The organism is Vibrio breoganii, assembly GCF_024346795.1.
GTDB classification, from domain to species: Bacteria; Pseudomonadota; Gammaproteobacteria; order Enterobacterales; family Vibrionaceae; genus Vibrio; species Vibrio breoganii.
In genome coordinates, this window is sequence record NZ_AP024865.1 from 634,385 (window position 1) to 749,727 (window position 115,343).

The 115,343-nt window shown below is 44.5% G+C and carries 106 protein-coding genes, 3 pseudogenes and 1 riboswitch (2 of these 110 running past the window's edge); of the genes and pseudogenes, 66 read left to right on the plus strand and 43 right to left on the minus strand.

Going from position 1 to position 115,343, the window contains the following annotated elements; all coding sequences use genetic code 11:
* Window positions 1-359, minus strand: partial view of a YeeE/YedE family protein gene (locus tag OCU35_RS15935; protein WP_261826527.1) — the 5' portion only. It extends 64 nt beyond the left edge of the window; 359 of the gene's 423 nt are visible here — the first part of the coding sequence; its start codon is at window positions 357-359; its stop codon lies beyond the left edge, outside the window.
* A 14-nt stretch (window positions 360-373) separates the two neighbouring features.
* Window positions 374-727 carry an ArsR/SmtB family transcription factor gene (locus OCU35_RS15940; RefSeq protein WP_261826528.1) on the minus strand — a complete coding sequence of 118 codons (354 nt, stop codon included), beginning with the start codon at window positions 725-727 and terminating at the stop codon, window positions 374-376.
* 170 nt (window positions 728-897) lie between these two features.
* Here OCU35_RS15940 and OCU35_RS15945 point away from each other — a divergent pair, with 170 nt between their 5' ends.
* The 3 genes from OCU35_RS15945 to OCU35_RS15955 all read left to right on the plus strand — a co-directional run bounded on the left by OCU35_RS15945 (window position 898) and on the right by OCU35_RS15955 (window position 7,286).
* Window positions 898-2,601, plus strand: coding sequence for an FAD-dependent oxidoreductase (locus OCU35_RS15945; RefSeq protein WP_261826529.1), 1,704 nt, complete (start codon window positions 898-900; stop codon window positions 2,599-2,601).
* Window positions 2,602-3,002: 401 nt separating this feature from the next.
* Complete coding sequence (locus tag OCU35_RS15950; protein WP_261826530.1) at window positions 3,003-5,774, plus strand: glycoside hydrolase family 3 protein; 2,772 nt, start codon at window positions 3,003-3,005, stop codon at window positions 5,772-5,774.
* A gap of 108 nt (window positions 5,775-5,882) precedes the next feature.
* Complete coding sequence (locus OCU35_RS15955; RefSeq protein ID WP_261825301.1) at window positions 5,883-7,286, plus strand: IS4 family transposase; 1,404 nt, start codon at window positions 5,883-5,885, stop codon at window positions 7,284-7,286.
* Between the two features lie 104 nt (window positions 7,287-7,390).
* Here the strand turns inward: OCU35_RS15955 and OCU35_RS15960 are convergent, their stop codons facing one another.
* On the minus strand, window positions 7,391-7,774 hold the full coding sequence (locus tag OCU35_RS15960; protein ID WP_102443112.1) for a thiol-disulfide oxidoreductase DCC family protein: 384 nt from the start codon (window positions 7,772-7,774) through the stop codon (window positions 7,391-7,393).
* Between the two features lie 79 nt (window positions 7,775-7,853).
* The gene (locus tag OCU35_RS15965) at window positions 7,854-8,945 is read right to left on the minus strand and encodes a ketoacyl-ACP synthase III (protein WP_261826531.1); all 1,092 of its coding nucleotides are present in this window, start codon (window positions 8,943-8,945) and stop codon (window positions 7,854-7,856) included.
* A 156-nt stretch (window positions 8,946-9,101) separates the two neighbouring features.
* Here OCU35_RS15965 and OCU35_RS15970 point away from each other — a divergent pair, with 156 nt between their 5' ends.
* Window positions 9,102-9,290 carry a DUF2986 domain-containing protein gene (locus OCU35_RS15970; protein WP_017243292.1) on the plus strand — a complete coding sequence of 63 codons (189 nt, stop codon included), beginning with the start codon at window positions 9,102-9,104 and terminating at the stop codon, window positions 9,288-9,290.
* A gap of 97 nt (window positions 9,291-9,387) precedes the next feature.
* Entirely contained in the window at window positions 9,388-10,056 is a 669-nt protein-coding gene (locus OCU35_RS15975; protein WP_261826532.1) for a YoaK family protein, read from the plus strand.
* A gap of 50 nt (window positions 10,057-10,106) precedes the next feature.
* Here the strand turns inward: OCU35_RS15975 and katG are convergent, their stop codons facing one another.
* From katG to OCU35_RS15995, 4 genes are all read right to left on the minus strand, one after another.
* Window positions 10,107-12,269, minus strand: a complete 2,163-nt coding sequence (katG, locus tag OCU35_RS15980; protein ID WP_261826533.1) for a catalase/peroxidase HPI — start codon at window positions 12,267-12,269, stop codon at window positions 10,107-10,109.
* 244 nt (window positions 12,270-12,513) lie between these two features.
* Window positions 12,514-13,005, minus strand: coding sequence for a LabA-like NYN domain-containing protein (locus OCU35_RS15985; protein ID WP_261826534.1), 492 nt, complete (start codon window positions 13,003-13,005; stop codon window positions 12,514-12,516).
* Between the two features lie 64 nt (window positions 13,006-13,069).
* Window positions 13,070-13,753, minus strand: a complete 684-nt coding sequence (locus tag OCU35_RS15990; RefSeq protein ID WP_065599174.1) for an HAD-IA family hydrolase — start codon at window positions 13,751-13,753, stop codon at window positions 13,070-13,072.
* A gap of 115 nt (window positions 13,754-13,868) precedes the next feature.
* Complete coding sequence (locus tag OCU35_RS15995; protein WP_261826535.1) at window positions 13,869-14,423, minus strand: hypothetical protein; 555 nt, start codon at window positions 14,421-14,423, stop codon at window positions 13,869-13,871.
* Between the two features lie 151 nt (window positions 14,424-14,574).
* Here OCU35_RS15995 and OCU35_RS16000 point away from each other — a divergent pair.
* The 4 genes and pseudogenes from OCU35_RS16000 to OCU35_RS16015 form a co-directional block, all read left to right on the plus strand.
* Window positions 14,575-15,063: pseudogene (locus OCU35_RS16000) on the plus strand (CreA family protein); the annotation flags it as partial.
* A gap of 182 nt (window positions 15,064-15,245) precedes the next feature.
* Window positions 15,246-16,550, plus strand: a complete 1,305-nt coding sequence (locus OCU35_RS16005; RefSeq protein ID WP_102322365.1) for an inosine/guanosine kinase — start codon at window positions 15,246-15,248, stop codon at window positions 16,548-16,550.
* Between the two features lie 68 nt (window positions 16,551-16,618).
* Entirely contained in the window at window positions 16,619-17,248 is a 630-nt protein-coding gene (locus tag OCU35_RS16010; RefSeq protein ID WP_102322364.1) for a thioredoxin domain-containing protein, read from the plus strand.
* An 8-nt stretch (window positions 17,249-17,256) separates the two neighbouring features.
* Window positions 17,257-17,730, plus strand: a complete 474-nt coding sequence (locus tag OCU35_RS16015) for an FKBP-type peptidyl-prolyl cis-trans isomerase (protein ID WP_017032231.1) — start codon at window positions 17,257-17,259, stop codon at window positions 17,728-17,730.
* A gap of 71 nt (window positions 17,731-17,801) precedes the next feature.
* Here OCU35_RS16015 and OCU35_RS16020 read toward each other — a convergent pair whose 3' ends face one another.
* Complete coding sequence (locus tag OCU35_RS16020) at window positions 17,802-18,419, minus strand: beta-phosphoglucomutase family hydrolase (RefSeq protein ID WP_017243300.1); 618 nt, start codon at window positions 18,417-18,419, stop codon at window positions 17,802-17,804.
* 112 nt (window positions 18,420-18,531) lie between these two features.
* Window positions 18,532-19,242: a DUF1223 domain-containing protein gene (locus OCU35_RS16025; RefSeq protein ID WP_017032229.1), complete on the minus strand. Its 711-nt coding sequence runs from the start codon at window positions 19,240-19,242 to the stop codon at window positions 18,532-18,534.
* Between the two features lie 275 nt (window positions 19,243-19,517).
* On the opposite strand from OCU35_RS16025, the gene OCU35_RS16030 reads away from it, so the two are divergent.
* The 10 genes from OCU35_RS16030 to OCU35_RS16075 all read left to right on the plus strand — a co-directional run bounded on the left by OCU35_RS16030 (window position 19,518) and on the right by OCU35_RS16075 (window position 29,800).
* Window positions 19,518-20,111 (plus strand): SOS response-associated peptidase, encoded by a 594-nt coding sequence (locus OCU35_RS16030; protein ID WP_102322362.1) that lies wholly within the window; start codon window positions 19,518-19,520, stop codon window positions 20,109-20,111.
* Window positions 20,112-20,206: 95 nt separating this feature from the next.
* Complete coding sequence (locus OCU35_RS16035; RefSeq protein ID WP_261826536.1) at window positions 20,207-20,749, plus strand: heme NO-binding domain-containing protein; 543 nt, start codon at window positions 20,207-20,209, stop codon at window positions 20,747-20,749.
* A gap of 24 nt (window positions 20,750-20,773) precedes the next feature.
* Window positions 20,774-22,483: an ATP-binding protein gene (locus OCU35_RS16040; RefSeq protein WP_261826537.1), complete on the plus strand. Its 1,710-nt coding sequence runs from the start codon at window positions 20,774-20,776 to the stop codon at window positions 22,481-22,483.
* 220 nt (window positions 22,484-22,703) lie between these two features.
* Window positions 22,704-23,036, plus strand: coding sequence for an STAS domain-containing protein (locus OCU35_RS16045; RefSeq protein ID WP_017243303.1), 333 nt, complete (start codon window positions 22,704-22,706; stop codon window positions 23,034-23,036).
* A 53-nt stretch (window positions 23,037-23,089) separates the two neighbouring features.
* The gene (locus OCU35_RS16050) at window positions 23,090-23,917 is read left to right on the plus strand and encodes an OmpA family protein (protein WP_261826538.1); all 828 of its coding nucleotides are present in this window, start codon (window positions 23,090-23,092) and stop codon (window positions 23,915-23,917) included.
* A complete protein-coding gene (locus OCU35_RS16055; protein WP_390209016.1) occupies window positions 23,904-25,988 on the plus strand; it encodes an SLBB domain-containing protein in 2,085 nt (694 codons plus the stop codon). Before OCU35_RS16050 ends, OCU35_RS16055 begins: the two co-directional genes overlap by 14 nt.
* Window positions 25,988-26,671, plus strand: coding sequence for a P-loop NTPase family protein (locus OCU35_RS16060; RefSeq protein ID WP_102542617.1), 684 nt, complete (start codon window positions 25,988-25,990; stop codon window positions 26,669-26,671). Before OCU35_RS16055 ends, OCU35_RS16060 begins: the two co-directional genes overlap by 1 nt.
* A gap of 57 nt (window positions 26,672-26,728) precedes the next feature.
* Window positions 26,729-27,169: an Hpt domain-containing protein gene (locus OCU35_RS16065; protein WP_102494130.1), complete on the plus strand. Its 441-nt coding sequence runs from the start codon at window positions 26,729-26,731 to the stop codon at window positions 27,167-27,169.
* A 32-nt stretch (window positions 27,170-27,201) separates the two neighbouring features.
* Entirely contained in the window at window positions 27,202-28,713 is a 1,512-nt protein-coding gene (locus OCU35_RS16070) for a sigma-54-dependent transcriptional regulator (RefSeq protein ID WP_261826539.1), read from the plus strand.
* Window positions 28,691-29,800, plus strand: coding sequence for a glycosyltransferase family 4 protein (locus OCU35_RS16075; RefSeq protein WP_261826540.1), 1,110 nt, complete (start codon window positions 28,691-28,693; stop codon window positions 29,798-29,800). Before OCU35_RS16070 ends, OCU35_RS16075 begins: the two co-directional genes overlap by 23 nt.
* A gap of 134 nt (window positions 29,801-29,934) precedes the next feature.
* Here OCU35_RS16075 and OCU35_RS16080 read toward each other — a convergent pair whose 3' ends face one another.
* Entirely contained in the window at window positions 29,935-30,507 is a 573-nt protein-coding gene (locus OCU35_RS16080) for a prepilin-type N-terminal cleavage/methylation domain-containing protein (RefSeq protein ID WP_261826541.1), read from the minus strand.
* Between the two features lie 205 nt (window positions 30,508-30,712).
* A complete protein-coding gene (locus tag OCU35_RS16085; RefSeq protein WP_017028175.1) occupies window positions 30,713-30,991 on the minus strand; it encodes a hypothetical protein in 279 nt (92 codons plus the stop codon).
* 344 nt (window positions 30,992-31,335) lie between these two features.
* Between OCU35_RS16085 and OCU35_RS16090 the strand changes: the two genes are divergently transcribed.
* From OCU35_RS16090 to OCU35_RS16120, 7 genes are all read left to right on the plus strand, one after another.
* Window positions 31,336-32,568, plus strand: a complete 1,233-nt coding sequence (locus tag OCU35_RS16090; RefSeq protein WP_261826542.1) for a glycosyltransferase — start codon at window positions 31,336-31,338, stop codon at window positions 32,566-32,568.
* Window positions 32,558-33,721, plus strand: coding sequence for a glycosyltransferase (locus tag OCU35_RS16095; RefSeq protein WP_261826543.1), 1,164 nt, complete (start codon window positions 32,558-32,560; stop codon window positions 33,719-33,721). The genes OCU35_RS16090 and OCU35_RS16095 overlap by 11 nt, the downstream gene beginning before the upstream one ends.
* Window positions 33,718-35,121: a lipopolysaccharide biosynthesis protein gene (locus tag OCU35_RS16100; RefSeq protein WP_261826544.1), complete on the plus strand. Its 1,404-nt coding sequence runs from the start codon at window positions 33,718-33,720 to the stop codon at window positions 35,119-35,121. The genes OCU35_RS16095 and OCU35_RS16100 overlap by 4 nt, the downstream gene beginning before the upstream one ends.
* Window positions 35,121-36,512, plus strand: a complete 1,392-nt coding sequence (locus OCU35_RS16105) for an O-antigen ligase family protein (protein WP_261826545.1) — start codon at window positions 35,121-35,123, stop codon at window positions 36,510-36,512. Before OCU35_RS16100 ends, OCU35_RS16105 begins: the two co-directional genes overlap by 1 nt.
* Before the next feature lie 103 nt (window positions 36,513-36,615).
* Window positions 36,616-37,362, plus strand: a complete 747-nt coding sequence (locus OCU35_RS16110) for an acyltransferase (protein WP_102542623.1) — start codon at window positions 36,616-36,618, stop codon at window positions 37,360-37,362.
* Window positions 37,355-38,473, plus strand: coding sequence for a glycosyltransferase (locus OCU35_RS16115; RefSeq protein ID WP_261826546.1), 1,119 nt, complete (start codon window positions 37,355-37,357; stop codon window positions 38,471-38,473). Before OCU35_RS16110 ends, OCU35_RS16115 begins: the two co-directional genes overlap by 8 nt.
* Window positions 38,470-39,894: a GNVR domain-containing protein gene (locus OCU35_RS16120; protein ID WP_261826547.1), complete on the plus strand. Its 1,425-nt coding sequence runs from the start codon at window positions 38,470-38,472 to the stop codon at window positions 39,892-39,894. Before OCU35_RS16115 ends, OCU35_RS16120 begins: the two co-directional genes overlap by 4 nt.
* A gap of 83 nt (window positions 39,895-39,977) precedes the next feature.
* Here the strand turns inward: OCU35_RS16120 and OCU35_RS16125 are convergent, their stop codons facing one another.
* From OCU35_RS16125 to OCU35_RS16135, 3 genes are all read right to left on the minus strand, one after another.
* Entirely contained in the window at window positions 39,978-40,157 is a 180-nt protein-coding gene (locus OCU35_RS16125; protein WP_017028167.1) for a hypothetical protein, read from the minus strand.
* Window positions 40,158-40,315: 158 nt separating this feature from the next.
* Entirely contained in the window at window positions 40,316-41,074 is a 759-nt protein-coding gene (locus tag OCU35_RS16130) for a metal-dependent hydrolase (protein ID WP_102382399.1), read from the minus strand.
* A 259-nt stretch (window positions 41,075-41,333) separates the two neighbouring features.
* Entirely contained in the window at window positions 41,334-41,741 is a 408-nt protein-coding gene (locus tag OCU35_RS16135; RefSeq protein WP_102499576.1) for a VOC family protein, read from the minus strand.
* Between the two features lie 193 nt (window positions 41,742-41,934).
* On the opposite strand from OCU35_RS16135, the gene OCU35_RS16140 reads away from it, so the two are divergent.
* Together OCU35_RS16140 and OCU35_RS16145 are read left to right on the plus strand one after the other, a co-directional pair.
* Window positions 41,935-43,317 (plus strand): MATE family efflux transporter, encoded by a 1,383-nt coding sequence (locus OCU35_RS16140; RefSeq protein ID WP_261826548.1) that lies wholly within the window; start codon window positions 41,935-41,937, stop codon window positions 43,315-43,317.
* Window positions 43,318-43,458: 141 nt separating this feature from the next.
* Window positions 43,459-44,583: a M14 family metallopeptidase gene (locus OCU35_RS16145; RefSeq protein WP_261826549.1), complete on the plus strand. Its 1,125-nt coding sequence runs from the start codon at window positions 43,459-43,461 to the stop codon at window positions 44,581-44,583.
* Window positions 44,584-44,664: 81 nt separating this feature from the next.
* Here the strand turns inward: OCU35_RS16145 and OCU35_RS16150 are convergent, their stop codons facing one another.
* Window positions 44,665-45,633: a hypothetical protein gene (locus OCU35_RS16150; protein WP_261826550.1), complete on the minus strand. Its 969-nt coding sequence runs from the start codon at window positions 45,631-45,633 to the stop codon at window positions 44,665-44,667.
* A gap of 365 nt (window positions 45,634-45,998) precedes the next feature.
* Here OCU35_RS16150 and OCU35_RS16155 point away from each other — a divergent pair, with 365 nt between their 5' ends.
* Window positions 45,999-46,808 (plus strand): hypothetical protein, encoded by an 810-nt coding sequence (locus OCU35_RS16155; RefSeq protein WP_261826551.1) that lies wholly within the window; start codon window positions 45,999-46,001, stop codon window positions 46,806-46,808.
* Between the two features lie 792 nt (window positions 46,809-47,600).
* On the opposite strand, the gene OCU35_RS16160 is transcribed toward OCU35_RS16155, so the two are convergent.
* The gene (locus OCU35_RS16160) at window positions 47,601-47,795 is read right to left on the minus strand and encodes a hypothetical protein (RefSeq protein ID WP_261826552.1); all 195 of its coding nucleotides are present in this window, start codon (window positions 47,793-47,795) and stop codon (window positions 47,601-47,603) included.
* Between the two features lie 520 nt (window positions 47,796-48,315).
* Here OCU35_RS16160 and OCU35_RS16165 point away from each other — a divergent pair.
* Both OCU35_RS16165 and OCU35_RS16170 read left to right on the plus strand, forming a co-directional pair.
* On the plus strand, window positions 48,316-49,461 hold the full coding sequence (locus tag OCU35_RS16165) for an MBL fold metallo-hydrolase (RefSeq protein WP_261826553.1): 1,146 nt from the start codon (window positions 48,316-48,318) through the stop codon (window positions 49,459-49,461).
* Between the two features lie 186 nt (window positions 49,462-49,647).
* Window positions 49,648-49,815: pseudogene (locus tag OCU35_RS16170) on the plus strand (DUF1330 domain-containing protein); the annotation flags it as partial.
* A gap of 94 nt (window positions 49,816-49,909) precedes the next feature.
* On the opposite strand, the gene OCU35_RS16175 reads toward OCU35_RS16170, so the two are convergent.
* From OCU35_RS16175 to OCU35_RS16185, 3 genes are all read right to left on the minus strand, one after another.
* Window positions 49,910-50,341: a GNAT family N-acetyltransferase gene (locus OCU35_RS16175; protein ID WP_102490301.1), complete on the minus strand. Its 432-nt coding sequence runs from the start codon at window positions 50,339-50,341 to the stop codon at window positions 49,910-49,912.
* 199 nt (window positions 50,342-50,540) lie between these two features.
* Window positions 50,541-51,548: a CobW family GTP-binding protein gene (locus OCU35_RS16180; protein ID WP_261826554.1), complete on the minus strand. Its 1,008-nt coding sequence runs from the start codon at window positions 51,546-51,548 to the stop codon at window positions 50,541-50,543.
* A gap of 86 nt (window positions 51,549-51,634) precedes the next feature.
* Window positions 51,635-52,303, minus strand: a complete 669-nt coding sequence (locus OCU35_RS16185; protein ID WP_102490299.1) for a DUF1826 domain-containing protein — start codon at window positions 52,301-52,303, stop codon at window positions 51,635-51,637.
* 253 nt (window positions 52,304-52,556) lie between these two features.
* On the opposite strand from OCU35_RS16185, the gene OCU35_RS16190 reads away from it, so the two are divergent.
* Genes OCU35_RS16190 through OCU35_RS16200 form a run of 3 tightly spaced genes read left to right on the plus strand, consistent with a single transcriptional unit; the run spans window position 52,557 to window position 54,151 of the window.
* Window positions 52,557-53,096, plus strand: a complete 540-nt coding sequence (locus OCU35_RS16190) for a helix-turn-helix domain-containing protein (RefSeq protein ID WP_261826555.1) — start codon at window positions 52,557-52,559, stop codon at window positions 53,094-53,096.
* Window positions 53,083-53,814: an AzlC family ABC transporter permease gene (locus OCU35_RS16195; protein WP_261826556.1), complete on the plus strand. Its 732-nt coding sequence runs from the start codon at window positions 53,083-53,085 to the stop codon at window positions 53,812-53,814. The genes OCU35_RS16190 and OCU35_RS16195 overlap by 14 nt, the downstream gene beginning before the upstream one ends.
* Window positions 53,807-54,151, plus strand: a complete 345-nt coding sequence (locus OCU35_RS16200) for an AzlD domain-containing protein (protein ID WP_065599434.1) — start codon at window positions 53,807-53,809, stop codon at window positions 54,149-54,151. The genes OCU35_RS16195 and OCU35_RS16200 overlap by 8 nt, the downstream gene beginning before the upstream one ends.
* A gap of 221 nt (window positions 54,152-54,372) precedes the next feature.
* Here the strand turns inward: OCU35_RS16200 and OCU35_RS16205 are convergent, their stop codons facing one another.
* Complete coding sequence (locus tag OCU35_RS16205) at window positions 54,373-54,558, minus strand: hypothetical protein (RefSeq protein ID WP_261826557.1); 186 nt, start codon at window positions 54,556-54,558, stop codon at window positions 54,373-54,375.
* A 957-nt stretch (window positions 54,559-55,515) separates the two neighbouring features.
* Between OCU35_RS16205 and OCU35_RS16210 the strand changes: the two genes are divergently transcribed.
* Window positions 55,516-56,274 carry a hypothetical protein gene (locus OCU35_RS16210; RefSeq protein WP_390209017.1) on the plus strand — a complete coding sequence of 253 codons (759 nt, stop codon included), beginning with the start codon at window positions 55,516-55,518 and terminating at the stop codon, window positions 56,272-56,274.
* Between the two features lie 81 nt (window positions 56,275-56,355).
* Window positions 56,356-57,627, plus strand: a complete 1,272-nt coding sequence (locus OCU35_RS16215; RefSeq protein ID WP_261826558.1) for a DUF1254 domain-containing protein — start codon at window positions 56,356-56,358, stop codon at window positions 57,625-57,627.
* A gap of 122 nt (window positions 57,628-57,749) precedes the next feature.
* Here OCU35_RS16215 and OCU35_RS16220 read toward each other — a convergent pair whose 3' ends face one another.
* A complete protein-coding gene (locus OCU35_RS16220) occupies window positions 57,750-58,748 on the minus strand; it encodes a LysR family transcriptional regulator (RefSeq protein WP_261825926.1) in 999 nt (332 codons plus the stop codon).
* Between the two features lie 251 nt (window positions 58,749-58,999).
* A complete protein-coding gene (locus OCU35_RS16225) occupies window positions 59,000-59,491 on the minus strand; it encodes a MarR family winged helix-turn-helix transcriptional regulator (RefSeq protein ID WP_261825927.1) in 492 nt (163 codons plus the stop codon).
* Window positions 59,492-59,588: 97 nt separating this feature from the next.
* Between OCU35_RS16225 and OCU35_RS16230 the strand changes: the two genes are divergently transcribed.
* From OCU35_RS16230 to OCU35_RS16245, 4 genes are all read left to right on the plus strand, one after another.
* The gene (locus tag OCU35_RS16230) at window positions 59,589-60,785 is read left to right on the plus strand and encodes a multidrug effflux MFS transporter (protein WP_261825928.1); all 1,197 of its coding nucleotides are present in this window, start codon (window positions 59,589-59,591) and stop codon (window positions 60,783-60,785) included.
* A 138-nt stretch (window positions 60,786-60,923) separates the two neighbouring features.
* On the plus strand, window positions 60,924-62,255 hold the full coding sequence (locus tag OCU35_RS16235) for an MFS transporter (protein ID WP_261825929.1): 1,332 nt from the start codon (window positions 60,924-60,926) through the stop codon (window positions 62,253-62,255).
* A gap of 123 nt (window positions 62,256-62,378) precedes the next feature.
* Window positions 62,379-62,645, plus strand: a complete 267-nt coding sequence (locus OCU35_RS16240) for a DUF3081 domain-containing protein (RefSeq protein ID WP_065599320.1) — start codon at window positions 62,379-62,381, stop codon at window positions 62,643-62,645.
* A gap of 128 nt (window positions 62,646-62,773) precedes the next feature.
* Window positions 62,774-63,271 carry a CIA30 family protein gene (locus OCU35_RS16245; RefSeq protein ID WP_261825930.1) on the plus strand — a complete coding sequence of 166 codons (498 nt, stop codon included), beginning with the start codon at window positions 62,774-62,776 and terminating at the stop codon, window positions 63,269-63,271.
* Window positions 63,272-63,309: 38 nt separating this feature from the next.
* On the opposite strand, the gene OCU35_RS16250 is transcribed toward OCU35_RS16245, so the two are convergent.
* Both OCU35_RS16250 and OCU35_RS16255 read right to left on the minus strand, forming a co-directional pair.
* Window positions 63,310-63,735: a GNAT family N-acetyltransferase gene (locus OCU35_RS16250; RefSeq protein WP_261825931.1), complete on the minus strand. Its 426-nt coding sequence runs from the start codon at window positions 63,733-63,735 to the stop codon at window positions 63,310-63,312.
* Window positions 63,736-63,820: 85 nt separating this feature from the next.
* Window positions 63,821-63,994 (minus strand): hypothetical protein, encoded by a 174-nt coding sequence (locus OCU35_RS16255; protein ID WP_017028153.1) that lies wholly within the window; start codon window positions 63,992-63,994, stop codon window positions 63,821-63,823.
* A gap of 234 nt (window positions 63,995-64,228) precedes the next feature.
* Between OCU35_RS16255 and OCU35_RS16260 the strand changes: the two genes are divergently transcribed.
* The 3 genes from OCU35_RS16260 to OCU35_RS16270 all read left to right on the plus strand — a co-directional run bounded on the left by OCU35_RS16260 (window position 64,229) and on the right by OCU35_RS16270 (window position 67,258).
* Window positions 64,229-64,879, plus strand: coding sequence for a DsbA family oxidoreductase (locus OCU35_RS16260; protein WP_261825932.1), 651 nt, complete (start codon window positions 64,229-64,231; stop codon window positions 64,877-64,879).
* Between the two features lie 95 nt (window positions 64,880-64,974).
* Complete coding sequence (locus OCU35_RS16265; RefSeq protein WP_261825933.1) at window positions 64,975-65,565, plus strand: TetR/AcrR family transcriptional regulator; 591 nt, start codon at window positions 64,975-64,977, stop codon at window positions 65,563-65,565.
* Between the two features lie 169 nt (window positions 65,566-65,734).
* Window positions 65,735-67,258 carry a Na+/H+ antiporter NhaC family protein gene (locus OCU35_RS16270; RefSeq protein ID WP_261825934.1) on the plus strand — a complete coding sequence of 508 codons (1,524 nt, stop codon included), beginning with the start codon at window positions 65,735-65,737 and terminating at the stop codon, window positions 67,256-67,258.
* A gap of 89 nt (window positions 67,259-67,347) precedes the next feature.
* On the opposite strand, the gene OCU35_RS16275 is transcribed toward OCU35_RS16270, so the two are convergent.
* Together OCU35_RS16275 and OCU35_RS16280 are read right to left on the minus strand one after the other, a co-directional pair.
* Window positions 67,348-68,406, minus strand: a complete 1,059-nt coding sequence (locus OCU35_RS16275; RefSeq protein ID WP_261825935.1) for a DUF1254 domain-containing protein — start codon at window positions 68,404-68,406, stop codon at window positions 67,348-67,350.
* Window positions 68,407-68,608: 202 nt separating this feature from the next.
* Window positions 68,609-69,667 (minus strand): DUF1254 domain-containing protein, encoded by a 1,059-nt coding sequence (locus OCU35_RS16280; protein WP_261825936.1) that lies wholly within the window; start codon window positions 69,665-69,667, stop codon window positions 68,609-68,611.
* A gap of 314 nt (window positions 69,668-69,981) precedes the next feature.
* Between OCU35_RS16280 and OCU35_RS16285 the strand changes: the two genes are divergently transcribed.
* The 14 genes from OCU35_RS16285 to OCU35_RS16350 all read left to right on the plus strand — a co-directional run bounded on the left by OCU35_RS16285 (window position 69,982) and on the right by OCU35_RS16350 (window position 84,939).
* Window positions 69,982-70,950 (plus strand): AAA family ATPase, encoded by a 969-nt coding sequence (locus OCU35_RS16285; RefSeq protein ID WP_017243863.1) that lies wholly within the window; start codon window positions 69,982-69,984, stop codon window positions 70,948-70,950.
* An 11-nt stretch (window positions 70,951-70,961) separates the two neighbouring features.
* The gene (locus tag OCU35_RS16290) at window positions 70,962-71,891 is read left to right on the plus strand and encodes a DUF58 domain-containing protein (protein ID WP_102429343.1); all 930 of its coding nucleotides are present in this window, start codon (window positions 70,962-70,964) and stop codon (window positions 71,889-71,891) included.
* Window positions 71,892-71,896: 5 nt separating this feature from the next.
* The gene (locus OCU35_RS16295; protein WP_261825937.1) at window positions 71,897-72,400 is read left to right on the plus strand and encodes a DUF4381 domain-containing protein; all 504 of its coding nucleotides are present in this window, start codon (window positions 71,897-71,899) and stop codon (window positions 72,398-72,400) included.
* Window positions 72,393-73,418, plus strand: a complete 1,026-nt coding sequence (locus OCU35_RS16300) for a vWA domain-containing protein (RefSeq protein ID WP_261825938.1) — start codon at window positions 72,393-72,395, stop codon at window positions 73,416-73,418. Before OCU35_RS16295 ends, OCU35_RS16300 begins: the two co-directional genes overlap by 8 nt.
* Window positions 73,411-74,394 (plus strand): VWA domain-containing protein, encoded by a 984-nt coding sequence (locus OCU35_RS16305; RefSeq protein ID WP_261825939.1) that lies wholly within the window; start codon window positions 73,411-73,413, stop codon window positions 74,392-74,394. The genes OCU35_RS16300 and OCU35_RS16305 overlap by 8 nt, the downstream gene beginning before the upstream one ends.
* Window positions 74,388-75,017, plus strand: coding sequence for a hypothetical protein (locus OCU35_RS16310; protein WP_261825940.1), 630 nt, complete (start codon window positions 74,388-74,390; stop codon window positions 75,015-75,017). The genes OCU35_RS16305 and OCU35_RS16310 overlap by 7 nt, the downstream gene beginning before the upstream one ends.
* Window positions 75,004-76,329 carry a hypothetical protein gene (locus OCU35_RS16315; protein WP_261825941.1) on the plus strand — a complete coding sequence of 442 codons (1,326 nt, stop codon included), beginning with the start codon at window positions 75,004-75,006 and terminating at the stop codon, window positions 76,327-76,329. The genes OCU35_RS16310 and OCU35_RS16315 overlap by 14 nt, the downstream gene beginning before the upstream one ends.
* 222 nt (window positions 76,330-76,551) lie before the next feature.
* Window positions 76,552-77,193 carry a CatB-related O-acetyltransferase gene (locus OCU35_RS16320; protein WP_017028139.1) on the plus strand — a complete coding sequence of 214 codons (642 nt, stop codon included), beginning with the start codon at window positions 76,552-76,554 and terminating at the stop codon, window positions 77,191-77,193.
* A gap of 266 nt (window positions 77,194-77,459) precedes the next feature.
* Window positions 77,460-78,542 carry a glycosyltransferase gene (locus tag OCU35_RS16325; protein ID WP_261825942.1) on the plus strand — a complete coding sequence of 361 codons (1,083 nt, stop codon included), beginning with the start codon at window positions 77,460-77,462 and terminating at the stop codon, window positions 78,540-78,542.
* Window positions 78,543-78,544: 2 nt separating this feature from the next.
* Entirely contained in the window at window positions 78,545-79,717 is a 1,173-nt protein-coding gene (locus tag OCU35_RS16330; protein ID WP_261825943.1) for a glycosyltransferase family 2 protein, read from the plus strand.
* 25 nt (window positions 79,718-79,742) lie between these two features.
* Window positions 79,743-80,381 carry a sugar transferase gene (locus OCU35_RS16335; RefSeq protein ID WP_261825944.1) on the plus strand — a complete coding sequence of 213 codons (639 nt, stop codon included), beginning with the start codon at window positions 79,743-79,745 and terminating at the stop codon, window positions 80,379-80,381.
* Window positions 80,382-80,629: 248 nt separating this feature from the next.
* Window positions 80,630-82,771 carry an LruC domain-containing protein gene (locus tag OCU35_RS16340; RefSeq protein WP_261825945.1) on the plus strand — a complete coding sequence of 714 codons (2,142 nt, stop codon included), beginning with the start codon at window positions 80,630-80,632 and terminating at the stop codon, window positions 82,769-82,771.
* A gap of 30 nt (window positions 82,772-82,801) precedes the next feature.
* On the plus strand, window positions 82,802-83,293 hold the full coding sequence (locus tag OCU35_RS16345) for a hypothetical protein (RefSeq protein ID WP_261825946.1): 492 nt from the start codon (window positions 82,802-82,804) through the stop codon (window positions 83,291-83,293).
* A gap of 179 nt (window positions 83,294-83,472) precedes the next feature.
* Window positions 83,473-84,939 carry a pyridoxal phosphate-dependent decarboxylase family protein gene (locus tag OCU35_RS16350; RefSeq protein ID WP_261825947.1) on the plus strand — a complete coding sequence of 489 codons (1,467 nt, stop codon included), beginning with the start codon at window positions 83,473-83,475 and terminating at the stop codon, window positions 84,937-84,939.
* A gap of 11 nt (window positions 84,940-84,950) precedes the next feature.
* Here OCU35_RS16350 and OCU35_RS16355 read toward each other — a convergent pair whose 3' ends face one another.
* From OCU35_RS16355 to nirB, 6 genes are all read right to left on the minus strand, one after another.
* Entirely contained in the window at window positions 84,951-85,184 is a 234-nt protein-coding gene (locus OCU35_RS16355; RefSeq protein ID WP_261825948.1) for a hypothetical protein, read from the minus strand.
* 170 nt (window positions 85,185-85,354) lie between these two features.
* Complete coding sequence (locus OCU35_RS16360) at window positions 85,355-86,203, minus strand: hypothetical protein (RefSeq protein ID WP_261825949.1); 849 nt, start codon at window positions 86,201-86,203, stop codon at window positions 85,355-85,357.
* Between the two features lie 219 nt (window positions 86,204-86,422).
* Entirely contained in the window at window positions 86,423-87,181 is a 759-nt protein-coding gene (gene cobA / locus OCU35_RS16365) for a uroporphyrinogen-III C-methyltransferase (protein WP_261825950.1), read from the minus strand.
* A gap of 139 nt (window positions 87,182-87,320) precedes the next feature.
* Window positions 87,321-88,166, minus strand: coding sequence for a formate/nitrite transporter family protein (locus OCU35_RS16370; protein WP_102335149.1), 846 nt, complete (start codon window positions 88,164-88,166; stop codon window positions 87,321-87,323).
* 111 nt (window positions 88,167-88,277) lie between these two features.
* Complete coding sequence (gene nirD, locus OCU35_RS16375; RefSeq protein ID WP_017243060.1) at window positions 88,278-88,601, minus strand: nitrite reductase small subunit NirD; 324 nt, start codon at window positions 88,599-88,601, stop codon at window positions 88,278-88,280.
* A 12-nt stretch (window positions 88,602-88,613) separates the two neighbouring features.
* Window positions 88,614-91,172 (minus strand): nitrite reductase large subunit NirB, encoded by a 2,559-nt coding sequence (gene nirB, locus OCU35_RS16380; protein ID WP_102328883.1) that lies wholly within the window; start codon window positions 91,170-91,172, stop codon window positions 88,614-88,616.
* Window positions 91,173-91,801: 629 nt separating this feature from the next.
* Window positions 91,802-91,899: riboswitch (purine riboswitch) on the plus strand.
* 30 nt (window positions 91,900-91,929) lie between these two features.
* Here nirB and add point away from each other — a divergent pair.
* The gene (add, locus tag OCU35_RS16385; protein ID WP_261825951.1) at window positions 91,930-92,925 is read left to right on the plus strand and encodes an adenosine deaminase; all 996 of its coding nucleotides are present in this window, start codon (window positions 91,930-91,932) and stop codon (window positions 92,923-92,925) included.
* Between the two features lie 500 nt (window positions 92,926-93,425).
* Here add and OCU35_RS16390 read toward each other — a convergent pair whose 3' ends face one another.
* The 3 genes from OCU35_RS16390 to OCU35_RS16400 form a co-directional block, all read right to left on the minus strand.
* Complete coding sequence (locus OCU35_RS16390) at window positions 93,426-93,776, minus strand: YajD family HNH nuclease (RefSeq protein ID WP_102328885.1); 351 nt, start codon at window positions 93,774-93,776, stop codon at window positions 93,426-93,428.
* An 84-nt stretch (window positions 93,777-93,860) separates the two neighbouring features.
* A complete protein-coding gene (locus tag OCU35_RS16395; RefSeq protein ID WP_026012742.1) occupies window positions 93,861-94,481 on the minus strand; it encodes a LysE family translocator in 621 nt (206 codons plus the stop codon).
* A gap of 157 nt (window positions 94,482-94,638) precedes the next feature.
* Window positions 94,639-95,550 carry a LysR family transcriptional regulator gene (locus OCU35_RS16400; protein WP_261825952.1) on the minus strand — a complete coding sequence of 304 codons (912 nt, stop codon included), beginning with the start codon at window positions 95,548-95,550 and terminating at the stop codon, window positions 94,639-94,641.
* A 152-nt stretch (window positions 95,551-95,702) separates the two neighbouring features.
* On the opposite strand from OCU35_RS16400, the gene OCU35_RS16405 reads away from it, so the two are divergent.
* From OCU35_RS16405 to OCU35_RS16415, 3 genes are all read left to right on the plus strand, one after another.
* The gene (locus tag OCU35_RS16405) at window positions 95,703-96,788 is read left to right on the plus strand and encodes a DUF1214 domain-containing protein (RefSeq protein WP_102542654.1); all 1,086 of its coding nucleotides are present in this window, start codon (window positions 95,703-95,705) and stop codon (window positions 96,786-96,788) included.
* A gap of 194 nt (window positions 96,789-96,982) precedes the next feature.
* On the plus strand, window positions 96,983-97,855 hold the full coding sequence (pdxY, locus tag OCU35_RS16410; RefSeq protein WP_102328889.1) for a pyridoxal kinase: 873 nt from the start codon (window positions 96,983-96,985) through the stop codon (window positions 97,853-97,855).
* 11 nt (window positions 97,856-97,866) lie between these two features.
* Window positions 97,867-99,558 (plus strand): cation:proton antiporter domain-containing protein, encoded by a 1,692-nt coding sequence (locus OCU35_RS16415; RefSeq protein ID WP_261825953.1) that lies wholly within the window; start codon window positions 97,867-97,869, stop codon window positions 99,556-99,558.
* Between the two features lie 85 nt (window positions 99,559-99,643).
* Here OCU35_RS16415 and OCU35_RS16420 read toward each other — a convergent pair whose 3' ends face one another.
* The 4 genes from OCU35_RS16420 to OCU35_RS16435 all read right to left on the minus strand — a co-directional run bounded on the left by OCU35_RS16420 (window position 99,644) and on the right by OCU35_RS16435 (window position 106,186).
* Entirely contained in the window at window positions 99,644-101,959 is a 2,316-nt protein-coding gene (locus OCU35_RS16420) for a peroxidase family protein (RefSeq protein ID WP_261825954.1), read from the minus strand.
* Between the two features lie 245 nt (window positions 101,960-102,204).
* Entirely contained in the window at window positions 102,205-102,540 is a 336-nt protein-coding gene (locus OCU35_RS16425; protein WP_261825955.1) for a PBPRA1643 family SWIM/SEC-C metal-binding motif protein, read from the minus strand.
* Window positions 102,541-102,657: 117 nt separating this feature from the next.
* On the minus strand, window positions 102,658-103,851 hold the full coding sequence (locus tag OCU35_RS16430) for an acetate/propionate family kinase (protein WP_102321580.1): 1,194 nt from the start codon (window positions 103,849-103,851) through the stop codon (window positions 102,658-102,660).
* Window positions 103,852-104,263: 412 nt separating this feature from the next.
* A complete protein-coding gene (locus OCU35_RS16435; protein ID WP_102489945.1) occupies window positions 104,264-106,186 on the minus strand; it encodes a DEAD/DEAH box helicase in 1,923 nt (640 codons plus the stop codon).
* Between the two features lie 662 nt (window positions 106,187-106,848).
* On the opposite strand from OCU35_RS16435, the gene rnb reads away from it, so the two are divergent.
* The 4 genes from rnb (at window position 106,849) to OCU35_RS16455 (ending at window position 112,168) form a co-directional block, all read left to right on the plus strand.
* Complete coding sequence (gene rnb / locus OCU35_RS16440; RefSeq protein ID WP_261825956.1) at window positions 106,849-108,834, plus strand: exoribonuclease II; 1,986 nt, start codon at window positions 106,849-106,851, stop codon at window positions 108,832-108,834.
* 248 nt (window positions 108,835-109,082) lie between these two features.
* A complete protein-coding gene (locus OCU35_RS16445; protein WP_240698336.1) occupies window positions 109,083-109,763 on the plus strand; it encodes a helix-turn-helix domain-containing protein in 681 nt (226 codons plus the stop codon).
* 78 nt (window positions 109,764-109,841) lie between these two features.
* Entirely contained in the window at window positions 109,842-110,990 is a 1,149-nt protein-coding gene (locus OCU35_RS16450) for an iron-containing alcohol dehydrogenase (protein ID WP_261825957.1), read from the plus strand.
* Between the two features lie 239 nt (window positions 110,991-111,229).
* A complete protein-coding gene (locus OCU35_RS16455) occupies window positions 111,230-112,168 on the plus strand; it encodes a hypothetical protein (protein ID WP_261825958.1) in 939 nt (312 codons plus the stop codon).
* Between the two features lie 49 nt (window positions 112,169-112,217).
* On the opposite strand, the gene OCU35_RS16460 is transcribed toward OCU35_RS16455, so the two are convergent.
* Together OCU35_RS16460 and OCU35_RS16465 are read right to left on the minus strand one after the other, a co-directional pair.
* The gene (locus OCU35_RS16460) at window positions 112,218-112,658 is read right to left on the minus strand and encodes an RNA-binding S4 domain-containing protein (RefSeq protein WP_102322228.1); all 441 of its coding nucleotides are present in this window, start codon (window positions 112,656-112,658) and stop codon (window positions 112,218-112,220) included.
* A 57-nt stretch (window positions 112,659-112,715) separates the two neighbouring features.
* Window positions 112,716-113,316: pseudogene (locus OCU35_RS16465) on the minus strand (glutathione S-transferase family protein).
* Window positions 113,317-113,483: 167 nt separating this feature from the next.
* Here OCU35_RS16465 and OCU35_RS16470 point away from each other — a divergent pair.
* Window positions 113,484-114,482, plus strand: a complete 999-nt coding sequence (locus OCU35_RS16470) for a DUF4382 domain-containing protein (RefSeq protein WP_237334547.1) — start codon at window positions 113,484-113,486, stop codon at window positions 114,480-114,482.
* A gap of 57 nt (window positions 114,483-114,539) precedes the next feature.
* On the opposite strand, the gene OCU35_RS16475 is transcribed toward OCU35_RS16470, so the two are convergent.
* Window positions 114,540-115,343, minus strand: the 3' portion of a protein-coding gene (locus tag OCU35_RS16475) for a coniferyl aldehyde dehydrogenase (protein WP_261825959.1). 627 nt of this gene lie beyond the right edge of the window; 804 of the gene's 1,431 nt are visible here — the last part of the coding sequence; its start codon lies beyond the right edge, outside the window — the gene reads right to left on this strand; the stop codon is at window positions 114,540-114,542.

Here is a 115,343-nt window from a genome sequence, read left to right on the forward strand (position 1 = left end):
GCGACGATTGAGCGCTTAGACAAGCGTCCAATTCCACAGATGCCATGACCGGACGTGCATCCATTGCCAATTTTAGTGCCTATACCCACAAATAAACCGCCAAGTAATAGCAGCACTAGGTTGGTGTCGTATTGCATTGGAATGTAAGCACCGAATGCATTTACTCCTAATACACCACCAGCGACCATGCCGATAACAAACAACCAGCGCCAACCTCTATCTCCGGATTCATTTTTCATAAGACCAGAGACAATACCGCTAATGCCAGCAATCTTGCCGTTGAAAAGTAATAACATTGATGCTGAAACGCCTAAAAGCATTCCCCCGAATAGCGAGGACCAAGGAATGGTAAACTCCACAATCTTCTCCTTAATTAACAGTAAATTTGATATAGCGATTGGATAAGCTGTTCTACTTGCTGGTTTTTCAGCGAATAAAACACTTTTTGCGATTCTTTTCTCACTTGCACAAGTTCGTTGTCTCTTAGCACCTTAAGATGCTGAGATAATGCCGATTGATTAAGTAGCGATCCTTTCTGCAGGTCCGACACCCCTTTCTCACCCTCAATTAATTGGCACACCACCATCAAACGCTCTGAGTGAGACAATACCTTCAAAACAGACGCGACATTGTCCGCTTTTGCTTTTATCTCAAGAAGATCGGATGCCTCGGTTTGTGCATCAGTTTTTACATTGATTTGTGCATAGCTTTGGTTATTTTCTATCAAGCCTCATACCTTTCATTTAATTGTATGACTGCGGATAGTGTAAACCACACACTAAATTAGTCAATGCTAATTTAGTGCTTGCAAATTTAGCCCTGTTAATATTAGAATTTACTTATTGAAGTGAAATACTCACAGCCCACAAATATAAAAACAAGTTTGGAGCAACAACAATGACTAAGATCCTTATCGTAGGCGGTGTCGCCGGTGGCGCATCGGCGGCTACCAGAGCACGTCGATTGAGCGAAGATGCAGAAATTATCATGTTTGAACGAGGCGAGTTTGTTTCTTTTGCCAACTGCGGTCTGCCTTATCACATCGGTGGTGACATCACCGACCGAAGCAAGCTTCTGCTACAAACTCCCGAGAGTTTCCTTGCACGATTTAACGTCGATGTACGAGTGATGAACGAGGTTGTTGCTATTCAGCGTCAAGAGAAAACAGTAACCGTAAAGAACCTGCTTGATGGCAACGAATACACAGAAAGCTATGACTTCTTGTTGCTCAGCCCTGGCGCAGGACCGATCGTGCCCCCTATTGACGGATTGGATAATCCACTCACCCACTCGCTGCGAAATATTCCCGATATGGATCGCATCATCAATACCCTAAAAATGAACAAAGCTGAGCATGCGACCGTTGTTGGCGGTGGGTTTATTGGTCTAGAGATGATGGAAGCATTTCATCAGCTGGGCATCAAAACTACCCTGATTGAAATGGCCGATCAGGTTATGACCCCTGTTGACCGTGAAATGGCGGGCTTTGTCCATACAGAAATTCTAGATAAGGGCATAGACCTCAGACTCGGCGTCGCACTTCAGTCTGTGGAGTACAAACCTAATCGACATATCGCAAATACTGAAGCCGGTGAAACAGAGCATCATCAACATCTGCAAGGCTCGTTGAACCTAAAGCTCAACAATGGTGAAGAGCTGGCAACAGATATCCTGATTATGGCTATTGGTGTTAAACCTGAAACTACACTCGCTCAGCAAGCCGGTCTTGAGATAGGCAAGCTAGGCGGTATCTATACCAATGAGTCTATGCAAACCAGCGACCCTTATATTTATGCCGTGGGTGACGCGGTAGAAGAAAAGGATTTCGTAACCGGAAATCAAACCCTTGTGCCTCTGGCAGGACCTGCAAATAGACAAGGTAGAATGGCCGCCGATAACATGCTTGGCCGTCAGGAAACCTATCAAGGCACACAAGGCACCGCCATTTGTAAAGTGTTTGACTTAGCCATTGCGTCTACAGGTAAAAATGAGAAACAGCTTGTGCGCGCAGGCATCAATTTTGAAAAGGTGTATGTTCACACCGCTAGCCACGCAAGCTATTACCCAGGGGCTGAGATAGTTTCGTTCAAAATGCTGTTCGACCCTGTTACAGGCAAGATTTTTGGCGCCCAAGCAACCGGTAAAGATGGCGTTGATAAACGAATCGATGTGATGGCGGTGGCCCAACGTGCTGGCATGACGGTTGATCAGCTTCAACATTTAGAACTGACTTACGCTCCCCCTTACGGTTCGGCGAAAGATGTCATCAACCAAGCGGCGTTCGTTGCCAACAATATTGTTAAGGGTGACTCAACACCCATTCACTTTGATCAGGTTGATAACTTGTCAGATAATCAAGTCTTACTCGATGTACGTAACCCCGGTGAGCGCGAGAATGGCAACCACATTCAAGGCGATATCAATATTCCAGTAGACCAACTTCGTCATAGAATGCATGAACTGCCAAAAGACAAAGAGATAGTGATTTACTGCCAAGTTGGCCTACGCGGTAACGTCGCCTATCGACAATTGGTGAATAATGGCTTCAAAGCAAGAAACCTGATAGGCGGGTTCAAAACCTATAAGATTGCTAATGCTTAAAAGCCGTACTGTGATTGCAAGCAAATGCTTGCGTTTGCTTAACTAGTTCCCAATAACGCTTCGTCTTGTGTAAGTACAAGGTGAAGCGTTTTTTATTGCCCCCTCTCCAACTTTCCCCTTTTCCCTTTCCCACTTTTCCCTGTAATTACGAGAGCAAGATCCCCTTATCAATACACACAATGAGAATGATTTCACACTATTGGTATTTCTTACACACAAGCTCAGTTTTGTTATTTACACTGCCAACAAATCAACAAAACCTTCCAGATATTCATCATGGGGGGGAAATATTAACGTGGAACATTTTCTTTGTACGCAAAAAGAAAGCGCTTTCTTTCTAGGTTGCACCCATTCAAAGTGTTCTTAAATTTAGCCCATTAATAGGTTTATCGGATAACTTTATGCAAACAGAACAAATACGCATTGCACAGAAAAACTTAGTCCCAGTCAGCCGTCAGGCTGCTGGTGAAGGCATTGTATTATTAGAGAATCGTCAAAATACGCTTCCCCTTTCATCGGAAGATACCGTTTCTCTATTTGGCCGTTGTCAAATTGACACCTATAGAAGCGGCACGGGCTCAGGTGGCGCGGTAAACGTACCCTACGCAGTGAATGCTTTAGAAGGTCTGCGCGCAAATAAAGCTGTTGTTATCAATGAAGAACTGGTCAGCGTTTACGAAAATTGGATTACAGACAACCCATTTGACGATGGCGGTGGCGGTTGGGCAGCAGAACCTTGGTTCCAACACGAAATGCCTCTGTCAGATGACATTGTTAAGACTGCTGCAGCTAAATCAAACAAAGCAGTCGTCTTTATTGGCCGTACCGCGGGTGAAGACCAAGATAATGCCAACGAAGCAGGAAGCTACAAGTTAACTGATCTTGAGCTTGCTATGGTAAACAAGGTCAACGCCTTCTTTGATAACGTAATCATCGTCATGAACGTGACCAACATTATGGACATGTCTTGGCTAGAGACTGTTGACCATAAAGAGTCAATCACTGCGGTACTGTACAGCTGGGCTGCAGGTATGGAAGGTGGACACGCGCTTGCTGACGTATTGTCAGGTGATATCGCACCAAGTGGCCGCCTAACAAACACTATCGCCTACAAGTTATCAGACTACCCTTCTGATGCTAACTTCGGTAGCAAGGTATGTAACCAATACCAAGAAGACATCTATGTGGGTTACCGCTACTTTGAAACCTTTAACAAAGAAGCCGTTCAGTACCCATTTGGTCACGGTCTTTCATACACAAGCTTCGAGCGCGAGTGCATTTCATTCAAAGTTGAAGCCGAAGGAAAAGATCAATTCTTTACGTTTGACATAAAGGTCACTAACACAGGCTCACAATACAAAGCTAAAGAAGTGGTTCAGCTCTATGTAGAAGCACCTCAAGGTAAGCTTGGCAAACCTGCTCGTGTGTTGGCGGGTTTCGGAAAAACTTGCGAGTTAGAAGCTGGGCAAAGTGACACTGTGACTATCACTGTAGCATTGAGCGCACTGGCTTCATTTGACGACAACGGCGTTACTGGCAATGCTCACGCGTTCGTAGTTGAAGCTGGCACATACCAGTTCTACTTGGGTGAAAACGTACGTCAAGCAACCGCTATCGACGCTAAGGTTGAGCTAAAAGACCTAGTTGTAGTAGAGCAGCTTCAAGAAGCAATGGCAGCGATACAAGAGTTTGATCGTCTTAAGCCTGGTGCATTAGCAACAAATGGCTTGTACGAAAAAGCATACGAAGCAGTACCGCAACGCACCGTTTCTCTTGAGGAACGCATCACAGCCAACATGCCTACCACTTATGAAATCACTGGTGATAAGGGTATTCGTTTAGCTGATGTTAAGGAAGGCAAAGCAACTCTAGAAGAGTTCATTGCTCAGCTTAGTCTTGAGCAGTTAGCGACTATCGTTCGCGGTGAAGGTATGTGTAGCCCTAAGGTGACTCCAGGTACTGCGGCCGCATTTGGCGGTGTTAGCGATAGCTTGTTTGAGCTAGGTATCCCAACAGCAGCTGCAGCAGATGGCCCTTCTGGTATCCGCATGGATAGCGGACATAAAGCCTCTCAGGTGCCAATCGGTACCCTGCTAGCGTGTACGTGGAACACACCGCTTAACCATGAGCTATTCAAGCTTGTGGGTGAAGAGATGCAAGCAAACCTTATTGATACCTTGCTTGGTCCTGGCATCAACATCCACCGTCACCCATTAAATGGCCGTAACTTCGAGTACTTCTCTGAAGATCCGTTCATGACGGGCATTATGGCAGCAGCGCAAACTCGTGGCCTTAAGGTTGCAGGTGTTTCAGGCACTATTAAGCACTTTGCAGCAAACGACCAAGAAACGGCGCGTGTAGATTCAGATAGCGCTATGTCAGCGCGTGCACTTCGAGAGATCCACCTTAAGCCGTTTGAAATGGCGGTTAAGCTAGGTGATGCAACCACTATCATGACCTCGTACAATCCAATCAACGGTCACTGGGCAGCATCAAACTACGATCTAAACACTACCATTCTTCGTGGTGAGTGGGGTTATTCTGGCATCGTGATGACCGACTGGTGGGCGAAGATGAATGACTGTGTTTTAGCTGGAGAAGAGTCTAAAACCTTTACTTCGTTCATGGTTCGCGCTCAAAACGACTTATACATGGTTGTTGAAAATGACACGGCTGAATCGAACGGTATGGGTGATAACACAATCCAAGCGGTAGAAGACGGCACACTGACTATTGGTGAGTTACAACGTAGCGCAATGAACATCTGTCGCTTCATTATGGATGCGCCAGTGATGTCTCGCCCGCTTAAGAAGTACGAACCGATTAAACCGTTTGCACCGCAAGCACAAATCAGCGAAGACGCTATTTCTGTTGAACAGCCTATTGAGTTGAATACAGCAGCAAATGTGACTAAAACCATCAAGATCGAAACAGCAGGCGAATACCACTGCTCGGCTGTAGCGCATTACGATAGAAACTCACTGGCTCAGTCATCATGTAGCATGCACTTAAATGGCCTGTTCAGCATGTCATTCCCAGTGAACGGTACAGATGGTAAGAGCGTTGATGTTGACGGCTTGACCGTTAAGCTAGAAGCAGGAACTTACGAAGTACATATTAACTTTGTTAAACGTGGACTGGTTCTTGAAACGCTAAGCTTCACCAAACTGTAACTAACAGCCAGTAGCTATCAGCTATCAGCCTGACTTTCATACACAAGTCTTGTTATCTAATCTCAGTGTGATCTAATACTTCTTTTAGCTTATTAGGTCACACTTTCTATGTTTACTTCCAACTCTGAGCACTGGGCTGAATTTATTTTTGGTCGTGCACAGCTTGGCGATCCTCGTCGCACTAACCGCCTGGTTAAAGTAGCCAGTGATCTAGCTAAAAACGCTGGTAAATCGGTGAGTCGTTCTTGTGATGACCCTGCCAGTATCGAAGGTGCTTACCGCTTCATTCGTAACGATAGTATCAGCCCCGAAGCCATTGCTGAGGCTGGGTACACTCAAACTGACGAGTTAGTTCGTCAGCGCCCTTTAGTCTTAGCACTCCAAGATACTACTGGTCTGAGCTACCGCCATTCTGTTTGTGAAGAACTCGGCGAAGTCAATTCAGGGAGCGACACCCGCCACAGTAATAAAGGACGAACACTCTATGCTCATTCCACATTGATGTTGGATGCTCAGAGTGAACAAGTGCTTGGGTTGGCTTATCAACATTATTGGTACCGACAAAGTAAGCAAGTACAACAAACCCATCAATTACAATGCAGAGAGCGTAGCGAAAAAGAGAGTTATAAATGGCAACATAATGTTGAACAACTCTCATCACGACTTGAAACACTCGACAATGTCATTGATGTTTGTGATCGCGAAGCGGATATGTACGAATACCTAGACTATCAAATCAGTCAAGGTCACCGTTTTGTCGTACGAGCAAGCGACAATCGACGCTTAGTCGGCTTTGATGAAAAGCTTTTTACAGTACTCGATGCCCTTGAACCAAGCGCTCACTACACCATAGATATTCAACAGAAAGGTGGACGTCGAGCGCGAACCGCAACGATAGCATTGAGTCATACATCGGTGACGTTGCAAAAGCCTCAACGCGCTAAAGCAGAAGCCACTATTACTGTAAATGCCGTGGTCTGCCAAGAAGTCGAACCCAACGGCGAAAAAGGTAAATTACGCTGGGTACTTTATACGACCGAACCAGTGACAACTCCCGAAGAAGCTCGTCAAATAGCTCGCTACTACGAACTAAGGTGGCGCATAGAGGAGTTTCATAAAATCTGGAAATCAGAAGGTACACAAGTAGAAAGATTGCGTATGCAAAGTCGTGATAATTTACGTCGTGTAGCCGTTATTCAAGCCTTTATCGCAGTACGTTTATTTCAGTTACGGGAACTGACGCAAAACAAGGAAGAGGCGAAGAATATTCCATGCACGGTTTATTTCAGTAACGTCAGTTGGAAAATACTATGGAAAGCGGCGCACAAAACTAAGCCAATACCAACAGAGCCCCCTTCACTGCATTGGGGATATTACGCCCTCGCCAAGTTAGGTCGCTGGCATGATAGTAAACGGAATGGTCGTGTGGGAGTTGTAGCATTATGGGATGGCTGGTTACAGCTAATGCAACTAGTCGAATCCTATGAAATGCTCAAAGGACTCGACTTGTGATCAAGAGACAGGCTATCAGCTATCAGCTATCAGCTATCAGCTATCAGCTATCAGATGATATAGACCGAGCGCTCCCCCGTGTGTCTCGGTCTTTTTTTATCTCGCTACTTGAGCCTGCAGCTATCACATCGTGAAGATCCGGTTAGCCAGCGGGAGATTGAATAGCGATTTCTGGCAAACCATAGATAGATTTTGTCGCACAAAGGGCGAAACAGTTTCCAACGCGTTGGCGCGTACAGCCAACCTTTCCCTACTCTACTCCAAGCCTGGTAGGTGACATCCAAACCCAATAGAAGTTTTCCTTCTTCATTTAACGCGTGCAGCATTACCGATGCTTGTTTGGCATCTATATAGGGGTAATCAGTAAAGTGTTGAGCGTGAATATCGACGAGTAGCAGTTGATTGGATGTGTCATGCTTTTTAAGGGACGCCATTTCCTTAACGCACAATGGGCAGGTGCCATCATAGAACAGGGTGAATTGACCCATATTTTCCTCTATCGCCAGTAAGTGAGAATACTCTTCATACGGAATAGCTAAAAATATAGGTCATGCTGGCCGTTAGCAGTTAACCTTTTGTTGGGTTGTTCTTGCAGTGTTCGATGGCTTGTTCAAGAAGCTCAATAGCCGTTTTATCACTTGCGGGAAGAGCCGCTTCGCTTTCTCTTATTGGCGTCACACGTTGACCCCAACGGATTCTACCTGCGCCCCAAGTCAGGCCCGCGCCAAAGGCTGCGGTTAAGATCTCAGAACCAGGCTTGATTGCGCCCAGCTCTGCGGCTTCGCAGATAGCAATTGGCACAGTGGCTGCCGAAGTATTACCGTAATTTTGGATGTTGATAAAGGCCTTTTCTTGCTCAATACCCGCTAGATCGCACAACGTTTGAATAATTCGCACATTGGCTTGATGGGGAATCACAAGGTCAATCTTAGAGGTTGGCAATTGAGCTTCAGTTAACACGTGCTGAGCCGCACTTCCCATGCCTTTTACTGCGCGCTTAAATATCTCTCGCCCTACAAAGTTAAACTCAAAGTAGCCATTATCTGTAGCAAACCTTTCCATTGAAGTACCAAAGCTTGGTACTGCTAGAATGTCTCTACCCTCAGAGTCACAACCTAACTTACTTTGCAGTAAACCCACTTCCTCTTCTGTCTCTGAAAGTACTACCGCGCCTGCGCCGTCTCCAAATAGAACCGCAGTATCACGCTGCGTCCAATCGATAAAGAAGCTCAGTCTTTCTGCACCAATAACCAACACATGCTTATAGGCACCCGCTTGAATCATGCGTGTCGCAGTTTCCAGACCGTAGACAAATCCTGTACAGGCGGCATTAAGATCAAAAGCAGCTGCTTGAAACGCCTTCAGGTTATTTTGCACTTTGGAGGCAATGTTAGGGATCAAGGTATCAGGAGAACACGTAGCCACGATGATAAGGTCAAGATCACTGGCTTGAATACCCGCACAATCAATTGCTTGCTGAGCAGCTACTGTTGCTAGATCTGAGGTTTGCACATGACTGATGCGCCTTGCGGATATCCCCGTTCTTGGTTTAATCCACTCATCTGACGTATCAAGAAACGTACTAAGATCATCGTTCGTCAATACTGTTGGTGGAAGACACTTTCCCCAACCCGAAATTTCTGCAAACTTCTTCGCCATACTACCTGCTTTGTTTCAAATCATTATTGGTCCAATGAGTATACTGCATTCAAAGGAGACAAATAACGGTTAGCAATACTTAATTCTCCGCTTAACATCACCAAAATTGTTAGAATGTGATAGTCTTAGCCCCGTTAAGCTAAGCAAGGTTAAAAAATGAACCGCAAGAAGAAAATCAATCAGATCTTTAAGAAGAGACTGAAAAAACAAAACTCAAAGCTACATAGCTCGAATAAGCCGAAGTACATTTCAAAGGCAGAGCGCGCAAAAATGGAGCTTGAAGCTGAGCAAGCCGAAGTGTCTGTCGAGCAAGAGCCAACAGAGCAAGAGTCTCCAGCAGGCTAAAAGCCCTCTCCCAAACTCGTTTCGACTCCAGAGGTGTTAGATTTATCTAGCACTTCAATTTGTTGTTTTCCAAAGATATTCAAACAGGAATTTCATTGTGATTTCTCGATTGCCAAAATGGGTGGAAGTGGGTGCTTTCATTCTTGCTTTGGTGGCAGGCTTTGTTAACTCAATCGGTTTGCTTGGTTTTGAGCACCAGTCAGTGTCACACTTATCTGGAACGGCAACACTACTCGGCATCAGCGTTATCGACAGCTCCTTTGCTCATGTATTGCACCTGTTGGGCGTGTTGATTTCCTTTATGCTCGGCTCGTCCGTCGCCGGTTACTTGCTCCATGACTCTACGTTAAAGCTTGGCAGGCACTATGACTCAGTGCTTTTTATTGAGTCTCTGCTGCTGTTCATCGCACTTGCGCTTCTTTCCTCAGACAACGTTTTTGGTTTGTACTTTGCCTCTGCAGCCTGCGGCTTACAAAATGCCATGGCAACGACCTACAGCGGTGCGATCGTCAGAACGACTCATGTTACGGGAATATTTACAGACCTTGGGATCATGCTAGGTAAGCTATTTAGAGGCGAGCCTCTGGATAAACGAAAAGCTAAATTGTTTATCTGCATTATCTTGGGCTTTGTACTGGGCGGAACTGCTGGGGTCCTACTCTATGCAAAGTATCAGTTTATGTCGCTACTACTGCCAGCAACGGCGTGTTTTGTCATTGCGGTCATTTATAAGCTCTATTCAAGACAACACCGACCGTTGAGCTAATCAAAAATTAAAGCCCCATAGCGAGGTCACTATGAGGCTTTAACACTGGTTTACAGTAGATCGAATCTATCGGCATTCATGACTTTCGTCCATGCTGCCACAAAGTCGGATACAAACCTCTCTTTACTGTCGTCTTGGGCATAAACCTCAGCGTAAGATCTCAGTACCGAGTTAGAACCAAACACCAGTTCCACACGTGTTGCCGTCCACTTAATATCGCCAGTCGCTCTATCACGCAGCTCATACAACCCATCTTGCGTCGGCTTCCAAACATTATTCATGTCGGTGAGATTAACGAAGAAGTCGTTGCTCAATGCCCCTACATCGTCAGTGAACACGCCGTGCGAACTGTTAGCGTAGTTGGCACCTATAACGCGCAGACCACCCACTAGCACTGTCATCTCAGGTGCGGTTAGCCCCATTAGTTGCGCTCTATCCAGCAATAGCTCTTCTGACGTCACCACGTACTCTTTCTTTTGCCAGTTTCTAAATCCATCAGCAACAGGCTCAAGTACTGCAAAAGATTCAGCGTCAGTCATTTCACTGGTGGCATCACCACGACCTGGAGTAAATGGCACGCTTATATCAAATCCTGCAGATTTTGCGGCTTGTTCGACGCCTAAATTACCGGCGATGACGATAGTGTCAGCAACACTTGCCCCTGACTCACTCGCTATTGTCTCAAGCTCAGCTAATACCTTAGCCAGTTTACTAGGCTCATTACCCTGCCAATCTTTTTGTGGCGCTAAGCGAATTCGAGCGCCGTTTGCACCGCCTCGCTTATCTGATCCTCTGAAGGTTCTTGCGCTATCCCATGCTGTAGTGACAAGCTCAGAGAGACTCAGCCCACTGTCTTTAATCTTTGATTTTACAGACTCTACATCATAGCCAGTCGCCCCACTTGGAATAGGGTCTTGCCAAATCAAATCATCATTAGGAACATCAGGACCTAGATAGCAACTCTTCGGTCCCATATCTCTATGGGTTAGCTTAAACCAAGCGCGAGCAAATACTTCGTTGAAGTACTCAGGGTTCTTATGGAAACGCTCTGAAATTTTGCGATACTCAGGGTCCACTTTAAGCGCCATATCCGCATCGGTCATTATTGGGTTATAACGAATATTTGAGTCTTCAACATCTACAGGCTTGTCCGCTTCATTGATATTTACGGGCTCCCACTGCCAAGCACCTGCTGGGCTCTTTTTCAGCTCCCACTCATAAGTGAACAATAGATGGAAATATCCGTTATCCCACTGGGTAGGATTCGTTGTCCATGCCCCTTCTAAACCACTGGTGACGGTGTCACGACCAACACTGCGAGTTTGATGGTTCATCCAGCCAAGTCCTTGCTCAGCAACGTCTGCACCCTCAGGTTCAGCGCCGACCAAAGCAGCATCACCATTACCGTGACACTTACCAACGGTATGACCACCAGCAGTTAACGCGACTGTTTCTTCATCATCCATAGCCATACGTGCAAAGGTAACTCGCATATCGTGAGCGGTTTTCAATGGATCAGGATTACCATCAACCCCTTCTGGATTGACGTAGATGAGCCCCATCATAACCGCCGCAAGCGGGTTTTCTAGGTCGCGTTCGCCGGAATAACGGCTGCTTTCTGCGCCACTTGGCGCTAGCCACTCTTTCTCTGCTCCCCAGTAGATGTCTTTTTCGGGATGCCAGATGTCTTCTCGCCCAAACGCAAAACCGTAGGTTTTAAAGCCCATAGATTCATAGGCCATATTACCTGCAAGGATCATCAGATCAGCCCAGCTAATTTTGTTGCCGTATTTTTGTTTAATTGGCCATAACAGGCGACGAGCTTTGTCTAGGTTTGCATTATCAGGCCAAGAGTTAAGAGGCGCAAAGCGCTGATTGCCTGTACTTGCACCGCCTCGTCCATCGGCAATTCGATAGGTTCCCGCTGAGTGCCAAGCCATACGGATCATTAATCCGCCATAATGTCCCCAATCGGCAGGCCACCAGTCTTGGCTCGTGGTCATTAGAGCCTTCAGGTCATTTTTTAAAGCGGTGACATCGAGGGATTTGAGTTGTTGGCGATAATCGAAATCATCACCAAGGGGGCTGGTTTTAGAATCGTGCTGATGAAGAATATCGAGGTTGAGAGCCTTTGGCCACCACTGCTTCTCAGATCTCTGCTGAGAAGTTACCGCGCCATGCATTACCGGACATTTACCTTGTTTACCTGTCATACCTAACTCCTTGATTTTATCTTTGATAATGGCAATAGAGGACAGGTTGACAGTCTAGCTCTCGCTACCTTTTTAACATCAACACTCAGTCTATTGCGCGTTGGTATAAAGGTAGGTTTAAAAGCCGCAATATACTAATACTTAAGGGCTATAACTTTGATAGGTAAAAACGATGACATGTTGAATGCACTGATAGACAACATCTTAGCAATGCATTCAATGAGTAGATTATTGGACTCTAAAGTTATCTCAGTAGAGAATCTTGAATGGCAATGAACTCTGAAGCCACATCTTTCAATGCGTTAGCGGTTAATTGAGGAACGCCCAATACCACAACGTGGCAGTTATAGCGCTCAGCGACATGTTTGACCAACAACTCAAAATCACCGTCTCCAGAAAGCAGAATTATAGTATCCACTTCAGAGGCTTTTTCCATGATGTCAATGGTGATACCCACATCCCAATCGCCTTTGGCGCTGCCATCCGAGCGTTGAATATAAGGCTTGAGCTTAACTTCAAAGCCTATGCCTCGAAGGATATGGTGAAACTGTCGCTGCTTTGGATCATGACTGGCTATGGCATAGGCCTGCGCTGAAGTGATTTCGCCATACTCCATCGCCAAAGCCCAAAAGGCGTTGTAATCAAAGTTACGACGATACGCATCTCGGGTGGTGTAATAGATGTTTTGCACATCCGCGAAGATGGCGACGCGCCTTTTAGACAGAGCTTGATTCATATTTGATTGATATCTCTATAGATTAAGTCTGAGAGTATACGTGACTTAGGCGGATTATCTAAGGCTAAATATGATACTCAAGAGGCGGAACGTCTGCGCAGTACTCAAGGACTTCACTAAGATCGCTGATACTCATTGCCCCTTCTGCGCTCCATTTAGGCGATAAAGGATTTGGACGATAGTGAAGAGTGGTAATGTTCGCTGCTACTCCCGCGCGAATGCCTTGCAGCGTATCGTCGACAAACAGGCACTCTTTAGCACGAAATCCCATTCGCATCGCCGCATACTGGATAAGATCGGGTTCGGGCTTCCAACTATTTGCGTCAAAAGCACTGAACATCGCGCCCTTGAAATAATCAGATAAACCACTGATTTCAAGTGTGTATTCTAGCTTGCTGCGAGGTCCGTTCGACACAACACACACTTCAATACCATGTTGCTTGAGGGTATCTAAAACTTTGACTGCGTTCTTGCACGGTCTAAGTTGGTCTTGAAACAAGACCCTTGTTTTTTCTCTGTATAGAGGCTCGAGTTCGTCTATATCGACTTTAACACCAAGACGTTGGCTGGTTTCCACTAGGATATCTGCGAGCTTGCCACCGTTAAAATGACTGAGTGCTTCGTCCATACTCAGCTGGGCGCCATAGCAGTTAAAGACACTGACCAAGGCTTGGCAGCATAACTTTTCGCTATCAACCAGCGTACCTTCACAGTCAAAAATCACACACTTCATCGGTTCGCTTTCCATAGCATCTAATTGATTCTGTTTACGTTTATAACCAATAAGTGGTAACAAATGGGAAAGCAGTACTACTTACTGTTAACTACGCCCCTGTTTGTTTGCGATAAACCGACCTAGATCACTAAACGTAAGTAAATGTGTGTAAAAATACCGGGCAGCTTTGCGCGCCTTGATTCATTTCTGTATCAAAAAGGTTCAAAATGGCGGCCACCTCAACGTCTTGGGCTAGGTCACTTTTAAGTAAAAGGTCTGAAACCAATACGATCTCTGAGCTATTTGAGACGATGCATGCCCCTACTACCTCTGAGCCTTCAAACCCTAGACACAATGAATGAGCACCTTGGTCATCAAGAATAATCTGAGCTAAAAACTCTTGTAAGAACTCTCTTGATGCTTCAGGTATGTCGCTGTGCGATGCCATAAAGCGCGCAAAAAGTACCGTAAGCTTGTGAAAGTCAGCTCTCAACCACTCAGTAGTACTCACTGCTTGATTTAAGTCGTTAGATGCGGATTCTAGCGAAGTAATCTCACTGAACTTTTCCATAAGGTCCAGGTAACACGCTTTTCCTAAGACACTTTCTCTCGTTGGGTAGGCCACATCTATCTGAGACAAAAGCCACTGAGTCTTTTGCTGCTGTAAATGCTCTACATTAGATGTCGGCGCTGGGTTACTCATAATCATGCTCATTTATTGATTTTGTATAAGGATACACACGGATCTAGGTGTGAACAATTCTTTATCAAACAATCGCTTATTTAAACAAGATTGCCGGTATGTGTTAGACTCTACTCTATTCAATACCCTGTTTAATTTCTCGGAAATCGCAATGAAGAAAATAGCTCTATTGGCTCCACTCCTTGCCCTGACTCTTTCAGGGTGTGGCAAAAATGAAGTTGGTGACGTATCCCTTGGCTTTTTTACACTTAAAGACATAAAAATATCCAATTTGGATGACGAGAAAATTCCAGGGGTAACGTGTCATATTGCCTCAGTTGAAGCGAATTTAAGCTTATCTGACCCTAGTGACAGCTCAATATCTTGTCGTCAAACCGGCGATATAACACCTGAAATGATCGCTTCAATCGACAAAAGTAAATCTGGTGAAGTGGTATTCAAACAATCGAAAAGTGTGTTCTTTAAAACGATGAAGGTCAGACGCATCTATGACGCTGAAAACCAGACCCTTCTCTACTTGTCTTATACGACTAAAGAGACCGACGGCAGTTTCAAGCATAGTCTTTCTACAGTGCCGTTATGGGATACATTAGCCTATCAATCTGCGGACGGCGTTCCAGCTACCTTGCCAGAATCCGACTCAACAACGTCGAATGACGTAACTAAGCCTCAGACGGTAGGCGACGCTGCTTCTAAAAACAGCGAGGTTGTTTTTTAAATCATCAGTTAGGGTTCAAGTGCCTAGAATTTAAGCGCCCTCGCTCATATGCAGAGTAAACCCTGTGGTATACTCTGCTCATCTTCCTTTTACATTACCCCATTATGAAGTTTCCTGGTCAAAGAAAGTCTAAACACTACTTCCCAACCCATTCGCGCGACCCATTGGTCAATCAGATCCGTCAGACACCTAAGCTATCAAGGCCTACTGTTGTTGGCGTGGGACAAACCATTGTTGATATTGAAGCTCGAGTCGATGATGAATTTTTGACAAAATATTCTTTGAGTAAGGGACACTCATTAGTTGTCGAACAGGAAGTAGCAGACGCACTCTACCAAGAGCTTGTTGAGAAGGGCTTGATCACCCACGAACACCCTGGTGATACCATAGGTAACACGCTGCACAACTACTCTGTTCTAGCAGACAGCAAGTCTGTGCTGTTGGGCGTCATGTCCAAGAACATCGATGTGGGAAGCTACGCGTATCGTTACCTTTGCCGCACCTCATCTCGCGTTAACCTGAATCATCTTCAGCGTGTTGATGGCCCTATTGGTCGTTGCTACACATTGATCACCGACGATGGCGAGCGTACCTTTGCTATCAACGAAGGCCACATGAATCAGCTGCTTCCTGAAAGCGTACCTGAAAATGTGTTCGAGAAAGCCAGTGCCCTAGTGGTTTCTTCTTATCTAATGCGCGGTAAGCCAGAAGACCCAATGCCTAAGGCGGTTCAGCGCGCTGTTGAACTGGCAAAAGAAAACAACGTACCTGTAGTGCTAACTCTTGGCACCAAGTACGTTATCGAGGGTAATGAAGACTGGTGGCAAAACTTCATCAAGGCCAACGTAACGATTGTTGCGATGAACGAAGAAGAAGGTGAAGCGCTGACCGGTGAGAAAGATCCCCTGCTTGCGGCTGATCGAGCATTGGAATGGGTAGATCTCGTTCTATGTACCGCTGGCCCTGTCGGCTTATACATGGCGGGTTACACCGAGAACGACAAGAAGCGTGAAACCGAATTTGCCTTGCTACCTGGCAATATTCCAGAGTTCAACAAATATGAGTACAGCCGTGCGATGCGCTTTACTGACTGTAAAGACCCTATCCGCGTCTACTCTCATATCTCGCCTTACCTAGGCGGACCTCTTGAAATCAAGAACACCAATGGTGCAGGTGACGGTGCATTGTCAGCACTGCTTCACGACATTGCCGCCAACGGTTATCACAAGAAGAATGTGCCTGCGTCTGAAAAACACAGCGCCTCATTCCTCACTTATTCGTCACTTTCGCAAATATGCAAATATGCGAACCGAGTAAGTTACGAATTGCTCACTCAGCACTCTCCTCGCCTGTCTCGTTCTCTCCCTGAGCGTGAAGATAGCCTTGAAGAAGCCTACTGGGATAGATAACACAGTTTCAAATGGGTGATATTGTTGATATCACCCTACCTCTGCCTACTAACAAGACTTAATGGACTATGAAAAAAATAACTCAAATAATTAGCCTAGTTTTCGCCTCTTTGCTGTTACTGACTGCATGTAGCGAAAACCCTGAACCTCAACTGAACACGCACTACTCTCAGTTGCCAAACGATATTAGCGATCTTGTGCAGCAACCTGTAGTCGAAGTGTTCTCTCTTACTTGTGGGCACTGCCTGCAGATGGAAAAGTTCATCCCTGAAATTGAAGAAGGCATTGGTCAATCTGTTGGTAAGGTACACGTTACCTTCAATGAGAGTGCCCAAGCTGCCGCTATGTTTTACTACGCTGCAGCAATGCAATCTGAAACGGGTAAGCCTGACGAAGGTATGATGACAGCGCTGTTTAATGCGTACCATGCCAATGCCGAGTTACCTGCAGAAGAGAGAACTCAATTACTGATTAACGCTTATACAGAGCGCGGACTGGTTTCTCCCTACGATCTAGACGAAGGGCAGAAGCAACAATTGCTTGAAGAAGTGACTAAAGCTGTCGATATTACGGGCAAGGGCTTGATCAACTCTGTTCCTACCTTTGTAGTAAACGGCAAGTATATGGTCATCACTTCAGCTCACAACGATCTGCCATCTATTGTTAACACAATCAAATACTTAATTGCGAAAGGATAACGACACTAATGTCTAAGTTTTTATTCCCTGCCATCATAGCGGTTTTGGCTGCATTCATGATCTACAGCATTTGGTCAAAAAATAAAGCGGGCCAAGAAAACTTCGCTCTCGGCCAAGCCTTCTTACAAGATAACGGCCAACGTGACGAAGTCATCACCACTGAAAGCGGTCTTCAGTATGAAGTCCTTGTTAAGGGTGACGGCGAGACTCACCCAGCTTCAACTGACACAGTTAAGGTGCACTATCACGGCACACTTATCGATGGTACCGTGTTTGATAGCTCAGTTGATCGCGGCGAACCGATTGAATTCCCTCTTAACCGTGTCATTCATGGCTGGCAAGAAGGCCTGCAACTGATGGTTGCAGGTGACAAGTTCCGCTTATACATCCCAAGCACGCTTGCTTATGGTAAAGACGGTACGGGTCCAATCCCTGCGTCATCAACATTGATCTTCGATGTCGAGCTCATTGAAGTAAAGTAAGACATTAAAAAGGGCTGTCGATGACAGCCCTTTTACATTCTAATGGTTTTATCTTTCGAGAACTAAACCGCCTACTCTGTAAACGCCGCCTCATTCACTGGTTTAAACACAAAGCCAGAATCTGTCACTAGATAGCAATCCATACCTGCAGCATGTGCTGCCTGTAAGCCTAATAGCGTATCCTCAAACACCACACATTCAGTAGGTTGGCATTGCATGTTTTCAGCCGCCTGCAAAAAGGTATCTGGGAATGGTTTATGATTATTCACCTCTGTAGCGGTCACAACCGTATCAAAATAATCAAATACGCCACGAGCCTTTAACAGATCATGAGCACTGTCACGCTGCGCTCCTGTGCCTATCGCCACTTTCTTAATTTGCATCTGATCTAACAGCACCTGATGGGTTATGCCGATCAATTCACCCTTAGCGTCATTGCTAGCAAACTGAGACATTTTAAAGCTAGAAACCTGCACCGGATCCAACTCTAAGCCAAAGCGACGGTTTACTTCCAAAACAATCTTAGGGCTTGGCATACCCCCTAGGCTGTGAAGCCATTTAGGGTCAAAATCAAATCCAAACTCTCTAGCCGTCTGCTCCCACGCGGCAACGTGCGCTGGCATGGTATCAATCAGGGTGCCATCCATATCAAATATAATACCCTGATATTGTTCAAGTTTTGGCTGCATCCTTGGTCTCTCTTAATCTGTTAACGGTAACTATATTCACACCATAGCAGACTAAAATGACAAAACAATGCCATTTCGTTGACCAAACGACTCTTGCTTCAATTTTTGCCGATTACGGTTTGTCTATCCAACCGGCAACAGTTTGCACAGGCACAAAGTCTTTAGGCTTAGTTAACCACACAGCGACAGCATCTATTTGTGCAACGGGCTGTCGATTGTTTAGTGAGAAGCCCCATTTACCGGCAGCATTCTTCTGCTGTTTCTCGATAACAACAAAGTCGTGCTTGAGAGTTTTACCTCGATTTTCACCTCGCTTAACGGGCGTGATTTCGTTCATAGCTAACCAAGCAATGTGCGCTGTGTATTGCTCATCACCTGAAAAAGTGACAGTGTAATTATATTTATCTCGTTTTAACTGTAGCTGTGTGGCACTCGCCGCTTCAATATCTGGAAGCGTTCTGGTTCGATAACTGAAAAACCCTTTCCACTCTGCACCATTTACCACAAAGCCTGGAGTATAAACGCTGTCAACAACACCATAGCTTCGATACAGCCTCTGCTTTTGACTGTAAGACGGGTGAGCAAAGCGGTCTTTCCAGCCAATATAATCCCAATAATCAACGTGGTAGGCTAAAGGAATATAGTCGTCCCACAATGTGTCGGTTTCGGTATATTGAGAAAGATATTGATCCGCAGGCGGGCAACTAGAGCACCCTTCCGATGTAAAGAGCTCAATGACATAGGCTGGTTTTCCTTCGTGAGTCCAAACCTGAGCTTGCAGTAAGCTAGGCACCATCATGGCGAGTAATAGTGTAAAACGCATCCGTGTACTCCTACTAAAAGGGTTGTTTATACCAATCACACTAAGTAAGTGATCAGAAATAGCGCAGGAAAAATGCTTGAGAACAAGGCAGAACTTTTTGATAAGTAGTTATTCTACAATCAAAAATTCTAACGCCGTTATCGAGCATTTTAACCAGCTAGAATGAACAATTATTTAGTACGATTGGTATTACAGACCTGAGCTATGCCTATTCTCTTTCACTGTTTTAACTGTGCTAACTTATTAACAGGACCTCCAGCAGAGATAGAAGATAGATGTGTGGACGATTAAACATCACAGATGATCCTTTAGCGCAGTGGATATCAGACTCTCTGGGTCTTGAGTTTCATCCCTCGACAAATCACGATGTGCGCCCTACCCAGTCGGTTGGGGTCATTGCATCTACTCAGTCCCATCTTAAGCAGCAACAAATGCATTGGGGTGTTCAACCAAAGTGGTCGAAACAACTCATCATTAATGCTCGCTCAGAAACCATAGAGTCTAAGCCTACCTTTAGAGAAGCGTTTAATCACAATAGAATCATAGTGCCGTGCAGCGGTTGGTATGAATGGGTCACCACAGAATCAGGAAAACAGAAATTTCAGTTCAATCCAGTCAAAAGTTCACAAGGGTTCTTAATGGCAGGGTTAGCTATGGGCAATGGTCACTTTGTTACCCTTACCACAGAACCCAATAACGAGTACGCCTGTTATCACCATCGAATGCCCCTACTGTTTGACGTAAAAGGGGCTTTGCAATGGGCTAGCGATCCTCATCAGGCGAAAAAACTACTCACTATAACCACCCAAATCCCTTTTGTGGCCAAAGCCGAGCCCATTGAACCTATGCAAAACCTTTCCCTTTTCTAGATACAGCATGCACAAAAACGACAGAAGTAATTGTTTTTTAAGTGAGTTTGTACAAGAATCGTTAACAGGTATACACAATTGTTAAGAGAACTCAAATGAAAGGAATCATTTTTACTGAATTTTTAGACTTGGTAGAGAATCACTTTGGACTTGAGGTGTTAGACCAAGTATTAGAAATGTCTGAAGACCAAGGCATCTATACCTCTGTAGGAAGTTACGACCATAAAGACCTAGTTAAACTGATCGTAAACCTCAGTAAAACATCAGATGTACCAGCCGATCAATTGCAGGAAGTGTTTGGGGAATCTGTGTTTAAGAAGCTACTAGCAACCATGCCACCAGCAGCGGCAGTGGCACAAAGCACCAATAGCTTCGAGTTCATTCGACACGTAGAAGATTACATCCACGTTGAGGTTAAGAAACTCTATCCCGATGCAGTCCCGCCCTCATTTGAGTTTATTTCAGAAAGCGAAACAGAGCTTGTATTAAATTATAAGAGTGCTCGTTGTATGTCTCATGTATGTCTTGGGCTAATTAAGGGTTGCGCCAACCACTTTGAGCAAAAGCTAGATATCCACATGAAGCCACTTAATGAAACGGGAAGTGAGGTTCGCTTCAATCTCACTCTTGTTAGCTAACCCCAGTTTGGTGAGTAATTGGCGATGACAGATCAAAGCGTTGATATCAGACTGATTGAACGAAAGCTTGCGCGAGAGATGGCTTCGCGTAGGCAAGCTGAAAACTTGCTCGAACAAAAAAGTCTTGAGCTGTTTGAGGCCAACCAAAAGCTTGAACTTGCCGTAGCGCAATTGGAGAAATCTTCAGCGCAAGACATTTTGAAGCTTGAGTTCCAACAGCAAATCGACTCACTACTCATCTATTTTGGTCGCGCCTTTCTCGACCATCATTTAGATGACGTTTTGCTGTCTAATCTTGTCGGTAAGGTGTGTGATACCACGCTGGTAAGGGCGTGTTACCTTGAACTTAAACCCAATCTCAATCTTGGGTTAAAGAAACCCTTTTATGGATCTGAAATCAAGGTCGAACCGAATAGCCTTAAGCTGCAATGGCGAGGCTCACAGCTGGATATACCGCTTATCGTCAATAGAGAAAAGATTGGTTTGCTGGGTCTCAAGATCCAAGACACTGAGCAAGACAATCAATTTATTGAGCAGCCGCTAAGGCTGATCGCCGACCTGCTTTGCAGAGCGGTAAACCGGCAGCAAATCATCTATCGCAATATCGAATCGCGCAAAAAAGCAGAACAATCAGAGCGCGCCACTCGTGATTTCCTTGCCATGATAAACCATGAACTTCGCACGCCTCTTAACGGACTGCTGGGCAGCTCGGAGCTTCTGCAAGATACTAAATTGGATGAACATCAAAAAGAGTTGGTCGAGAACCTATCTCAATCAGGCGAGTTTTTGAGGGTGATTATTAATGATCTCCTTGATTACAGTAAGATCAATGCGGACATGTTTACCCTACTTCCTCGTAAGTTTGAGATTAAATCCTTACTTAAGACGCTTTCTAGTATTTTCAACTCTAAAGCGCGAGAAAAGTCTCTCAGCTTTATCGTCAATGTCTCCGACAAGGTGCCAAAGGCGGTTGAGGGTGATATGGAGCGCATCACGCAGATCTTCGTCAACCTTATTGGTAACGCCGTTAAGTTTACCGATGAGGGTTCAGTTACTCTAAACCTAGACTGGCACAGTGACAGTTTGCAGTTTGAAGTGATTGATACGGGTATCGGAATCAGCCCCAACGCTCAGAAAAAGCTGTTCCAGCCTTTCACTCAAGTAGACCGTTCCAGTAAACGAAACTTCGAAGGCACAGGTCTTGGACTGGCTATCTGTAACCAACTCATTCAATTGATGGGCGGCTCGATTAAGCTTGAGAGTACTATCAACGTTGGTACCACCTTTACCGGGAATATTCCTCTAAGTAAGGTCGAACAGCTCGCCAGCGCTGCCAAAGACCCAGCTAAACAGCTGAACAAGTTGCTACCTAAGCACCTTTCAGTGTTAGTGGTTGATGATATTCGCATGAACCAAATCATCATCAATGAAATGCTCACTAAGCTCAATATCAAGCCCGATATTGCCAATAATGGTGTCGAAGCTGTGACTGCAGTTCAAAACAAAGCGTACGACATGGTGTTGATGGATTGTCGAATGCCAGAAATGGACGGTTTTGAAGCCACCGGAAAGATTCGCGAATTAGGAATGAAAATGCCTATCATCGCGTTAACCGCCAGCACCACATTAACGGAAAGAGAACAGTGTTTTAAATCCGGTATGGATGACGTTCTAACCAAACCTTATCGGTCAGCAGACATTCAAAACATGCTCGTGAAATGGTGCCATAACTAACGCCTCATAGCATCCTCATACAGGCTCACATTGCGTGGGCCTTTTTTTTGTTATTAGTCCCTACTTTTCTAAGAAATCCCAGTTCTCAATTTAAGAATTCTCATTTCTCATTTTGACATCCCACACTAAGCCATTGTATTTGTTGTTTTTATTTTTTGGCACGGTTCCTGCTATCTACTAAGTACGCTCACTGAAGCGATTCTTAAACGGAGAAAACATCATGGAACTACGCAAAATTGAATCAAGTGAAAACCTACTTACTCTAGCGGTATTTGGCGACTTCAATGCACAAGCAAGTAAAGAAGCTCAGCTTTGTATTGATGATGTACTGACAGACGATGATCACCCTCAGATCGAAATCGATTTGGAGCATGTGGACTTCATGGATACATCAGGCATTGGCGCCATTGTCTACCTCTACAAACGCCTAGTAGAAAGCGATCGCAACATGAGCATCAAGAATGTCCATGGACAGCCTCAAAAAATGATGGAACTACTGCGCATTGGACAAGCGATTCCATTAACCACTCAAACAGCAGAGCTTGAGCACTGATCGCTATTCACATGGAAGTGAACGGCAATTAATAGGGAATCAGGAGAGAAAAGATGAAATGGACTACCCCACTTAAAGCAGGCACTACATTACTAGCAGCATTGGTAATGGCTGGTTGTTCAAGCTACCCAGACGAAGGCCAAGGCGGAATGGGTGAATACACCGCTATGTCTGATTTCTCTCCCGTATTTCCTGAGGAGCCACTAGGCCCAGAACACGGACTACGCTTCGACTTTCATTTAGCTCGCTTGCAACTTGATAGCCTTATTAACCAAGGCGCTGAATGGTGTTTCCCTGCATCGGTCGTGCAAGCAGAAACCAAAGAAAAACGCATTGCACGAGAACTAGAAGGGGGTCTTCTTCTTGATGCTGCCAACGACATCGTCATTTTGAGAAAGAATCTAAACAAACTGGAGCTACAACTAGATTACGTCACTAGCGAAACAGAGTGTGTACCACCGTCGCAAAATGCATCATTTCAAAGTGATAAAGCCGTTATTACGCAGCTCGTTGACCTACTTAACGTAGACAATCAGTTTGCAGTGGGCTCTACCGAGATCAACCCAAAATACATGGGTCACCTTGCAGAGGCAGCTGGCATTTTAAAGCAGCACAAACATCTAAAGCTCAGCGTTACTGGTCATGCTGATATGGCAGGGTCCGTTGAGTACAACGAAAAATTGGCAATGGGACGTGCTAAACAAGTTGAACGTTACCTTGTGATATTTGGTTTAGAAACGGCTCGCATACAAACCCTTTCTGTAGGTGAAACCCTACCCCTTACCGATGGCGATACCCCAGCAATTCGCCTAACCAACCGTCGCGTTAGCATAGATATTGTGTCAACTAATGCGCAAGGAGGCGGCTATGAACATCTTTAAGGCTCTACTTATCCTAATGGTCAGCATCAGCTTTTCTGTATTTGCGAAACCCGTTCAGATTGGTGACCTTGTTCAGGTCAACCTTCCAGGAGAAGCGTCTCTTAACAAAGGCTTTCAGGTGGACAAATCAGGACGTATCTCACTTCCAGAGGTGGGCCCTACTTATGTAGCCGGTTATGAAGAAGACCAGCTGCAAAAAGTGGTTAAAGATGCACTAAGCAAGGTGTTTCGCGACCTGTCCAACGCCAGCATTTATGTTGCAGAGCGCCAAATTCTGCTCTCTATTCAAGGCTATGTTCGCTCACCAGGGGAATATACCCTACCTGAGTCATCAACAGTGCAAATGGCGCTGTATGCGGCAGGCGGTATTCGCCCTGGCGCTCAGCTTAATAAGCTACACATCAAGCGTGGTAGCGAGACCAAAGAATTCAACTACAAAAAATTCCTAGATTCTGGCGATGATTCCACTTTGCCAAAGCTTAAATCTCTAGACACTATCTTTGTGCCAGCCTCTCCTATGGTAGGCAACATTGAGCAAGAGTTTGACGCTGCTAAACTTGCTAATTCGGGAGACAGTGGCGATTCACGCAAAGCAATTAAGGTGTTTGGTGAAGTAAATGCTCCCGGTTCTTTTAGCTTCAAAACAGATACAGACCTTGTTGACATCATCATGCGCTCTGGTGGTGTGACTCGCTACGCAAGTGTTGAACAGATTCGAGTTATCTCGGACAACAGCCCTACTACGTTCAACCTTAAGCGCTACCTAGACAGCGGTGACGACTCAATGTTGCCCAAGCTAAACCCGGGTTCAATTGTGTTTGTTCCTAAGATGGAAGAAGAAATCAAGTCAGGCGCTAACATGGTTTATGTGATGGGCGAAGTTGCAGCTCCAGGCGCATTTGAAAGTAAACCAGGCGCTACCTTTATGGATATCCTTGCCAATGCAGGAGGTCCAACTCGCTTTGCTGAGTCTCGTCAAATTCGTCTAATCAAGGCCAACGGTCGAGTGATCAGATTTGATCTAACCGCATTTACTGAAGGTATTGTCGGCGTACGCCCACCGGCCATTGAAAACGGCGACGCTATCTTTGTTCCAGAAAAAACTGACATGAATGAAAAGTCTTGGCTGAAAGTATCACCAGATCGCGCGGTAAACATCATTGGTGAGGTAGTTCGCCCAGGACGTATCGAATGGTCTGATGAAATGGACTTGATGGACCTGCTTGCTCATGTGGGCGGCCCTACACTGCGCGCTGATACCACTACAATTGAAGTGGTAGACAGTGAACGCAAAGTACAAGTCTTTGATTTGGATGCCTATATCCGCAATGGCGCTAAGAGATCGCAACTTCCAAATATCTCAGCTGGTTCAATTGTGCGAGTTCACGACTTGCCTCAAGACCCATCAGACAATAAATCACAGTGGGTACGTCAAAAATCAGAAGCCTCTATCTACGTGTTTGGCCAAGTCAATGCTCCCGGTCGCTACCGCTTTACCAAAGAGATGCATTTTCTAGATATTCTATCTGCAGCAGATGGTCCTACAGGCGAAGCAGACATTCACAACATTCGCATCACACATCGCGATAAAAGCTACTCTCGCGTAAGCAAGCTAAACCTTTCTCTTTACTTTGAAACAGGCGATGAATCACTGCTTCCTGTAGTAAGAACGGGCGATACTATCTACATTCCAGAGAAAGACAAAAACTGGCTAGACCGCTCTAAAGAATCAACCGTTCGCGTACTTGGTGCGGTAAATAACCCAGGTCGCTACGTGTTTGACGACAACATGACCATCTTAGATTTACTTGCAGAAGCGGGTGGTCCAAGTGAACAAGCCTACCTTGAGAAAATCAGTGTCGTAAACATGTCTTGCTGCCAAAGCCAAGCTCGAGTCTTCGACCTTGTTGATTTCAGCAAAACAGCCAACTTCAGAAAGCTTCCAGTAATTCGCGCGGGAGACACTGTTTACATCCCTCACCAAAGAGAGAGCTTGATGGAAAAAGCGCGAAGTGGACTTGATGATGTGTTGAAGATTGCCACTACCATAGTATTGATAGGAGCGTTGTAATGAGCATTAACCGTCTACACCCAGAGTTAGAGCAGACGTTCCTTAAGCTTGAGTTGGCAAAAACGCGCAGCATCTGTATCACTGGCGACAAGCCGGGTTGTGGTGTCACTCGATTTGCTTCAATACTGGCGGAGCACTACATGCTAGCGGGTTACAGAACCCTGCTGGTGGACCTGAATCTGGATAACCCCGCTTTTGAGCCTGCGTTGTTATCTTGTAAAACCGAAGGAGACTGGATCTCAAACACAACCACAATGCAGTTGTTTACTGGAGTCTCGGTACCTACCACGCAGTCAGAACAAATCGCCTTTCGCGACCCAAGAGCCCTAAGCCAAAAGATGGAGCATTGGCTAGCCGATTATGACCGAATCATAATCGATGTAGGCTCCCTTAATAGTCATCAATCTGAGTTGCCAAGTGCAGTCATAGCTAATGCTTGTGAGGCCACCCTTTTGGCTGTTACAGGTGGCGCAACTAGCAAAGAAGAGTTGTCAAACGCTCTTAGTTACCTGAGTGACGCCAATGCTAACGTATGCGGCATCATCATTAATCAATATTCACAACAGACCTTATCCCAACAGCTATTGAACATCATTGACCAACGAAAATTCATACCATCATTAGTTAAACGAACACTTCAAAACGTCATTAAAAGCGCGCCAATACTGAATCACACCGTGTGATCACGTAAATAGTGTGAAACAAAAACTAGAAATAATGGGCGATAAAAGGAATACTAAATGTTAAGACGCTTTTTACACTCTCTTTACAAAGCCAGCCCTTTGCAACGTACAGAACAGATACAGCAAGAAAAGGAAGTCATTGTCGTGCCAACAGAACAACTTATAGATAACGCAGTTATAGAGCAGATCATTAGCGACACCAGTATCGAAATTCTTCCGTTACTTATAGACAGTTATTTGGAAGAATCGCAAGGACGCTTAGAGATCATCAACAAAGCAATAAGTGAAGAAGACTACCAAACATTAGAGTTTGAAACTCATACCTTAGCAGGTACGTCGCTTGCCATCGGCGTTGCAGCACTGGGCAAGTTGGCAAAATCGGTCGAACAGTCTTGTTTGCAACAAGATCATGCGGAGGCATTAAAAAACGGTGCCTTACTCAAAGATTTGGCAATTCAGTCACAACAAGCATTGCAAAGCCTTAAAGAAAGCCTATAAATTAGTAAGTCATTGGTTTAAAAGGACGTTTCATGGAACCAAAAGTGCTACTAGTCGAGGACTCCAACTCACTAGCCATACTCTATAAGCAGTATGTAAAAGACGAACCCTATGATCTCTTTCATGTAGAGACAGGCAAGGATGCCAAGCGATTCATAGAGCACCATGCTCCGCAATTAGTCATTCTGGATCTCAAACTCCCCGACACTACCGGAGAGGAAATCCTTGATTGGATCAAGGAACACGAAATACCTACCTCAGTGATCATCGCCACTGCCCACGGCTCAGTGAATACTGCCGTGAACCTGATCCAAAAAGGCGCTGACGACTTCCTAGAAAAGCCGATTACCGCTGACAGGTTAAAAACATCGGTTGCCCTGCATCTTAAACGTACCAAATTAGAAAACTTGGTCAATAAGCTAGAGACTAAGTTTGATCGCCCTAACTTCCACGGCTTCATTGGGTCTAGCTTGCCTATGCAGGCGGTCTACAAGATCATTGAATCTGCGGCCCCGACTACTGCCAGCGTATTTATCAACGGCGAGAGCGGTACCGGTAAAGAGGTGTGTGCTGAAGCGTTACACAAACAGAGTAAACGGGCAGACAAACCCTTTGTCGCCCTCAACTGTGGCGCGATTCCAAGAGATCTGATGGAAAGTGAGATTTTCGGTCACGTTAAAGGCGCATTTACCGGCGCTACCACCGACCGCAAAGGCGCGGCGATGCAGGCTCACGGCGGCACATTGTTCCTCGACGAATTGTGCGAGATGGAACTGGAGATGCAGAAAAAACTTCTGCGCTTTTTACAAACCGGCAGTGTCACCCCGCTAGGGGGTAGCAAAGAGTTAAAAGCGGACGTGAGAATCATCTGCGCCACCAATAAAGATCCCTTGAAAGAAATAGAAGCGGGACGCTTTCGTGAGGATCTCTATTATCGCGTACATGTTATCCCTATTGAACTGCCCGCTTTGCGCGAGCGAAACAAAGATATCGTCACGCTCGCTAAGCACTTCGTAAAACTGTACTCAAAGCAAGACGGCAAGGGCTTTACTGGATTGTCTTCAGAGGTAGAGTCTATCCTTAAGGCTTACCCTTGGCCTGGCAATGTTAGACAGCTGCAAAATATTATGCGAAACGTGGTTGTACTCAACGATGGCACTAAGGTTGAAGCAAACCAGCTTCCACCACCACTTAACACTGTCAACCCAGCTAAGCTTGCAGTGCTAGCCACGCCAGCAGCAGTAGCAACACCGACTCCTGTTACTGTGCAAGCCCCACCTGCAGCAAATGTAGAGCCCGCAGTTACCGAGGTCGCCTCGCCTACTGAACCACAACAAGCCCAAACAACTGTGAGTAGCGAATCATCAGCTACATTTGCAGTAAGGCCCATGTGGCAAGTGGAAAAAGAAACCATCCAAAACGCCATTAAGGTGTGCGACGGCAATGTTTTAAATGCCGCTGTCATGCTTGAGCTCAGTCCATCGACTGTTTATCGCAAGAAACAACAGTGGGAAACCGAAGATGACTTGCAAGTCAGCGAGTGATCCCACCAATCCTCAAGAGGTATGGCTGTTATTAGACAGCCTTACCTTTGGGGGCATTGAAACCCATGTATTGGAACTGGCGCGAGGCATCGCGTTTTACAAAGTGCCCTTACGAGTCCTTATACTTACTCGCTTTGATGAACCATCGGCTATCATCGCTAAGCTTGAAAAGCACAACATTCCCTACAGTTACCTACACACACTACTCGATGATGAAAATCATCACTCGTTAGTTAAGCAAACCCTTCAATTGCGAAAGGCCATTGCTCAATTAAAACCCATTACAGTGCACGCTCATGGCTATAAAGCCAGTATTGTCAGTAAGCTCGCGGTAAAAACTACCACAGAACAAACAAAGCAGATCAGCACCTACCACGCAGGTGAAGTGCCCAAAGGAAAGGTTCGCCTATACGACTGGCTTGATCGCTACAGCTCCTTGCTATCCGATCAGAGCCTATGTGTGAGCCCAGAAATACAAGCCCGCCTTCCCGTTAAGAGTTTGTTTCTGAACAACTTCGTTTCTACAGAAGGTTCTAAACAAAGCGAAGGTAAACAGATAGCCTTTGTGGGACGTTTAAGTGTTGAAAAAGGCCCTGACCGCTTCTTAGATCTCGCCGAGCAGCATCCTGATGAATCTTTCTATTTGTATGGGGACGGTCCTTTAAGGGAAGGGCTGCAGGATCGCAAAGTCACTAACGCAGAGTTTTTAGGATTTCAAAAGAACATGAGCCAATGCTGGGAAAATATTGGTTTATTGGTGATATCTTCTCGCTATGAAGGACTGCCTATGACAGCGCTAGAAGCGATGGCGCGAGGTATCCCAGTGCTGACACTCAATATCGGCGCGTTAGAAAGATTAATCGACCACGGCCATAACGGATGGATAGCCGATAGCACAGAAGAGCTGGCGCTGTTACTAGACGAATGGCTTAACAGCACCGAAAGCGAACGAGAAACGCTAGCAGAAAATGCCAAAGAGACCATAGAGTCACAGTTTTCCACCGAAGCCGTAGTGCCTCAGATCCTTCCCCTTTATTCTAAACATCTCATTCTTTCTTCGTTTGCTTCGAGATCGGTCGACGAATAAGTTTGAGAAATTGCGATTAACAAGGGCAAAACCTCTCGCCGTCATTCCCTTGAAAAGGGAATCTGCTTTTCGGTTTAATGGAAAAGAGTTGGCAAGATTAAGCCCGACTATGCATGACACAAGAATAAAAGTAGTTAGCAGCCGTCAGTAACAGAACCATAAAGAGAATCTTCACCCTCAACTTTAGGGTGGTAGTAATACGCGTAGCATCTATCCGCTATTTTGAAGCCTTCTGGCCAAATGAATACCATTTTAGCGTTACTCGGAGCGGGTTTAGTCACAGCGTCAGGTAAGATGCTTTGATTGATATTATTAACGGTTTGGTTACCTACACCACACAGCGAGTAATCAGAACACACTGAATTGAAGTTTGTATAGGGAATCACTTCTCCAATATCAACCAGATAACGCCACGCGTTGTTCCAATGGCTATCAGCAAAACCGTACGCAACCGGAATTCCATTATCCGGCGAACTAAAGCCTTTATCGTATACTTTTCCTGTTTCCCCTGTTTCATTATCAATCACAGCTTTGGCGTTCACTTGAACTCCACTAGTTTCCATAGCTGCGGAAACACCCTGAATAAAAGAAATTCTGGCATCATTTTGCAGATTCAAAAATCTTGGTGCAGCTACAACGGCGAGTACCCCTAGAATAACGAGTACAACCACTAATTCGATTAGCGTGAAGCCTTTTATTTTGACCATTCCTTGTCTCTATTTATTACTAAGCAACTTATTGATTATATTCCAATTGTCTAAGATGCACACTGGTCACTATTGCTTATTCGCTCTGAAGCTTAGTTGCTTAGTTGTTTAGTTGCTAACAACGCTATCAGTACACCCAGAGCACTGAAGTCACACCAACATGAGATATGAGATGCCAAGCGTTGTCAGTCTGCTTAACTTATTTCTAAAGGATATTTCTACGACGTGCTTCTTTTTTAAAGCTAGCTTCGCGATAAAGCCAAAGAACACCGTTGCCTATCAGCATTAGTAGTGTAAACAACGCAAAGTTGGAAGCTTGACTCTGGAAAAATGCAGGAACACCTTGCTCACTAACGGTAGAATATTGGAAAACAATACTAAAAACCAGATAGAAGGCTACAGCCCCAAGAGTGCTTTTAAACAGCCAACTTAAGAAGCCCTGCTCTCGCTTTCTTTGCCAAATTTCAAACACTTTGTCGTTCATATAACTACCTAACTCAATTTTTCTTGTTGTTGATTTTGATACTTTGATTTTGCATGTTATCACTTTTACACGTGCAACGCCTCACATAGACATGTCACTCAACGTTCGCTTTTTTGCATGAAGTCTTTGACTATGATTGCTTTAGTTTAAGTAACAATGGTTAAAGATTTTTAACTATCAAAATACAACCACTTCCAACGGTTTCAAAACAACTCATTCTGATTCTCAATTTGAGAATGAACCTCTTGCCCCATAAATCCCGCGAAAAAACAACCACTTAAAATTGGCATCCTAATTGCAGTATCTCTACCAGTTACCATTTTACTGCTGTTAGGGAGAAAGGAATGCACCCAACAACTAACCTACTTATTGTTCACTATGGCGATGATTGGATCAGAGGCAGTGAAGCGTGTCTTTTGAATCTTCTTGATTCTCTGTCGACTAACTTCAAACCTGTGGTTTGGACTAACAATCAAGTACTGGTGCATGAACTAACAGCAAAGGGAATTGCTGTACATTCTTCTAGCTTTGAGTTGATTAACCTTCAGCAATCAGCCTTTAATGTGAAGGCACCAGTGGCGCTGTATAAAAAGGCGTGCGCAATCATTTCCGAGCACAATGTTAACCTTATCCATGTTAACAGCGGCGCACCTTGTCAGTGGATGACCTTGGTAGCAACAGCAAAGCGCATTCCAATGCTTTGCCAACTTCACAGCCCTTATAACTTACATGACCGCTTCACACTTGCTCTTCATTCAGCACAGCGTTTAGTGGCAGTGAGCCACGCTGTTGCTAAGCCTATGCTCGATGAAGGCTATCCAAAACAACACCTTACCGTTGTTCATAACGGCATCCCAAATATCGATCTAAGCCAACCGCTAGATGTAAGAGAACACCTAAATATTCCGACAAGTGCAAAGGTGCTTGTCAGCGTAGGGTCTCTTATTACACGCAAAGGCTTCGATAAACTCATTCAGGCCCTTGCTCGCTTAAACAGTAGCCAGGATCAGCATCACCTCATCATTATTGGAGAAGGGAGCGAGCGTCTGAATCTAATTAAGCAAATCCAATCACTGGATCTAAGCTCTAGAGTTCATCTCGTCGGAGAACAAACTAACGTTAGCGCATGGCTTGCAGGCGGTTGCGACCTGTTCGTCAGCGGCGCAAGAAGCGAAGCCTTTGGCTTGGTATTAGTAGAAGCATCTTTAGCGGGGCTTGCGGTTGTTGCTCCAAATGTTGGCGGCATAAGCGAGGTCATTGAACACGAATCCACTGGCCTGTTATATGAAAATGGTGATAACGAGATAGATTCCATTGTTGGTGCGGTAAACCAACTCTTACAGTGCCCAGAGACTTACAAAGTGATGGCAAGTCGAGGAAAACAAGTTGCCAAAGAATGCTTCTCTCTAGAAAGAAACACCTCTCAAATGGAGGCCATTTATAAGCAGTTGCTAGAGGATGGCGTAAACCAATCTTGGGGTGCATGGTTTAGCGCCCTACTGCGTCCATTTACCACCTTCTTTAGAACGCGTTTCTTGGCAGAGAACAAAGCAGTAAGGGGCGCACATGAAGCCTAATCATTGCATCATATTTGACCCTATTCCATATCATGGAGGGTCGAAAGTCGCTACTCAGCTAGCTATTCAACAAGTTAACGACGGGACAGTGTTTCATGTGCTTAGCGCCTCACCGATGAGTTGGAATCAAAACCAAAGCAATAAGGTCAGTGTCACTACCTTAGCCATGCCTAAATGCCTTGCGATCCAAACCCAAGGACTTGGCTACTGGGCAAAGCAAGCTTATCTATTGTTTTGTCTAACCATGTTTACAGCGTGGGTGGTGATTACCAAATTCAAAAAACCAAACACTCTAGTTATGGCATCGGGACCAGGCGTGGATTTTGCAGGCTACGCTGTCTCTAAACTAATGCAAATTCCCCTGCTTCAGCTTATTCACGGCCCTGTGGGAAAAAGTAGCGCTGCAAAATGGTGTCTCAACCAAGGGCATCCGACCTTCTATTTGCAATCAGCTGAGCCAAGTTTGCTTTTGTGTATGGATAGCGAATCACTTCCTGCAAACTTTAAGACCTTCACCAATGGTTTGGACGAAAATGATTACCCAACACCCCATTCGTTTTCCATCAATGGAATTACAAGCTTCTACTGGGCAGCCTCGCTTTTAAAATGGAAGGGGCTGGACATCCTTAAACATGCCATCGAACTGACAGAACCCAGTTCACAGCTCACAACCAACATCTGCTACATCAAGCCTCAGAACTCAAATGCGGAGCAGTCATTAGTTGATGCCACTATCCCTAACACTTGCTGGTATCACGAGCCCAACAACCTTGATGAAATCAGAGCTAAATCAGACGTTTATATTTCCACCAGCACTAATGAACCCTTTGGCTTATCTACCCTAGAAGCCCTTGCGGCGGGACTTATTGTGGTCATTCCTAAAGATAATGCATTCTGGGATAAGAAGTTACAACATAACGTAAACTGCATTAAATACGGTGCAAATGACGCGCAAAACCTAAGCCAAACCATGGCGCACATTGCTAAAAACCCAGAACAATACCAAGGCATTGCAAAACAAGGACAAAAGGTCGCAACGCTATACCTAGCAAGTAACACCTACCGCGATATTGCATGGGCAATCGAGGCAAAATGCCCTCAAGAACCGACTTTAGGAAGCGGCTATGAAATCAAATCGGGAGAGCAACAATGAGACTCCCTACTGTATCGGGCGTACAGAAACAGATGCTTGGCTATGCGTTCGCTCTGTTTTTCATGAAGGGGCTGTCCCTTATCATGTTGCCAATCACAACCCGCTTTTTATCGCCTGCTCAAATCGGTGAATTGGAGCTGCTCGCTGTTACAGCGTCCTTCATTGGTATTTTATTGTCCGCTAGTCTGCACGAAGCCTTGTATCGATACTGCGCAGAACAAACCACTAAAAAACAGAAGCTTACAACGGCAAGTAACCTGTTTACCCTAACCTTGTTAATCTCAATGTCATTCGCTTGCATTGGATTTGTAGTGACCCTGTCACTTGAATGGGGCGAAACATGGGCCCTTTCAAGACAAGCAGTGCTCCTGCTTTGGGTGTCACTGACTATTGAAGGCGCTATTGCCATATCCCTAGCTTGGTTAAGAATGCTCGATAAAGTAAAGGCGTTTTGCCGCATCTGCATCATCACCAGTCTGATTCAAGTCGCGCTTGTCTTAACATCGTTGCAATTAGGCTATGGCGTGGTTGGGGTTCTTGTCGCAGGTTTCGTTGCTCATTTCGTCCAGTTCATACTGCTTATTCTTGCTAGCAAGCTCACCGTTACATTTCCTAGCACGCAGTTTATCAACACTAACCTGCGCTATTCATTGCCTCTAATGCTGTCGGGCCTAGTGGCGTTTGGACTTAATGGCGCTGAGCGCTGGTTGATGCTTGAGGGTGAGTCTCTCGCCATGGTGGGACAATATGCGGTGGCCGCTAAGTTTGCTCTGGCTATGTGCGTTCTTGTTCAGCCCTTTGGTATGTGGTGGATGCCTAAGCGCTTTGTCGTTGCAAACAGCAATCCGTTAAAAGCGGCTAAAACTACGGAGCTTGGCATTATGTATGTGTGTCTGTTGGCGCTGTTCATTGCTCTATTTGGACAATGGCTGTTGGCGTTCGCCTTGACTGAAGATTACGCCATTGCGCGGCAGTTACTAGTAGGTGCTCTATTCATGGTATTGGGCAAGGAATTCGCTGAACTTGTTAACCTTGGACTACTTCAAAACAAACAAACGAAGACCATCTTAAACGTTAACCTTTGCACTACTGTATTGACCTTAATCTGGTGCGGCTTTACCTACCATTGGGGTATCTGGTCAATAATGCTGAGTATCGGGATCGCACAGTTAATTCGCGCGCTCACTCTTTATAAGCTTTCACAGCGCCACCATGCTCTGCCATATCGTAGCTTGAGATTGATCTTGTACCCGTTGATTACGCTTGGGGGACTAGCCGTTATTCAGTTGGGCTCAAACATTCAAGGCATTAGCTCGCTCGTTGGTTCGGCCCTGTTATTAATTGCGACCTACACAATTGTGCTACCACAACATACCCAAGCTAGAAAGGTAGGTGCTTAATGACACCTTCAATCAACCATTCCGCTAACTCAATGACTGCGCCTAGTGTTATTGCAACAGTCGCCGTTACCCTGACCATCGCCTTGATTTGGTGGAAGGTTCCCCATCCAGTCGTTGGTCTAGCCCTATGTCTACTGCCCGTTGCCGTGCTAGTGGTGGTGAAACACTTGTTCTGGTTCGTAACCCTGTTTGTTGTGTTTTCTTTTTTCAGAATCCACGAAGTCATCCCAGCGCTCATGCCATTTAAAATCCCTCTATTATTGTCTCTTGGCGCCTTAGCCTCGTTATGCTGGCACTCGTTAATAAGCAGACAACTTAAAGTCTACTGGCACCCTTCTATGAAATGGCTAGTAATATTTTGGGGTTTGGTTGCCATTGGTTTAGCGTTCGCGACCAATCGCGGTGAAGCGTTATCAACCTTTAAAGGGATCTACTGGAAGATCATGTTGATGACCTTGGCCATCATTTGGATTATCAACACTAAAGAACAGTTGTCTAAGATATGTTGGACCATAGTCGCTGCAGGTTGCCTAGTGGCCTGCGTCGCTTTGTTTAATTCAGTTAACGGCATTGGGTTGGTTGAAGGCTCTCGAGTGACGATAGGACGCCAAATTGGGTCTATGCTCGGCGACCCCAACGACTTGGCACTCGTGCTGCTGTTTCCATTGGCGTTTTCCGCGAGTTTTTTCTTTAATAGTCGTCTATCAAGGATCAGTCGCTTAATGGGTTTCACCGTTCTCGCTTTACTCTCGATGGCCATTATTGCAACGCAGAGTCGTGGCGGCCTGCTCGGCATGGTGGCGGTATACGCTGTGTATATAAACCAAGCAGTTCGTTCTAAATTATTACTTGTAAGTCTTGGAACCGTTGGATTAGCCGTACTTTACTTAGCTGCCGGGATCTCGGAACGTGCCTCAGGTGGCGCGGCTGAAGCAGGGATAGATTCTTCCTCTATGGGACGCCTATATGCATGGGAAGCAGCGGCAAAGATGGCAGTTGAGAATCCTTTCACTGGTGTCGGAATCAATAACTTTTACTCCAACTACTACTTTTACAGTTCTCACTGGGATGGGTTAAACCACGCCGTACACAGTACATGGTTTGGCGTTTTGGCTGAAACAGGTTTCTTAGGCCTAATTGTGTTTATCACTTTGATTGTCTCTTTGCTTCGCACAGCTAAGCAGTCGCTTAATTGCATCAAAGCATCAGCAACCTCATCACCCTATCTAGAAAGCTCGGCAAACGCTGTCTACGCTGGACTCATTGGTACTATCGTGTCGGGCACCTTTCTTACCCAGGCCTTCGTTTGGCCAATCTACATACTGGCTGCCCTTATTATCTGTGTCTCGAGTATTGTTCAAAACGATTCTCAAATTGAGAAAGCACAATAGCCATCATCTAACTAATTGTTTTTATTAACTAATATTTTTGGCACGTTCTGTGTATTACCCATATAGGGAAAGTGATATCGGTAATGCACAAAGGAACGTTGCTATGAACGTATTAGATGCCAATCAGCTAAAACAAAAACTAAAAACCAGCCAAAGCCCTCTGGGAAAAAAGCTCTTTTCACTGGCTAAAGCCATACGTGTTTGCGATATCCGATATCCAATGGTGTTAAATAAACTTATCTATACCTCATATGTAGGCTTTAGAAACGGCGTTAACTTCATCCTTCGCGTACTGGTTGAAACACCCGCTTTTCGAGGTCGCTGTCAACGATCAGGTAAAGCACTTTACCTGTATGGAGGCGTTCCTTTTGTGTCAGGGCCGCTTGCTATCACCCTTGGAGACCATTGCCGTATCTCAGGGCAAACCACCTTCAGTGCCAGCGCTCATACGAGCAACCCTTCCCTCACAATCGGCTCCAATGTTGGCATAGGATGGCAAACCACCATCGCCGTTGGCACAAAAGTGGTCATTGAAGATAACGTGCGTATTGCAGGCAAGGCCAACCTGTTTGGTTATTCTGGCCACCCATTAGATTCAAGAAGAAGAGCAAAAGGCGAGCCGGATGATATTAGCCAGATTGGCGACATTGTATTAAAGCGAGACTGCTGGTTAGGCACTAACTGTATTGTAAAAGCAGGCGTTACTATCGGCCAAGGCGCGGTTATCGCTTCGGGTAGTGTCATCACAGAAGACATTCCCCCATTTGTTATCGCCGCAGGCGTTCCGGCGAAGGTGATTAAGTACATATCCCAAGAAACACATTGTGAGCAAGGAGGCGAGCATGCGTGATCTCATTGTTTTTGGTGAAGACTTTGGCGGTCTTCCTTCTAGCACCCAACACATAATTACTCGCTTGAATCCGCAGCGTCGCATTCTTTGGGTTAACTCCATTGGTCTGCGCAGACCTCGCTTATCCGCAAGCGACATGAAGCGCGCATACAACAAACTGTTTTCCAAAAACACTGACAAAGCGTCAATGGCGGCCAAAGTGCAAAGTATCCCGAGTAATATGGAAGTAATAAGCCTAAAAACCTTACCTGCACCTAAGTTTGCGTGGGAACGAAAACTCGCAAAAAGCTGGATGGCGTCTCAATTAGCGCCAACACTAGAGCGCCTCGAGTTTAACAAGCCAATTTTGTGGACCTCATTGCCAACAGCCGCCGACTTATGTGGTCACATCAATGAGTCATCGGTGGTCTACTATTGCGGTGATGACTTTGGCGCACTGGCAGGTGTTGACCATAAAACGGTGATCCAGCATGAGAACAAGCTTACCGACAGGGCAAACCTTATTCTAACGGCAAGCGAAGCAATGCAACAACGCTTCCCTGCCTGTAAAACACAATTACTGCGACACGGTGTTGATTACGAACGTTTTTCTACTCCCGCTCCTCGCGCTGCTGACCTTCCAACAGGAAAACCCATCGCTGGATTTTATGGCAGCCTTTCTAACTGGCTCGACTACGACCTAATTAACCAAACCGCAAAAGCGATGCCTGATTGGAATTTCGTATTTATTGGTCGTAATGAGTTGGCACACAACCCGTTTGCAGATCTGGACAACATTCACCTGCTTGGTCCGCGTCCTCACCATGAGCTTCCGAGTTATAGTCAGCATTGGGACGTTAGCCTTTTGCCTTTTATTCTCAATGAGCAAATCAAGGCCTGCAGTCCGTTAAAGCTGATGGAATACGTGGCATGTGGAACCCCTGTTATCACCACACCTTTCCCTGCTTTAAAACCGTTTGAAGACCAAGTTAATGTGGTCAATGACAGCAAGCAACTCATTGATTGCTTGAGTCGCCATCAGAGACTCACCCGTTGTCAGAGTCATAGCGTTGCGAACGAAAGTTGGCAGCAACGCTCTCAGTTTGTTGACTGGTTATTGGAGTTATTATGATTGAGCTTAAACTGCGCATAGCTGGATTAATAGTGAGTACCTGGCGCCGTCGTTGGGTAATATTACTACCTGCTTTGATCCTCCCTTTAGTGGCTATCGGTGTATCCAAGCTCGCCCCTACAAACTACAAAGCGCATACCAGTATGCTCATTCAAGAAACGGCTAAAATGAATCCATTTCTTCAAGATCTTGCCGTATCTACCATGTTGAACGACCGCTTAAACGCGGTAAAAACATTGCTTAAAAGTCGTCATGTCCTTTCCACCGTAGCACTAGAACTTGGGCTTATTAACGAAAACAGTTCTAACTATGAAAAAGACCAAGTAATGGCAAGAATAGCAGCCAATCTTAACGTGGTTCAGCAAGGGAAAGATCTTCTAAAGATCGAGTACTCAGCCCCTTCTCCATATGGGATGAAAGAGCTGCTGGAGTCTGTGAGTCGTCATTTTATTGAACAATTATTAGCCCCCGAGCGCTCTTCAATTCGCGACTCTAGTACCTTTTTAAACGAACATATTGAAAAGCGCTTTTCCGACTTACAAATGGCAGAGCAAAAGCTTGCTGACTACACCAATGTCCACTCTTCATTAACCCCGGAGATCCGCTCGCAAAGCTACGCTCGTATTGCAGTGTTAAAACAAAGCCTGGCTGAAAAAGAGGCCGAGCTGTTTGGTGTGGAACGAAGCCTTGGCTCTTTGGATCAACAGCTATCTAGCACCAACCCCGTTGTTGGCCGTATTGAAGACAAGATCATTGAGATCCGCAGCGACTTAACCCTTTTACAAGCTCGATACACTGAGAATCACAGCTCAGTACAAGCAAAGAAAAGAGAGCTAAAGCGTTTAGAGCACGAGCGTGAGGTACTTCTCAATTCAAACCAACCCACACTGAATACCGACCAACTTCGCAATATGGCTAGCAGTCAGAACCTAAACAGCCTAACTAGTATTCAACCATTGTTGATGAGCCAGTTACAGAATCTACAACAAGTGCAAAATCGCTTTGAGGCGCTCACCGAAGAGACGGCTCGATTAACCATTATGATTGCGGAGCTAGAACAGAAAACCCAAGGCTATGGTGACAACGTGAAAGAGATCTTTAGCCTGCAACGAGATGTAGAGATGAAACGTCAGTTGTACGAAGAACTTGTGCAGCGTTATGAAATGGCACAGTTAACAGGCGCTTTAGGTGTCTTTGAAGAGAACAAACGAGTGAAGATCATTGATTTGCCATTTACACCAAGCTCTCCCTCAAACTGGCCGACTATATTTTATGTAATATTGGGATTAATTGGAGGATTAGGGTTAGGAGTGGGTCTTGCCGTTCTATTAGAGTTGTTCGACACAACACTGCGCAGTAAAGCCGATGTAGAATCTATGACCTCCATCCCTGTCATTGCTATTGCACCGCAACACGGATAAATACACGTAATCTGACAGACATAAAAAAGGACAAACCGAGGTTTGTCCTTTTAGTTTAAGCCATTGACGTTGTTATTTGTTTATTAGTCTAGTTCACATTGTACATATAGCACTTCTGTTTCTGCTTTATTTAGCTTACTCGCAATAGCCGCACCGGCTTTATTGCATTCTTCTAACGACTTAAATTGAGTATTTACATCAAGCTCTGCCGTGCTTTGTGCACCGCCCATCATCAAGCTAAGAATTAGTGTCAGTTCGTACATAGGTTTACCTCATTGTCAGTGAGCAAAGGCGTCCATTATGAAGAATTAAGACTATTAGATTCAATCCTAAGCACTTTGCTGATATGCGGCCATACTACTCAATCACAGCCAATTATACTTACCATTATGCGACATCAAGAGTAAAAACCACTATCGTGTCAGATGGTATTTTGACTCATCGCTTTACGCGTGGAGGTAATCACTTCATCAAAGAAGTGCACAACTTCCCCTTTGTTTAACCAATCGGGTTTAAAACGAAACTCGCTCCAATTACTCACCTTATGCCAAGTATTATCCAAGGCCGGGCCATGCACATATAACACAGCGATCAGCAGACACTGGCACGCGCTAATAAAAGGATTCTTAGGTGAGAATACTTTAAGGGCAGTGCCAAAAGACATCTTTATGCGCCTATTGGCCAAATCTACGCTATATAACTCATCTAGCACAAGATGGACTACCCCACCAAAGCAGATGAAGGCGCCAGAAAGCCATGCCGTCACATCGCTATAACCGAGCAAAAACACCAACCAGACTATAAGCAGCCCTGACATCGCAATAAATGCCAATGAATGGCAAGAGCCCCGGTGAACAGTGAGCTTCTCTAGCATTGCTTTTAAGTTGTAGCGAATGGATAAATAGCAAAACAGGCTATAAACAATCAGCTCCAGCATGGATACCTTTAAATAGATATGACCCACGAAGCTGAAAGTGGTGAGCGCTCCAAACAAGCGAAAGAGCGTACTCATAGAGGTTGAGTTATCGGAATCGATATCAGGTAACAAGCCACCTATCGTACCTAACAGTATCAACCATAGTGCGGTAATGGGTACAATGTGCCCTGCCGATAGCAGGGCTGTCGCCGCTAAACTACTCGTCAGCGCGGCTGTTCCAAGATGTGTATTGAAATTAGCCACTGTAATCACATTTACAAAGACAGCTATATCATCAAGACCTAAGGGCTCTCCCTATTAATAATGTCTTGTCTAATCGCTATCTTTGCCTTTTAAAACTGGATAAATAAACAGTATACATGCTAAATGAATAATACTGTACTAAATCACAGTATTATAGTCATCAAACCTTTTAACTGCGGTATTTTTGATCAGTTGTCTTTGTAACTAATACTCCTAAACACGTTTTTCACTAGCGGCAGTGAGACCTAAAGTCATTAAATTAAGCTTCTTTCAATTGCAGCAGATCCCATTTGTTCCCATAAAGGTCTTGGAATACCACCACAGTTCCATAGTCTTCTTCTCGCGGCTCTTCATTGAAGGTAACCCCGTTGTCTTTCATTAATTTATAATCACGCCAAAAGTCATTGGTTTGTAAAAACAGGAACACACGACCGCCCGTTTGGTTTCCAACAGCGTGACGTTGTTCGTCAGTAGCAGCTTGAGCAAGAAGCAGGTTTGTACCATTTGAGTTTGGCGGAGAGACTTGCACCCAGCGTTTTCCATCCCCTAGGTCAGTATCTTCAACTAATTTGAATTGAAGCTTTTGGGTATAAAATTCAATCGCATCATCATAGTTTTCCACGACTAATGCGATGTTTCCAATTTGCTGCTGGATTACTTGAGACATTAAAATTTCCACTATAAAGAATATCGATATCGATATCGTCTATCGAGACGCGACGATAGCCAAGCAGGGCGTTTTCGACACTTGACCCCAATAAGCAAGGTGTTTATATTTACGCCGCCTACTGGGCACACCCTAAAATGCACATCGCTATCCTGCCATCACTGGTGCATTTATATTGGTGTTAAGTCATTTCATGTTAACAAAAATTCGTTCTTTTACTCGCGAATCTGGTGCTTTAATGCATCTTTCCATTCCTATAATTCTGACTCAAATTGCAACTCAAGCTATGGGGTTTGTTGATACCACTATGGCTGGTCAAGTCAGTCCCGCTGATCTTGCGGCCATTGCGCTTGGAACGAGTCTCTGGATTCCAGTTTTGTTGCTACTAAGGGGCGTCATAATGGCATTAACCCCTGTCGTGTCCTTTCACCGAGGTGCTAAAGACTTCTCTAAAATCTCTATCGAGTTTTTTCAAATGGTATGGCTCGCACTAATCGCTAGCCTATTGCTTATCCTTTATCTCTTCAGCGCTAAGCCAATATTGGATTGGATAGGCGTAGCTGCTGAGATCATACCAATTGCTAGTGACTATGCCTTTGCACTTGCCTTTGGCGTTCCGGGTATCGCTCTATTTTATACGCTCAACGGATTTTGTGAGGGTATGAACAACACCAAAGTACCCATGATTGTCTCGGTGATAGGATTGTTAGTGAATATTCCCGTTAACTACATACTAATTTACGGCAAGTTCGGATTCCCTGAGCTTGGTGCCGTGGGTTGTGGATGGGCAACGAGTATAGTGTACTGGTTGATGTCTGTTTCGTTGTACTGCTATATCAAACGTCATCAACACTATAAAAACATCTTTTGCTTCACGGACATAACACCTAGATTGAAGGAGATGCTCCATCTTCTGAAGTTGGGTTTGCCTATTGGAATGAACATCGCCGTTTGTGGCAGCATCTTTGCGGTTATTGCATTACTTATTGGTCGCATAGGCGCTGAAAATGTTGCGGCGGCACAAATCGCACTGAATATTTCAAGCATGACCTATGTTATTCCAATGAGCATATCTTTTGGCATCACTATTCGTGTCGGTCATGCATTAGGAGAAAGAAATGAATCCAATGCCATTCAACGCAGCTCAATAGGTATAGTAGTGGCGGGGTTAGTCTCTTCGCTGTCTGTTACAACGCTATTATTGTTTCCTGAGTCCATTATTAGGCTGTATACCTCGGATCCTGTCATTAGCGCAACAGCAGCAACACTGCTCACCTTGACCGCGATGTATCAATTCAGTGACGCGTTGCAAACGTCAGCCAATGGCGCACTGAGAGGATATAAAGATACCAAAGTACCCATGTTTTTAGCCATTGCCTCCTACTGGGGACTCGCCCTACCCTTGGGTGTGATACTTGGCCTAACGGATCATATTGTGCCCGCAATGGGCGAGACCGGCTTTTGGTTTGGAATTGTCACTGGACTCACAGTGGCAGCAGGATTGATGCTTTTACGTCTGCGATATGTTATCAGGTCTAGAAACTCGCAACCGCTGATCGTTGCAACAGCAAACTAGCGTTATAAAGCGCGATATGTCAGCCGATAGATCGCGCTTTTCGTTTTCTTTCAAGACAAAACAGAATCGGCAATCTGCGTGATAATCTGCAAATAAAATATGCTAGTCTTAGCTCACCCCAATCACGAGACATTCACTAGCATGAAAATTTTCAGTAACTTCGAAAGCGGCAACATCAACGTTGTTTCAGCAGATTCTCCACAAGACATTCAACTTACTATACCTGCTGATAACCAAACCGAAATTTCACAATGGTTTCACTTTCGTCTAGAAAGCGAAGCGCAACAAGCACACCATTTTACCATCAGTGAATTAGCGACATCCGCGTATCCTGAAGGTTGGAGTGACTACGATGTGGTTGCCTCTTATGATCGTGAAGAGTGGTTCCGTATTCCTGCTCAGTTTGATGGCAACGCACTAACGTTTGATATCATTCCAGAACACGATTCTATGTACTTTGCGTATTTTGCGCCGTACTCATACGATCGCCACCAAGACCTTTTGCACAGCGCACAAACGCATACGGCGTGCAAGCTAGAGACACTTGGTCATACGCTTGATAACAACGACATCAGCCTACTGACTATCGGCGAGCCAAGCCCTGAGAAGAAAAACGTTTGGGTTATTGGTCGTCAGCACCCTGGTGAAACGATGGCTGAATGGTTCATCGAAGGCTTCTTACAACGCTTACTTGATGAAACCGATACAGTGGGCCGTTCTCTACTAGATAATGTAGTGATTCGTGTTGTTCCCAACATGAACCCAGACGGCAGTATTCGCGGTCACCTTCGTACCAATGGTATAGGCGTTAACCTTAACCGCGAATGGCAAACGCCTTCAATGGAGCGTAGCCCAGAGGTATTCCTAGTTAGAGAGCGCATGCTAGAAACGGGCGTAGACATGTTTTTGGACATTCACGGTGATGAAGCGATTCCCTACAACTTTGTTGCAGGTAGCGAAGGCATCCCTTCTTACGACGAACGTATCGCGCGTTTAGAGAAGCACTTCAAACAGGCACTGCTTACCATCACCCCTGAATTTCAAGATGAAGTAGGTTACGACAAAGACGAGCCGGGTAAAGCTAACCTTACAGTGGGTTCAAACTGGGTAGCAGAGCAGTTTAAATGCCTGTCTTACACCGTCGAAATGCCGTTTAAAGACCATATCAGCCATGCCGATGAGCTGTACGGCTGGTCTCCAGACCGCAGTGTTGCTTTTGGCCACGAGATGCTAGCCGCTGTTTGGGCGACAGTTTCAGAGTTGTAATCTCTTTAGATACAATCAAAAGGGCCTGATAGCAGTATTGCTATCAGGCCTTATTTCTATGTAAGCGTCACTAAGTTCGTTCTATTTAACTTCGTATCTCAACAACACTTCATTATCCAAAACCACATTCGTTGACCAGATAAAGCTAGCGCCCGCTCCGCTGAACTTTTCAATAAAGTTCATATAGGCTTTCTTGTTGTTTACACCAATTTCATCTTCTGTGTAGAGGCTAGCCTCGGGCCAAGAGGCCGAATCGAATCCTTGAACCATCCAATCATTGGGGGTCTGCCAGTGAACAGCGTACGCGTCTTGTCCGTTGTCGGTGCCCTGGGTGCTACACCCCTCTGACAAGCGTTGACCGTCCACTTCTTTTAAGCATGAGAGATCATAAATTGGTGAGGTATAAAAGGTTTGAGCTTGCCAGTCTGCATTGGTCACTATGCCATCACTGAAGCTTGCAATAAAACCCCCATCTCCTGGATGAAAAGCCTTACCTCTATTGTTTTCAGACCCTAATCCAAGGTTTTCTTCCCAATCAATCACCTTGACCGCAATCGTGTAAGGTCTGCTTACCTTGAACTTCACAATGCTAGAGTTAAACGGCGTAAAAGGAACGCTATCAACAGCGATAAGTGTTCCGTTGATATACAGCTCAAAGTAGTTATCGGCAAAGATATAACCTGTGATCTCTTCTCCATCGGGGTCTACAACAACCACTGGCACTGAATCCTGATCAACGTCGGCGATACTCTTCGGGGTAATACCTGCACACTCTTCATATAAATCGACAGCCTTGGGAGCAGAAGCAAAATTGTTTTCTGCTGGAACCGTCCAAACCTTGCCCTCTGAATCAGTGATCTCACCAATACCGGCAACCCGACTGCGTCCATTCTCACACTCAAAAATATTCGCTTCGATGGTCTTAGCTGCGCCTTGGGTAATGCTGCCAGAACCCGAGTAGTTATTTGTGTCATTTGAGCATGCAGAAAAAGACAGCGTCACTAGTATTGCTGACGAAAGAGTGATGCAACGTTTTGATGTTTTTGTCATTTGTCGCCTTTGATTTTGGCTGTCGGAATACTCTTAGCTTAGTTGTGAAGTAGTCTACACACAAAGAGAATAGTAACGGGCTTTCCGTTTATTAATAAAAGAAACGGTATTGTAATTGCCAATATATAAATCGGGGTATATTTTTTTGGATGGAGATAAAGCCCTGTAAATACACACATCATTTAGATGTTAGAAAGTAAAGCCACTTTAAAGTAAATACTTAGCACTTTAGAATTATACAACTCTTTGCAATATCAACGGATCCCCATCTAAGTGTAAGAATCTGCTAAAAAACATTGAATAATAATGAAATTTTTAGATTAATGGACTTAAATTTGAGTGTCGCGATATGGAGGATATTCAATATGGAAAACGAAATTGCAATCTTAACACTTCACGGAATGGGAGATTACAAACCTCATTACTATCATGGATTAGAGAAAAAACTAGTTAAAAAACTCAAAAACGATTGGGCTAAAATTGCGTTTGTTCCAATTCAGTACCAGCCAATTTTACAAAACAATCAAGAAGCTGTTTGGGAACGCATGAATAGATTCCCTCTCGATGGCGGGTTTATCAGGCGTTTTCTCTTATATGGGTTTTCTGATGCAGGCTCTTTAGAATATAGCGCCCGTTCAAACGACAGCGATCAGTACATTCAAGTTCAACGAGAGATAATTCGCGCTATAGATGAAGCGTATCAGAAAGTGGGGCCTAATAAGGCTGTAATTATCGTCGCCCAGTCTCTAGGCTGCCAAGTAATCTCCAATTATATTTGGGATGCACAGAATAACCTAGGCATTTTCAATGGAATGGAGCCTGACGGAAGTGACGAATTGAAAACATTCAGGCGTCTAGGGAGTTGTGTTTACCTTCTAACTACAGGGTGTAATATCCCTATGTTTGTGGGTGGGTTAGATCCTATCGTTCCGTTTGATAAAGCTCTGCTTAGCGAAGACTTTGAGTGGGACAACTATTATGATAAAGATGATGTACTCGGGTGGCCGCTATCTCCTTTGAGCGATGGATATAAAGCTTTAGTAAATGATTATAATATCAACGCAGGTGGGATTTTTACTAGCTGGACACCATGGAGTCATGGTAAATACTGGACAGATAAAAATGTGACGAAACCTTTATTAAGGAAGGTGAATAGTTGTCTATCTCAAACCTAGTTATGTAGGAGAAACCAATAAAATCCCCAATAGGTATTGAAACTATTGGGGCAAATACTAGGTAAGAGTCAGTAAATAGGAAACACGCGCTCACTCTATTTGTATTACCTATATCTCACACATAACTCTGCCAGTTTAGAATTCTGTCTACAGGTTCAAATTCCTATGTTTTTTGAGAGAAATTTAGCTACTTATTTAGGTTAAAACGTGAAGAATTTGAGACGATGAATTTGTCATCCGAGACCGTTGTTGTCTCGACCAACGCAGTTTTGGGAGGCGTTATGAGAAGAAAAAAATTAGGCCATGTAATGTCATTCAGCAGAATGTTTTCATTCATCTCCTTTCTATCAGCTACGCTCGCATGGATCTTAAGCATATATGCGGTGTTCGCTATTTCTGTCGCATCTCTTGTTGTCAGTGCATTTCTCTATTTCCGAGACAAGCAACCTGCCTAACAGTAGATAAAGAGCGCTTTGGCGCTCTTTATCTACTGTTTTTTTAAACTCTCCCAACAACTATGCTCACTTTTGAATCACTAAATTCATAAATGCTCTTCTCCAACCGACCTACTCTATTGCGCCAAAGTAAACGAACAACTAAAAATAGGTGATCAGAATAGAAGTCTTGCTCCATTTGAAAGAGTTACTGAATAAAGAATATGCCCTAAGAGTAACTCACGGTGTAGTAATACCCGTCAAATCGGACTCTTCGTGGATTACAGCACTTCATAAACACTAGTTACAGATACAAAAAAAAGGCGCTAGCGCCCTTTTTTCATCTTTCCTATCTCGCTTAATGACCAGCGCCCTTGTTCCATGATTGTTGTTTAGCGTGATCAAGGTCAGCATTGTATTTCATGATACCCCCTCGTTTAGCAACAGCTTCGTATTGAGTAGAAACCGATTCATGTTTGACAACAACACCGCGCTGAGCGACTGGTCCATCTTGTGTTGGTGTTTCAACCGCAAACACAGAACCGGAAATCATAGAAAAAACCCAAAGTAGATAGAGCAACAAACTTTTTCATAACATAGCCTTAAACAAAATAATTAATAAGATACGGAAGGCAAATACCTAACCGTATTTGTCCTGTATTCCTTGTTTGATTAGACTTAGGTAAGCGTTTATTTATTAGCATTTCCTCTAACAACTGGAATCAGTACTAACAATAAAAATCGCGAATTACACTCACCAACAACTAGCTAATCTTGAATTTAACGATGAACCTTAACTGTTCATGCATTAATAATACCGATAGAGAGGCAAACAAACTAAGTAGGATGTATTAACAAAGCCAATAGGTCAGCTGATCGACCCCGATGGTGGGCAAATCAGTTACAGAATAGAGGTGAGTTGAAGTAGCGATAGTCAATAATGGCATTTATGACATCTTCGATAATTCGATAAAGAACAGAGCCCCTTAAATCAGGCCCTTGCTTTTAGTGTGCAATTCAGTAATTTTTTTCCTTAAACTCAAACCGCTATCTCACAAATCTAAGTTATTGATTTGTGCCTATCCCACGAAGGCGTTACGGTTAATAAAGCCATTGCAGATCAGTCACCAGTGAAAGGCACCATGAAAACAAACCATCCTGTTATCATTTCTATTCTTATCACTTTTCTCAGCGGCTGTAGCAACAGTGAAGATTACTCTGGCGCAGAAGGATATAAGGACGGTAAGTTCTTTAACACTGAGCATCAGAAACAAGATGTAGGCGTCATCGCTGCGATGAAGTCCATTTATTGGGACGCCAGTGACTATCCAACACCTGATCAACCACTTCCTATTCAAAACATAGACCTACAAATGATGGAGGAGAGTCCAGGATTCTCTATGGTCAAGATTGGTCATTCGACCATATTAATCCGACTCAATAATGAGTATTGGATGTTCGACCCTATGTTTTCTGATCGCGCCTCTCCGGTAACCTTTGCTGGACCGAAACGTTATACGCCACCGGCTTTGCCGCTCGAAGATGTTCCAAGTCTAAAAGGCGTGCTCATTTCACACGATCATTTTGACCACCTCGATAAAGAGTCAATTAAAGCCCTAATCGACAAAACGGAGCATTTCTATGTCCCTTTAGGGGTCAAGCAAATACTCATAGACTGGGGAGTACCCGAAAAAAATGTAACCGAACTCGCCTGGTGGGAACAAACGAGCAGCGGCCCGATATCTATCACTGCGACACCTTCACAACACTTTTCCGGTCGCAGTATTGGAGGCGAGAATAAAACGCAATGGGTCTCATACATAATAGCTCACGATGACTTCAAGCTCTACTTCAGTGGCGATTCTGGCTATTTTTCTGGATTTAAAGAAATCGGTAACAGATACGGCCCGTTTGACGTCACCTTGATGGAAAACGGCGCCTACAATACCCTTTGGCAATACATACACCTTTTCCCAAAGCAAACCATTCAAGCCCACAACGACCTAAAAGGTAAGTATCTAGTCCCCATCCATAACGCTACTTTCAACTTAAGTAATCATGCTTGGTTTGAGCCAATGGAAGAGATCCATAAAGAAGCGAAGATCAAAGATACGACCCTGATCACGCCAGAATTCGGTCAAGTGGTACTCTACGAAAACATCGAAAATTTTCAGAAAAGATGGTGGCGCGAGGCAATGATAGATCAGAAAAAGGAATAGCAACTCTTTTGTAAATGACAGCTTTACTTATCATCGCTATTCTTTTCATGTAGGTAAACCCACCCAACCCATTTCATACTCAATGCCACCATACCCTTCTCTCCCAGCGTAAGGCACGATGCCAAATAAGCAAATTAGAATCTGGTTACACTTCACATCCCCCAGTAGAGATGCGTTATCAGTGACCAAGGGGAACGCGAACAGCCTGCACTTCGAATTGTTATCGAATGGCCTTCTCGCCAAGCAGCGATTGATTTTATGAACAACCCAAGGTATGTGCCTCATCTTGAACAACGTACCGCAGGCTCAGTAAGTCATCACGCACTGGTTGAAGCTAAAGACGACCTCGCTTGATCCATTAAGAACTCTGCTCAGCACATACGGAAACGCCCAAGGTTATTAGCCTTGGGCGTTTCTTCTATCAAACTGGTTTACGACACACCGAGCTTTATAATGTCATATGCAAAATTGGAAATGGTTTTCCCATATCATCAAGTGGTGAACGTGAAACGACTTTAAAGCCCATATGCTCATAAAAACCTACGGCCTGTGGATTTTGTTCGTTTACGTCTACTTTGGTCGCGCCTAACTGCTCAATTGCGTACAGCAGTAGCACTTTACCAATACCCTGCCCCCTTACCTCATTTAAGAGAAATAGCATTTCAATCTTCGAATCATGAACACCCACGAAGCCTAGGATTGAACCACCATTATTTTTAATGCATCTCAAAGTGACAGCAGGAAAGGCCTGCTCAATGATGATGGGTTTAAAAAACTCAATATCGTCTTCTGTTATGAAGTCATGAGTAGCTCGGACTGAATTTTCCCAAACATTAAGCATTTCTGCGTAATTTTCAGGAAGCACATTTTCTACAATCATTATGGTATCTCTATCTTTATAGTTGACTGAAATTCATGTGCAGCCGCGAGCCCGCATTCTAGCTGTATGTGTATAAAGTGCCCACAGGTCACATAACAACGGTTATTGAAAAATAACGTTCTTATTTAGACCTGTGAATTGAACGCGACAAGTCATAATGAAAGTCCATCATTTATGTTCCTCTCTCATATCGTAAACACTATTCTATGCAACCCAATAACTGCTCTTCAAAACTGTCATCTATTCTATCGGAGATTATTTCCAATCGGCTTTCTGTACACTCATCTAGCTCGATTTCTGTAAGTCCATCTGCTGTTAGGTTGTACCCGAAGATGCCACTTTCAGTGATGAAAACCGCTTTCATGCGTTCTGCCGTGAGTGTACTCAAAAGCTGCAACAGTTTTTGACGGTTAAATACTCTACCTGCAGACATACGCCATCCAACACTGTGGAACCCCTCACCTTTATTGGTCGCTTTCAAGAACCCGCTTTCGGGTATTGGCTGTTCAGGGATAGGTGCCATTCTAGTCTGCTTCTTCTGCTGAAAAAGATGCGGTGTTTTTTGCTTATGAAATTGAGTCGCGCCTTCAAATTCAGCGAACGGAATCTCGCCATGTTCAGCATAAATCACTTTAGTCTCTGATAAGCCCAAGGCACCAACATAGTCTGCAAGGTTTTCCTCATCACCTTGTTGGTAAAGATCGCGTTTGTTTCCCACCACCGTATCGGCAATCGCTATTTGCTGGTTGAAGGTGTCATGTTCTGTGTAACTTTGGTCAGACAATTTGCGCGCATCGACTAAGGTAATGTTCTTTTGTAAGTCAATGATTTGGCGATAGTAATCGGTCGATAACACTTGGAGCACTTCTCTAGGGTGACCCAAGCCGGTAGGCTCAATTAATAAACGATCTGGCTTTGACTCGGACAGCAGCTGATTGAGGGCGATTTGCATAGGCAAACCTGCCGCACAGCACATACAGCCGCCAGGAATTTCTCGAATATACACTTGGCCGTCTTGATTTTGCGTACCTTGTAGCAGACTGCCATCAATGCCAATCTCACCAAACTCATTCACTAGAACAGCCCAACGCTCATTGCTCGGTTTGTTGCTCATCAAATTCAGTATGGCTGACGTTTTTCCTACTCCAAGAAAGCCGGTAATAATATTGGTCGGCACGCCAGAGATCAGCGTCTTATTAACCTTCATTGGCTATTCTCCGATGACCCTTTATCGAACCAAGATGAAGACTTGCGCTTCTTAATTTACGATCCAATTTAATAACTCTCATGTGTCTAAACAAAATCCAGTGTAAGCAGTAGTCTTCGCTCATTTGTTCCTACGGCGGGAGAGCGATGCACTAACCCGCTATTTTCGTTGCCTTCCCAACCGCTACCTTTGAGCAAAGCCACGTCTCCAGCTTTCATCGTCTGAATTTCGGTTTCTCCGCCGTATAAGCCAGATAAGTTGTCCGGTTTTCCAAGGCTACCAGCCCCAAGCTTGCTGCGATCAATCCCCTTATTCTCAAGCCACTCGGTTGCACTTCCGACATAGGTAGTAACCAGACGACACGGCACGTGATCAACATGAAATTTGGGGCACATAGGGCTATCCAAGCTAGTCAATCTCAGCCCTACCTCTTCTACATCAAACAAACAGCAAAACATATCCACAATCAAGGCGATATCTGTAGCAAGCGCATCGGCGCACGCATATTCATCTAGCTTGTTTCGAATCCAATCTGCAGCATTGTTTGGCGTGACACTTTGCACCAACGCTAGCGGTCTCCCCTCAAATAACATTTGATTTATATCCTGTGTCATCGTTGTTGAGAGTGTGCGTTGCCATATTGCGATATTTCGATCTGATTGGTAGATATTACTGAGTATGCTAGGTTTGCTTTCTCGTAATGGTAGTGGTGCCGAATAAACCGGTTCTGGACTTGCGACTAGATCTAAACTCATTCCCTTGCCTCCAAAGCGTATGTATTTGCATTCAGGTTCAATGTTTGCGGTTATCCTTGTAAAAACCGCTGACGAACGAAGCATCAAAATTTAATGTTATGTTATAACATAACTTAAATATTTCCAATCTAGTCATCCCACTCACCAAGATTAACTGCACCACTCTTATGTTTGAAAATACAACAGCAATTGATTGACAATTACTCGTTCTTTATATAGAACGTTCTATATATGGAACGAACTGGAAAGAGCTATGGATGAACCAAATCTGGTTGTTTTAGGGCATAACCTTCAACAACTGCGTCAAGCAAAGGGAATTTCACTCTCTCAATTGGCCTTGGATGCGGGTATCGCTAAGTCCAACCTATCCCGTCTAGAAAACGGCAGTGGTAACCCTACTCTCGATACTATCTGGCGCTTAGCAGTGCAGTTAGATGTCTCATTTGGCAGTTTGGTTGACTCTATTAACACCCCCATCGAGGATGATGGCGTGTTGGTACAGTTAATTGAGCGAGGCACTGATGATCCGCAAGTGGATGCGTATTGGATGTCATGCGCACCTCATACCAACAAGTTGTCTAAAGCTCACTCTCTTGGCACCTCTGAAACTATCAGTGTCATATCGGGCCAAATTGAAACTGGAGACGAAGAGAATACTAAGCTCCTTAACGCAGGTGACATCCATCGCTTCCCAGCCGACAAGCCACATCTTTATCGAACCACCACCGCCGGCGCAACGCTTTTAGTCACCATCAATTATGCATACAAGGAACAAGCTCATGAGCGCAAATAGTGAAGCATCAACCTGGAAGCCTTGGGTTGCAGGTGCAACCGATGCCTTAGCTCTAATGGGTGGCTATGTCTCTGTCGCGATCTCTTTTGGGGTTATAGCACTGCAGTCTGGGTTCAGTGTTTGGGAAACCATTGCCATCTCTGTGTTCATTTATGCAGGGGCATCGCAGTTTTTGTTTATCGCTATGGTTGCCTCGGGTGCGCCACTATGGCTGGTCTTGGTCATGACATTGCTGATTAATGCCCGACATGTGGTCTATGGACCCAACATTGCGCCTTACCTAACTAAGAGCCCGTGGTGGCTCGCCCTTCTTCATGGTTTGACCGATCAGATCTTTGCTCTAGCACACACCCGCCTGCCCCAGCTTGCCCCGAGCGATCGCCTTGGATGGTTTGCAGGTGCGGCCTTATTGGCGTGGTTTAGTTGGATTGGTGGCACTGCTTTAGGCGCTATTGCGGGTGCAGAGCTTATTGCCAAATGGCCCTTATTGGGTGAGGTATTACCCTTTGCCCTGCCCGCTCTGTTTTTGGTTCTACTAGCGCCAAAGTTCAACACCTTGCTTTGGACTATTTCACTGGCGGGTACCAGCTTAGTCGCACTTCTGTTGAAGCTTTATGGTTATCCCAATGCCGCGATCCCGTTGGCTGCACTGTGCGGCGCTCTGCTGTATTACGCAGTCAGGGGAACATCAATCATTAAGGAGAGTGACCATGGATAAATCATTATGGATGGTCATGCTATTGATCGCAGCGGGAACCTTTGCGATGCGTGTTTTACCAATGCTGTGGATGTCTCGACGTATGAAAGATCGAGACCAAGGCAGTTCATTAAATAACATCCCTACTTGGCTCTCAGTGCTGGGCCCCACAATGATAGCCGCCATGTTTGGCACATCGTTGATCCCCACAACGCCATCGCTTACCTCGTGGTTAGCGACTTTAGTGGGCACACTATTTACCCTACTCATTTGGTATTGGAAACGATCGCTTGGTTTGCCGGTACTTGCTGGCGTCGCCATATACGGCGCTATCATTTATGTGGGTGGGTTAATGTAAATGTCGGATGGCAATATAGGTGATCGATCGCAATAGGGATTGTCCAGTTACAATATAGTTTGTTGTAAACCCCTAAAGGTATAAATAGTCGGTAATGATTCTACCGGCTGCATCTCTAGCACGCTTTTGGACATAAATGCGTTAGGCATTTTCCGAAACCGAAGAATGAAGCATTAGTTCAGATATGGAAAAGATAAGGGCTCCCCTTGTTTTTGTTCCAATTAATCCCCAACTTCACCATTTTTGATCGCAAAGATAGTTATACCTTCATCAAACAAATCTAGTTCTGCGGTATATAAGAGTCCTCGTTTACTCCACGTTTTAAAATGCTCCATGGTGTATGGTTCGTTACGTATTGGGAATTGCTCTAGTGCTGCGGTTAATCTTAGTGCACGAAGAATAGACATTCTAAGGTTTGGTTTCATATCATCAAGAATATTCACCCAACTATCATCATCAAGGCTTTCTCCATAATAGTCATCACATTAAACTAAGAGGGAGGCCATGATGCTCCTACTTCTAATGTAAAGAATGGCTTGGATTAAGATTTCTAGGAGCTCTGTCGCTAAAGCATCTTCCTGTTGGGCATGTTCTAAATAAAAATCTATAGTCTCAATTTGGCTATGGTTCGTTTCCTTCGTTCTTGCCGTAACTCGGTCTGTCAAGTTGCATAGATAGTGAACAAGGCGGCTACGAAAGCAATAACAGCTGCATTGAAGGATTGCCATACCTCCCAAGTGTTTAAGAGGTTTTGCCAGTGACCTATTTCTCCATTGAGTGGAAATAATAATGGCTCATAAATCATGAAATATACGTAGGCTACCAGAATAATATTAGGCGACAATTAACTTGGCCGGCATGATCACACCACCAAATGTTCATCGACATTGGTAATTTTAGCGCAGGTGTGGGGCGTACCATCTAATGACTTTGCTAGCGATGATCGCCGCTGGCAAGCCTTTAGACAAAAGAATGGAAGATGCTGCTCGACAATTTTCTGAAGAGCATGACGATTATTTATAAGTCACTGTTTAGCCCAGCTATTCATACTAACTTTCAAGAATAAAGATATCTCGAATATGACAAACTCTAGCCAATCCCTCCTCCGATTTTCTGCAATACACAACTATTTGAAGAATTAAGATGCCTGTAACCATACCAAAATAAGATATTACCTGTGGGAATATTTGAAATCTCATAGTTCATTTCCGACACAATTACTATTTCCTTATTATCTCTCTCGTCAGCAGCAAAGAGGGTTCAGAAGAAATCACTCGGCTCTGACAATGGAATTAAAAATTTGGCGCATCTCAATAATTTTAGATGCATTTGCTAAGGAGGGCTTAACTAACTAGAGAGTAATTATGACAAACATTAACACAAACAAATCAATCTTAGCGCTTTCACTGGCAACCATTTTTTCATTAAGCATTAGCCCTGTTTCTGCCAATGACTACCAAGATATGTCTGACCCAATGGCAGTGTACTCGCAAGCCGGATTCGGAATTACCGATAAAGGCATAAATTTGAAATTAGGACAATCTTATGACACCAATAATGACGACACCATGGCGATGCATGTCCTTGAAGCTAAGGGGTTCGCAGCGGATACATTTGGACTGAAAGGGGATGACAGTTTTGATTCGCTTCGATATCGCCACTTCAATGTAGATATGACAACTGGGTTGGGCACACAAGCTGATCTAAGTTGGGATTTTGATGCGAAAGTAGGCTCTGTATCTTACTCGCTAATTCAAGCGTTGCCGCAAATGGGACCATTACAACTGTATCCACTTGCTGGCCTTGGTTTAAATGTTGCAGATGTGCACTCAACACTTTTAGACCCTGAGGGCGGATCTATTGGTTACGCAATACCTTCAAGTTTCGCCATAGCCGGAATCTACTCAAAAATAGAAATTACAGACTCTATTTGGTTGAACTACAACCCTATGTATAGCACTCAGTTAGGTGGAGTCAAAGAATTTAGTAGCCTGTATGGCTGGCAACATGAAGTTGTAACAAGCTACCAGCTAAATACCCAAAGTAATATCAGAGCATTCTGGAACTTTGGAGAGGCACTTAATGGTACAGACTTTAGAGTTGAATATAACTACCAATTTTAACTGCTAATTAAGCAAAAAAACTCCCCATTTATTAATTCGGACAAAGCCAGCAATAAAACTTTGTCCTTAAAAGGCACGATTATGAAAAAAGTAGCTCTATCAATACTAATTGCATCTCTTTCTTTTGGCACGTTAGCTGACAATGGAGAAAATATACCAACGGACGCAGAATTGACAGGTCAAAGGGTATACCACCATATGGAAAATATGGTCGGGTTTATGGAGAAGAATGGCATCAACCAGTTTGAGTTACCAGGTTTAGCCGACCACACTTGGGATGTCATCACTCCCGCACTTGATCATATTTATGCGAAAGCCATGCTCGACGTATCTAATGGGCCGGTTGAACTTACCGTACCACCTAGAGAAGCGGGTCGATATGCCTCATTTCACTTGATTGACGCTGAACACTTTGCTGCTTATCACGAAGTGACTCCAGTTGAAGGTGGAACCTATCTTTTAGTTCGTTCAGGGGCAGACTATGAAGTACCAGAAGGGCAATACATCGATCTCATTGAAGTCAACGACGATTTGATCTTCGCATTTATTCGCGTACAAACCTTTGAATACCGCGACAACGGTGTGGCAGATCAGTGGCGTAACCAACTTGTCATTAACAACCACGCAGCGAGTTCAAATGTCACGTTGCCAGATCGTAATAATATTCGAGAAGTTATCCATTTTGCAAGCCAATTGACTGACGGCTGGGAACAAACTAAGAATAATATGGAAACCATTATCGCAGATGAAGACTTCTCTCAAGTACGTCTGGCAGAGGTCCGTAGTTATGTTCACAACTTAGGTTCCTCTGGTTTAGTTGTGAACAACCTATCGGGCTTTGAGCATCCAGGACACGTTGATGATTTGGGTGATGAAAGAAGGCGCTCACTACTTACTCACCTTGGGCATTTAGGTTTTCCTGCGGAACATGCTTATTATGAAATGATTCCTATGACATCTGAAGGTAACAAACTAAACGGTTCTGAGGACTTTATTTTGACCATGCCCCACGACCAAGCAGTTGGTAAGTTTTGGTCTGTAACGCGTTACTCTGACGAGACTCGTTTACCACTTGACCCGGCGACCATCGGAGGATCGGACCGTCAGGTATGGGCTGGTGGGAATACGTCTCCAGATGAGGAAGGTAATATTACCATTACCTTCTCCAGCAATGACCCAGAAAATGATACTTATTGGATGCCGGTCGTAGATGGTGAAGACTACTACTTCATTGTTCGCTATTACTTACCTCAGAAAGGCTTAGCAGGAAACACTGTACAAAGCTTAATTTATCACGGCACACCACTGGAAAGCATAATGGAACCAAAAGCTACGTTTAACTATGGAATCTAAGTCTAAAGCGATCGCCATGGAAGGCGTCCTATCTCTAATTTAAGTGATAACTCGTTCAAAATAGATTTATCGATGCCAGTTTGGTATAAAAAATGACTACTCCATTAGCTATCGATATAAATCTAACTAATTTGCCTACTGTGTGAGAAAACTTTATCGATCTCTTTGTATAACCATGCAACTAGCGGTGTGCTATAGAGTTTAGATGGTATGAAAGCACCAATGTCACTACTTGGCGTTTCCTCTTTGTTTGGTGAAATGAATCTCGTTCCTCTAGGAAGATCTGTACCAAAAATGTCAATGCAAGGCATTAATGCGTTAGATTGAGATACAACGTGCAAACAAATACTTAACTGGTCAGCTCGAAGCACTACGTTTGGAGTGATTCCCAACTCACGTATCTTGGTTTCAATCATGTTCTCCTTTTTATTAAAATCAGGGAGTTGTAGGAGAGCAAGAGGAAATTTTCCGACATCGCTAGCGGTACGTTCAGTATCGATGATTGGGTGGCCTTCTCGGCACACAAGTTTGAAGGTACATCGCGTCACTTTCTTTTGTATGATTTGTTTAGATATATCAAGTGGCAAGTAGTTAATGCCAATATGCACTCGCGCCATGGTTAGGTTGTGCTCAGTATCTTGACCCCAATTGACAATTTTTAAAGTTGCTTTGGGTGCTAAGGCACTAAGGTGAGTAAATAACTCCCGCGAGACAGGACGATACATTGAAGTATTGATGGCAATGCAAATATCGCCGGTATACTCACTAGGTTTAAAATTCTGGCTTCGAGAAAATAAATCTTCTAACAATTGGAATAGAGCCGGCAACTTATCTAGAAGCTCTAGACAATAAGGTGTTGGTTCTAATCCATATTGCCTACGGATAAACAATTCGTCGCCTATGTCATCACGAAGTTTTTTAAGCTGTTTGCTAACTGCTGGTTGCGATAAAAACATTCGTTCCGCAGTACGTTTAGTGTTGCGCTCTTCTCCAAGAATCTTGAGAAGCTTAATAGAGTTAAAATCTAGTTTTCTTAAAAGGGTGTCATCCATAACCGTTGCTAATCTACTCTTTTGTTTTTTATCATAGCACATCGAAATAGCCACCGATTCAGTAGACACTGCGATTCATTACAAAAATTTGGTCAACTTGAAGCTATCAGACCTCACAATGGTAACTCTGATAGCTTGCAAAGGGGCAAAGGTGAGTTTGCCCGGGTAGAAGCACGGAACAGCGAGGGCAGACATTAGCCTTCATGTTTATATCAGAACTCGAAATATGAAGCCTTAGAACAAGTATAAAAGCCCTCATTCAGAGCACTTTTTACGGAACAATTCTTTTGGTGGTCGCTTATCCTGCCAACGCACAGCCTTTATTCCCACTGCCTTAGAACTTTATTTAAAAGCAGCTCCAATTGCTGCTTCTCTTCTGCCGTTAAAACATCCAATTGACGCTGCTCCTGTTGGTGCAATGTAAGCGCTACCTGTTCAATGAGTTTGCGTCCAATATCGGTCAATTTGACCAGTTTGCTGCGTCCATCTTGCGGATTTTCCAGTCGGTCAACTAAACCTGCTTTTTCAACGCGACTGAGGACTTTAGTTAACCCGCCAGAGCTGAATAGCATTGAGCGATACAAGTCAGTAGGTGATAAACAATAGGGTTCATCACTGCGTCTTAAGGTCATTAATATACCGAAGTCTGCTTTTTGCAGGTCATGCCCAGCAATTATGTCTCCTAAGTCATCATCTAAGTGACTGTGTATTCGATGAATCATAAGGATCGTGGGCCTAAAGTTATCGAACGCCTCCGGCCAGTTGGCTCTTCCAAGCTTTAAAATTGTTTCTAGGCTTTCTTGTTTAGACATACTCGCCAACTCATTGTGATTGCTGATGACTGAAATATATCTTGCTAGGAAGATAAAATCCACTTATTATCTTTCTGGAAAGATAAATGAGGTTTTAATGAAGAATTCTATTAGCCGCAGTCTCGTTGTGCTCCTTGCAGCGGTTTTTGCGATGACGCCGTTTGCAATTGATAGCTACCTACCTGCCATCCCAAGTATTGCCAACGAACTGAATGTCGATACAGCGATGATTTCAATTACGGTCAGTATCTATGTTTTCGGTCTCGCCATTGGCCAGTTAATTGGAGGCCCGCTATCAGACAAATTTGGTCGAATGAAGGTAATGGTTGCAGGCTTAACGCTATTTGCATTTTGTAGCCTCATGCTTGCATTATCAGCAAGTGTTCATAGCTTCTGGTTTTGGCGTATATTGCAGTCTTTAGGTGGAGGCATTGCCGTCGTAGGCGTTCCCGCAACGATCCGAGATAACACCGAAGGCAGTGAGTCAGCAAAACTGTTTGCGTTAATTGCGTTGATCAGCATGATCGCCCCTTCAATAGCGCCTTCCGTAGGTACGGCGATTATGAACCTGATGGGGTGGCACTGGATATTTATAATCTCTGGCACTTTGGCTTTAGTGGTCGCCTTTATTGCAACTCGCGTTTTACCTAAAGCCAAAAAGCGTGTATCAACCACCACTCCCGTTCGTTACAAACATGTGTTTACAGAATCAAAAGCACTGGGCTATATGGTTTCACAAAGCTTTAGCTTTTCTGTATTGATGACATTTATTGCAAACGGCGCGTTTGCTTACATGATTCATTTTGGCGTGACACCAGAGATGTTCTCTGCGCTTTTCCTAGTAAACGTCATAGGCGTTGCCATTGTAAATCGAATCAACTCATACCTATTGAGCCATCATTCACCTGAGACGCTATTGGTCAAATTTATTAGTCTTCAGGTACTTGGCACAACACTATTAGTTGCCTCACAGCTCATTGCACCCGATAACTTATGGTTTGCGGTGGTAGGTTTTGTTGTCAGCATTTCTGCCAACGGCGGCATCATGGCAAACTCTAACGCCAGCTTCCTGAAGCATTTTGGACAAGGCGCTGGTGTCGCCTCAGCAGCGCTTGGAGCCACACAGTTTTTTACCGCCGCAAGCATTAGCGCACTCGCAGCCTTGTTAAGTAAAGACTCTTTATGGCCTATTGTGGGTATCATGTTTTGTGCGTCACTCATTTCATTATTTGGCGCGATCAAGGCCAACAATCACAATGGTGTCTATCAGGTGCCGTTAGAAAGTGAAACCTAAGCTGATATCTTGAAAACAAAGGGGTGCACACAGTGCGCCCTTTTTTAATGCATTTTGTTATTTCAAAGATTAAGCCTTTACCATTAGGGTGAAGTAGGTATATACCTAATCTATGTTATTCAAAATAAAGACAATTTAATGACGCTCAAAGAGATCCTGCAAATCCGCAACGTTCGTTACTTCTTAATGTTTCGCTGCAGCTACTTTGCGCGCTTTTACTACCCTATCTTTACTCTACTCTTCCTAGATTACGGCTTAACCCTATCCCAATTTGCAATGCTTAACGTGGTATGGGCCGCGACTATCGTTCTCGCAGAGGTGCCATCAGGAGCGTTTGCCGATATCCTGGGACGCAAAAAGTTAGTCGTACTCTCTTCTGTGATCATGTTTATTGAGATCGCCATGATCGCGGTGGTCCCCACTGACAATGCCAATTTGGTATTCGTTGTGTTTTTGATTAACCGAATTCTAAGTGGTTTGGCTATGGCGCTAGCCAGTGGTGCCGATGAAGCCTTGGCTTATGACACCTTAAAAGAGCAAGGTAAAGAGGAAGCGTGGCCGCAGGTGCTGCAAATACAACTTCGTATTGCTTCTAGTGTCGGCATTTTTGTCACCCTGATCGGTGCAGCTATGTATGATGTGAATTTTATGACTCATATCTATCAGTTCATTGGACTCTCAGCGCCTGAAACCACCCAAGACATCATGCGAATTCCAGTATTTGCGACTCTATTGGTGGCGATAGTTGCCATTTATGCCGCCATAAATATGCAGGAAGACCGCGATACACTGCCCAAACATGACAGTAAACTCGCTACCTCAGTAGCAAGCCTGAGACTGACACTAAACACAGGCAAGTGGGTGCTTTCGACACCTTATGTACTGTTTATATTGCTCTACTACAGCCTGTTTGAGCATACCTCTCGCATGTTTTTGACCATGAATAGCCAGTATTATCGCGCTATTGATATCCCAATTATCTATTTTGGCTTGATTGGTGCTGGAGTCAGCGTACTTAAAATACTATTAGCTGGGCAAAGTCGAAGACTAGCAGAGAGCACAGAACCAAAAATCTTCCTTGCCGTTGCGGGTGTAGCCATCATAGTAACTTACTATTGGATCAGCTTAGGCTGGTCAATTTATGGGGTTATCCCCGTACTACTTTTGATTTTCATCATCATGACGATGAACATTTTCATCAGTTACCACCTCAATAGAAAGACGGAATCCCACAACAGAGCGACAGTACTAAGCTTTAAGGGACTGATGTTTAATCTAGGTTACGGCTCAATAGGTGTTTTATATGCGTACTACTATAAGTTGGTGTCTCAAAGCTACACCGAACAACAAATAGAACAGCACCTAGACTTCCTAGCCTCACTTTCTTCATTTTGTTACTACTTTGCGTTTTTGTTCATTTCAGTCAGCGCCGCTTTTTATGTCAAAAACAAACAGAAAACGATTTTCTAACTAATACTGATTAAGACAATTTATCTGTCTAGCGATAGCGTCCATTAAAGGCCAGTGATCGACATACAAAACCAGGTCGTAAGCTAAGCAATAGAGGCAACGAATTAATGGTAGGAAATGAACATGGATAACCGCCTGAGCGTCATGGACTTTCTTAAGGTGTTTGACTGCATTCGTTCCACTGGAACAAAGCAAGATCATCAATATGTGTTGGCGGAGATGTGCGCATGGCACGATTATGACGGTTACACCTGTTGGTTAGGCTTCAAAGACGTCACTGTGACCCTGATGTTTCATGGATCATTGAAGATCGAATACGACAAACCATCTAGTTATGCAGAGTTTCTTAATCGCTGCTTAGCACTGACCGCCAGCAAGCCATTACAATGATGCAGGTTATCAGCTCGAACACATCCTCCACCAGCGTTGCCTGCCGTTTCACTCAAATGCTTCGCCTATGGACCTTGCTGACTGCTTCTCTTTTGTTTAGTCATTTTGTCGCAGCTTCAGAGGAAACTATGATTGATTTTACCCAACTTAATGAGTATCAACAGTGGCAGGCAGTCAACGACAATGTAATGGGTGGCATCTCACAAGGACGCTTCACCTTTGATGGCAATCATAGCCTTTTTGAGGGAGAACTATCGTTAGCCAACAATGGCGGTTTCAGCTCAATCAACCGCTCTATAGCGCCATTATCGGCGAATAAACCTCAAGTAGAACTCTCCTTCATTGGTGACGGACGAACCTATCAACTCCGACTCTCAACATGGAAAAACGGCGATCGAATTACCTACAAGCATGAATTTTCCACCACAAATGGGACGGAGCAAACTAAGGTATTTCAGTTAGATGATTTCCAAGCAGTATTCAGGGGTAGACTGATACTGGGAGCGCCTACCCTTGTTGCACAAGATATTGAACAGATAGGCTTTTTAATCGCAGACAAGAAAGCGGGGCCTTTCTCTCTAAAGCTCCTGAAAATGCAATTTACATCCAGTGAGGTAATCCATTGATACTCATACATTTACAGGCAAAATAGGCTCTTTATCTATCAATCCAAACTGTTCATTTGCATTAAATAATACTCACCACCATTGTCTGGATGTTTCGCTTTCTTGGTAAAACCTCTTAACTCATAAAACCGAATGGCCTTTTGATTTTCAACCAAGCATTTTAAGCTCAGTTTGCCGTACATAGATTGCGCTTTGGTGAGCAGTAAACTGCCGACCCCTTTTCCAAGATGTTCGCTACTTACATAAAGGTGATGCACAAAATTTTCTGGCTCCCAGATTGAAATGAAGCCAATGGCCTTTTCATCTAACACCGCCAATAAAATTGTTTCACCCTCTGTATCTTTCTCAAAATCCGAAAGCTTAAAATCGCTACTGTTTAGCCAGGTAAATGTTGTCGTTCTTGACTCAAGATAAACCTCACTTAAATCAGATGCGAAACTAGGATGATATTCAGTAATTCGCATGCTCTACTTATATCCCTTCATTAGTGACTACTCCCAACACACGGTGACCTAGCCAATCTCAAAGAATAATTAAAATGACTAACAATTAACTCTGAGGGTTACTTTTATTGGCTTCTTTGTCAAAGAAACTAAATCCTTTAGGAATGAAGAACTCACAGGCCTGTCTCTTGGCTGACGTTGGTTGCTCCCATGCGCCACAAAGGTCTTTGGTATTTTCTCGGGTTCTAGTGAACTGCTTACATTGGCCACAACGTTCCATTGTTTAACGACTCCTTGAAATGAAATAATGGCCCATTCACTTTACCTTAGCCCACTCTAGCCTAATTTGACCTAAGCTAATTTTTCACTGTTGTTAACGCAATTAACACTGCCGTACACCTTCACATCAATACGCCATAAGTCTCACTCTACATTTTTCTTTCCTTTCCGTTCTATCGGTGTATGATTTAATCGTAACGATCGTTCAATTATAAAATCAATCGAGGATGAGTTGATGAGCAGTAAAATAAAATTAGATATTGTTTCAGACGTGGTTTGCCCTTGGTGCATTATTGGTTACAACAACCTACAAGCAGCAATCAACGAGTTAGCGCTTCAAGACAAGATTGATATTGAATGGCAACCGTTTGAGCTGAACCCTGATATGCCCGCTGAGGGTGAAAACCTTCGAGATCATGTTGCCCGAAAATACGGCAGCAGCCCTGAAGATAGTGCTGGTGCGCGAGAAAGAATCGCAACGGCTGGCGCTGAACATGGCTTTCAATTTAACTATTTCGATGACATGAAGATGGTAAATACCCTAGAAGCACACGTGCTTTTGGATTTTGCTAAACAGCATGGCAAACAAACAGAGCTGAAACTGAGGCTATTCAACGCCTTTTTCAGTGAACAGAAAGACGTCTCTGATCGCGCCATCCTAAAACAAGAGCTTACCGCTGTTGGTTTGGATGGTGATCAAGGCTTGCTTTGGTTAGACAAGCCAGAGCTTAAAAGTGAGGTTAGAAGTCAAGAAGCCCAGTGGCAGCAGATGGGCATCACTGGCGTACCCACAGTGATCTTTAATAGAGAGAGCGCGGTGACAGGTGCTCACCCGGTAGAAAACTATAAACAGATCTTACTCGAGCTAAGCAAAGGGCTAGAATGAACCGTTGTTTAGTACGGTTGGTATCGTATTGAACGATCGTTAATTTACTCGCTATAATCCGCGTGTGAGCAACTTTAAAGGCAGTAGGTAATACCATGGGCAAACGTGCACTTTTTGATAGAGACGATGTCATCAATAGAGCCAAAGATCTTTATTGGGAAAAAGGCTATCACGGCACCTCAATGCGCGCACTGCAAGACGCCCTTGATATGCGCCCAGGTAGTATCTACGCCGCTTTTGGTAGCAAAGATAATTTGTTCAAAGAGGCAATCCAACGTTACGCTGAAGAAGGTGGTAAGATCTTAAACCACAGCTTAGAGAACTCCGACTCTAATATTGGCGGCTTAAAGACATTTATTAAAACCATCATAATCGAAGGCAGGGGATCCGCCCCTAGTGGCATGTGCATGGTGGTAAAGTCTGTTGCTGAATTAACGGAAACGGATAACCCAGAATTACTGGCACTGGCTAAGCAATTACTCGGCGATGTAGAAGCAGAGTTGGCATCAATACTCACTAAAGCAATGGAGGCTGGAGAAATACCCTCAGGTAAAGACCCTATTGAGCTAGCCCGTTACGTTCAAGTTCAAATTATCGGCCTCAGAACCTTCGCCCGCGCCACCAATGAAGTCGCTCTAGTAGAGAAGTTTATTGATGGCATTTTTGAAGATGGTCCGTTTCGCTAAAAATTTGTTCATTCTGAATTTTTGCATAATTATATACCCCAATCAGGATCGCTCATAAAAACAGCACTTAAAACCCAAGCATATAAGTATTAGCTCTATGATATGTACACAATGGCATAACGTATGTATATTCACTTTTTATGACTGATTATGTATTACGGTATTTGCTATGGAACAGCCTGAATTTATCTCCCTCCTCCCCATTATTGTCACCCTTGCCTTAGCGCTCTCAACTCGAAACGTTGTTGTTGGTCTCTTCTCAGGGGTAGTTTGTGGCGTCGCCATGCTAGAAGGAACCTTTATAGATAAAGGACCGCTAGACTCAATGAGTGCTCTAATGAAGAGCTATCTTCTGCCTCAATTGACTGACAGTTACAATGCTGGCGTGCTGTTGTTACTGGTTTTCATTGGCGGCTTCGTTGCGTTAATGGAGAAGTCTGGTGGTGGTGTTGCATTCGCAAAGAGAATAACACTGTGGGTCACCAATAAATGCCAAGCGCAACTGGCGACATGGTTTGGCGGTATTGCTATTTTCTTCTCCGATCTTGGTACCCCATTAATCGCGGGTCCAGTATTTAGGCCACTGTTTGATAAGCTCAAGGTCTCTCGTCAAAAGCTTGCGTTCATTATTGACTCTACTGCTTCCCCTGTGGCTATTTTGATTCCCTTTATTGGTTGGGGCGTGTACATCATGAGCCTGATTCAAAAGGAGTTCACGGCGTTAGAGGTAGGTATGAGTGAGTGGGATGCCTTTATTGGCGCGATTCCTTACCAATTCTATGCTTTCCTAGCTATCGCAATCGTTCCTATCTTGTCATTTTTCAAGCTGGATTTTGGTCCAATGGCTCACGCGGAAAGACTGGCTAAACAAGGCTCAGACTTTGGCAAAGTCCAAGACTCACTCAATGTGTTTGAGCACAAAAATGCCAAAACAAGCTTTGTATGGGCGCCACTTCTGGTGATGCTTATCGTGCTGTGCTCGATTCTGATTCCTCATGGTTTCCCGTTCCAACAAGTCTCAGGTTCAACCTTTAGAGCGGCGTTATCTTCTGCCTACTTTTTTGCGGCCATGACACTTATCGGCCTGATGGCGCTGTATGGTGTGAGAAAACTCTCCGATGGTATTCAGGTGTACCTAAAAGGTATGTCTAACATGATGTCTGTGGCGGTGATTCTTATCCTTGCATGGGCACTTAGCTCAGTAGGCAAAGAGCTAGGCGCAGCTGCGTACATTGCGCAGCAGGCACAAGCTGGCTTTCCTTATTGGTTAGTCCCTGCTGTTGCGTTTCTTCTCGCTGGGATTATCTCTTTTGCTACCGGTTCTTCGTGGGGAACCTTTGCCATCTTAATGCCGCTCGTGATTCCAACGGCCTTTGCTATTGATGCACCTATGTTGGTCTGTATTGGCGCGGTTTTATCCGGTGGCTTATTTGGCGATCACTGCTCACCGATTTCAGAAACCACCATTCTGTCTTCAACGGGTGCGGGTTGTGATCAGTACGAACACTTTAGAACGCAGCTGCCTTATGCCCTTGTCAATGGTGGCATTGCGCTCATCAGTTTCGTTGTTTCCGGTGTTCTTGCTTCTCCACTGGTGGTGTTGGTCGCGATCATCGTGCAAATTGCAGTCTATTTAGTGCTCTCTAAACGACAATCCACCAGCGAACCACTCGAAAGCCAACCAGCTTCATAACCTAATTCACCAAGCTAATTCCCATAAAAAAGCCCCGCTCTATAAAGAGCGGGGCTTAACACTGATTAACCCTACGTCAAATCAATCAATTATTTTACTGCCTTAACCGTTGGCAAGATGCGGTAGCCATCGGTTACTTTTTGACTAGGCATGTAATGGCGAATACCTAGATTGAATACACCCGAATCATTCGCTATTTGAATGTTGTTTGGTGCATCTTCACCACAACCAAAGCTGATTGTGTACGAGCCGTCTGCGTTAGGCTTCGCGGTATTAGAGCTTAGGTTTGCCACGTCATTAAACATGAACCCAGCTTTGTCATACACAGTGATAGACCAGAACGCTTGGTTCGCTGGATCTTCAAAGGTTGCTTGGTGACATTGATTTGCAGGGTAGTTTCCAGATACTTCGTAGATGTTGTCTTTCATCTGAGCACCACCCCAACCAATCGCCGCGCCTACCGCGTACTTTTCTTCTGTAAACAGTTCTTTTGACTCATCGTTAGGGTCAGTAAACATGCCAGTTAGTGCTTGGCTGCCATCGCGCTTCAGGATAGTTGGCATTTGCGATTTAAGCTCATTTTCCACCTTTTCAAAAGAGGCTTTATTCACTTGTTCAGCGGTAAACATTTTATTTGATTTGGCATCAATACTCATTTGATCTTGAATTTTACGAGCTTCTGCCTCGGTGAATGTCGCGTCTAAACGAACAACAATATAAACATGGTTACCAGTATGAGTTTCCAGCTCAAATGTACCGCCACCGTAGCCCATAGCCTGAATTCTGTGGTCTTCAGTAATCACCTGATAAGAAAGGTACTTGCCTTCTTGAACTTCAGGCATTGTGATTGATGCTCCCTCAGATACATCGACAACAGCCATCGAATAATAAGTATCTCGGTTCATTCGAACAACGGGTTGTTGGTCGGTCGGAGTTAACTGACGTTTGTGGAGGAATTTGTTAATACCAGCTAGATCTTGGTTTTTAAGAATTTGACGAGAGCTTTCAAACACAGGATAGTTATCTGCTGTAGTGATTACACCCTCGGTATTGAAGAAGTCCGCTTCGCTAGAGACTTCTGTTGCTGCAAAAGTAGGAAGAGCTACGATACCCAAACCAAGTGAAACTGCTAGTGCAAGTTTTTTCATTATGTACTCCGGTAAATCAAAGATTCTGGGCATAAGCCGTTTCTCTATCCCTAAGTGCTCACTGCCTCTCTGAAAAAGAGAATAAACAAATAGCGTTATTTAATCGAATTACAGTTTCCTATATATGATATGCGTAAGAAGTATATCTAGGTGCTAGTTCCTAGGTCCCAGGAACCTAGGAACTAGCACCCCAATTACTCCCTTACTTTACTGCTTTAACGTAAGGTAGCACGCGGAAGCCATCACGGATTTTTTGGCTTGGCATGTAGTGACGGAATGCTAAGTTAAACATACCTGAATCGTTCTTGGTTTCGATGTTGTTTGGTGCATCATCACCACAACCAAAGCTTACTGTGTATGTACCGTCTGCATTCTTAGTCGCTGTGTTAGAGCTTACGTTAGCCACATCAGCAAACATGAAACCTTGCTTGTTGTACACAGTTACCGACCAGAACGCTTGGTTCTCTGGGTCTTCAAATGTTGCTTGGTGACAGGTATCTGCCGGGAAGTTACCTGATACTTCGTAGATGTTGTCTTGCATCTGTGCACCACCCCAACCGATTGCCGCGCCTACTGCATACTTTTCTTTAGTAAACAGTTCTTTAGACTCATCTTCTGGGTCAGTAAACATGCCAAATGTGGCTTGAGCGCCATCACGTTTTAGAATCACTGGCATTTGGGTTTTCAGGTCTTTTTCAACCTTATCAAATGCAACTTCTTGAACTTGAGGAGCGGTAAATTCTGCTGTTGCTTTCGCTTCAATGCTCATTTTGTCTTGAATTTCGCGCACTTCTGCTTCGGTGAACGTCGCATCGGTACGAATAATGATGTAGACATGGTCGCCAGCGTGAGTCGATAGGTCAAAGGTGCCTGAGCCATACTGCATTGCTTGAATACGGTGATCTTCAGTAATTACTTCCATTGACATGTACTTGCCTTCTGGGATTTCTGGAAGCGTTACTGTCGCACCTTCTGAGACATTAATTACCGCCATCGAGTAATAAGTATCACGGTTCATTCGAACCACTGGCTGTTCGTCAGTTGGGGTAAGCACACGTTTGTGATCGAAGTTGTTAACGCCCACCTTTTCTTGAGTTTTCACATACTGACGTGCTGTCTCAAAAACTGCATAGTTATCTGATGTAGTCACTTCACCTTTGTCGCTGAAGAAATCCGTAAGGGTTGAAACCTCTGTAGCTGCTAGCGTTGGTAGAGCAACAATGTTAAGACCTAGAGCGATACTTAGAGCAAGTTTTTTCATGGTGTGTTTCCTATAGTTTCAATTCAAATTAAACACTTCAAACCAACGCATGCTTCCCTTAGAGATTGACTTGATTTGTGCCTTTCACGTTTCACAGTTTACGGATTAGCCGATACAAAGCTATTGACTTAGATTTATACGTGATATTAACCAAAGGCATATTACAATTTTAATGGTAGGCACTATAGTTATATCAAAAGTTGACGGATAGTACTGTTTCTTTAACATTTTCAGCGCAAAACCGGCGAAGAAACTATCTTTAACTATATGTATTTATTAACGTTATAGCAACGTAAACAACAAAGGGTAACAACATGAGCTCAACCTTAGACACGGTAATGCTACTTAAGAAGCAAATGCAGCAGTCTGTAATAGGACAACAACACATGGTCGATACTCTGTTGGTTGCTCTACTGACCAACGGCAATGTTTTGTTAGAGGGTCTACCAGGTACAGCAAAGACTCGCTCAATTAAGGCGCTCGCAGCGGCTTTATCCGTTGATCTTGGCCGTGTGCAGTTCACCCCAGATCTTTTGCCTTCTGATGTAACCGGTACTGAGGTTTATCAAGATGTGGACGGCAAACCCACCCTTACCTTCCAGCCCGGCCCTGTTTTCAACAACCTATTACTCGCCGATGAGATTAACCGCTCTCCCGCTAAAGTGCAGGCCGCTTTGCTAGAAGCGATGGAAGAGCGACAAATTACGGTTGCAGGCAAGACCTACAAACTGCCCGATTTGTTTATGGTACTCGCGACACAAAACCCTGTAGAACAAGAAGGTACTTACCCGCTTCCAGAAGCGCAGATGGACCGATTCATCATGAAGATCAATCTGGACTATCCAGACGCCGATGCGGAAGAACAGATCATAAAAATGGTGCGCGGTGAAGAAAAGCCTTCGTCAGAAAAACCAGAGCCTATCGATCCTGCTTGTATTTTTGCGGCGCGCGAAGAGATCCAAGACATCTATTGCAGTGACGCGGTACTTAAATATTTGGTATCCATTATTGTTGCCACTCGCCAACCAGAGAAATACCCCAACTCTGAGCTTGCAAACTGGATCGCAGTAGGATCAAGCCCAAGGGCGACTATCGCTTTAGATAAGTGCGCCCGCGCAATGGCTTGGTTGAAAGGCAAAGAGTTTGTTGATCCCGATGATGTGAGAGATGTGGTGCATGGCGTGCTTCGTCACCGCCTTATTCTTTCGTACGATGCATTAGCAGAAGGCGTCAGCTCAGATCGCGTTATTGATGAAATCTTGTCTCAAGTCGCAGTAGCGTAAGAGAGAAACCCATGACCAAATCCAATTCCATAGACGCGCAAATCTACACGGATTTAAAGTCGCTTCGTTTAATGAAATACAAGGCGACTGGCTTTGATTTTCTGCCGCCACAGCCCGTGAACAGTCTATTAACGGGACGACACGTATCGAAACTTCGTGGACGAGGCCTGAACTTTGAAGAAATGCGTCACTACCACATTGGTGATGACATTCGCACCATGGATTGGAAAGTCACCATGCGCACAGGTAAGCCGCATGTAAAGATATTCTCTGAAGAACGCGAGCGAAACGTTTACCTGCTCGTTGACCAGAGAACCAACATGTTTTTTGGTAGCACGGGAAAAATGAAATCTGTTGTCGCGGCCGAAATCGCGGCTCTCATTGCTTGGAAGGTCACGGACTCCACAGATCGCGTCGGCGCCATTATCTACAACGATACCGTGGCGGTGCCCATTGCCCCACAGCGCAGTGCAAACCATGTATTAAAGATCTTAAATGAGATTGTGATTAAAAATCAGCAGTTGAAAGTAGGCATCGCCGAAGACTCTCAAGGAAACTCATTTAGCAAACTGTTTCATCAGGCCAAGCGCTTGGTTAAGCATGATGCCTTAGTCATTTTGATCACCGATGGATACGGCTACAACGAGCAAAGTGAAGAGCAAATCAAAACCTTGTGCAAACACAATGATGTGGTGTTATGCCATGTGACCGATCCCCTAGAGCACAACCTAGCGGAATTGGACAAAATGGTACTCAGTGATGGAGAGATGCAGTTAGCAATTACAGGTAAGCAGGCTCAACTAAAAGATCGCTTTGCTAAAGATGTGACTGACACACTCGATAACTTTGCCCGAGTCGCTAAGAAATATCGAATCCCGGTCATCAAAATCAATACCGTTCAACCTGCTGATCAGCAGTTGCGAAAAGCACTTGGAGCTTAATTGAGATGAGTACCACCGCTGAAACACTTAAACCCACGAGTATGAACTCAATGATGTCTGGGTTGGCAGAGCCTTCTCTGCCCGAAGGCATATCATGGATTCCCAATGCTCCTGGTTGGTATCTTGTGATTGGCATCATTGTTTGCTTTGCCTTGTATCGAACTTACCTTGCTTATCGCCAGTATCAGGCCAACGCCTACCGCCGTATGGCTTTGCAAGAACTAGAGAAACTACAAAAAAGCAGCGACGGGATGGAGCGATTGCCTCAGTTGCTTCGTAAAACCGCACTTGATGCCTACCCGCGCAAACAAGTCTCCCCTTTACTTGGAGAGCAATGGGAACAGTGGTTGGATAAACAATGCCAAGGGAGCCAATTTTCAACTCAGTTTAATGGGTTACTAGCGTCACTTTCTTATTCGCCAAATGCGAGTATCGATCAGCAACAGAGTTTAGGTTTGTATACGCAGACCGCTCATTGGATAAAACATCACGAGGTGAGACATGGTTGAGTTTGAATACCCACTCGCCTTTTTGCTGGCGGTATTGCCACTGCTGGTTTATCGCTTTGTTCCTGCCTATAAGGAATCTAAGAGTGCGCTACAGGTACCCTTTTTTGAGCGCCTAGTCTCTGTCTCTGAAGACAAACCGTCGCAAAGTGCGACTTTACTTAAAAGAAGAAAAATCCAATGGGCATTAGTTGTCATTAGCTACCTCTCTTTGGTGGCTGCAATTGCCAAGCCTATGTGGGTAGGTGAGCCTATAGAGCAGAAAAAATCGGCGAGAGAGATCATGGTCGCTCTGGATTTGTCGGGTTCCATGTCTGAAAAAGACTTTACCGATGAGAAAGGCAATAAACACGATCGCCTATACATTGCAAAACAAGTGCTCAGTGATTTCGCTAAGCAACGTGAACACGACCGACTAGGGCTTATTTTGTTTGCAGATGCGGCATACGTTCAAGCGCCGTTTACAGAAGATACCAATACATGGTTGGCACTATTGGAGAATGTCCAGCTAGGCTATGCCGGATTCCAAACTGCCTTCGGTGATGCTATTGGCCTTTCAATTGCCGTATTTGAACAAGAGCAAAGCAAGCAACGAGTTATGATCTTATTGACTGACGGTGACGACACCAGCTCCAAAATGCCTCCCGTTAAGGCGGCCGAGATAGCCGCTAAGTATGGCGTGAAGATTTATACCATAGCCATAGGTGACCCAAGTACCGAAGGGCGATACAAAATGGATCTCCCTACCCTAGAGAAAGTATCTGAGATCACTGGCGGACAGATGTTCCATGCAATGAACCGAGCTGAGCTCGACCAAGCCTACGCCACCATTGATGAACTAGAGCAGCAAGAATTCGAACTACTGACTCATAGACCTCGTCATAGTCTGCATCACTGGGCTTTTGGCATCAGTTTTATGTTCAATTTGCTGGCTGCACTGTTTGTTTTTGCAGGCCAAGCTAGGCGCAATAAGCGTGTAAAAGAGGTGCTAACTCGCACGCAAGAGGTGCCAAATGAATAGTTTACTTGATTGGGGACTGACAGGTGATATCAGCAATTTCCATTTCATGCGTCCATGGTGGTTATTGGCTCTAGTCCCGTTACTCGCGATACAGCGCCTAATGACAAAGCAAGAGGATTTAGTGGCTCAGTGGCAATCCGTAATGTCCAAGAACATCATTGCGCACCTAACGCTAAATCAACAACGCGGCAGTTGGTTAACACCTCTGAAACTATTTCTGGTTTTCTCTCTGGTATCAACGCTCGTAATGGCTGGCCCAACTTGGAAAAAACAAGCGTCACCGTTTTTTGAAGATAACGCTGAGTTAATCGTCGCCCTTGATGTTTCAGGCTCGATGTCGCAAACGGATATTCAGCCCTCTCGTCTTGAGCGCGCTAAGCAGAAGATCTCACAATTGGCTGACCTAAGGGGTGATGCAAAGACTGGGCTGGTCGTCTACGGCGGAAGTTCTCACGTGGCAATGCCAGTAACCAAAGATAGAGAGCTGTTTCGCTACTTCCTAGATGTGCTAGACCCTACTTTGTTACCCGATAACCAAAGCAAGCCAGAATCAGTTATAGACCCAGTGGTAAGCCTGTTAAAGGAATCAAAGGTATCTTCGACGGTGCTTATCGTGACTGATAAAACAGACCAGAAAGCGATTGAGAAAATGCAGCAAGAATTTGCCTCTTTAGAACACCAGGTTTTGGTTTGGGCGATGGGTGAAAACCCTGACAGTGGCCGCGACGGAGCGCAGGGCTTATCAAGTACACAGATTCAAGAACTTGAAGCACTGGCTCAATCGGGTCATGGTTCGATGACGCTATTTACTCATGACTCAACGGATGTAGAGCAGGTGTATCAAGATATTCAAAGCAACCTGTTTGCTGTAAACGACAAGGCACAACCTTGGGTTGATTCTAGCTATCCGTTGCTGTTTTTGCTACTGCCTATTCAACTGATGTGGTTTAGACGAGGGTGGACATTGCAATGGTAACCATCAAACAATCGCGTATGGATTGGTTCAAGGAAAGACCAAGCTGGCAATGGATTCTCTTAATCCTTGTGGTATTGGCGCTATGGGGGGCTTTATCCCCTGCTCGCTTCATGAACTTTTGGCTAACTAAAGACCAACAAGGGCATATATATTTTCAGCAAGGAGACTACGCCAAGGCTCAGTCCTCATTTGATTCACAAGAGTGGAAAGCTCGCAGCGCCTATCTCGCTGGTGACTTTCAAAGCGCAATGACGCTGCTTAAAGGTCGTGAAGATGCTAAATCAAAATATTTGTTGGCGAATGTATTTGCCTATTCTAATCAATTTGAGCAAGCCAAAGCACTCTATGTTGAGCTAAGCCAGGAGCCTGCCTTGCAGCAAGAGATGCAGCAGAATATTGAGGTCATGAATGCTTCTATCGAAAAGCTAAAGAATGCGCCTTTAGAAAAGAAAGAAGGCGAGAAAATGATTGATGATAGAAACATTGCCACCAGCGAAGAAGAAGCTTCGGAAGGTATCGAGGCCGAGCTCTCTGATCAGGTTTGGTTAAAGCAGGTTAGACAAGATCCTTCAAAGTTCTTGCGACAAAAGTTTCAACAGGAATACGCAAATGAACAAGAATAATCCATCGAAGAACTGGCTTTTCAATTGGCTCTCTTCGCTATCTCTGGGTTTGATGTTGATGGCAGTGTCTAACACCACCCTTGCCAATGACCTTCAGCCAATCATTGATGATAAACAATTGGCACTCTCAGTCGATGTGAAAAGCGAAAGCATTGCTCCGAAACAACAGGTTTTGGTTGAAGTAGAGATCAGCAGCACACAACCATTTGAAGATGCGATGGTAATGCCCTATCTGGATCTAAAAAATGCAGTGGTCAAAAAAGACGACCAACAAGTGGCGCGCTCTGCACGCATGCTAGATGGCCAAAAATGGTATACACAAACGGCGAAGCTGTATATCTACCCTCTTACGGCAGGCACCTTTGTAATACCGAGCTTTGACGTTGCGGTTGTGCTTGATAATGATAAAGAAAACCCGCTAAAAGGCACGGTTTCCTCTGAGGAGACGACGTTTAATGTTGAAATGCCTGCGTCGCTTGATACGACTAACGAGTTTGTATCTGGCACAGATGCGACGTTCACGCTTAAAACAGATAAACCTATCAGCGATGCGTTTGAGGTCGGTGAAGCTGTGGTACTCACCTACCAGCTGAAGGTAAAGAACTCACATATGATGCTTCTGCCGGATGTGAACGTACCAGACATTGCCGGTGTTGAGGTTTACCAAAAACCCGTCGCCAAAGAGAATATCTTTGATCGCTTAAGTAAGCGCAATACTGCTGTTTTAAACCAAGCAGTTACTGTGGTATTTCAAGAGTCCGGTAAGCTAGTCATCCCTTCACAATCAATACAGTGGTGGGACACTGAGACTAATGAACTCAAGACGCTGACCACTGACCCTCTTGAGTTTCAAGTTGGGTCTAGTAGTGCACTCTTACAAGCTCATAACTACCTTGAGGATATAACAGGATTGGCGTCTAAATACGGCGTTTACCTGATTGGTCTACTGGTTTTTGTTTGCCTGGTTATTACCGTGGTGATGAAACGTAAAGGCAAGCCAAGCACCCAAGAAAAGACGCCGGCCAAGATCGACGTAGGCGTTAAGATCAAGCAGTATCAATCTGCGGTCGAGGGTCAACGCTTTGCTGAGGCGGTCGACCACCTTTACTTGATAGCAGGAAACCGCACATTTGCTGATAGATTAGATAGCGAATCTGCAACCATCTGGAAGCAATTGCTCAGCTACTCTTTTGCTAATAGTGATAACAAGCAACCACTGACACAACAACAGGCGCAGATCTTACTCAGTGCTGTGACGAGCAAAGAGTTAAGTTCAACGCCTGAGGGTTTTGATTGGCGACTTAATCCATAGAAAGGGTTTGATCTTAGTAGTCACTTGGTAATCGACAAGCTCATGCTTGTCGATTTTGTTTTTATAGTTCATTGCTCGCTGTGATATCCTTGTACCGTTCCAATTACTCAGATAACACAATGAAACTAACCCCTCTCCTCAAGCAACCCCGTATTCACTGACTTCTATAACGTGACACTGTAATTTTTAGCTAATTATTCGTACACTTTTAGAGGTAACACTATGCAAGAAAAACATTGGTCAAAATACCAATTGTTGCATGAGGTCGTCAGCAATCCCAATATCCATATTAAAGGTAAGCACAGTTATTACAGTGACTGTTGGGACAATGGCTTTGAGGAGTCAGTCGTCCGATATCTGCACGGCGATAAGATAAGTCGTGAATGGGAACCCCGATGGGCAATTGATAAGCTCTTTATCGGCGATTATGTCTGTGTTGGGGCTGAAGTCGTCATTCTAATGGGTGGCAATCATACCCACAGGGTGGATTGGTTTTGTCTATATCCATTTATGGATTACATAGATGAAGCGTACATAGGGAAAGGCGACACGCAAATAGGCGATGGCGCTTGGCTTGGTATGCGAGCGATGATCATGCCCGGTATTACTATTGGTGAAGGCGCAGTTGTAGCCGCTAATAGTGTGGTGACTAAAGATGTTGCGCCATACTCGATTGTGGCAGGCTCGCCAGCAAAACTCATCAAAAGTCGCTTTGATCCAAAAATCATTGAAGATCTACTAAGCCTAGACGTCTACAACTGGCCATCAGAGAAATTTGAAGCGTTAAAGCGCTATCTATGTGCCTCTGACATCACAGCACTAAAAAGCGCTTCCGCGGCTTGGGATATCGGAAACGAAATCTAGCTTCCTAGCATTATATCGCCGAGCCATTTAACGCTCGGCTTTTTACTTTCCCTACTTTTTACTTTCCCGCTCTTTATTTTCAAAAAATGCACCCGCAATCACCTGCTATTCCTTTCAAAATGATTCTCAGAGTAAGAAAAAGCATTACTAGCCTGAGAAAACGACCATAAAACAAAGAGTTAAAGTTGGCACGACTCCTGCAATGTACAGTCATAGTGAATTTAGGTTGCCTAGCAACACGCTAAGACTCTACACAAGGAATCGTTATGAAAAAGGATATTAAAACTGTCGTTCACGTAGTGCAGCATCTTGCCCCTGGGGGTATCGAGAGTTTGGCACTGGACTTCGTTTCTTTTAGTAGCGTTGATCACGAGGTGTATATTGTCAGCCTGCAGGGAACCAAACAGCAAGCCTTAGAAAAGTGGCCTCGACTTAAAGATTTTGCGAATCACTTAGTTTTTCTTAACAAACCCGATGCCTTCAGTCTAAAAGCCATCTCTGACCTTAGTGCTTTGTTCCGAGAGCTAGGTGTCGATGTTGTTCACACTCATCACATTGGCCCCCTTCTTTATGCTGGCCTTGCTGCAAAGCAGTGTGGCATCGAGGCTAAGCTTCACACTGAACACGACGTGTGGCATCTAAATAGCTTTAAGCACCGTCAATTGCAGCGTGCATTGCTAATGTGGGTGCAACCTATGGTTGTCGCTGATGCCTTTAAGGTTGAAAAACGATTAGATGAGCTGTTTGCTCATTCAAAGCTTACAACCATCCACAATGGCATTGATACCTTGCGCTTTGTTGAGGGACAAAAACAAGCGTCTAGAGAGGCACTAAACCTACCTAAAGACAAAACCTTAATAGGCACAGCAGGACGATTGGAGTCTGTTAAAGGTCATGACTTGCTGATTCACGCGATAAGCGAACTCCCTCAGCAATACCAATTAGCCATCGCCGGTGACGGTTCTCAATTTGAAGCGCTTAAAACCCTCACTGATCGCTTAGGTCTAGAAAAACGAGTGTTTTTCCTAGGTCGATTGGAAAATATGCCGATGTTTTATCAAAGCTTAGATCTGTTTTGCTTACCCTCTCGCCACGAAGGTTTTCCATTAACCGCTATTGAGGCGCAATCTTGTGGTACGCCTACCCTAGTGACTGATGTCGGTGCATCTGCCGAAACCCTGTGTCCAGATAGCGGACTATTGGTGGAAGCAAACTGTTCCCAAAAACTCGCACAAGCCATCAAAGCTTTTAAGCCATCCAGCACCTCACCAAGAGATCATGTCGTTAACAAACACGATATTCGTGACGTCGTCTCTCGTTATCAACAACTCGCTAATATTGGAGCTTAATCATGTCTACTTACCACGCTCTACTTATTGCATTATTCGTTGTCGCTAGCTTTCTTATTGTCTACCACCACGTAGGGTATCCTCTGCTGCTTAAGTTCATCGCTAAACGCACAGTAAAAGAAGAAAACACGGTTTCGCTGCGTCACTTTCAAAAGACAGCCGAAGACAGCGAACGCCCTACCATTACGGTTATTATCCCAGCCTACAATGAAGAAGAGTGGATTGCTGACAAGATCCGCAACACCGCCTCATTGGATTACCCCACACAAAAACTGTCAGTAAAGATCATCTGTGATGGATGCAGTGACAACACAGCGAATGTCGCCACCGCCACCATTCAAGAAGCCATTTGTGCTGACACTCTGTTTGAGGTTATTGAGCATAAGCAAAACCGCGGTAAAGTCGCCATCATCAACGAAGCCATGGAATCGATTCAGTCTGACTTGACCGTACTCAGTGATGTGACTTCGCTGATTTCTATCGATGCCTTACTGATTGCTGAATCTCACTTTCAAAATGAGCAAGTGGGCGTAGTAAACGGCACCTACTCGTTATTTGATTGCGGCAGCGAGGGGGAAGAAAAATATTGGCAGTATCAAAGTAGCATTAAATCTGCCGAGGCAAATCTCGCGACCTCTATTGGTTCACACGGAGCATTCTACGTGTTTCGTAGTCACCTATTTCAGCCTTTGGCCTCAAACAGCATCAATGATGACTTCATTTTACCAATGCGAATTGTTCAAAAAGGTTATCTAGCAGACTACGACACCAATGTAATTGCCACCGAGATGCAACCTACGCAACTTAGCGATGACTTTGCACGTCGCCTAAGAATCTCAGCCGGAAACATGCAGCAGGCCATTACTCTTTTTGGGTTATTCCATCCAAGGTTTAAGGCGATAGCGTTCGCTTTTTTCTCAGGCAAGGGACTGCGTTTGTTAATGCCCTATCTAATGCTTGCCACACTTGTGAGCAGTGCATTACTGCAACAATACGCTGTTTTCCAAATCGCCTTTTACCTGCAGCTTGCAGTGTACACCACCAGCCTTGTGTGTTGGGTATGTCCCCCGCTGCTGTCATTCAAACCCTTTGGACTCATTCATTACATATTACTAGGACACACCGCCAATCTGATCGGTGGTCTACGCTACCTGGTTATCAAAAATAGCCACTAACTTGTTAGTTTAAAAGGAATTACTTATGTACACGCTTACCAAGAAAAACAATACCATCACCTTAGGTAAACGCTTCTTCGACGTTACCGGGTCACTAATTGGTATCGCCTTATTGCTACCTTTAATGCCATTTATCGCCATTGCCATTCTCGGCACCTCAAAGGGTCCGTTGTTCTATCGTCAATTGCGAGTAGGAAAATCGACACCTAATGAAATGGCTCTGTTTGAGATCATTAAGTTCCGCACTATGTATCAAGATGCAGAAGCAAAAGGTGCAGCGTGGGCAACTAAGCACGACCCGCGAATTACACCTGTAGGGCGCTTTCTAAGAAAAACTCGCTTAGATGAACTGCCACAACTGTTTAACGTGTTGAAAGGAGAAATGTCGCTCATTGGTCCTCGCCCAGAGCGCCCAGTGTTTTACAAAACCTTAGAAAAAGAGATCCCTTTTTTTGCAGACCGTACCTACGGGGTACTGCCAGGTATTACCGGCCTTGCTCAGGTGAATCAAGGCTACGATACCTCCATAGAAGATGTTCGCTCAAAGGTAGGTTATGACCACAGCTATGCCCTATCTCACAACTCAGTTCGAAATTGGTTCGTCACTGATTTTCAGATCACAGTAAAAACATTGCGCATCATGGTCGATGGCAGAGGCCAGTAACTACTGAAAATCACTTCCTTTTAAATGCTAAGAATCTCCATTTGCCCAACCTAGTTGGGCTTTTTTTTATTTCTAGATTGCGGATTTTCGGGGTTTTCTCAAAATGAGAATCAAATCAGCAACAATAGCTCGATTTTCCCCATTAACGGCCCTTTTAAGTTGGCACGCATCTTGGAATACCTCTAGTACGAACAACATTAGCCGGTTATTCACCACTACTGGCGCCATCAACGTAAAGGGAAATTAAGATGTCAAACCACAAAGGATTCAATAAAAGTCTTTTGGGCATTCTAGTCGCTACCGGAGCTAGTTTTATGGCTTCAGAGGCCGAAGCGGCTGCATTTGAGACTTGCCCAAGTAAAGCCTATTTGTTTCAAGCAAACCCAGTACAGGTTTACGGAGTCAATTTGGTGACAGGGCAAACCGCACTGCTACAAGGTGATACCGGGCTTAATACCAATATCAATGCCGTAGGTTTTGATTTCGATAGCCGATATATCTATGGCTATGACACCGGCAACAAACAAATAGTGCGATTGGGTGACAACTTTCAGGCGGAAGTCCTCAACACTGTAGGCCTACCAACCGATCACACCTTTTATGTGGGTGACGTGATTAACAACGTCTACTACCTATACCGTCAAGGTAAAGGCTTATTCAAAATAGACCTTGCACCATTAGACGATGATCCTAGCACTTACCTTGTCGTAGAGCAGATCAGTAACACGGCAAGCGTAAGGCTAACAGACTTTGCATTTCATCCGGGCGACGAAGAGCTGTATGGCATTGATAATGGCAGTGGCATCTTATATCGCTTTAACACCACCACAGGCGCCGCAACCGCTATCGGCGATACAGGCGTAACAGGCACCTTTGGCGCAGGCTACTTTGACGTAAACGGCAACTACTACGTTTCTCGTAATAGTGATGGAGATATCTTTCGTGTAGATCTTTCTGATCCTGAAAAAATCGCAGAGGGTATTGTTCCAGCGGTTAAATTTGCTGACGGACCCAGCTCGTCTCAAAATGATGGCGCTCGCTGCGCCAATGCGCCCATCATAGATGAAGACTCAATGATCGACTTTGGTGATGCGCCTGACAGTTACCTCACCACCCTAATGAACAATGGTCCCCGCCACCAACTTGATGGCATTACTTACTTGGGCAATCAAGCACCAGATGGAGAACAAGACGGTCTTATCGCGCCGCTGAGTGATGATACGACAGGCATTGCAGATGAATCAGGTGTAGGCTTCGTAACCGCCATTGAGCCTGGACTAGACTCAATCGTTAGCATTAATGCCTCTACTCAGGGCTATCTGTCTGCGTGGTTTGATTGGAACCAAGACGGCGACTTTGATGACGAAGGCGAGAAGGTATTTTCAGATGTTCAGCTCTCAGCAGGTCTGAATGCCCTGCCCTTTACCGTAGATTACAACGCGGCCGATGGGCGCACATGGACGCGCTTTAGATTTAGCCAACAACAAGGGCTAGATTATTTCGGAGGCGCTACCTCAGGTGAAGTAGAAGATCACCCTATCAATGTCTCTACCGCTGGCATCACAATCCGACATTTCCCTAGTGAAACGGGCTACGCTACCCTCGCCTATGAGGATAACTGGCCGTACACCGCCGATTACGACATGAACGATGTCGTCATGCACTATCGAGTTACAGAAGTGTTGCGTGACAACCAAGTAGAGAAATCTTTAGTTCAAGGACGATTAGCCGCAGTTGGCGCTGATTATCACAATGGCTTCGCGGTGCGTTTACAAGGTATTCTGCAAACTGATGTCGATGCACTGTTAACTCGTCAATATCACAACGGCGTTTTGCTAGAAGGTAACGGATTAGAGCTGGACAGCAATGAAGCCATCTTCATCATTGATGCCGACTTAACAGACTATAAAACCAATACCTGTTCGTTCTTCAGAACTCAGGCTGGATGTGTCGAGGACGAGAACTTTAGCTTTGAACTGCACATCACACTAGATAGCAATAGCGACCGCAGTAACCTGATTGCCATGCCCTACGACCCCTTCATCTTCGCAACCCCAGGTTACTACCATGGTGAGGGACTGCCATTCCAACCAGGTCGACAATGGGAGGTTCACTTAGCTGACTATGCCCCAACGGAGAAATTTAACGGCGACGCCATGTTTAACCTAGGCGTGGATGCTAGTAATCCTGAGCAAGGCACCTACTTTAAAACCGACAATAACCTGCCATGGGCACTATTGATGACAGAAGAGTGGAGATGGCCTTTAGAGCGCACAGACTTAGTTCATGCCTACCCAGAATTTGCAGAATATGCGGAATCAGGGGGTCAACAAAAAACCACATGGCACAAGCGTAACCGCTCTGACCGTTCAAAAATCTACGACCAATAAAACTAAGCTAGGACTATAGAGGATTTCATTATGAATACATTCACTAAAACAACATCCATTCTAGCGGTTTTGATGCTTACTGCGTGTGGAGGCGGCGGTGGCGGCTCCGACTCTTCATCGGGAGCGGCTCAAGTCGATGAGCCTGTGGCGAGCAGTGACAGCGAAGCAACAGAAGAAGCAAGCGTTCAAGTACCGCTGCGCTCTATGCAAGACTTAGCGGTGCCCGACGACTTTGACTACAACCCCACTCAAACTGTCGATGTACTCGTAGACATCAGTGGTGTTAGTACGCAGCGCGCTTATATTTCTGTTTACAGCGAATTCCAAGAAAGCGCTGACGGCACACTCACCCCAGATTACGCCTATCGCATCGCTAACGGAGCCCTAGATAGCGGAAAAGGAGAGATAAATATCACGTACGCACAAGAATATACGAGCTTACTCGCTGAGATTTGGTTTTATGACGGCACAGAGCCACTACAACGCGTCATATCCAGAGAAAACAGCGAAATAGCTTACTAACCTTGAGTTGAAGTGCTGCCTTACTTAGGCAGCACTTTATATGCCCTCACACCCTATCATTACCTTCCTCAAACATTTGCCAAAAGAATCCCTATGCCACACTGCAGATAACCTATGCTTTACACTCGTTTCTACCTAGATGGCATCATTGTTATAGGGCTTATGTAGAGGGTCTGAGTGTGAAAGAGGATAGAGCAGAAACCGAACACATAGAGCACTATTTAACTCGTATCGGAAAGGCGCTCGATACCTTCTTACACTTTGATCATGAAGATGCACTTTGCCCATCTGCAACATGGCAGAAAGACCTGTCAGAGCAAGTACCGCAGCAAGGTGTCGGCATAGATAATGTAATAGAGATTCTTAACAACACTATTATTCCAAACGGTTCAGCCATCGTTAAGCCAGGTTTTACCGCTTATATCACCACGGGCGCAACAACCGTTGCGGCTCTAGCCAATACTGCAGCCTCTGTCGCTTCTCCTCAAAGATATACGCAAACGGCATTCAATTATCTAGAGGAGCTGTCATTAGATTGGCTCGCTGATATGTTCTATCTCAACAATATGAAGGGTGTATACAGTAGCGGTGGTTCCGTTGCCAATCTTATTGCCCTAGGGGGCGCACGTCAGTTCACTTTTGAGAAACTAGGTATTGATGTAGCAGCGGAAGGTATCACCAAACCAGTGACCGTATATGCGAGCAGTGAATGTCACCACACTATCCAGCGGTCAATGGGAGTGCTCGGTCTTGGTCGCCGGAATGTCGTTTCAATCGATACCGATCCGCAAGGCCGTTTGCTAATGGATGACCTGAAACAAAAGCTAGAAAAAGATCTATCCCAAGGCAAAATACCAATGGCGATTGTTGCCAGTGCAGGAACAACCAACAGGGGTGCAATTGATCCATTGTTTGCGATGGGAACGCTTGCAAGAGAGCACGGTATTTGGTTTCACGTAGATGGCGCTTACGGACTTCCTGGTATTTTAGATGAGCGCGTACAAAGTCATTATAAGGGCCTAGAGTTAGCAGATTCTGTCATTACCGACCCTCATAAATGGCTCGGTGCCTCTGTGGGTATTGCAGCTACTTTCGTCAATGACAGAGAGTTACTAGCCCGTGCATTTACTCAGGAGCCAGCAGATTATTTAGAAGGGTCTGTTGAGTCCGCACCTGACAACCCATTGTCCGAATCACAACAATTACAGCACTCTCTCGATAGCTTTGGTATCCCCTTCTTTGACTACAGCGTGGAGTTAAGTGCTCCGTGCCGAGGAGTAGTCGTATGGTCCATGCTAAAAGAGATAGGTGTCCAAGGGATGCGCGAGCGCATAAAGCGACACAACGACATGGCTACCCAGACCGCGCAACTTATACAGGATCACCCTCAACTAGAATTACTCGGCAGTCCAGAGTTGTCTATTTGCTGTTTTCGTTTTAACGACCTACAAATAGAGGATCTCAATGCCTTTAATCAGCGATTACATAGACAGTTAATACGCGAGAACTGCTATTTGCCCAGTACCACTAAGGTCAATGGAAAACTCGCTATACGCCCATGTTATCTGGGTGCAAGGACTGAATCTAAGCATGTCATTGGGCTAGTCGAAGACGTTGTTCGTATTGGCCGCAGTTTAATGCCTTGAATTAGATTAGGTTAAAAGTAACCCACTGTTGGATTTTGGGTTGCCGTTAATTGCTTACTGGCGATGACACGATTATTCGAATTAATTAAATACAATACGAACGAGCTTTGTACATCGTCGTGCCAGCAAGTATCAGAATCATTAAATAACGCCTCACACGTTTCCAGTGAATCTTCTACTGAGTCTTGAAAAGTAAACGTACCAAAACCATCTTTTTTGTATAAAACTAGCGTGCTGTAAGACATAAATCACCTCAAATCTCAGTGCCTGGTTAGGCTTATTTTTAATACCTTTAAAAGATAGGTCTTCGATGAGATAAATAGCACTAGTGAAACTACTAGCTTTAATAGCAATAAATACTAAAACGCCCCGTCATACTGACGAGGCGAGTTACTTGATTATCTTTAACGCTTTCTTATTCTACCGATTCAGTGAGCTCTCGCTGATGATCCGCTATAACTTGTATCCTAGCGACAATATCCTCAAAACGTTGTTTATCAGCGTTTGAATAGAAAACGATAGCACCATCTTGGATAGTCCAGCCATCACGATTTGCATCTAACATCTCGATAATACTTCTCACCTCTTGAAGCGCGGCCAGTTCCGCCTTCCACATCTCGTTTTGCTGCTGAGAATGTAGGATCTGTGCATCGATGTAATTGTCTTCCATTTGGGCACTGGCTTCATTGTCGTAAAGCTGTTGCTCGAGCTCATGCACTTGTTGCTGTGTTTGTAGCAGATGATTAAGAATTGCCGACTTGGTGTCCTTAATGATGGCGTAGCTTTCCACCAAGTCAGTATCGTTTTGCAAACGAGAGATATCCAAAATCGAATACCAACCTGACTCCATTACGGCCTGTTGGTAACTCTGATTCAAATCGGTAGGTTGTGGCAGAGTTATCGGCTGTTGAGTTTGCTGGGTTTGTGCAGGTACCACAGCCATAGAAACGCTCGGCTCTTGGTATTGAATTTGGTGAACAGAGTGAGAGCCAATAAAGCGCCCTACACCTAATGCGGCAATAATGACCACTAAAGACCATACCGCTCTGACAGTACGACGCGCACTGGTAAAGAAGATCAGCAACAAGCCCCAGCAAAATAAGATGCTAGCCAGCCATTGCCAACTATTGGCAAAAAAGGACGCGTGTGTAATTGGCGCCGAATACCCTTGATAGGTAGACAAAGACGTAACCAGTGCTAATCCGAACAGGAAATACACTAGGCTACCTGAAAGCGATGTCGCCCCCAGAATTCGTTTTTTCATATTTAGCTTTCCTTGCTAAAGCGTAACTGCGCTATTAGAGGCTTCTTCCTGAAACTCTCATTACAGCTTTCAGCTATAACAATAGATCGACTTGGGATCATTTGCACCATTTGGAAGCGAATTTACTACTTTGCTCACAACAACTACCATAAAAAGTGCAACTCTTATAAGCTCCGTCTCATAAGGGCTTGACCCAAAAATAACTCGGTTGAATAACAGCTATTCGAACCAATTAAGTTGTGAATGAAGACTCGTTACACTGCCGACTACAATCAGCGACGGGCTTTCAGCTTTTTGAGCTATCGTTGATAACTGAGAAAGTGTTCCAGTCAATACTCTCTGCTGAGGCGTAGTGCCACGCTCAATGATCGCAATAGAAGTCTCTTCTGATAAACCAGCATTCACTAATTTATCTTGAATGTTACCACTTTCTTTTAGTCCCATATAGAAGACTAAGGTTGTGTTGCCCTTGGATAAGGCGGCCCAATCGATATCCATACCTTCTTTTTTAAGATGGCCAGTAATAAAGTGAACACTTTGCGCATGATCTCTATGGGTCAAAGGAATGCCTGCATAAGCAGTACAACCTGCCGCTGCCGTAATACCCGGCACCACCTCAAAAGGGATCTGTTCTAGCGCAAGTTTTTCGAGTTCCTCACCACCACGGCCAAAGATAAACGGGTCACCACCTTTAAGGCGAACAACGTGTTTATCCTGCTGCGCTTGATCAACCAACACTTGGTTGATTTGATCTTGGGGCACACAATGATGATTTAAACGCTTACCTACGTAGATAAGTTCCGCATTAGGATTAACTAATTCCATGATTTCAGGTGACACTAAACGGTCATACACAATCACTTCTGCTTTCTGTATCAGACGTAATGCCTTTACAGTCAAAAGATCTGGATCACCTGGGCCAGCGCCGACCAAAGAAACAAATCCACCTTGATTTGCAGAGATTGATTTAGAAGTCATAAAAAAGTTCTCTAATGCAAAGGCCTTAAAACTCTCGTTCTAAAGCGACACAATTATTTATAAGAAGTGGCCAACAACTCGGTTCTCGACCACTTGTTATAAACAATTGCCCCACACAAAGGTGAGGCAATGTCAGAATTTAGCGCTGTGTTGCTAGCTCAGCTTCTACTTTCTCTTCAGCGTCGATTGCTGGAGCCGTTTTAGCGTGAGTTAGGTAAAGTGGGATACAAGTAAACAGTAGGCCACCAACGATGTTACCTAGGATTGTTGGAATAAGGTTGAAGTTCAACCAAGTTGCAATACCAAAGTCAGCACCAAGCATCATTCCAAGTGGGAACAAGAACATGTTTACTACTGTGTGTTCAAATACGAGTGCGAAGAAGATGAAAATCGGTAGCCACATTGCTGCAATCTTGCCCGCAACCGTACGTGCTGTCATGTTACCAATAACGCCCAAGCAAACCATAAGGTTACAGAAGATACCGCGCACGAAACACGTAATCCATCCGTCCATACCCATGTTCTCGAAGCCAACAGTACGAGCGGTAGAAACTGCGATGAATTTCTGCGCTACTGCGTTTGGATCAAGAGAGAAGTTACCCGTTAGTGATACTGCGATTAGAAACGCAACAATCAAAGAACCAATCAGGTTACCAAGACCTACAAGGCCCCAACAACGCATGATACGGCCCCAAGTAACGCCTTTGCGGTTTTCGAATTTTGCTAGTGGAGCCAGGCCAAATACACCCGTCACTAGGTCGTAACCCATAAGACTCAAGATGCAGAAGCCCACTGGGAACACAAGTGCGCCCACAATGCCTACGCCAGTTTGAACAATAGCAGTGATTGCCACCACTACCGCTAGAGACAGGATGATACCCGCCATGGTGCCACGGAGAAGAAGATCTCGCGTGCTTGTTTTCACCTTGGCTTCACCAACGTCTATCATCGTTTGCACAAATTCTGCAGGTTTTAGATCATTCATTTTGCTATCCATATAAAAGTTAAAGTTAAAAATTGAAATTGAATAGTCAAAGGCTCCCTGCCCTTGCTCTTTAAAAACAAAAAGCAAGGAACCCTTTCGCTATTAAATCTCTTATGCAGAAACTTCTACAGCACCTTTCACTACGCGCGCTTTGAAAGATTTAACGTTAAAACGTTCGTCTTCCATGCAAGCACCCGTGCTTAGGTTAAAGCGTTGTTTCTTCAATGGACTTGCAACCCATAGCTCGTCTTTATGCTCAACAATCAAGCCACGTGACAACACGTTAGATTGTGCAAATGGGTCTGTGTTTGAGATAGCAAATACCTTCTCTTCAGCAGAAGGACGAAATAGTGCAACCTGCTGACCAGCAACTAACGCACATACGCCTGTGCCCGGTACGATGTCATCGATCTTACAAACTTTTTCAAAACTCATGATTACGTCCTCTTACTCAGTAACGGCTGCGTGGAAGATATCGCCTTTCGCTTCAGGGTGTTTTTCCGTGAAGGTTGCTGGGCGATGTTGGTCACGCTCGCTCACAAACACTACGTTGTCATCACGAAGGTCTGAGTTAATAAAGTGAGAGAAACGAGTCAGTTGTTTTTCATCGTTGATAGTGTCAGTCCACTCACAGCGGAATTCTTCAACTAGCTTAGCCACATCGGCCTCAAGTTGAGCGTTGATGTTCAGTTTGTCTTCAACGATAACATCACGTAGATAATCCACGCCGCCTTCTAGGTTTTCAAGCCATACTGAAGTGCGTTGCAGTGGTGCTGCCGTGCGGATGTAGAACATCATGAAACGGTCGATGTATTTGATCAGAGTTTCTTGGTCTAGGTCTGTTGCAAGTAGATCTGCGTGACGAGGTTTCATACCACCGTTACCACATACATACATGTTCCAGCCTGCATCGGTCGCGATGATACCCAAGTCTTTACCTTGCGCTTCAGCACACTCACGAGTACAACCAGATACGCCAAACTTCATCTTATGAGGAGTACGAATACCCTTATAACGGTTCTCAATCATTGAGCCTAGGCCCACAGAGTCTTGAACGCCGTAACGACACCAAGTAGAACCCACACAGGTCTTAGCCATACGCAATGCTTTTGCATACGCTTGACCCGTTTCAAAGCCAGCATCAATCAGCTTGCCCCAGATAGCAGGAAGGTCGTCTTTTTGAGCACCAAATAGACCGATACGCTGAGCACCAGTGATCTTAGTGTAAAGATTGTATTCTGCAGCAACGTTAGCCAGCGCACCAAGGGCTTGAGGTGTCACTTCACCACCTGCCATACGAGGGATAACAGAGTAAGTACCATCTTTTTGGATGTTACCTAGGAAGTTGTCATTAGTGTCGTGCAGCTTAACCAATTCAGGCTTAAGGATATGCTCACCCCAGCAAGACGCTAAGATAGAACCCGCAAGAGGCTTACACACTTCACAGCCGTAACCCTTACCGTACTTCTCTAGCAACTCGTCAAAGGTTTTGATTTCTTCGATGCGAATAAGGTGGAACAGCTCTTGGCGAGAGTAAGCAAAGTGCTCACACACATCGCTCTTCACTTCCACACCCGCTTTAGCAAGCTCAGCGTTAAGCACTGATGTCACTAGAGGGATACAACCGCCACAACCTGTGCCTGCACCAGTCACCGCTTTCACGTCACCAATAGTGTGGTGGCCATCCGCAACTGCTTGAGCAATTTTGCCTTTAGTTACGTCAAAGCAAGAACAGATAACCGCGCTTTCAGGCAGAGCATCTGCACCTAGGGTTGGTTTTTCTGCGCCAGCGTGTGCCGGAAGGATCAATGCATCTGGGTGCTCTGGTAGATCCATATCGTTCAGCATTAACTGAAGAAGATCGCCATAATCAGAAGTGTCACCCACCATTACTGCACCAAGCAGTTTCTTGTTGTCTTCAGAAACGATGATACGTTTGTAAACTTCTTGCTCTTCGTTTTGGTAAACGTAGCTCTTACAGCCAGGAGTACGGCCGTTCGCGTCACCAATTGAACCCACTTTAACGCCCAGTAGCTTCAACTTAGCGCTCATGTCTGCGCCTTCAAACTGGCTGTCGTTACCCACTACGTGGTCAACAGCAACAGTGGCCATCTTGTAGCCAGGAGCCACTAGACCGAAGAAGGTTTCATTCCATGAAGCACACTCACCGATAGCGTAGATGCTTTCGTCTGAAGTTTGGCAATGGTTGTTGATTGCGATACCGCCACGAGGCGCGATATCTAAACCCATTTGGCGTGCAAGTTTGTCTTGAGGACGGATACCTGCAGAGAATACGATGAAGTCAGTCTCAAGCTCAGTACCGTCAGCAAAACGCATCACGTTACGTAGCTCTTTGCCTTCAGGAGCAATTTCAAGAGTGTTTTTGCTGGTGTGAACTCTAACGCCCATACGCTCAATCTTTTGACGAAGCTGGTTACCACCCGCTTGGTCTAACTGCTCGGCCATTAGCTTTGGAGCAAACTCAACAACGTGAGTTTCTACACCTAGTGCACGCAGCGCGCCAGCAGCTTCAAGGCCTAAAAGACCACCGCCGATAACAACACCTACAGAACTGTTTTTCGCCGTTGCTTCAATAGACTTAAGGTCTTCGATTGTGCGGTATACAAAGCAGTCTTTGCTCTCGTTGCCCTTAATAGGCGGAACGAATGGGAAAGAACCTGTCGCCATTACTAGCTTGTCGTATTCGATTTCACGACCGGTGCTTGAATGAACAATACGGTTTTCACGGTTTACGTTGATAGCACGTTCGCCCAACAGAATGTTGATGCCGTGCTTTTCATAGAAACCTTCTTTAACAAGAGAAAGCTCGTCTGCGGTGTGGTGAGAGAAATAAGAGGATAGGTGAACACGATCGTAGGCGATGCGTGGCTCTTCGCAGAACACTGTAATATCCATGTTGGAAACATCAGTTTTCTCAACAAGGTCTTCAATATAACGGTGTCCCACCATGCCGTTTCCGATGATAACTAGCTTCATCTTGCTCATAGCGGTTCCTTAAAAAATATAAAAACTTGCGCGATTGTATTTGGGAACCACAATTCAAAATTGACCCAGATCAATTTCACAAAAATATACCCCTTTTTGGGTATTTGTCATACAAGACTACAATTAAGTCATTGATTCTTAGTATTTTTGTATCTCATTGACTTGCAACAGGTTGTAACCAACTAGTGACTTCTTTTGAATTTGAACGGAATTATTTTTGTTAAATCAAGGGATATTAGTGGTTATAGAGTGAATTATTTTGAAGTTGTAAATTAATGGCTTTGTTAATAGATAAGAAGGATAAAATGACATGAGTTTATGCTCATTCTTTACTGACGGATAACCGCCTTTTACCTCCTTTTCCGTAATTCTTCATCGAACCACTTATTTGATTTGGCAACGTTGGGGATATACGTCATTCCTTGCACTATTACGCTAGTTGCCTTCAAGGGTGTTAAAGCTGGCTTTGGTAATGATAAAAAGTGAAGTCATGTGCTGGGAGTTACATTTATCGCATTTACCGCTGTGATTTCAAAACGATTCTAAATCACACCCTAACAGGCAAAAGAGACGCCAATAGGCACCTCTTTTGTCTGCAACAGTTTGTAACAGCCACCAGCAGTTGCTAGAATCACGCCACAAATATGCTTCATATAATCCCTCTGATATGGTGTGGGAGTCTCTACCAAAGGCCTATCCTTTGATTATGAAGTCATTGTCTTTATTTGTTCCACTCTCGTGATAAAGGTGACGACTTATGGATTTTTTCTCTCTCCCAAAAATTGACCTGCATTGCCATCTCGATGGCAGTGTTCGACCTGAAACCATTATTGATCTTGCGAACAGTCAGCAGATTGATATTCCAAGCCAAGACGTTGATGTGATTCGCGATCTTATGATTGCTCCAGAAACCTGTGTCGACCTTCAGCAGTACCTTACTCGCTTTGACCTGCCCCTTCAGGTAATGCAAACCCAAGACGCTTTGGAACGAATCTCGTACGAAGTGTTTGAAGACGCGGCTAAAGAAAACGTTAAGTATCTAGAAGTCCGCTTTGCTCCCCTGCTCCATACCAATCAAGGTTTAAGTGTCGAGCAAATCATTACCTCTGTGGTTAAAGGTATGCAGCGTGCTGAACAAGCATTTGATATTCGCGGTAACTACATACTGTGTATCCTGCGCACTATGCCCAAAGATGACATTAACCTAGTGATAGATGCAGGCGCTAAACTGCTAGGAAATGGCGTAGTGGCCTTTGACCTTGCTGGTGCTGAGCTATCGGGTTTCTGCCATGATTTTGTTGAAGAAGCAGAGTATGCGCGCAGCAAAGGCTTTCATGTCACCATACATGCTGGTGAGCAAGGTGATGGTCAGAACGTTCAAGATGCCGTTGAGCTTCTTAAGGCAGAGCGTGTTGGGCACGGCATTCATATCATCAATCATGTTGGTGGTTATGACGCAGTTAATAACAACCATGTTGGACTTGAAACCTGCCCTAGCAGTAATGTTCAAACCAAAGCGGTTGAAAACATCGAGTCACATCCAGCAAAACGCTTTTATGAGCAAGGCCTAGCGGTAACCATCAATACCGATAACAGAACGGTATCCAATACGACCATGACCAAAGAAGTGCAAAAGGTATGTGAGTTATTTGAGCTTACAGACTCAGATTACAAAGCTATCTACCTTAATAGCGTTGAGCAAAGCTTTGCTAGTGATGATATAAAACAAGAGTTGCGTAACTTCATTAAGTAATCGGCGATCTAAAAAGCCTGCATATGCAACAATTTCTGTTGGCGGTGAAGGCTCTTGTCTTTCCTAGGTTCTAGGTTCTAGGTTCTAGGATGATATGACCCCGTAACAGTAGACACGGGGTTTTACGTTATTAGCTCGATATTTTGCTGTTCGTTAGATTGATCACTGTCCCCGAAGTCTTCTATCGGGGACCTTTCGATTGTATGTAGTAACAGATTCCCGATAAAAAACCTCGGGAATGACGGCCCCCTAACGCCCTTGGCATACTCGAAGCAGCACTGCTGTTCCGGCATACTGGATGAACGCCTAGTGTTCTGAAGAATGACGTTTTTGGGATTGGACTAAGCGCGACTTACGATCAAAAGAAAGGCTTCTATCTCGTGGCTTGTGACTTGAGGCTTGTAACTTGAGGCTTGTGGCTAGAAGCTTGTGGCTAGAAGCTTTTAACTAGAAACTTAAAAGGTCACCTATTTGCTAAGGTGACCTTTCACTTCAAAAACTTATTTTTTCATCATCTTAGCAAGATCGGCAAACGGGTTGTGTGTTGCCGATTGGTGCTCGTCAGCTCTTGCCACAGGATCAACGCCATAACGCTCGTGATCTGTGTATTTAGAATGCTCATGATCATGGCAGTACAGGCAAAGTAGTTCCCAGTTACTGCCATCTTCAGGGTTATTAGTATGGTCATGATCTTTGTGGTGAACGGTTAATTCACGCAGGTTTGAATACACAAACTCTCGTGCGCAACTGCCGCACACCCAAGGGTAAAGTTTCAGGGCTTTATCGCGGTAACCCGCTTCTTTGCGAGCGTATGCCGCGCTGCTGCCAGTATAATCTGATGGAGAAGACATCTTTATTTCCACATTCTTTGTTGATTTACGATTAAATTAGCACAAATTTGCTTATGACGCAGTTAGGCTAATGAGATCTATCACTCAACTCATAAACAACCACACGCCAACTCCAATCATCAATGTGCCAGCAATACGGTTCATCAACTTTACATTGCTACTATTAGACAGCAACACCCTAAGTCCCTTGCCTCCTGAGGCATAAATACTCATACAGAGAAATTCAGATAACATGATAATGCTGACTAAGATAAGCAGCTGTGGTGCTACCGCGTGGTTTGCGCTGATGAACGGAGGCAATAATGAAATCATGAAGGCCCACCCTTTTGGATTTGCGATCGCAGTGATGAAGCCCTGTGCCACTAAGCCATAATTTGATGCGTTTGAAGACTCCAGATTTTCATCGGTAATGGCCATCTTACCTTTTGACCGCCACATTTGAATGCCTAGATAGCTAAGATACAATGCCCCTACGGTTTTAAAACCAATAAACAACATTGGCATCTTTATCATGACCGCAGCAATACCCAGTACGGCACTTATGGCTACAACAGCAACGCCAAACACCTCACCCAGCATCATCCATAGGGTTCGCTTGTAGCCAATGCTCATACCTAGACCTAGAGCTAAGGTCATACACATACCCGGTGTGATTGATACAAAAAGAAAAGTGGGGATAAAGACCCATAAGGTTGCTAGTTCCAAATTCAAACGTCCCTATTACGCTAACAAGATGCAACAAATTATCGACTATTAGATAATTATGCAATGAAAAATAAAATCAATTCAGGGACTTACCTTAGTAAGGGTGCTAAAAAATAGAATACCGCTGAAATTTCGCATGCATTAGTATTATTCAGCTCTAATTTAATAGCTTAGATATCTGCTGTGCGAGCAGTTGGCTCATCCATTGATGTGCGGCACTGTTACTTGTTCTCTGATGATGAACTAAGTGCACAGGTACTGAGTAGTCCTTATTGTTCTCGATCTGCCGAGATCTCACGTCTACAAAGTCCTTTCCATAGGTTCTTAGTGCTTTTAGGCAGTTAGTGCCAAACAAGATGGCATCTGAGTCAGAGATAACATCAATCAAAACCTGTGTTTGAGAGCTTCGCAGAATTGGACGCCTGTCGATCATTAAGTCTTTATACACTTGGGTAATTGGGGCGCTAAATGAATGATATTGATCCTCTTCTACCACCATACCTACCATTGAATAATCAAAGGTATCCTCAATAACGATATCTTCTTTCATTAACAGTGGATGGTTAGGTCTGACGAACAACTGAGGCCTAAGAGTGCCGATTTGTTTTGATACATAGCGTTGGTTAGGAGAATCACTATAATGCAGAGCAAAATCAACCTGGCTTTGATCTAACGAAGAATACGGATTGGCTTTGGCCGCATATTCCGACACTCGCATCCGTGGCGCTACTTCTCTTAGTTCTTTCATCAACACAGGCGTTAACGCACTAGACAGTAAAGCAGGAAGCGATATAGCAAACGCATTATCGGCTTTCTTTGGATCAAATGCCTCTTGACTAAAGACCTCGCTAAGCTTTGGCAATAGAACCAACAACTGCTTTTCTATCTCTAGCGCCTTCTCGGTTGGTACAAGCCCTGAAGCCACTCGTGTAAACAATGGATCGTCAAAGGTGTCTCGCAAGCGCGCTAACGAACGACTGACTGCCGACTGAGAAACAAACAAAACCTCAGCCGCTCTAGTAACGTTTTTCTCCTTAAGAAGGACATCCAGTGTCACTAGCAAATTCAAATCTACTCTCGATAGCAATCTATTCATATTTACATTATTCGATTTGATCATAATTAATCATAAATATAAGTCGTTAGATGAATCATGCGCAAGTGCTTATTATCTATTCCAACAAGCAAATGATTAAACCCCAATACACATTAGGAATGACTATGACGAACTTATTTAAACTCACTGCTGTTTCATCTTTGGTTCTAGCGAGTATGACTCTTCCAATGCACGCAGTGGCGACTGACACCATTGCAGTTACCGAACAAAACTACAATCAAGCTGCTGCGGCAAAATATATGGGTAATTGGGATAAGCACGGTGCTGACAAAGGTATCGTTCACCTTCCTGCGCTTGTACCTGCTGGCAACAAAGCGCCTGTTGTTCGAATGAACCAGGACTCACTCTACTCTGCTGCCATTGCTCACGCAGATAAAGATGGCTTTATCCACGTCACTATTGATGAATTTGAAAACGAATCTGGCACCCAAGATGTTTACACGTCCGTCCATATCTTAGATGAGAACTCAGCCTCTCCAATGTACAAGGTTGGCCCGGGCGAGTATTCCGTTAAGATCGATACAGACTTCGCGTTCATCATCTTTAGAGCAGGTGTTGAGGATAAATCTGACGTGACTAATGCATTGGCTGCACAGTCTCGCTTCCATGTTGACTACTCAGGTACCGAAGAGTTTTCGCCACAAGGCTACGTTGCACCAAATTATGATGTTGCCCAGCGTGACGCTATGACCAAAAAGCTGAAGCAAGAGTTTCTAGAGGCCGGAGAAGACTTCTTCTATGTTGAGAGCTCAGATGCTGCTGATGCCAATAACGGCCGTCAAATGCGTTCTAATGCTCAAGGCTGGGGTGGCATGCCAATTGAAGTAGGTGTTTCAAATATCTATCGCAACACTAAACAATTTGAAGGTTCAGTATGTCAAACCACGACGTTCCAAGAACCGGACAACAAATACTTCACCTCGATCACCTTGTACGATGCCGCGGGTTATATGCTTGATACTGAGAGATTCTCAATCAACTCATACGAGTGGGATAAGAACGCCGATGGCAGTGTAACCATCAGTTTTGGCTGTGGTGACGATGCGCCAAATAACCTAGAAACGAATGGCGAAGACTTTAACTATACCGTGCGTAATTACGGAGCTTCACACGATGTTGAATATGACCTGTTTGGCGGTCGCGAACTCAAATACTTAGCGGGTGGAGCTGTAAATCCAGACCATAAGTAGTCGCCTTTGTATTCATAGCTTCACTCTTGAACCGCCTTTTTAGGCGGTTTTTGCGATCTACCTGACCCAACACCCTATAAGGTCTTCTCATAACTATGCAGGCTCTCATCCTACAAAAGGTATTCATTGTGGATTGAATGTGGCGTTAGACTCTCGCCGAATGTAGTAAAACACCGTTAAGAGTTAGTTTTAAAATGACAAATATTATTTCGATACAGCCCCAAGTTGTTTACGGTCATGTAGGCAATAGTTCTGCTGTATTTCCTATGCAACGCATGGGCATTGAGGTTCTACAATTAGATACCTTGCAACTTGCTAAAACCCCTCGCACCGATGACGATTGGTCCGACTATAAAAGCGTAGAGAGTGAAATTGGCGCGCTTATTCAAGGCGTAGACAACATCCATGAGCTTGATCACTGCGGAGCATTGATATCCGGCTATCTGGATAATGTTAAGCAGGTCGACGATCTTTACCTGTCTGTGGCCAAGCTTAAAAATCGTAACCGCTTTGCGTTGTATGTTTGCCATGCTGCCATGTACCTATCCAACAATACTCAAGTCATTTCCCATGAAGTGAAACAGGCCGTGATCAAGGAACTCGTTCCTATCGCCGATGTTGTTGTGGTAAACCAACATGAACTCTCTGCAATTACTGATGTAAAACTTGTGGATCAACAGCAGGTCATTGAAGCGTGCGAGCAAATATTAGACCTAGGCGCTCGTTACGTTATCGTTAAAGATCTAGACATGCTATCTACTGACTTTGAATCCATGCTGATGGTGACACACCGCAATAGCTTCAAAGTAGAATGGCCTAAATTTCACTTTGACGATCCTCTGATTGGGTTGGGGGATCTCATCTCTGCTGTTTTTGCTGCCTCTATGGTCAATGGGGTTAACCCAATCAGCGCGTTCTCTCACACCTGCAATGCTGCTTATGGTATTTTGAAGATCACTGAAGAACACGACTCGTGTGAGTTACAAACCGTCGCTGGTCAGTATGAATTCGTGGAACCAACCTACGAACTCCCTGTTATTAAGATTGAACAAGCAACAGCACACTAACTGGCTATTTCATGGACTCTATCAGTTTCTTTTATTTCATCGCCTACGTGTTTACTGTAGCAACGCTGTTTGTTGTAGGTTCATCAATACTGGGCATGGGCACCATTGTTGGATTTATATTAGCTGGTGTAGCCCTTGGACCTTTTACTCCAGGGTTAGTCGCCGCCACCAACATTGAATTGCTACAACAAGTTGCCGACCTAGGGGTCATTCTTTTTCTATTTACCATAGGATTAGAGATGAAGCCTGTAGATTTGTGGCGAATGAAGAAAAGCCTGATGATACAAGGTGTAGGGCTCGTGGTAGCGACGTCCCTACTCTTTGCCGGATTAGTCACTTTGTTGGGTTTTTCTTGGCAAATAGGCTTAGTTATCGGAGCCATATTTGGGCAGTCCTCTTCTGCGGTCGTCATCACTTTGTTAAATCAAAAGGGTGAATTCAACTCCGAACACGGCAAAAACATATTCTCGAACTTGATGGGACAGGACTTGAGCGTAGTGCCACTAATGGCGTTAATACCGCTGCTCGTTAGCCACCAAAATGAGTCAAGCGCGACCTTTCTACAAGATACCTTTACCGTACTGTTCGTTATTGGGCTGATCCTCGCTATAGGCAAAGTTCTATTGCCATTAGCTCTGAAGTGGAGCGTAAGAAAACACAATAAAGATGCCTTTGCCTTGTGCTTATTTGGGGCTATTTTCGCAACGGTTTGTGTCATTGAGTATGCAGGATTGCCTTCTACTCTTGGAGCATTTTTACTAGGAATGCTTCTGTCCTCTTCAGACTTCCGACATAGCCTAGAAGAAACCGTACTCCCATTTAAGGGGGTGCTCATGGCACTGTTCTTCACATCTGTTGGTATGCAGATTAACCCAACAGTGCTCATTGAGCACCTGAGTTCAATACTGTTCATTCTCGCTGTAGTTCTCGTCGTGAAAACCTTACTTTCGACTGCACTCTCCCTAATCGATGGGAAGTCATTATCTGTAGGGATAAAGACAGGGTTTTGGCTCAATCACGTAGGTGAGTTTGCGTTTGTGATACTGGCGCTTGCAACTTCAATGGGCATCCTCAGTGAGTCACAGTCGAGCATCATAATCGCCATTGTTAGCCTAAGCATGGTCTTGTCCTCTTTTAGCATTAAGCTGGGTGATAAGGTTGTCTCTAGATTTCTTCATAGCGCAGAGTCGTTTGACGATTTTCCCCACAAAGAAAGCAATGCTCTAGTGATTATTGGTGTGGATGAAGTCGGCAGGCTTATTGCTAAAATGGCCCACCGAGCGCAGATCCCATACGTAGCCTTGGATCATAACTACGACCAAGTAAAAACCAGCAAACAACTCGGTCTCAATGCCTATTTTGGCGATATTCTGAGGTCCAGCGTTCGTAAGAAAATTCACTTAGATGATGCTAAGGCTGTGTTTGTTTCTATCCATGAACCAGCCACCCTTAAACGAGTTTGCGTAGCACTGGCTCGATACCCAAATTTAGATATCTATGCGCGTACTAATTCAAAAGAAGATGAGTTGGAGCTAAAACAGCTAGGCATACACTTTGCCGCCTCTACCTACATAGAAAGCACTTTAATTCGTGGAAGGAAGTTACTGCACAATTTTGGTGTTGCAGAAGACACCACTATGACTCTAGTCGATGAGTTAATGACTGAGATGTCAGAGCTTAACTATCAAAAGTACAAACAGTAGTGCGCGTAGGACCAACGGCAACTAAAACTTTGTTGGAACAACCGAACCAATAAAAAAAACAGGTTCGGTTGTTCCTTACCCTATCCTAATTGTAAATAGCAGCTCCTATTAAAGCACTGTCCCTACCCTTGAGCTGAGCCGATAGCGATGGAAAATGAATTGAAATAAGATCTTTCATTGTAGTGTTATGTATCGCACGCAAATCACTTTGTGACCAACCATGGATACTGTTCTCAAACCAAAATCTATCTCCATACTTACTACGATAAAATTGGTCAGCAATTATCTCACCAGCAGTAGGCCCCACTATTCCATTTTTCACCTTAGCTTTATGGTTTAACTCATTACTACCTTCTAAGCTGCCAAATTTGCAGCCTGTACAGACTATTTCAGATTCTATCAACATTCCTACAAAGGGGTCGATTAGATCTAGTCGCTTGAAAGTATCTCTCAACTGCAACGCATAGTTAGAGTCTGTATCTTGAGTCAATGCTTCAAAGCATTGCAAAGGGTCGTACTCTTGGTTTTCCTGAGGTTCAGGGCAACCTTTAGTTCCGTATATGGCGTTTCCTGTCCACTGCTTGGCAAGCTGATGATACGAAGGCAGTCCATGTGTTCGGCCTCTAAATACTGAAAAACCTGGTACGCTGACTGAAATAGCGCCACTAAAACAATTTGATACATCGAGCTTGTTCAAAGATATTTCGACATAGCGATCTACCATTTGAGCTTTAGAGTTGACCAAACCTGCCATGATGGCATCATCGGGTGGCGAAGCACTGGGAACTTGAGCCCCAATAAACGCCATCATTTCATCTACTGGTGCGAAAGCGGTTGATTGCGCTGCAGCTCCTAAGTGTATCCAATTTACTGAAGACTCAGCAGGTGAGTTTTGACCAAAATAGTTAGCCGGTAATTGCTTTTGATTTGTAGGAATTCTCTCCATAGTAACTGGATCAAGAGGAAATACATCATTGGTCACCATGGAATGCCCAAACCGCATAGCAGCAGCGGCAAAACTATTGCCCGTTCGAGGATCAATAGCTCCATCATAATCACTGTCTTTGTACTTAGTGGTTAACTTATATTTCTGAGTTAGCTTCTTCCCTACAATTATCGGCAAGAATTCGTTGTACACTACCTTTTGATAAACTCCGATAGTGCGCGCTCTCGCCACCTGAAAAATTTGTTCATCACTCCAATCAGGATTGTTTTTCGAAAGTAATCTCGCGTTACGGTTGTGCTCTCTGAGCCATAGGTTTTGTATGACCGTGATGCCTAGATTTTCTGTTGCTCTAAGGTCCCCAGCGGCAAAAGCTTTACTCGGATCATTAGTCGATGCAGTAAGTTCATCAAAAGGTACTTGTGGGCTAGTTTCTGAAACAAAGGGCATCCAATCAACGCCTTCAGGAATGCTCCATTCGAAATCTGATCTAGTTGGGTCGTTTAAAGCGGCATAGTTAATACTGCATTTCACGTTTTCCAACAGCATTGGAGGAGTGCCAAGTGCACTATTGGGGCAGCTATAAACGCCTGGCGTTGCGGGTACTTCCCCTACCCCAGGTATAAATGTGTTTCCAAAAGAAGCTGCGGGAGAGACACACATATCGAGGTGTAAAAACGGTTCAGGAATAAACCCTGGAGCACTCTCAACAAATACTTCTTTGATATTTGAAAGATCTTCGTTAAACATGCTCCAAGGTTCGCCAGTATCTGTGTTTACACAATCACAAAGATCCCGAGAGGGAGTATTTCTCCTAGTAAACTTAAAATCCTTTCGTTGTGCAGTTTTTAATAGCCCTCCTTCAAACGTTCTCAACGCATTACTTATTTCATTAGTGGGGCCATAGGTGGAAGACAAGTCTAAGAAAGCAGATGCCCCATTGTATTGCTGTGGAACGCCCTGTTCGTCAAGGAAATCAACCGTTGCGCCACCTAATAAAAAATCGGTACCTTCTGCATCTTTCTCAATGCCTAATCCCGCGTTGAGCGCGAGAGGGTCTGCAGGTGGCGATACTGTGAGTGCCATATCATGGGTAACAAATTGCATCATATAGACAAAGAAAAGGTTGGTGTGAGACCAGTAGCGACCGTCTTCGACATTAATCTGCATTAGGTCTGCACTGGCTACGATAGGATTGGCAACTTCGTCTCTAGGGGATGTTCGTGTGGCTATATCACTGTATTCTGCTTGCTCAAATCGTCTAAAGATTCCTTCTCTAACGGGGCCTTCGCTATCTTCAATATCTATGTCCCAGGCGACCCCAAGATTTGGCTCTGTCCAATTATTACAATACCCAGTAATACTCCTGAATTCTTGGCCAGTACTTTTACACGTTTGCCCTTGGCTTACAGCCGGTAGCAAGGCTAAAACACCCCACAATACGATGATCTTTTTCATGTTATCCCCATCTATTCCATGCAATAACTAAAAGAGAAACAACGTATCAACCAATACTGATGCACTATCGCAACTAGGCTCTGATATTCCCTACAGACAATTGAAACTTAAATTTAAACCCTGTTTTATAAGTGACAATGCTATTCAGCTTAGTAAAAAGGGGCGACATCTGCTCTACTCAATTTCCGCGCATAAAAAAACCGTCCATTGGACGGTTTAATGAGAAGCTTAAATTTTATTCGCTATTAGCGACCGCAGCACTTTTTGTACTTCTTGCCACTGCGGCAGCTACACGGGTCGTTGCGCTCAGGCGTTTTTTCAAAGCGTTGGGTTTTAGGCTTGTTTAGTATGCCTTCCAACTCAGCGATGTTCTCATCTGCTGTGGCGTCGACTTCGATATTAGCAAACAATTTGTTCTGCTCAGCCAAAGCCGCAACCTCAAGCTTGCGCTCTTCGCTAGCAACTGTAAGAGACAGCGGTGCCCCTTCACTACCCAACTTAAGCGTAGGTTCTGGGTTGTAACCACTTTTTCCGTAATTACTCATGATATCTGGTGTACCACGATAGAAAAATTTAGACATGACTTCTCTCACAATTTTCAAAAATGCAGTGTACAGGTAACCGATGAGTTTAGCGACACTGATTAGAATGAAAAAAGGCGACCCGAAGGTCGCCTTTTATAGTTTGTTCTTTATAACTTATAGAAGTTCTACAGATTGCTTAGCAATTACGAACTCTTCGTTAGTTGGTACTACTAGTACCTTAGCGCCTAGAAGCTCAGACTCAGCAATTTGACCTGCTGCACCAAAGCGTGCTGCTTCGTTGCCGGCTCTGTCTTCAACAAAACCAAGTAGGCCTAGGTTAGTCAGGATTTCACTACGGATATCTAGAGCATTTTCACCGATACCGCCAGTGAAGATAATTGCATCCAAAGAGCTTAGTGGAATCATGTAAGAACCGATGTACTTAGCAACACGGTATGTGAATACTTGGAACGCTAGCTTAGCACCTTCGTGACCTTCGTCCATTGCTTCTAGAATGCCACGAGCGTCAGAAGTTACGCCGGATACACCCAAGAAACCTGATTTCTTGTTAAGCGTTTCGAAAACTTGCTCTGGAGTCCAGCCTTTCTTCATCAAGAACTCAATGATACCTGGGTCAAGGTCACCTGAACGAGTACCCATCATTAGGCCAGCAAGCGGTGTGAAGCCCATAGAAGTATCAACACTTTCGCCGTTGGCAATCGCACATACAGATGCACCGTTACCAAGGTGAACAGTAATGAAGTTAGACTCTTCAACTGGCTTGTTCAGCATTTTTGCAGCTTCACGGCTTACGTAGTAGTGGCTAGTGCCGTGGAAACCGTAGCGACGGATGCCGTACTCTTTGTAAAGCTCATGAGAAATCGCACCCGTAAACGCCTTCTGTGGCATTGTTTGGTGGAATGCAGTATCGAATACAGCAAACTGAGGTAGAGATGGGTACGCCGCCATAGCTGCACGGATACCTTTTGCACCGGCAGGGTTGTGTAGAGGAGCTAGATCCGACAGATTTTCAATTTCTGTTAGTACAGCATCGTCAATTCGAACAGTACTAGTGAATTTCTCACCGCCATGAACAATACGGTGACCTACAGCAACAATGGTCTCTTTAAGAGATAGCTCATCCATCAGTTTAACGATGCGGTTGATAGCTTCTTGGTGATGGTTGTCAGGAGCTGTGATTGCTTCTTTACATTTCTCACCGTTAAATTTCCATTCGATGGTCGCTTCTGGAAGACCAAAACACTCACCTAGTCCACTGACTAGCGCTTCACCAGATTCAGAGTCGATAACAGCAAACTTTAGAGAAGAGCTGCCTGAATTGATAACGAGTACGTTCTTGTTTGACATGAGTTAAATCCTAATTAGACGAGGGGGCATTCAATCTGTGTTTATGATTATCAAATAATTTGAAAATTATTCAAATTTTTTTTAGTTAAATAGTATTACAAAATAAGATACTTTGATCTTGATCAACCTGCAAATTTATTTAACGCCCGAAATTTATTCCCGACAAGAGAAATTCAACTATTTTTAAGTGTTCACGGGGCTTTCAGAAGCGCTACGACTCTAGTTTTGCAAGCTAAGACTTCACTTTTGACCCTCAGTAAACCCATAAATAATCATACATATTGTATTAACAATACCCATCGTACTCAATAACTCTTCAAACTCGCGAGTTGAAATACTCTAATCTCAGTTTATTCAGACAAAAAAAAACCGGGACATTATGTCCCGGTTTCAAAATCTAAATTACGCTAGATTACTCTGCTGTAGTGCGACGAGAGTGACCACGCTCACCACGGTGGTTACCACGGTTGTCACCGCCACGGTTGCGATCGAAACGACGCTCACCATCACGGCCGCCTTCACGATTGCCTTCACGGTTGCCACGATAGCCACCGCCTTCACGGTTACCACGGTAGCCGCCACCTTCACGTTGACCACGACCACCGTCACGACGACCACCGCCATCACGACGACCGCCACGAGACTCACGGAAGTCATCAAAATCACAAACTACTGCTGCAGTTTCTTTTTGACGAATACGTAGCTTGCTAAGTTTACCAGCTGTCTCAGAGTTCATCGCTTTTGGTAGCTGAACAAATGTGTGGCCTTGAGCCAATTTGATCGCGCCGATAGAACCTTTAGTTAGGCCTAGTTCGTTTGCTAGAGCGCCAACGATGTCTTTAACCTGAACACCTTGGTCACGACCAACTTGTAATTGGTAAGTATCCCAATCTTTAGTTTCGCCACCGTAGCTACGACCGCCTTCACGACCGCCTTCACGGCCACCGTCACGACCGCCTTCACGACGCTCTGCACGACGTTTTTTGTCACGTGCGATAGCAGAAGTCATTGGGTCTTCGCCAACGTAGAATAATGGACGCTTGCCTTGCTGACGACGAAGTAGAATCGCAGCTAGAGTTGCAGCATCAATTTCTAGGTTAGTCTGTAGCTTTTCAACTAGCTCAGAGAATTTCTCTAGAGAAGCGTGCTCTGTGTCTGCTTGAAGCTCAAGACCTAGCTTCTTCAGACGAGCTTCTGCAACTTGGTCACGTAGAGGAAGTTGGATTTCTTCCATTGCTGACTTAGTTACACGCTCAATAGTACGAAGCATACGCATTTGGTTAGTGCGAACTAGTAGGATCGCTTTACCTTTACGTCCAGCACGGCCAGTACGGCCAATACGGTGGATGTAAGACTCAACATCAAATGGAATGTCGTAGTTGAATACGTGAGTAATACGAGGCACATCAAGACCACGAGCAACAACGTCAGTTGCAACTAGGATATCGATAACACCACGCTTAATGTTGTCTACAGTACGCTCACGTTGTGACTGTGGAATGTCACCGTGAAGTGCCGCTACTTTAAAGCCACGGTCTGCTAGGTAGCCCGCTAGACGCTCAGTGTCTTGGCGTGTACGTACGAATACGATAGAAGCATCAGTTTCTTCAGTTTCAAGAATACGAGTCATTGCCTCGTCTTTCTCAATACCTTTAACTACCCAGAATTGTTGCTCTACTTTGTCGACTGTGTGGTTTTTACCAGCAACATCAACGAAAGCAGGATCACGCAAGAAGCGCTCAACAATTTTCTTAAGCATTGGAGGCATAGTCGCAGAGAACAATACGCGCTGAGCTGACGCTGGAGCGTGCTCAAGGATAGCGGTAACGTCTTCTACGAAGCCCATGTTTAGCATTTCATCTGCTTCATCAAGAACGAAAGTATTTACTTCGTCAAGGTGCAGACGGTCGCGGTTGATCAAGTCTTGTACACGACCAGGAGTACCAACAACGATATGAGTGCCGTTCTTAAGAGCACGCATTTGATCAACGATTGAAGCACCGCCGTAAATTTCAAGAACCTTAAGACCACGAATGTTCTTACCAAGGTTTTTGATCTCTGCTGCAACCTGAATAGCTAGCTCACGCGTTGGTGCAAGGATAATTGCTTGCGGCTTACGCTGGTCTAGATCCAGTTTGTTAAGAAGAGGAAGAGAGAAGGCAGCAGTTTTACCAGTACCTGTTTGCGCTTTACCTAGCGCGTCCTTACCTTCAAGAAGCAGAGGAATAGAAGCTGCTTGGATAGGTGTAGGAGATACAAAACCCATGCCGTCAAGGGCAGAAAGGATTTGTTCGTTTAGTTCTAAATCGCTGAATTTAATTTCAGATTCTTGCATCGGGATCCCACTATAATGTGTTCATAAAAACGGTCCCAGGTGCTCTCTAAATTCATACACCGATCCAGCAATACACACTAAATCCTTTCAGAAGGGATAAGTATATAAAACGCATCAAGCCGCTAGGGACAAAGTCGAAGGAGGCGCATTCTGCACTAAAACCATGTAGAAAGCTAGAAAAAATTGAGTTCCGTCACAAAATTAAAGCATTTTGTCGTCAAACTGTCATTTCTGGCTCGTAAATTGATCTCTCGGTGCCCAATATTCGCCGTTCTTTTTCAATACGCAGTACAGTGTAGTGCCCAACTGGTTAAAATGCGCTCGATTTTAGGGTCTATTGACCTTTTGAAGTTGTTTTTGTAGCGCTTTGTTGGGTATTTATACAAGGCAGGCGCTTTTAGGTGTGGTGGTTCCACATAAAAAGTGACTAACGGGGTAGAAGTGCCCAACAAAGCACTACCCGAAAGGCTCGACCAGAAACCATTTACTCATCGTTGAGCGACTTTTGCTTAGATGACTAGGCGGCAAGTCCCTCGCCTCGATTAAAAGGCTTCTGGCAGAGCAAAAATTAACCACAAAAGGTCAACAGACCCTAACCAAGACTGGCTAAAAAGCCCCGAAATCATTATAGTGTGCCCGTTATTTCATTAAGATAAAGATAGATGTTTGCAGACAATCCGTTGCTTGCTCAACTAAAACAGCAGATCAAAGAAACTATCCCTACAAAAGAAGGGACCATCAAGGCGACTGATAAGAAGTTTGGTTTTCTAGAAGTAGATAACAAGACCAGCTACTTCATCCCGCCCCCGCACATGAAAAAATGCATGCACGGTGACAGAGTGGTTGCTCTGATCCGTTCTGAGAATGACAAAGAATTCGCAGAACCCGATCAGTTGGTAGAACAAGCCGTCACTCGTTTCATTGGTCGCGTTAAGCTGTTTAAAGGACGTCTCAACGTCGTTCCTGATCAACCACAGCTTCGTAATCTATCTCTTAAAGCGAAAACCGCTAAAGGCCTAAAGCATGACATGTTTGCTGAAGGTGACTGGGTTGTCGCTCAAGTCATTCAGCACCCTCTTAAGGGCGCCGATGGCTTCATGGTCGAAATTACCGAAAAGATCACCGATGCTAACGACAAAATAGCGCCTTGGTGGGTAACCTTAGCTGAAAATGACCTTCCTAATTCTGAGCCAGTTGGCATTGACGACTGGAAGCTTCATGATGATGCTGATTTAATCCGTGAAGACCTCACTCATATCCCTTTTGTCACCATCGATGGTGAATCAACAAAGGATATGGATGATGCACTGTATGCTCGTAAAACCGCCGAAGGTCACTTTGAGCTGACTATCGCCATTGCTGATCCAACAGCGTACATCACTCCTGATGACGAAATGGACAAAGTGGCGCGTGAGCGCGGTTTTACCATTTATCTGCCGGGTCGCAATATTCCAATGCTTCCTCGCGATCTTGCTGACAACTTGTGCTCTCTTATTCAAGACCAAGAGCGCCCTGCTCTATGCTGCACAGTGACAGTAAACAGTGATGGCACTATCCAAGACGATATTCGTTTCTTTGCGGCAAATATCAAATCTCACGCTCGTCTCGCGTACGACAATGTTTCTGACTTCCTAGAAACAGGTAGTTGTGAAAAATGGTCACCAAGCGAGGAGATTGCCACCATAGTGACCGATCTCGCCGAGATGGCAAAAGCGCGTAGCGAGTGGCGTGAAAACAACGCCGTTATCTTCCCAGATCGTCCAGACTATCGTTTTGAACTAAGTGAAGATAACGATGTTATCGCGATCCATTCTGATATGCGTCGCTGCGCCAACAAGTTGGTAGAAGAAGCCATGATCACCGCAAATATTTGTGCGGGTCGCGTGCTAAGTGACAAGCTAAATATGGGTATTTTCAATACTCATGCGGGTCTTAAAGAAGATAAAGTTTCTAACGTTATCGACTTAGTGACAGAGCATGGTGCAGAAGGCTTCGACGCTGAGAATGTCATCACTCTTGAAGGCTTTACCGCACTGCGTCGCTGGTTGAACAACCAAGAAACTCAATACCTAGATAACCGCATTCGTAAACATCAAAGCTATGGTGAAATGGGTAACACGCCTGCACCGCACTTTGCAATGGGTTTAGATATCTACGCGACATGGACCTCTCCTATTCGTAAGTACAGCGACATGCTTAACCATCGTCTTCTTAAAGCGGTGATTCTGAACAAAGAACCAGTGCAAACCCCTGATGATGAAGTGGGTGATGAGCTGGCGATTCACCGCAAGCACCACAGAATGGCAGAGCGTAAAGTAAGCGACTGGCTCTATGCCCGCACGCTGAAACAAGACGTAGAAGCTGAAACCACGTTCAAAGGCGAGATCTTTGATATTGGCCGTAGCGGTATGCGCGTTCGCTTGATTGAAAATGGTGCGGCCGCATTTGTTCCTAATTCTCTAATTATGGACAACAAAGAGCGAATCGAATCCAGTGCCGAGCAAGGTACAATTTCAATCGATAAAGAAGTTATCTACAAGCTAAGCGACATCGTAGAGGTTGTTCTTACTGATGTGGATATTGATAAGCGCAACATGGTAGCGAAACCAACTGAGGTTTTTGCTGATCTTCCGAAAGAAGACGCTTAATCTTCTCTCCCATAGAGTAGCCTACGCTACTCTATGGGACATTCGTCTCAATGTATTCATCAAATTCAACAACTTAAGTAAACTCTTTCCTATCAGTAGCAAATCTGAGATAGAATCACTCTATCGTCGCAGTTAGGGATTTGTGCGTGTCACCTTTTGCTTGCCTACATTTTTCAAATCATGACCAACTAGTCTTAAAAGATCACTCAACCAAGCCCGCAGGTTTTGTTGTAGTCAATAGTGGCCGTTTGAAATGGAAGCAGAACGAACAACAGCGCGAGATTGTCCCAAACCAATTTGCATTTCTTACCCAAGAGCTGCTGACCTCCTCTATTGAAGCTGATAGTGATTTTGAAGCCACGCTAATACTTCTCGAGTACGAAGTGCTGCTCGGTTTTGGCTCTGCCCCTGATTCAATTGTAATCCACCAGCCTGTCTGTTCTTTCAAGGCTGAACCATTTGAGCATCAGCTTCTTGCCACGCTCATCACCAGTAGCGAGCTATCAGAATGCAAAGCCGAGGTTCAGCACTCTTTAGTGAGCGCATTGCTCTCACATACCATGGATAAATACCCTTCACTTTTAAACGCAGTGCAGCTCGCAACGCTTGTCAGTTTCTCTGAAAAGGTATCCCTGTTTATGGATGCAAGGCTGGATAAAGAACAAAGCCTACCTATGCTAGCTGAGCACTTACAGGTATCTGTAACTACGGTTAAACGCCGACTGGCAGAAGAAGGCTTATCGTTTACCGAGATGCTTAAGAAAAAAAGAATCTACAAAGGCGCTACAATCTTGCGCGCAGGACGTACAAGTGTCACTGAAGTGGCATCTCTATGCGGCTTTAATAGTGCTACACACTTTAATAATGCCTTTAAAAGTATCTATGGCTGCACGCCTAAGGTGTTCAGGCGAGAACGCAGAACGCCATAAGCGACGCTTAAAATTCATGCATCATGGCGCGGCCAACGTGGCGCGACCAAATGCCAATAACAACACAGGACATGTTCCATGCAATTTAGTTATTCTAATCCAACAAATATCTTCTTTGGCCAAGGCCAAATCGCTGCAATCAATACAGTCATCCCATCAGACAGCAAAGTCTTGGTGGTGTACGGCGGTGGATCGATTAAAAAGAACGGCGTGTATGATCAAGTGGCTAAAGCCCTTGAAGGTTATCAATGGCAGGAGTTTTCTGGTGTTGAGCCCAACCCTACCGTAGAAACACTTAACAAAGCTGTTGAGATCGTTAAAGCGGAAGGCATCTCCTACCTACTTGCTGTGGGTGGCGGTTCAGTAATCGACGGGACCAAATACATTGCCGCAGCCTCTCTCTATGACGGAGATGGCTGGGATATTATGACGGGTGACTATAAAGTTACAGACGCAATTCCAATAGGCGCAATCCTGACTCTTCCAGCAACGGGCTCAGAGTCTAATAAAGGCGCTGTAGTTACTAAAAAAGCAACGCAGCATAAGTCTGGTTTCTTATCTCCACTTGTACAGCCTAAATTTGCTGTGCTAGACCCTGACGCTATGAAAACCCTACCTGAGAGACAGCAACTCAATGGGCTCGTGGATGCTTGGGTACATGTGTGTGAGCAGTACATCACTAAGCCTGCTGGCGGTATGGTACAAGACGGCTTTGCCGAGGCGCTACTGAAAAACCTCAAGGCTTTGGGTGATGATTTTGCCAACCGAGATAGCGACTCTTGGCGTGCAAACCTGATGTGGTCTGCGAACCAAGCACTGAACGGCTTGATTGGTGCTGGTGTTCCGAACGATTGGGCTACTCACATGATGGGGCACGAATTAACTGCACTCTACAATGTTGATCATGCTCGTTCCCTTGCCATCATTCAGCCTTCGCTGTTACGAAATCAAATAGAATTCAAACGCGCTAAATTAGAACAAATGGGTAAAAACGTGTTTGGGCTACAACAAAGTGCAGATCTCGCGGAGCGTACTATTGATGCAATTGAAGGCTTCTACCAAAGCCTAAATGTTCCAACAAAACTAACGGAACATGGCAGTGATAAAGCATCGGCTATCTCTGAAATTCTAGAGCAACTTAAGTCTCATGGAATGACGGTTCTTGGTGAAAACCAGTCGATTAACCTTGATGAAATGAACAAGATCTTAGACAACGCAGTAGCGTAATCTAGGCATAATCAACGTAGTCTAATGGCAAATGTATTAGGCTACGTTACTATTCGCCCCCACCCACACTTCCTTTTATCCTATTGTTTTTATTTAATATAAAGCAAAGGCTCAACACTTTTTAGCCTACAACGAATCTATGTTTTCAGTTTTATGCTTTTTAAATAATCAATCAAAGGCATAAACTCTGCCCCACGAAATCGATTGCTTTACATAACATCCTGTGGGGGAAAATGACTATGTATAAATTTCTATTGTTAGCAGTGGTAGCAGTTGGATTAACCGCTTGTGATGGAGAGTCTAGTTCTAACATCAAGGTGCCAAAGCTAACTCCCGATGAAGTGAAAACATTAAACGCACTTGCCAGTGGCGTAAACAGGGATTACGACTGGAAGGCAACCTCTAGCAGTGAAGACAAAGCTGACCTTGATGATAGTGCTACAGCGGTTCAATTTAGCACGGATAAACCATTCACCATCGACAGAGTTGATTCTGATTTCTCTACAGAAACGCATAAGATATTCACCTACGAGTGGCAAACATTTAGGTTAAACGACGATGGTCATTTTTCAACAGATGGTAAAACTCATAAACTAGAGGTTGGCATTCCTGGTCTAGCCACGACAGAAGATAAGCTTAAAACACTGTTAAAGAGCGACAACCTAAATCAAGAAGATCAAATTAGAAAAGCGGTTTATGCAAACTTTGCACTCCCTATGACTTTAGGGGCATCAGAACTAGGCGCATACAGAAGCTTCGACGCGTTAACGACAGAGCCGGTGGCCAAAAACAATAACAAACCACTCTGTTTATACTATAAACCCAACCAAAGCCCCCGTACGGACTTCAGCATGCTATGCACTATACCAGCGAAGCTTAGCCCGTTTAATAAGTTAACTTCTATATCTCTTGAGCAGCAACCAGGTGGCCCGGTCTACTACAAAACCGATGCTGGTGATACTTATCAAGCTTACAAGTTTTTGCAGGTAATTGACGTGAAAGACTCAACTCCAAATGATGTAGTATTATCTGCAGATGTATTGATCCATCCCGGTATTGGTATCATTTCCATGGAGCTTCCAGTAGTCAATGGTATCAATGAAAATGGCATCAAAACGACCCAAACTAAGTGGGAATGGTTTAACGATAACGCCAACATCCTTGAGCAAGACTATTAAAAACAAAGGGCAGCCAAATGGCTGCCCTTCTGATATCTAACTTATAAAGTTAAAAGAAGTCGATAGACTTGCGTCCCGTCTTAGGGTTCTTTGGTTTATCGTCTTCTTCAACAACAGATTCTTCTACTTGCTCTGGTTCTTCGTCAAAGTAGGCAACCTCGTCATCATAACCTTGGTCACCAGCATCATAGTCAGTGGCAACAACGTCAACTACTTCACTTTCTCGTGCAGCCACTTCTTCTGGGTCAACGTAGATCACTAGATAGAATTCTTCATTAAATTGAACCAAGTCACCATCGACAAGCTTACGGCGTTTACGAGTATCGATCTCACCATTCACTGCAACATAGCCTTGGCTAATCGCTTGCTTAGCCTCACCACCACCGCTAACGGCGTCGGCAATCTTCAGCACTTTATAAAGCTCAACGGGTTGTGTTGTAACTTCAACACCAATCGCTTCAATTTCGATTTCTTCTTCTAAATGATCCACAGTATTTCCAACTTATATGTTCGAGCCAAGCTCGCTATCTGGTCGCCATTCTAACTGCTATTGGAACTCAGGCATAGCGCCAAGTTTTGTATGCCACACATGTATGTGCGAATAACCCTCTTCTATCTCCACTTTAAACGCAGCCTTCATCAAGTTGATAAAGAGAAAACCCGTTATATCCGCCACAGACAAATGATCTCCGGCGATAAAGCTAGAATGACTTAACCTTGCATCTAACTTATCGAGAAATGCGATAGCTCGCCCTTTAGATTCCTCTCCCCACTCGCTCACACAGTTCTCTCTATCGGAGTAAAACCCTGTGATATTTCTAAATGCTTGAAACTCCCTGAAACTCTACAATGCGGTGCCACATTTCAATTTGAGCACTTTCCAGACCTGGTGCCCCAAATAAATTCGCACTATTAGGCACTTGATGATCAAAATAACGACAAATGGCCACTGACTCACTGATATTGGTGCCATCATCCAGCTCTAATAGTGGTACTGTTCCACTAGCACTCTTAGCTTGAAACTCTGGGGTAATGTTCTCTCCCCCTTTCAAATCCACCGAAACTCGTTCGACTTCTGCACCGATTAGCTTAAGAAAAATGGAAACACGTCTACAGCTAGGCGTTACCGCCGATTCATACAACTTCATTGATTACTTCCCTATTAAAAACAATTGCCTAGCATAGTTTAGACAATTTATAAGTATATGCTTGTTGTTTTGCATTCCACTAACAACAAACTGACAGTCAAGGCTATGCAACCACTAGAATTCCCCCCAACGACTACAATTACATACGTTAGGTACAAAAGGACGTGATGATGAAGATTTTAAAATACACTGCAGTGGCTACAGCGCTAACTATTGGCCTTTATGGCTGTGGTGGTGATAGTGATGACGGAAGCACTGCCACTTCTCAGGTTTCATTTTATGTGTCTGATGCTCCAGTAGATAGTGCAGAAGAAGTTGTTATTACTGTCAAGCAAATCGAAGTGGTGAGTGTTGAAGGTGATACCTACACTCAAGACCTAAGTGATGGCAATAACGACTACGTACAATTTGATATATTGGATTACGAAGGAACAGAGAGACTGCTAATCGCAGAAGACTTTACATTGCCAGTCGGTGAATACAAAAGCATGACCCTTCATGTAGTCCCTGACTCTAGTGCAACGATGAATTACGTTCTAGACGAACAAATTCAACACCCCTTGAAGCAACCTAGCAATAAGTTAAAGCTTGGTGGATTTGAAGTAACAGTAGAGGGTACTCAAGGCTTTACTATTGAATTTGACCTTAGGAAATCACTTGCTGAACGAGGTGTAGATGCCAAGAATGGTTACATCCTAAAGCCTCATGGAATCACTATTCATGACAACACAACAGTAGCAAGGCTAAGTGGTATCGTTTCAAGTGAGCTTTATAACGGTGTTAACTGCCCTGTTGATGACGACCTAACACAAAATGGCTTTGTTTATCTGTATCAAGGTCACGGCTTAGTTACAGACAATTTAATCGATAATTTCGACCCAACGGACGAAGAGTTTGATGGCAACATGCCACCAGTAGATTATCAAGTACCTGTAGCATCAGTAGGTGTAGATCCAGTTACTGGCGAGTATGAGTTTGGTTACGTCGCAACGGGTTTATATACTGCGGCCTATACTTGCGATGGTTCTTCTGATTCACCAATTAATTGGGACGACCTCGATATCCCTTATACTCAAACAAGCTTAGCAACGGGTGATGACGGCTTAATTGAAGTGGAACTGACTGATGGAATGGATAAAGACGACGCAGACTTCAACCCTCTATAGAGCTTTAACGTACATCCAAAGCGTAAAGTGAAAGAACCGGCTACTAGCCGGTTCTTTTTATTTAACAAACAGCTTCTTCATCACCGACAGCATCGATTTGCGATACTTCATCAATAGACGAGTTCTCGGCAGCCAACTAGGGGTATGCAGCACTGTGCGAGCGTGACTAAAGGTTCTGAACCCTTCTTCACCATGGTAATGGCCAATACCTGAATGACCTATTCCACCAAACGGTGCGTCTTCGGCAGCCACATGGAAGATGGTGTCGTTAATACACACACCACCAGAGTGCGTGTTGCTGAGTACATAATCAATGCTTTGACTGTCATCACTCATAATGTAGAGCGCTAATGGTCTCTCTCTATCATTAATGTATTCAACCGCTTGCTCGAGTTTTTCATAGGTAATGATCGGCAAAATCGGGCCAAATATTTCCTCTTTCATCATGTCTAAATCATCACTTGGATTAAACACAAGATGAGGCAGTATCTGGTGGCCACTTCCTGCATTATCGTGTTCTGCAACAGGGACGAGTCGAACTGATTCTTTACCGCGAGCTTGCTCAAGATATGACTGCAAACGTTGGTACTGTGATTGGTTGATGATATGGCTGAACTGAGTTAAGTCTTTACCAAAATTATCATTGAAACGCTTAATAAACAGCTCTGCAAACTCGTCTGCTCGATCTTGCTCGATTAAGACATAATCAGGCGCTACGCAGATCTGGCCTGCGTTAACACATTTACCGAACAAAACCGCATCTACAATCTTTTCTAACTGTGCATCAGGAGCGATGACAACAGGTGATTTTCCGCCTAGCTCTAGAGTGACTGGAGTCAGGTTTTTTGCCGCAGCTTGCGC

What these genes read in the sequence shown, in the direction of transcription:
- OCU35_RS16125 (WP_017028167.1), bottom strand. Translation starts at nt 40,157, where the DNA reads ATGTACGAACTGACACTAATTCTTAGCTTGATGATGGGCGGTGCACAA.
- OCU35_RS16275 (WP_261825935.1), bottom strand. Translation starts at nt 68,406, where the DNA reads ATGAAAAAACTTGCACTAGCAGTTTCACTTGGTTTGGGTATCGTAGCT.
- cobA (WP_261825950.1), bottom strand. Translation starts at nt 87,181, where the DNA reads ATGACTTCTAAATCAATCTCTGCAAATCAAGGTGGATTTGTTTCTTTG.
- OCU35_RS16470 (WP_237334547.1), top strand. Translation starts at nt 113,484, where the DNA reads ATGATGAAGATTTTAAAATACACTGCAGTGGCTACAGCGCTAACTATT.
- OCU35_RS16030 (WP_102322362.1), top strand. Translation starts at nt 19,518, where the DNA reads ATGTGTGGACGATTAAACATCACAGATGATCCTTTAGCGCAGTGGATA.
- OCU35_RS15950 (WP_261826530.1), top strand. Translation starts at nt 3,003, where the DNA reads ATGCAAACAGAACAAATACGCATTGCACAGAAAAACTTAGTCCCAGTC.
- OCU35_RS16160 (WP_261826552.1), bottom strand. Translation starts at nt 47,795, where the DNA reads ATGATTTCCGGTTCTGTGTTTGCGGTTGAAACACCAACACAAGATGGA.
- OCU35_RS16255 (WP_017028153.1), bottom strand. Translation starts at nt 63,994, where the DNA reads ATGGAACGTTGTGGCCAATGTAAGCAGTTCACTAGAACCCGAGAAAAT.
- OCU35_RS16075 (WP_261826540.1), top strand. Translation starts at nt 28,691, where the DNA reads ATGACTTGCAAGTCAGCGAGTGATCCCACCAATCCTCAAGAGGTATGG.
- pdxY (WP_102328889.1), top strand. Translation starts at nt 96,983, where the DNA reads ATGACAAATATTATTTCGATACAGCCCCAAGTTGTTTACGGTCATGTA.
- OCU35_RS16105 (WP_261826545.1), top strand. Translation starts at nt 35,121, where the DNA reads ATGACACCTTCAATCAACCATTCCGCTAACTCAATGACTGCGCCTAGT.
- OCU35_RS16345 (WP_261825946.1), top strand. Translation starts at nt 82,802, where the DNA reads ATGAATACATTCACTAAAACAACATCCATTCTAGCGGTTTTGATGCTT.
- OCU35_RS16270 (WP_261825934.1), top strand. Translation starts at nt 65,735, where the DNA reads ATGGAACAGCCTGAATTTATCTCCCTCCTCCCCATTATTGTCACCCTT.
- OCU35_RS16325 (WP_261825942.1), top strand. Translation starts at nt 77,460, where the DNA reads ATGAAAAAGGATATTAAAACTGTCGTTCACGTAGTGCAGCATCTTGCC.
- OCU35_RS15985 (WP_261826534.1), bottom strand. Translation starts at nt 13,005, where the DNA reads ATGAATCAAGCTCTGTCTAAAAGGCGCGTCGCCATCTTCGCGGATGTG.
- OCU35_RS16260 (WP_261825932.1), top strand. Translation starts at nt 64,229, where the DNA reads ATGAGCAGTAAAATAAAATTAGATATTGTTTCAGACGTGGTTTGCCCT.
- OCU35_RS16280 (WP_261825936.1), bottom strand. Translation starts at nt 69,667, where the DNA reads ATGAAAAAACTTGCTCTAAGTATCGCTCTAGGTCTTAACATTGTTGCT.
- OCU35_RS16195 (WP_261826556.1), top strand. Translation starts at nt 53,083, where the DNA reads ATGAGCGCAAATAGTGAAGCATCAACCTGGAAGCCTTGGGTTGCAGGT.
- OCU35_RS16080 (WP_261826541.1), bottom strand. Translation starts at nt 30,507, where the DNA reads ATGGTCAAAATAAAAGGCTTCACGCTAATCGAATTAGTGGTTGTACTC.
- OCU35_RS16185 (WP_102490299.1), bottom strand. Translation starts at nt 52,303, where the DNA reads ATGAGTTTAGATCTAGTCGCAAGTCCAGAACCGGTTTATTCGGCACCA.
- OCU35_RS16060 (WP_102542617.1), top strand. Translation starts at nt 25,988, where the DNA reads ATGAGCATTAACCGTCTACACCCAGAGTTAGAGCAGACGTTCCTTAAG.
- OCU35_RS16070 (WP_261826539.1), top strand. Translation starts at nt 27,202, where the DNA reads ATGGAACCAAAAGTGCTACTAGTCGAGGACTCCAACTCACTAGCCATA.
- OCU35_RS16065 (WP_102494130.1), top strand. Translation starts at nt 26,729, where the DNA reads ATGTTAAGACGCTTTTTACACTCTCTTTACAAAGCCAGCCCTTTGCAA.
- OCU35_RS16450 (WP_261825957.1), top strand. Translation starts at nt 109,842, where the DNA reads ATGCAATTTAGTTATTCTAATCCAACAAATATCTTCTTTGGCCAAGGC.
- OCU35_RS16415 (WP_261825953.1), top strand. Translation starts at nt 97,867, where the DNA reads ATGGACTCTATCAGTTTCTTTTATTTCATCGCCTACGTGTTTACTGTA.
- OCU35_RS16210 (WP_390209017.1), top strand. Translation starts at nt 55,516, where the DNA reads ATGACAAACATTAACACAAACAAATCAATCTTAGCGCTTTCACTGGCA.
- nirB (WP_102328883.1), bottom strand. Translation starts at nt 91,172, where the DNA reads ATGAGCAAGATGAAGCTAGTTATCATCGGAAACGGCATGGTGGGACAC.
- OCU35_RS15960 (WP_102443112.1), bottom strand. Translation starts at nt 7,774, where the DNA reads ATGGGTCAATTCACCCTGTTCTATGATGGCACCTGCCCATTGTGCGTT.
- OCU35_RS16145 (WP_261826549.1), top strand. Translation starts at nt 43,459, where the DNA reads ATGAAAATTTTCAGTAACTTCGAAAGCGGCAACATCAACGTTGTTTCA.
- OCU35_RS16015 (WP_017032231.1), top strand. Translation starts at nt 17,257, where the DNA reads ATGTCTAAGTTTTTATTCCCTGCCATCATAGCGGTTTTGGCTGCATTC.
- OCU35_RS16100 (WP_261826544.1), top strand. Translation starts at nt 33,718, where the DNA reads ATGAGACTCCCTACTGTATCGGGCGTACAGAAACAGATGCTTGGCTAT.
- OCU35_RS16310 (WP_261825940.1), top strand. Translation starts at nt 74,388, where the DNA reads ATGGTAACCATCAAACAATCGCGTATGGATTGGTTCAAGGAAAGACCA.
- OCU35_RS16430 (WP_102321580.1), bottom strand. Translation starts at nt 103,851, where the DNA reads ATGTCAAACAAGAACGTACTCGTTATCAATTCAGGCAGCTCTTCTCTA.
- OCU35_RS16285 (WP_017243863.1), top strand. Translation starts at nt 69,982, where the DNA reads ATGAGCTCAACCTTAGACACGGTAATGCTACTTAAGAAGCAAATGCAG.
- rnb (WP_261825956.1), top strand. Translation starts at nt 106,849, where the DNA reads ATGTTTGCAGACAATCCGTTGCTTGCTCAACTAAAACAGCAGATCAAA.
- OCU35_RS16150 (WP_261826550.1), bottom strand. Translation starts at nt 45,633, where the DNA reads ATGACAAAAACATCAAAACGTTGCATCACTCTTTCGTCAGCAATACTA.
- OCU35_RS16390 (WP_102328885.1), bottom strand. Translation starts at nt 93,776, where the DNA reads ATGTCTTCTCCATCAGATTATACTGGCAGCAGCGCGGCATACGCTCGC.
- OCU35_RS16095 (WP_261826543.1), top strand. Translation starts at nt 32,558, where the DNA reads ATGAAGCCTAATCATTGCATCATATTTGACCCTATTCCATATCATGGA.
- add (WP_261825951.1), top strand. Translation starts at nt 91,930, where the DNA reads ATGGATTTTTTCTCTCTCCCAAAAATTGACCTGCATTGCCATCTCGAT.
- OCU35_RS16025 (WP_017032229.1), bottom strand. Translation starts at nt 19,242, where the DNA reads ATGCGTTTTACACTATTACTCGCCATGATGGTGCCTAGCTTACTGCAA.
- OCU35_RS16135 (WP_102499576.1), bottom strand. Translation starts at nt 41,741, where the DNA reads ATGTCTCAAGTAATCCAGCAGCAAATTGGAAACATCGCATTAGTCGTG.
- OCU35_RS16370 (WP_102335149.1), bottom strand. Translation starts at nt 88,166, where the DNA reads ATGAATGATCTAAAACCTGCAGAATTTGTGCAAACGATGATAGACGTT.
- OCU35_RS15955 (WP_261825301.1), top strand. Translation starts at nt 5,883, where the DNA reads ATGTTTACTTCCAACTCTGAGCACTGGGCTGAATTTATTTTTGGTCGT.
- OCU35_RS16010 (WP_102322364.1), top strand. Translation starts at nt 16,619, where the DNA reads ATGAAAAAAATAACTCAAATAATTAGCCTAGTTTTCGCCTCTTTGCTG.
- OCU35_RS16240 (WP_065599320.1), top strand. Translation starts at nt 62,379, where the DNA reads ATGGATAACCGCCTGAGCGTCATGGACTTTCTTAAGGTGTTTGACTGC.
- katG (WP_261826533.1), bottom strand. Translation starts at nt 12,269, where the DNA reads ATGACAGGTAAACAAGGTAAATGTCCGGTAATGCATGGCGCGGTAACT.
- OCU35_RS16290 (WP_102429343.1), top strand. Translation starts at nt 70,962, where the DNA reads ATGACCAAATCCAATTCCATAGACGCGCAAATCTACACGGATTTAAAG.
- OCU35_RS16200 (WP_065599434.1), top strand. Translation starts at nt 53,807, where the DNA reads ATGGATAAATCATTATGGATGGTCATGCTATTGATCGCAGCGGGAACC.
- OCU35_RS16295 (WP_261825937.1), top strand. Translation starts at nt 71,897, where the DNA reads ATGAGTACCACCGCTGAAACACTTAAACCCACGAGTATGAACTCAATG.
- nirD (WP_017243060.1), bottom strand. Translation starts at nt 88,601, where the DNA reads ATGAGTTTTGAAAAAGTTTGTAAGATCGATGACATCGTACCGGGCACA.
- OCU35_RS16020 (WP_017243300.1), bottom strand. Translation starts at nt 18,419, where the DNA reads ATGCAGCCAAAACTTGAACAATATCAGGGTATTATATTTGATATGGAT.
- OCU35_RS16035 (WP_261826536.1), top strand. Translation starts at nt 20,207, where the DNA reads ATGAAAGGAATCATTTTTACTGAATTTTTAGACTTGGTAGAGAATCAC.
- OCU35_RS16040 (WP_261826537.1), top strand. Translation starts at nt 20,774, where the DNA reads ATGACAGATCAAAGCGTTGATATCAGACTGATTGAACGAAAGCTTGCG.
- OCU35_RS16435 (WP_102489945.1), bottom strand. Translation starts at nt 106,186, where the DNA reads ATGCAAGAATCTGAAATTAAATTCAGCGATTTAGAACTAAACGAACAA.
- OCU35_RS16405 (WP_102542654.1), top strand. Translation starts at nt 95,703, where the DNA reads ATGACGAACTTATTTAAACTCACTGCTGTTTCATCTTTGGTTCTAGCG.
- OCU35_RS16055 (WP_390209016.1), top strand. Translation starts at nt 23,904, where the DNA reads ATGAACATCTTTAAGGCTCTACTTATCCTAATGGTCAGCATCAGCTTT.
- OCU35_RS16230 (WP_261825928.1), top strand. Translation starts at nt 59,589, where the DNA reads ATGAAGAATTCTATTAGCCGCAGTCTCGTTGTGCTCCTTGCAGCGGTT.
- OCU35_RS15995 (WP_261826535.1), bottom strand. Translation starts at nt 14,423, where the DNA reads ATGAGTAACCCAGCGCCGACATCTAATGTAGAGCATTTACAGCAGCAA.
- OCU35_RS16335 (WP_261825944.1), top strand. Translation starts at nt 79,743, where the DNA reads ATGTACACGCTTACCAAGAAAAACAATACCATCACCTTAGGTAAACGC.
- OCU35_RS16155 (WP_261826551.1), top strand. Translation starts at nt 45,999, where the DNA reads ATGGAAAACGAAATTGCAATCTTAACACTTCACGGAATGGGAGATTAC.
- OCU35_RS16180 (WP_261826554.1), bottom strand. Translation starts at nt 51,548, where the DNA reads ATGAAGGTTAATAAGACGCTGATCTCTGGCGTGCCGACCAATATTATT.
- OCU35_RS16330 (WP_261825943.1), top strand. Translation starts at nt 78,545, where the DNA reads ATGTCTACTTACCACGCTCTACTTATTGCATTATTCGTTGTCGCTAGC.
- OCU35_RS15970 (WP_017243292.1), top strand. Translation starts at nt 9,102, where the DNA reads ATGAACCGCAAGAAGAAAATCAATCAGATCTTTAAGAAGAGACTGAAA.
- OCU35_RS16090 (WP_261826542.1), top strand. Translation starts at nt 31,336, where the DNA reads ATGCACCCAACAACTAACCTACTTATTGTTCACTATGGCGATGATTGG.
- OCU35_RS16360 (WP_261825949.1), bottom strand. Translation starts at nt 86,203, where the DNA reads ATGAAAAAACGAATTCTGGGGGCGACATCGCTTTCAGGTAGCCTAGTG.
- OCU35_RS16175 (WP_102490301.1), bottom strand. Translation starts at nt 50,341, where the DNA reads ATGATTGTAGAAAATGTGCTTCCTGAAAATTACGCAGAAATGCTTAAT.
- OCU35_RS16355 (WP_261825948.1), bottom strand. Translation starts at nt 85,184, where the DNA reads ATGTCTTACAGCACGCTAGTTTTATACAAAAAAGATGGTTTTGGTACG.
- OCU35_RS16140 (WP_261826548.1), top strand. Translation starts at nt 41,935, where the DNA reads ATGTTAACAAAAATTCGTTCTTTTACTCGCGAATCTGGTGCTTTAATG.
- OCU35_RS16115 (WP_261826546.1), top strand. Translation starts at nt 37,355, where the DNA reads ATGCGTGATCTCATTGTTTTTGGTGAAGACTTTGGCGGTCTTCCTTCT.
- OCU35_RS16050 (WP_261826538.1), top strand. Translation starts at nt 23,090, where the DNA reads ATGAAATGGACTACCCCACTTAAAGCAGGCACTACATTACTAGCAGCA.
- OCU35_RS15945 (WP_261826529.1), top strand. Translation starts at nt 898, where the DNA reads ATGACTAAGATCCTTATCGTAGGCGGTGTCGCCGGTGGCGCATCGGCG.
- OCU35_RS16455 (WP_261825958.1), top strand. Translation starts at nt 111,230, where the DNA reads ATGTATAAATTTCTATTGTTAGCAGTGGTAGCAGTTGGATTAACCGCT.
- OCU35_RS15990 (WP_065599174.1), bottom strand. Translation starts at nt 13,753, where the DNA reads ATGGAAAGCGAACCGATGAAGTGTGTGATTTTTGACTGTGAAGGTACG.
- OCU35_RS16340 (WP_261825945.1), top strand. Translation starts at nt 80,630, where the DNA reads ATGTCAAACCACAAAGGATTCAATAAAAGTCTTTTGGGCATTCTAGTC.
- OCU35_RS16245 (WP_261825930.1), top strand. Translation starts at nt 62,774, where the DNA reads ATGATTGATTTTACCCAACTTAATGAGTATCAACAGTGGCAGGCAGTC.
- OCU35_RS16235 (WP_261825929.1), top strand. Translation starts at nt 60,924, where the DNA reads ATGACGCTCAAAGAGATCCTGCAAATCCGCAACGTTCGTTACTTCTTA.
- OCU35_RS16005 (WP_102322365.1), top strand. Translation starts at nt 15,246, where the DNA reads ATGAAGTTTCCTGGTCAAAGAAAGTCTAAACACTACTTCCCAACCCAT.
- OCU35_RS16305 (WP_261825939.1), top strand. Translation starts at nt 73,411, where the DNA reads ATGAATAGTTTACTTGATTGGGGACTGACAGGTGATATCAGCAATTTC.
- OCU35_RS16110 (WP_102542623.1), top strand. Translation starts at nt 36,616, where the DNA reads ATGAACGTATTAGATGCCAATCAGCTAAAACAAAAACTAAAAACCAGC.
- OCU35_RS16250 (WP_261825931.1), bottom strand. Translation starts at nt 63,735, where the DNA reads ATGCGAATTACTGAATATCATCCTAGTTTCGCATCTGATTTAAGTGAG.
- OCU35_RS16215 (WP_261826558.1), top strand. Translation starts at nt 56,356, where the DNA reads ATGAAAAAAGTAGCTCTATCAATACTAATTGCATCTCTTTCTTTTGGC.
- OCU35_RS16265 (WP_261825933.1), top strand. Translation starts at nt 64,975, where the DNA reads ATGGGCAAACGTGCACTTTTTGATAGAGACGATGTCATCAATAGAGCC.
- OCU35_RS16315 (WP_261825941.1), top strand. Translation starts at nt 75,004, where the DNA reads ATGAACAAGAATAATCCATCGAAGAACTGGCTTTTCAATTGGCTCTCT.
- OCU35_RS16190 (WP_261826555.1), top strand. Translation starts at nt 52,557, where the DNA reads ATGGATGAACCAAATCTGGTTGTTTTAGGGCATAACCTTCAACAACTG.
- OCU35_RS16085 (WP_017028175.1), bottom strand. Translation starts at nt 30,991, where the DNA reads ATGAACGACAAAGTGTTTGAAATTTGGCAAAGAAAGCGAGAGCAGGGC.
- OCU35_RS16320 (WP_017028139.1), top strand. Translation starts at nt 76,552, where the DNA reads ATGCAAGAAAAACATTGGTCAAAATACCAATTGTTGCATGAGGTCGTC.
- OCU35_RS16225 (WP_261825927.1), bottom strand. Translation starts at nt 59,491, where the DNA reads ATGTCTAAACAAGAAAGCCTAGAAACAATTTTAAAGCTTGGAAGAGCC.
- OCU35_RS16045 (WP_017243303.1), top strand. Translation starts at nt 22,704, where the DNA reads ATGGAACTACGCAAAATTGAATCAAGTGAAAACCTACTTACTCTAGCG.
- OCU35_RS16300 (WP_261825938.1), top strand. Translation starts at nt 72,393, where the DNA reads ATGGTTGAGTTTGAATACCCACTCGCCTTTTTGCTGGCGGTATTGCCA.
- OCU35_RS16205 (WP_261826557.1), bottom strand. Translation starts at nt 54,558, where the DNA reads ATGTCTATTCTTCGTGCACTAAGATTAACCGCAGCACTAGAGCAATTC.
- OCU35_RS16120 (WP_261826547.1), top strand. Translation starts at nt 38,470, where the DNA reads ATGATTGAGCTTAAACTGCGCATAGCTGGATTAATAGTGAGTACCTGG.
- OCU35_RS15965 (WP_261826531.1), bottom strand. Translation starts at nt 8,945, where the DNA reads ATGGCGAAGAAGTTTGCAGAAATTTCGGGTTGGGGAAAGTGTCTTCCA.
- OCU35_RS16425 (WP_261825955.1), bottom strand. Translation starts at nt 102,540, where the DNA reads ATGTCTAAATTTTTCTATCGTGGTACACCAGATATCATGAGTAATTAC.
- OCU35_RS16420 (WP_261825954.1), bottom strand. Translation starts at nt 101,959, where the DNA reads ATGAAAAAGATCATCGTATTGTGGGGTGTTTTAGCCTTGCTACCGGCT.